Origin of the sequence: Idiomarina loihiensis L2TR (genome assembly GCF_000008465.1) — a bacterium.
GTDB classification, from domain to species: domain Bacteria; phylum Pseudomonadota; class Gammaproteobacteria; order Enterobacterales; family Alteromonadaceae; genus Idiomarina; species Idiomarina loihiensis.
The window spans coordinates 1,439,854-1,555,196 of record NC_006512.1; the positions used below are offsets into that span (position 1 = coordinate 1,439,854).

Sequence of the window (115,343 nt, forward strand, 5' to 3'; positions counted from 1 at the left end):
TTAAACCGGCCAGCTTAGGTTGTCTGGCTAAGTTCAATTCAGCAACACCAAGACTAACCGATTTAAGGTTACCCGGAGCATCACTTACCTGAATATATTCATTCGCCACTGCGCCGTCTGAAAAGCCATACCCTCGGCCACCATAACCTCTAGTGACAATAACCTTACACACACCGTTTTCAATGCCATCACAAGCGTTAAGGATACGCTGATGCAAAAAGTTAAAGTTTGGATGGTTTATAAATAAACGGGTATTAGCTTCAGACAGTCGGTTCAAATGTCGCTCTATATGCAAAGGCACACCTTGAACAACTCGTATGGTTGTAAAGTGCCCGTCACCGAACTGCAGCCCTCTGTCTATTTCAGAACAATGGAAAGGCGTATTATTAAGTAGTATTTTTCTTATTGTCATAACAAAAAAGGCGGAACCAATGGCTCCGCCTTTTATATCACGTTCTACGACAAATTAGTCGTTAGAATGATTATTTACGTAATCGATAGCTGATTGAACTGTTTTAATTTTTTCAGCTTCTTCGTCTGGAATTTCAGTTTCAAATTCTTCTTCCAAAGCCATTACCAGTTCAACTGTGTCTAAAGAATCAGCACCCAGGTCATTTTCAAATGACGCTTCAGGCTTAACTTCTTCTTCTTTAACACCTAATTGTTCAACAATGATTTTTTTAACGCGTTCTTCAATAGTACTCATGATTATAAAATCCCTCAATAGTCATCGCGAGAGTGAAAATTGGCTGTAGTGTAGTGAAACCAGCCTCATTAATAAAGTAAAAAATAGCATAAAGTTAAGAGGTCGTACCGCTAACCCCTTAAACCATCGCCATACCACCATTAACGTGAATGGTTTCACCAGTGATATAAGCTGCACCTTCTGATGCTAAAAATGCTACCGCAGCAGCAATTTCCTTTGGCTCGCCTAAACGTGCTGCCGGAATATTATCAAAAATAGCCTGTTTTTGCTCATCATTCAGAGCTTTTGTCATATCTGTATCAATAAAGCCAGGCGCAACACAGTTCACGGTAATGCCGCGCGCTGCAACTTCTTTAGCCATTGCCTTACTGAAACCAACCAGTCCGGCTTTCGCCGCACAATAGTTAACCTGCCCCGGGTTTCCTGTTGTGCCAACAACTGAACTGATATTAATAATACGGCCATTACGCCGCTTCATCATGCCGCGTACAACCGCCTTACAAACTTTAAATACGGCTGACAAGTTCGTGTTTAAGACAGCATCCCATTCGTCGTCTTTCATTCGCATCATCAGGTTATCGCGGGTAATGCCGGCGTTATTCACCAGAATATCAATAGAACCGTACTCTGATTCAATCTCTTTAATAACCTGCTGCAGACTATCAGAATCGGTTACATCCAACGCCAGGCCCTTGCCTTTTGAACCAAGATATTCGGAGATTGCAGCTGCACCTTTATCAGAGGTCGCTGTACCAATGACTTTCGCTCCCTGACTAGCAAGCAGTTCAGCTATTGCTTTTCCTATTCCCCGGCTTGCGCCTGTAACTAATGCGACTTTATTTTCAAAGTTTTGCACGTAAATAACCTTTTTATTAAAGTGAGTTCAAAGAGTCTAGCGTATTCAACGCACTACAACCAAAAGCCTTAGTAATACGCTTGTTTAATCCAGTCAGTACTTTTCCCGGACCAACTTCATAGGCTGTTTCGACATCCAATTTCGCAATCTGTTCAATCGTTTCAGTCCAGCGGACAGGGCGATAGAGCTGACGCACCAAGGCATCTTTAATGGCATCTTCGCTATCGGCTATTGCAACGTCCACATTATTAATGACCGGGGTGTGTGGCTGTTTCAACTTTATCGACTTTAACGCGTCGGCCAATTGACTGGCTGCTGGCTGCATCAAAGCACAGTGTGACGGCACGCTAACAGGTAATGGCAAAACCCGTTTAGCCCCGGCTTCCTTTAAAGCTTCTGCAGCGCGAGCTACGGCGTCTGCATGTCCTGCTATAACCACCTGCCCCGGCGAATTATAATTAACCGGAGTTACTATTTGTTCTCCTGCCTGCTCTAAACAAATTTTTTCAATTTCGGCATCTTCCAGGCCAATAACCGCGGCCATAGCGCCTTCACCTTCGGCTACGGCTTGCTGCATAAACTCGCCGCGCAGGGCTACAAGTTTAACCGCGTCAGTAAATTCTAATGCTCCGGCACATACTAGCGCTGAATACTCACCCAGACTATGCCCGGCCATAACGGTAACGTCGGCCAACCCTTTCTCTTTAGCTACACGGTATAGTGCAACGCTGGCAGTTAATAACGCAGGCTGTGTCCGTTGCGTTTCATTCAACTGCTGCTCAGGTCCCTGTTGTACCAACTGCCAAAGGTCATAACCCAAAACACTGCTGGCCTCTGCGAATGTTTCTTTCACTAATGCAAAATCATTCGACAATTCACTTAACATGCCAACGCTTTGAGAGCCTTGCCCCGGAAATAACAATGCCGTTTTAGTCATAATCATCCTCTTAATATTGAACGAGCGCCGAACCCCATGCAAAACCGCCGCCAAAAGCCTCTAGCAAGAGTTTCTGACCACGCTTAATACGTCCGTCCTTAACCGCCCAATCAAGTGCAATTGGTACCGATGCCGCAGAAGTATTCCCTGTTGCGTCCAGAGTAATTACCACGCGCTCCATCGGTATCTGTAATTTTTTCGCTGTTGCATTAATAATACGTAAATTTGCCTGATGCGGAATCAACCAGTCTAAATCATGCGCCTGTAATTGATTCTCCGCTAAAGTTTCGGTCACTAAACTACTGAGTTTTGAAACCGCAACTTTAAAAACTTCGTTACCTTTCATGTACATCCAGGCGTTCTCTGTGCCGCGGTCTGACGCTCTGGAGGCTTGTTTGGCTCCTAATAAGTGACTGTATTCGCCTGCACTAAATAGATGAGTGGAGATAATTCCGGGAGTGTCACTTTGTTCCAGGACAACGGCTCCGCCACCATCACCAAAAAGCACCACGGTATTGCGATCATTAGGATCACATAAACGCGCCAATACATCAGTACCAATAACCAGAACACGTTGATGTTGCCCGCTTTTAATAAATTGGTCAGCGACAGAAAGCGCATAAATAAAGCCAGAGCATGCTGCTCCAACGTCGAAAGCCGGAACCGACGTAATGCCCAGCATTCGTTGAATTTCACAGGCCGCACTAGGAAAAGCGTGCTCGGCCGATGTGGTCGCCACCACAATCATATCGATATCGCGGGGGCTTAAACCGGCGGCAGCCAGTGCTTCTTTTGCCGCTTCATAACCTACAGTCGCTGCGGTTTCATTAGGTGCCGCAATGCGCCGTTCTTTAATACCGGTTCTTTCTGTTATCCATTCGTCAGACGTGTCAACCCGCTGGGAGAGTTCTTCATTAGTAAGCCGTTGCTCGGGCAGATAGTGCCCGGTACCAACAATTTTTGCATAAGTCATAGCGCTACTTAACTGATTACAGCTGTTCTGATAAGACTGCTTCGACACGATGTTTAATTCGCTCAGGAAGCTGTTCATGCGCTTCTGCGACGGCTTGTTGAATTGCACTATAAAAAGCGCCGGCGCTAGCGCTACCGTGACTTTTTATCACGACATGGCGCAATCCTATCAGACTCGCACCATTGTAGTGGTCGGGCTTCAGCCTATCCCAGGACTTGTGCGTCCGTTTTTGTAAAAAACGAAAGAAAAAACGATAAAGCCAGTGCGAATTTAGTGTGTCCCGCATTTGATCGATAATGAATGTTGCCAGACCTTCGCAGCTTTTAAGTGCAACATTACCGACAAAACCATCACAAACCACAACATCAGCTCTGCCACTAAATAAATGATTACCTTCAATAAAACCAATGTAGTTTAGCTGCTCACATTGAGCGAGTCTGGCCGCTGCATTGCGCACAACATCATTACCTTTGATGTCTTCTTCACCCATATTTAACAGGCTAATTTTAGGAGCTGGTACACCCGATAAATATTCAGCGGCCACAGCACCCATAACACCAAACTGAAACAAGGTTTCTGAATCACAGCTGGCATTAGCACCTAAATCAAGCAAATAAGATTTTCCGCCGGTTTGATTCGGCAAAGCCGTCATCAACGCCGGGCGCAACACGCCAGGAAGCGTTTTAAGTGTAAAGTAAGCATTAGTCATCAACGCGCCAGTATTGCCACCGCTTACCATTGCCTGACAATTACCGTCGGTTAGGCTTTGCAGCGCAACGCGCATGGAGGACTCAGGTTTACTACGCAGAGATTGGCCCGGTTTATCATCCATTTCGATAACTTGTTCTGCATGAACAAGATTTATGGAAGGATGCGAGCTTAAATTGAATTTATCGAGTAACGGGGTGAGTTGTTGCTCATGCCCGACAACGGTGAATTTAACATCGGGATACCGATGAACCGCTTTTTCCAGGGCTTCTATAACAATAGAGGGGCCGTTATCGCCCCCCATTGCATCAATCGCTATGTTCAGTTCAGGCATGGCCTGTCTTACTTGTTAACGACCTTACGACCCTTGTAATAACCGTCGGCTGTTACGTGGTGACGACGATGCGTCTCACCCGTAGTTGAGTCAACCGACAGTGTTGGGCCGTCTATTGCATCGTGTGAACGACGCATGTCGCGTCTTGAACGACTTTTCTTACTTTTTTGAACAGCCATTTACGCTATCTCCTGATTATTTACGCTTCAATTCTTGCAATACGGCAAACGGGTTCTCAGACTCTTCAGCAGCTGATTCGTCAATTTCGCCCCACGTCATCGCATCACGATCCACCTGACATGCCTTAGCGTCGTGCTTAGGAACTATTGGCATAGCCAGAATTAATTCGTCTTCAACAAGCCCATGCAGGTTAACTTCTCCAAAGTCGTTTACCTCAATAGCTTCATAGCTATCGGGAAAGTCATCTGCCACCTGTCGCTTAGTGACAGGAGCATACGCAAATTGCGCGAGAATATCAACATCCAGGGGCGTATTACAGCGTTCACAAAGTACTTTTACAGCAACTTTTGCTTTCCCTGTAAAATAACTAATGCCCTGCTCATCAATTCCAAACTCAACACTGGCCTCAGGATCGGGGCAAGGTTCTACCAAACTTTCCTGAAGTCTTGTTAATGTTTTTCCAGGCACAACCCCATCATATGCCACTTTCTTGTTGGCACTTTTGACTGGGTCTACTGTTACGGGAATACGAACTTTTTGCATAGCGCGCGAATGTTAACGAAGTTCCGCTTTACTGACAAGGGAAATCTGTCGTTAATCCTTATTTAGAGGGTTAATTCCGTGAGTTCTCAACATATCCAGTAAAGCGATAGCTGGTAACCCGATGAGTGTATTGGGGTCGTTGCCTTTTAAACCACTAAACAAACTGATCCCCAGCCCTTCGCTTTTGAAGCTGCCGGCACAATCAAAGGGGTTTTCAAGTTCAACGTAACGTTCTATTTCTTCGGCAGTCAATTGACGAAACTCAACTTCAAACGGCTCTACTCTTACTTCGCATTGTTGAGCCTCTGTATTAAAAACAGCCAGCCCAGTATAAAAGGTTACCGTTTTGCCAATAAAGCTGGACAATTGTCGCACCGCATTTTCACGGTTGCCGGGTTTACCTAAAATATTGCCATCACAAACAGCAACCTGGTCGGAACCAATAATAATAGCGTTATCGTAAGTCATTCTCTTCTCAACTGCCCGGGCTTTTGCTTCTGCTAAACGCCCCACTAACTGTTGTGGGCTTTCTGAGCTAATAGCACTCTCATCTATGTCCGGCTTCACAACATCGTAGTTCAAATGCAGTCTATCTAAAATTTCGCGACGGTACTTAGAACCTGATCCCAGAATTAATGGCAACGTCATAATGTCTCCCTGACAAGTTTATTGCTGAGCTCTGAAAGCGAATCGATCACTATTGTAGCACCGGCTTCGCGCAAACGTTCAGCGTCATGCACGCCAAAACTTACACCAATTGCCTGTACACCAGCGGCAACCGCCATTTTCATATCGTGAACAGAGTCTCCAACCATTACGGTGTGTTCAGGATGAGTTTTAAGTTCATTCATAATTTCATAAAGCATCTGGGGGTCAGGCTTACCTCTAGTTTCGCTGGCGCACCGCGAAGTATCAAAGTAATGTTCGGTTTCACTTTCCGCCCAGACTCGTTGTAATCCGCGCCGAGCCTTGCCCGTCGCAACGGCCAAACGATAACCGGCACTGGATAACTGAGAAAGCACCGTTTTTGCATCGTGAAATAATGGCGACGGCGTTGTATTCAAGTCGACATATTCATCACGATACTGAGTCAAAAAACTATTCATTTGTGTCGCGTTAAGCACGCCGAACAGTTTCTCTATTGCGGGTTCAAGGCTTAAACCAATAATATCTCTGACTGAAACCTCGGTCGGAACGGGTAACCCCGTATGCTGCGCTGTATTTTGCATAGATGACACAATTCGGCCAATGGAGTCCATTAAAGTGCCGTCCCAGTCAAACACCACAAGTCGCTTATCGTACATCATTATAAGCTGTCCTTATTATTGCGCCGTCAGCTGCTTTAAAGTTTGCTGTAAGTTGTCATCCAGAGGGGCTTCAAACGCCACTTCTTTTCCCGTAACAGGATGCAGAAAACGCAGCTGCCAGGCGTGCAAAAACAGTCGGTTTAACCCAAGCCTAGACATAGTGTTATCGAAATCTGTATCACCGTACTTAGGATCTTTCGCTATAGGATGACCGGCGTGTAACGCGTGAACACGAATTTGATGGGTGCGGCCGGTAACTGGCGACGCTTCAACTAATGTCCCTTCCTTATATCTTTGCTGAATTCTGAAACGAGTCAAAGAGGCTTTGCCTTCTGCATCAACGCGTACAATTCTCTCGCCGGATTTTAAGGTGTTCTTTTTTAACGGCGCCTCAACACTGCGAACCCGTTTTTGCCATTGACCACGAACCAACGCCAGATATTGCTTATTCATTTCTTTGTTACGCAACTGTTCATGCAAACTTCTCAGCACTGAACGTTTTTTAGCAACCAGCAACAAGCCACTGGTGTCGCGATCTATTCGGTGAACCAGCTCTAAGCTTTTCTCTTTTGGCCGCAGCGCTCTTAAGCCTTCAATAAGACCGAACTGCAACCCGGAGCCGCCATGTACGGCGACTCCTGATGGTTTATTAATTAACATCAAAGCGTCATCTTCATAGAGGATCGCGTGCTCCAGAGCTGCAACCTGCTCTAAATTAGCAGACGGAAGGTCAGGCCTTTCGTTCACTTTTACCGGAGGAATGCGAATGAGGTCACCTTCCTTTAACTTATAGTCCGGTTTTATCCGCTTTTTATTCGCCCGCACTTCACCTTTACGAACAATTCGGTACACCAAAGACTTAGGTACACCGCGTAATTGCGCAATGAGAAAGTTATCTATTCGCTGCCCTGACTCTTCTGCAGAGACAGTATGCCAGCGTACTTCTTGTTGAATTGTTTTCATGCCGCTATTTTACCATCATCTACAAGATTCAACAGCGAAATTGTTGCTTGTATTTTCAGTGGTTTTCATGGAATAATTAGGTGTCAAAGTCCATCGAAGATGGCAGACGAAGAATATATTTCGCGCAATCGAAATAACAGAGCGACGCATTATCCACATCAGCGTACGGTTTTAAAGTCTAATGAAGTGACTAGCCGAGATGTTGATGGCACGGAGAAGAACACAGCACATTGAATACGCTTTGTTTCATAATCGATTGCAGACGTAAAATTTAGCGACAATATGACACCGAACAGTTGGTGTTATCGGCACAGTCAAACTCATTTTAGTTACACGTTGTAGATGACGGGTAACGCAGGTCCCAAAGGGCCTGCAGCGACAGACGAATTCGATAATTGCACGATCGCCATTGGGGCGTGTCATATTGTGGCCCAAAGAATTGAGTCACAGTAATGAAAAGAATGCTAATTAATGCCACGCAATTAGAAGAGTTGCGTGTTGCGCTGGTTGACGGCCAGCGCCTTTACGATTTAGATATTGAAAGCCCTGGTCACGAACAGAAAAAAGCAAACATATATAAAGGCAAAATCACACGCATAGAGCCAAGTCTCGAAGCTGCCTTTGTCGATTATGGCGCAGAACGTCACGGCTTCCTCCCTCTTAAAGAAATAGCTAAAACCTATTTTCCGCAAGGTTATACCTTCCAGGGTCGCCCCAACATCAAAGATGTGGTTAAAGAAGGCCAGGAAGTTATTGTTCAAATAGACAAAGAAGAGCGAGGCCAAAAAGGCGCCGCCTTAACTACCTTTGTTTCCCTGGCTGGCAGCTATTTGGTGCTCATGCCGAACAACCCCCGAGCCGGTGGTATATCTCGCCGTATTGAGGGCGATGAACGTTCAGCACTAAAAGAAGCGCTATCTGACCTCAATGTTCCGAAAGAAATGGGACTGATCGTCCGTACCGCCGGTGTAGGCAAGTCAAAAGAAGAGCTCGAGTGGGACTTGAATGTTCTGCTTAACCATTGGGAAGCCATTAGCAAAGCTGCAGACGAGCGCCCTGCTCCTTTCCTTATTCATCAGGAAAGCAACGTTATTTTCCGTGCCTTACGCGATTACCTGCGCCGAGACATCGGTGAAGTTCTCATCGATAGCCCGAAAGTTTACGAGCAAGTCCGTAGTCATATACAGCTTATTCGTCCGGATTTTTTACAACGCGTAAAACAATACGAAGGCGATGTTCCGCTTTTCAGTCACTACCAGATTGAAAGCCAAATTGAATCTGCATTCCAGCGCGAAGTCCGCCTTCCGTCAGGTGGTTCAATTGTTATCGACCCAACCGAAGCACTGACATCCATCGATATTAACTCGTCACGTGCAACTAAAGGTGGCGATATCGAAGAAACGGCATTGCAGACCAACCTTGAAGCAGCCGAAGAAATAGCACGTCAGTTGCGTTTACGCGACGTTGGCGGCTTAGTGGTTATCGACTTTATTGATATGACCCCTGCCCGCCATCAACGTGATGTTGAAAATCGTTTACGCGATAGCTTATCTCAGGACAGAGCGCGTATTCAGGTAGCCCGCATTTCGCGCTTTGGCTTGATGGAAATGTCTCGTCAGCGTTTACGTCCTTCGCTGGGCGAATCAGCAAACAATGTTTGCCCTCGTTGTAATGGTCAGGGAACCATACGTTCGAGCGATTCTTTAGCTCTGTCGATCTTGCGCTTGATTGAAGAAGAAGCCATTAAAGACAACACCATTCAGGTGCATGCTCAGGTTCCGGTCGATGTCGCAACTTATTTGCTCAATGAAAAGCGTCAATCCGTAAATCATATTGAAAAGCGTCATAACGTGAAAATCGTTATTATCCCGAATCACCATATGGAAACACCTCACTTTGAAGTGTTACGTATTCGTGATGACGAAGTTCCGGAATCGGCCAGTTTTGAGTTGGTGCAAAAACCGGAGCAAACTGAATCTACGGTTTCTATTACTTTGACTCAGGATAAAGCTAAATTTGAAGAGCCTGCATTAAAAGGCCTTCAGGCACCGAGTGCAGCTCCTACGCCAGCACCGGCTCCTAAAGTTGAAGAGAAAAAAGCAGCTCAACCATCCTTGTTGAGTCGTTTAGCGACTTGGTTCTCTGGCTTATTTGGTTCAGATGAAGCACAGAAACAGGCTGAAGCTGAGAAAGAAAAAGAACGCAATGCTCAGAACCAGCGGAATCAGCAACGTCGTGGCCGTAATCGCCGCTCAGGAAACCGCCAGCAGCGAGGCCGCAACCAGTCAGCGGGTAAGGACAAGGAAGCCAGTAAAGAAAACACCTCTGCAGCTACAGAAGATAAATCAACGGAATCTCGCGATGACGCAGGTAACCGTAATAGTCGCAACCGTAACGATCGCAGACGTCGTGGCCGCAGCAATAAAAATCAGCAGCAGCCAAAACCAGAAGCGGTTAAGAACGAGCAAGTTGATAGCCCGGCTGAAGCAGAAAAGCCAAAAGAGGCTAAAGCTGTTCAGGATAAACCTCGTCGTCAACGTAAGCCGATTGAAAAATCCGTTCGCGTTTCATCGACTGGCGATTCAGTAGAAGCTAAAGAACCAACGCAGCCAGCTCAAAAGGCTGTTGATGCGTCGACTGATGGTGCAGATACTCAGAAGCCAACCCAGGCTAAAGAGAAAACTGCAAAGCAATCTGGTTCTGACAAGAGCGAGAATAAAGCAATTTCTGATAAGGTGCTGGATCCGCGTATGCAGGCAGCTGCTGAGTTGGTACAAAATCAGACTCAATCTGCGACTCCGGCAGAACAGAGCGAAGAGAAGAGCGTAGAGAAGAGTGTTGATGAGAGTACCGAAGAGAAATCGCCTCAAGCGGACACTCAAGTAACTCAACAAACTGAAACCAGTACAGACGAAACAGTACAAACGCCGGACACAACTAAACCTGAAGCTGATCCTGAAGTGGCATCTGATGACAAAGTAGAAGCATCAGTTGAGCAAGCCAGTGAAGCAGTGTCAGCTACAGAAGAGCAAAGTAATAGCTCTGAAACGCCTGAAGAGCCTCCAAAGCCAACTGAGACAGAAGACACTGTTGAAGAAAAGCCAGAGCCTAAGGCTGAAGAGAAGAAAAGCAGAGATCGCTCTCGCCGCTCTCCTCGTCATCAACGGGCTGCGGGGCAAAAACGCAAGCAAATGAAAACCGAAGCGGTTATACCTAACCGTTCATTAAGTGGTTCATCATTTTCTGCAATGACAAAGGCAACAGCTGAAGAACGCAAAGAAGCATTTAAGGCTCTGCCTGTAGCTTCATCAGATAATCGTCCTCAGTTTGTTAAAGACAGTCGTATCGCCAGTATTTCTCAGGCGCGTTCGACTTCTTATGCCGAAATGGCAAAATGTGACTAAATTGAGCTAAACGAAAGTTTAGTAAGGAAATAGGAAGGCCGGTAGCAACAAACTACCGGCCTTTTTTATCTCTGGAGTTTACTTGCCGTTACGGCTTAATAGTAATAAAGGCTCGGTTTTTCTCTAAGGTTTTAGCACCAATACCTTTTACATCAAGTAATTGCTCTACTTCGGTAAAGCCACCCAGTTGCTCTCTTAACTCGATGATCTGCTCAGCCCGTTTCTCACCGACTCCAACCAGGACCGCCGATATCTCTTGTGCTGACCCGGTATTGATATTGACGGTTTTAACCTCTTCAGCCTGTGCTAATGGCGATAGGTTTGGTAAGGAGGATAACGGAGTAGCTTGCGCCCCTGCTGCTAAAAACAGCGATGAGGCAACAAGTATGGAAATTAATTTTAGCTTCATAGTGTCATTCCCTATTGAAAAATCACTGCGTCACTGCAGTAAAGACACTATAGCCGAAGTTTTTAGCGTTATTAGAAGATTACGACATTGCGAAGGCGTAAGTGAGTTATTCTCCTATAGAGGTTAATATCTCCGCAACGCTGGCGGTTGGGTCAGCTGCCTGCGTAATGGGTCGCCCAATAACCATGTAATCGACTCCAGCCTCTATTGCGGCTTCTGGTGTCATAACCCGCTTTTGGTCACCAGTGGCGCTGTTGGCGGGTCGGATACCCGGCGTTACAAGCTTAAATGACGTACCCAAATCATGTTTCAGCATACGAGCTTCCTGAGCAGAGCAAACCACGCCGTTCAAGCCAGCCTGCTGCGCTAGTTTTGCCAGTTTAAGTACTTGCTGTTCCGCAGTTGCCTGAATTCCGATTTCGTTTAGGTCTGAATCACTCATGCTAGTAAGTACCGTCACAGCAATTAACAAAGGTGGTTTATCAAATTGCTTTAATGCATCCCTTGCTGCGCTCATCATTTCGGTACCGCCGCTGGCGTGCACGTTCACTATATCAACACCGATTTTAGCTGCTGAGGTTACCGCCTTAGCCACTGTGTTTGGAATATCATGAAACTTTAAATCTAAAAATACTGAAAAACCTTGCTCAACCTGCTTTTTCACCCAGTCAGGTCCAATAGCAGTAAACAATTCCTTACCCACTTTAAGACCAACTTTTCCAGCTGGTAATTGACTCACTAAATTGTCAGCGGCTTCCTGTGTCTGGCAATCTAATGCAACATAAATTTTCGGTAACGCCATGTTGTTATTCACCATCTAATCCAAAAATAGGTTTTGTTGTTGCCCAGCTCTTACATGAAGGGCAACGCCAATATAAAGTGTGTCCAGAGAAACCACAGTGACGGCACTTATAATTGGGCCGCTGCACTATGTGCTCGTGAACCATCTTACGCAGCCTCCGAAGGCTGTCACGTGCATTGCCCACATCAGCGGCTCGAATATGTAACCCCATTAAATGATGGAATCCGCGCATAGTCGGGTGCTGCTCTAAAACATGGGTCATAAAGTGTTCTGCGTCTTCAATACTTTGTGATTCACAGATTTTTTCTGACAATGTAATAGCGGCTGTTATCCCCGCATTGTGCTCAACGCAACTGTGTAGAAACTCGATAAAAGTATGAGTATCCGATGTTTTCTCGTAAGCTTCCTCTAGCAAAGGAATGGTTTCGCAAACGAATGATTTGTCCTGCTCGAACACCCGGGTTAAGTAATTAATAGACTCCCCATACTCCCCTTCTTTCATATGGATTTTTCCCAGGGAGAGAACCGCTCTAACGCAATTACTATCGTGTTTAAGCGCTTTGCTGTAATGCTTTATTTTACTGGGAACATTGTCGTCTAATTCGGCAAGTTCGCAATATAGCTGAGCGAGAACGACTCGCGCGTGGCTGCTTTGCTTCGCCAGACGCAAAGCTATTTTAATGGCTTTATCCCATTCGTGCGTGGACTCATAAAGCTCAAGAAGGTGCTTTTGGCTTTTTTCCCGGAATAACTTGTAACTCTGTAAGCCTGCAAACATTTGTTCAGCGCGGTCATAGATTCCGGCAGAAAGGTAGTCTTTACCCAACTCGTACATAGCCGTTAAGCGGTCGTGCTCAGACAGGTTGGGAAGTGACGTCAGGTTTTTATGAATTTTTATTGCGCGGTCAACTTCGCCTCTGCGACGAAATAACTTGCCTAAGGTCCAGTGAGTTTCAATGGTTTCGCTGTCGACATCCAACAGCTCAACAAATAGATCAACTGCCTTGTCGGGTTGATCTGAAAGCAACAGATTTATACCAGTCGCATACTGTTTGGAGAAACGCTTCTGCTCTTTTCGCTCTTCGGTGCGAACACTATTACGCCCCATGAACCAGCCATAGGCAGCAGCAATTGGTAGAAGCAGGAAGAGAAGCTCCAACATGAGCCGTTAACTCTCCTTGTCCAGTTTATTTAAACGCTTAACTAAACGATTATACCGATAGCGCCAGGATAAACTCGATAAGCAAAGTAATAAAATACCAACCAGAAAACCGCTACCAAAAAAGATAGCAAGCAGCGACGCAACAGCCATCTCTGTTTGCAGCACCAGTAGATTAACAACCACGGTTTGCGGGTTCTGCGCACCAAAAGCCATTGCTAAAAGAAATATGATTAATACAGGAATGAGAATAAGCAGCTTTTTAAGCATAATTGCTTACCTGTTAGTTATAAAAAAACGGCATGCCAGTATAGCATGCCGTTTTTATCAATCGAGCGTAAAAACTAACTTAATGTATCGACCCTCTCGCGAAGCTCTTTGCCCGCTTTAAAATGCGGTACATATTTTCCATCCAATTCAACAGGATCACCTGTTTTAGGATTACGGCCAACACGAGGAGCCCGATAATGCAAAGAGAAGCTTCCAAAGCCCCGAATTTCAACGCGCTTACCTTGCGATAAGGATTGCACCATCTGTTCGAGTATTTCTTTTACCGAAGCTTCAACCTGCTTAGGAGGTAACTCGTGCTTCAAAGTTAACCTTTCAATCAGCTCTGATTTAGTCATCATTACCTCCTTCAAATTAACTGCAACAGTGCAGTAAATTATTCGTCGTCAGTTTTTGCAGCTTTAAAGGCTTCTGCCATTGCGCTGTTAAGACCAGAACCACTGTCCTGTTGCTTATTAACGCTTTCAACCGCTTCTTTCTCTTCAACTTCGTCTTTCGCACGGATAGACAAGCTCAGAGTACGGTTTTTACGGTCAACGCCCATGAAGCGAGCTTCAATAGAATCACCAACGCTCAGTTCAGTACTTGCATCTTCAACGCGGTCGCGTGAAATGTCAGCGGCACGAACATAACCTTCAACGCTTTCAGCTAATTCAACTTTAGCGCCTTTAGCGTCTACTTCAGTAACTGTACCTGTAACAATAGCACCTTTTTTATTGGCCGCCAGGTAGTTATTGAATGGGTCTTCTTCAAGCTGCTTGATACCCAGTGAAATACGCTCACGTTCAGCATCAACTTGCATGACTACAGCGGTAACTTCTTCACCTTTTTTGTAATCACGAACGGCTTCTTCGCCAGTAGCGTTCCAGCTAATATCTGACAAGTGAACCAAACCATCAATACCGCCGTCAAGACCGATGAAGATACCAAAGTCAGTGATTGACTTGATCTTACCAGTAACCTGCTCGCCTTTATTGTGGTTTTTCGCAAACTCTTCCCATGGGTTAGGTTTACACTGTTTAAGGCCTAGTGAAATGCGACGACGTTCTTCGTCAATTTCCAGAACCATAACTTCAACAGTGTCGTCCAGGTTAACCACTTTAGAAGGATGAACGTTTTTATTAGTCCAGTCCATTTCTGATACGTGAACAAGACCTTCAACACCCTCTTCGATTTCGACGAAGCAACCGTAATCAGTCAAGTTCGTAACACGACCAGTTAAACGATGCCCTTCTGGGTAACGGTTTGCGATATCAGCCCATGGATCTTCGCCTAACTGCTTAAGGCCAAGAGATACACGAGTGCGTTCACGGTCAAACTTCAATACTTTAACAGTGATTTCATCGCCAACGTTTACGATTTCACTTGGGTGCTTAACGCGTTTCCAAGCCATATCGGTAATGTGCAATAAGCCATCTACGCCGCCTAAGTCAACGAACGCGCCGTAGTCAGTCAGGTTCTTAACGATACCCTGAACTTCCTGGCCTTCTTGCAAGTTTTCAAGCAGCTCTTCACGCTCTGCACTGTTTTCTTTCTCGATAACAGCACGGCGAGAAACAACAACGTTGTTACGTTTTTGATCAAGCTTGATAACTTTGAATTCTAAATCTTTGTTTTCCAGGTGCGTTGTTTCACGTACTGGACGTACATCAACCAGTGAACCAGGCAAGAACGCGCGAACGCCGCCTAAGTCTACTGTAAAGCCACCCTTAACCTTACCAGAGATAATACCGATAACGGTTGCATTGTCTTCGTGTGCTTTTTCCAGTTGCAGCCATGCTTCATAACGCTTCGCTTTTTCGCGAGACAGAATGGTTTCGCCAAAGCCGTCTTCAACTGCATCAAGGGCTACGTCAACTACGTCGCCGACGCTGACTTCTAATTCACCTTCTGCATTACGGAATTGTTCTGCTGGAATCGCGCTTTCTGATTTAAGGCCGGCATCAACCAGGATCAAATCTTTTTCGATAGCAACGATAGTACCTTTAACAATGGAGCCCGGGCGTGTTTCAACTTCCTTTAGGCTTTCTTCAAATAATTCTGCAAAATTTTCTGACATAGTAATTAACTTCGCTTATAAATAAGACGTCCACTGAACTTCCGTATACAGCGGGGTTATTAAAATAGTCTGTTCGCTTCCTTACAACAGACGCCTAATTAAGGTCACCTGACCCTAGCTAGTCTTTGAGAGTTTGCTGTGCGCAAACGTCAATACTTGTTCCAACACGTCCTCTATGGACGTATCAGTGGAATCCAGATACAACGCATCCTCAGCTGGCTTAAGAGGTGCCACCGAGCGATTCGTATCACGATCATCTCTTTCTTTAATTTCGTTCACTAATTGATCAATATTAGCATCAAAACCTTTTTCCTTCAATTGCCCAAAGCGTCGTCTTGCGCGCTCTTCGGCAGAAGCCGTTAAAAAGATTTTGGCATCGGCATCAGTGAAAACAACAGTTCCCATATCACGGCCGTCGGCCACCAGACCCGGAAGCTCTTTAAACCCACGCTGGCGGCGCAGTAGAGCTTCTCTGACTCGTGGTAAAGCCGCTATTTTTGACGCCATATTACCCACTTGCTCGGTACGGATGGTCATGGTCACATCCTCGCCTTCAAGAATAATATGTGTCAATGAGCGTTCCTCTTCTGCTTCAAACTTCACATCCAGGTGCGCCGCCAAAGCCACCAGGCTTTCTTCATCTTCCGGCGTAAAATCATGGTGCAAAGCCGCTAATGCCAGTACGCGATAAATTGCGCCACTGTCCAGCAAGTGCCATCCTAGCTTTTCAGCCAATAATCGACTGATAGTTCCTTTTCCTGCCCCACTCGGCCCGTCAATCGTAATGACTGGAATATGAGTTGTCATAAAATCCTCTAATTGCTCTGCATTACGCAGCATTTAGCCGCGCAATTATACGCATTTGTAAAAAAATTGCATTAATCAAAGTCAGCGAGTCTAAGAGTTAACTGTGACAGAGCCGTGAAAACTCGGAAAAATAGTCGGGATAGGTCTTTGCACAACAACCGGGATCATTGATTGTCACTCCAGCGGAGGAAAATGCTACTAACGAAAAGCACATTGCCATGCGGTGATCGTCATAAGTATCAATTGCAATATGTCGCCAGTGTTTCAGCGGTTCAATGCGGAGAAAGTCCTCGCCCTCATCGACTGTGGCACCGAGCTTTCGCAGCTCAGTTGCCATAGCATGAAGGCGGTCGGTTTCTTTAACCCGCCAGTTTGCGACATTACGAATTGTCGTCGGCTTATTTGCGAATAAAGCCAGTGGCGCGACTGTCATTGCCGCATCGGGAATATCATTAAAGTCCTGGTCAATGCCCTGTACACTTCCTGTGCCGGATACGGTCATGCTGTTTTTACGGTAGCTCACTGACGCGCCCATGGCTTCAATGACTTCGGCGAAGCGTTTGTCGCCCTGAATCGAGTTTTTACCAACACCGATAATCTCAACCGGACCTTTACCTAACAGCGCGGCAGCCATCCAATAAGACGCAGCACTGGCATCGCCTTCGACCCAGTATTCTCCGGGCGACTGGTAGCATTGCCCGCCAGGAATAGCGTAGCACTGAGGAGAGTCTTCTTTTATCGAAATGCCAAAGTCGGACAGCATTTGCAGTGTCAGTTCAATGTAAGGTCGTGAAACCACATTCCCTTTTAATGTCAGGGTTGAATCACCGGGCAGTAACGGCAGTGCCATCAGTAAGGCCGAGATAAACTGGCTGGATACCGAACCATCAATTTCAAAGTCACCCGGCTTTAAACCAGAAGTCATTTCTAACGGAGGGAACCCAGTCTCCCCCAGATAATTAACTCCTGCCCCACGAGGCTGTATAGCATCAATTAAGTGCTTTACAGGTCGCTCATGCATTCGGGCATCACCTTTTAACACTACCGCTTGGTGTTCGTTTTTTAATGTTGCCGCTAACACAGCTATGAGCGGCCGCATTGCCGTGCCGGCGTTTCCCAGATAGAGCTCAGAAGCCGGTTTATTCCACCCCCCTCCTAAACCATTTACCCGGGTAATGAGTTTGTCATCTTCAAAGCTCACTCCCAGTGCATTAAGAGCTTCACGCATGCGGCTGGTGTCGTCGCTAACCAGTAAATTATGTAAGATGACGGGAGTCTGGCATAAAGCAGCCATAAGCAATGCCCGGTTAGCAATGCTTTTTGAACCGGGTAAGGTGACAGTACCGCGACAATGCTGTCGCGGCTCTAAATGAATAGAATTAACCACGCAGCTTTTTCATTGCCTTAATAAAGGCCTGGTTTTCTTCAGGCAGGCCAATGCTGACACGTAAATGATTAGGCAACTCATAGCCGCCAACAGGACGTACAATAACGCCCTCATGCAGAAGTTCGTCATAAAGCTTCTCAGCACCGGGCCCAACTTCTATGGTTAAAAAGTTACCGTAAGATGGAATGTAGTTAAGTCCGGACTCTTCACAAAACTCAGTTAATAGCTGCATACCCTGAGCGTTTAGTTCAACGGCTTTTTGCAAATAAGCGTGATCATCTAATACGACTTCAGCAGCTTTCAGCGATAACGAATTCATGTTGAATGGCTGGCGAATGCGGTTAAGCACATCGGCAACGCTCTCATGGCTTACCGCATAACCTGCGCGCAAACCCGCTAAGCCATAAGCTTTAGAAAACGTCCGGCTAACCACAAGATTAGGATATTCTTTTATCCACTCTACCGATGGCGCACGCTGGTCTTCCGGCACATACTCGTAATAGGCTTCATCCAGAACCACAATAATATGCTGCGGTATTTTGTCCAGAAAGCTTTTCAGTGCTGAGGTTGATAAAAATGTGCCCGTTGGATTATTGGGGTTAGCAATAAAAATCATCTTGGTTTTATCGGTAACGGCTTTAGCCATACCATCAAGATCATGGCCATAATCTACCGCAGGAACGGCAACGGGTTTTGCGCCAATAGCCTGAGTAACCAGCGGATACACCACAAACGCATGCTGAGAGAAAATAACTTCGTCTTTATCTGACACAAAGGTACGAGCTAAAATCTCTAAAACATCGTTAGAGCCGTTACCCAGAGTAATTTGTTGCGTACCAACCTCGTTGAGTTCTGCCAGACGACTTTTAAGGTAGTAACCGTTAGCATCGGGGTAACGCACTAAATCCGTTAACTCAGCTTCCAGCGCGGTTTTTACTTTTTCACTCAAACCCAGAGGGTTCTCATTTGAAGCCAGCTTAACCACGTGCTGCAGACCTAACTCACGCTGTAATTCAGACGTAGGCTTACCTGCCTGATACGGACGTAATTGCTTTACTCCGGGATTAACCAGTTCTAATGCATTAAATTCTGCCATAGCGATTCACTACCTTTTTTATTCTATTTATTTAGCCAAGCTTGCGCTCGAAATCAGCCATATAATTTAGCAATGCTTCTACGCCTTCCACCGGCATTGCGTTATAAATACTGGCTCTCATGCCACCAACAAAGCGATGCCCTTTTAGTCCCAATAAACCTTGGTTTTTAGCGCCTTGCAAAAATTCTGCATCAAGCTTGTCGTAGGCCAATTGGAAAGGAATGTTCATAATTGAACGGTAAGCCGGATTAATATCATTTCTGTAAAAATCGGACTTATCGACAAAATCATATAAAAGCTGTGCTTTATGCCGGTTGCGTTCGCCCATAGCGGTTAATCCGCCCTGAGCTTTTAGCCACTTGAATACCAACCCGGCCAGGTACCAGGCAAAAGTGTTGGGCGTGTTGTACATAGACCCGTCTTTAGCCTGAAGCTGGTAATCCATAATAGATGACACCTGCTTCTGCGGATGACCTAATAGAGACTTTTTAACAATCGCAATGGCAAAACCGGAAGGGCCAATATTCTTTTGAGCTCCAGCGTATATGACGCCAAACTTTGAGACATCCAGTGGTTCAGAAAGAATATTCGATGACATATCAGCAACAATTGGCGCTTTTACGTCAGGAATCTCATGCAGCGCAATACCATCGACGGTTTCATTAGGACAATAATGAAAATAGGCGGCATTCTCAGACAACTTCCAGTTTTCTGGAGACTGAATTTCTTTGCCTTTAGCGCCTTCCTGAACTTGCCCGGCAACATTCACTTTAGAAACAAACTTTTCGGCTTCCCTGATAGCAAAACCAGACCAAATTCCTGTATCCAGATAATCTACAGTGGCATCCGGTGACGCTATATTTTGCGGAACCGCAGAAAACTGGCCGCGGCCACCGCCTTGCAAAAAGAGTACTTCATAGTCATCAGGTACGTTTAACAGGTCGCGCAGGTCTTGCTCGGCTTCACGTGCCATGTGGACATAAACAGGGTCGCGGTGAGAAATTTCCATCACCGATACGCCCTGCCCATTCCAGTTCAGTAACTCTTCCTGAGCTTGTTTCAAAACGTCGACCGGCAACATTGCCGGTCCAGCAGAAAAGTTAAACAACTGACTCATGACTCGTCGGAACCTTCTTGATTTTCAGTATTGTCTTCAGCTGCGGTTTCACCTTCTTCAGCAACAACCTCGCCGTCAATTAACACTTCATCTTCATCAATTTCGTCAATACGCTGTAAGCCAACCACTTTTTCATCATCAGCGGTGCGAATTAAGCGCACGCCCTGAGTGTTACGACCAACAGTAGAAACCTCGTTGACGCGAGTTCTTACCAGAGTGCCTTTATTACTGATAAGCATGATTTCATTGCCATCAATAACTTCCATGGCGCCTACAACTGAACCATTACGCTCACTGACCTTAATAGAGACCACACCTTTGGTAGCGCGGCTCTTAGCTGGGTATTCACTTAGCGGCGTACGTTTGCCGTAACCGTTTTCAGTCACGGTTAATACATTCGCTTCTTCCTCTTCGTATTCGCGAGGAACAATCAGTGATACAACACGTTGCCCTTCTTCTAAGCGAATACCACGAACACCTGTTGCGGTACGACCCATTGAGCGCACTTGCTCTTCAGCGAAGCGCACCACTTTACCGGCGTCAGAGAACAGCATAATTTCGCCGTTACCGTCAGTGATATCAACACCAATCAGTTCGTCGTCATCAACCAGGTTCAGTGCAATGATGCCGCCGTTACGAGGACGTGAGTACTCTGGTAATGGCGTTTTCTTGATGGTTCCTTTGCGTGTTGCCATAACAACGAACTTATCTTCCGGATAGTCCCGTGTTGGCAAAATAGCGGTAATACGCTCATCAGCTTCAAGCGGCAACAAGTTCACTATTGGTTTACCACGAGACGCACGGCTAGCCAGCGGCAACTGGTAAACTTTCATCCAGTAAATACGGCCACGGGTTGAGAAGCACAAAATGGTGTCATGCGTGTTAGCTACCCACAGTCTTTCTATAAAGTCTTCGTCTTTCATCTTAGTAGCGGCTTTACCTTTTCCACCACGACGTTGTGCTTCGTATTCGGTCAATGGCTGATACTTCACATAGCCTTCGTGAGAAAGAGTCAGAACCACGTCTTCTTCGTTGATTAAATCTTCCATGCTGATGTCATGTGCAGCAGCAGTAATATCCGTTTTACGCTCATCGCCGAAGTTGTTACGTATTTCTACCAGTTCTTCACGAATCACTTCCATCAGGCGCTCTGAACTGTTCAGAATATGCAGCAGTTCAGCAATCTGTTCTAGCAGACCTTTATATTCATCCAGAATTTTTTCGTGTTCTAAACCGGTCAATTTGTGCAGGCGTAAATCAAGAATAGCCTGAGCTTGTTCTTCGGTCAGGTGATAGTTGCCATCGCGAATGCCGTATTCTTCTGGCAGATGATCAGGACGTGCAGCATCAACGCCAGCAGTTTCCAGCATTGCAGCAACATCACCGAGCTGCCATGCGCGGGCAATTAGACCAGCTTTAGCTTCAGCAGGCGTTGGTGAACGACGGATAAGCTCAATAATTTCGTCAATATTAGCCAGCGATATCGCCAGACCTTCCAAAATATGAGCACGTTCACGCGCTTTACGTAACTCGTAGACTGATCGGCGCGTAACCACTTCACGACGATGACGGACAAAACAATCCAGCATATCGCGCAGGTTAAACAAACGCGGCTGGCCTTTATCCAGGGCAACCATGTTGATACCAAACACAACCTGTAACTGGGTATTAGCATACAAATGGTTAAGAACAACTTCGCCAACATCGCCACGACGGATCTCAATAACGATACGCATACCGTCTTTATCAGACTCATCGCGCAAGGCACTTATACCTTCAACGCGTTTTTCTTTAACCAACTCAGCAATTTTTTCAATTAAGCGAGCTTTATTCACCTGATACGGAATTTCCGTAACAATGATGGTTTCTTTACCCGTTTTCTCGTCAACTTCAATTTCCGCCTGAGCGCGCAAATGAATACGACCACGACCGGTTTTATAAGCTTCGACAATACCGCTACGGCCAGAAATTGTTGCCGCTGTCGGGAAGTCCGGCCCCGGGATGTATTCCATTAGCCCTTCAACATCAATGTCCGGGTTATCAATCATGGCGAGTGCACCATCGACAACTTCGGTCAGATTATGAGGAGGGATGTTCGTTGCCATACCAACGGCAATACCAGAAGAACCATTAACTAACAGGTTAGGTACACGGGTAGGCAGAACGTCAGGAATACGCTCGGTACCATCATAGTTGTCTACAAAATCAACCGTTTCTTTATCTAAATCGGCAAGTAACTGATGCGCAATTTTCGCCATGCGAATTTCGGTATAACGCATCGCGGCGGCAGAGTCGCCGTCAACCGAACCAAAGTTACCCTGGCCATCGACCAGCATATAACGCAAGGAGAAATTCTGTGCCATACGTACAATAGTGTCGTAAACAGCACTATCACCATGTGGGTGATATTTACCAATGACGTCACCAACGACACGAGCTGACTTTTTATAAGGTTTATTAAAGTCGTTGCGCAATTCACTCATTGCGAACAAGACACGTCTGTGTACTGGCTTCAGGCCATCACGAACATCTGGTAAAGCACGCCCAACAATGACGCTCATGGCATAATCGAGGTACGAGCTTTTTAGTTCGTCTTCGATATTTACCGGTGACACTTCTCTGGCTAGATCGCTCATAGTTTATTCCCTAAAAATATAGATCCGCATATTCATTGTTATTTTGATCCAATCATTGTACCCATCCCAAACGCGTCTCGCACCCTCTTTTTCTTATTCTTTGCCTGAGGTAGACTAGCCGCGTTATCCATCTCTTAAAGACGCATAATCTATGACCACCAGTCGCTCTAAAAGTGAACAAAAAAACGTCGATCCGGAAGAGATCGCAAAATTTTCAGCCCTCGCCTCGCGCTGGTGGGACCCTGATGGAGAATTCAAACCCTTACATAAAATAAACCCCGTTCGACTAGGGTTTATTGAAAACCATACTGACGGCCTATTCGGTAAAAAGGTATTGGATGTCGGCTGCGGCGGTGGATTACTCAGCGAAGCTATGGCTGAACGTGGTGCTCAGGTTACAGGGGTTGATTTAGCCGAACAGTCATTAAAAGTGGCACGTTTGCACGCATTAGAAAGCGGGCGTCAAATCGACTACCAATGCATTGCTATTGAAACTCTGGCGGATCAGCAGCCAGCAAGCTTTGATGTGGTGACTTGTCTGGAGATGCTGGAGCATGTACCTGACCCTAAAGCTATTGTAAAAGCCTGTGCTAAAGCACTAAAACCTGGCGGGAAGATCTTTTTTTCCACGCTAAACCGGAATGTAAAGTCTTGGCTATTAGGTATTGTTGCCGCTGAGCATGTTTTAGGCTGGGTTCCCAAAGGAACTCATCAGCATCAACGTTTTATCAAACCATCAGAGCTACTGCGTATGACAGATGCCGCCGCGTTAGAAGATATCGCCATTAATGGTCTTATCTTTAATCCACTGAAAGGATTTGTTCTTTCAGAAAAAGATGTTGATGTGAATTACATTATCGCTTTAAAGAAGCCGGAGTCATAAATGGCCTCATCAGACAGGAATTCTCCGGTAAAGGCGGTATTGTTCGATTTAGACGGCACGCTGCTTGATACAGCCCCAGATCTGGGTGCTGCACTGAACGCTGTATGCGAACAATACGAACGCCCTGCTATTACGGCTGAGGTGTTTACGCCAGTCGCGTCGCATGGCTCCAGAGGTATGCTGCAGCTAGCTTTTGCCAATGAGTACAGCGACATGGAAGCCGAACTCAGGCACGCTTTTCTCAGTGCTTATAAACAAAATATAGCCACTCATACGCAACCCTACCCTGGGGTTTTGGAGCTACTTGCCGTGCTGCAGCGTGAATCTATTCAAGTTGCTATAGTCACCAATAAGCCAGAGCGCCTAACCCAACAATTATTGCCTCACTTCCCGGAGTTTGAAGCTATTCGTGTGGTCGTAAGCGGTGATACCTTAAGCGTAGCAAAGCCTTCGCCGGAACCTTTATTCTATGCGGCTGAAAAGCTGGGAATAGAACCTGCCGACTGTCTTTATGTCGGAGATGCGGAGCGGGATATCGAAGCTGGTCGCAATGCCGGCATGGTTACTGTGCTTGCTGAATATGGTTATATTAGCAATGAGGATCAGCCGCAACGCTGGCAAGCCGACTATCATATCGCCTCACCACTGGAGTTACTGAAGTTACTAGCTATTGATAATTCTTGATCTATAAACATCTTTTAAAAGATCAAAAAAATATATAGCAAGATTACCAGCGCAAACTCACGCCAAACAAAGGCTGACAAAAAATCAAGATTTCTAAATCAAAATTATTCCTGTTTTTGCCCGTAAATTTACTTGATCGAAGTGGCAGTTAGACCTAGCATACTCTTCATTCCCAAGACACTAGATATTGTGTAAATATCGCCCTGTACAACTAATAAGCACAATATCTTGTGGCTACAAACATATAACAAAAAGCTAAGAGTCGGCGCAAAATGAACGAGCAACTTTATGTCACTAAACGCAGCGGCGAACGCGAACCGCTAAACCTCGATAAAATTCACCGGGTTATCATGTGGGCCGCTGAAGGTCTTAACAATGTTTCAGCTTCTCAGGTCGAAATTAAGTCTCACATTCAGTTTTACGACGGTATTAAAACCGAAGATATCCACGAGACCATCATCAAAGCTGCAGCTGATTTAATTTCAGAAGAAGCGCCCGACTATCAATATATGGCTGCGCGTCTGGCTATTTTCCACTTGCGCAAAAGGGCCTACGGTAAGTTTGAGCCACCGCGTCTTTACGACCAGGTCAAAAAGATGGTTGCAGAGCATCGCTACGATGAGCACCTGCTGGAAGACTATACTGAAGCAGAATTTGACCAGATGGACGAAATTCTGGATCACTGGCGTGACATGAACTTCTCGTACGCGGCCGTTAAACAGCTAGAGAACAAATATCTGGTTCAAAACCGGGTTACCGGCGACATCTATGAAAGCGCTCAGTTCTTATACATTCTGGTAGCGGCTTGTTTGTTTGCCAACTACCCGAAAAGCACTCGTATGGACTACGTTAAACGTTTCTACGACGCCGCTTCTGAATTCAAAATCTCGCTACCAACACCTATTATGTCGGGTGTGCGCACGCCTACGCGTCAGTTCAGCTCCTGCGTTCTGATTGAAGCTGGCGATAGTCTCGATTCTATTAATGCCACTTCAAGCGCCATCGTAAAATACGTATCGCAGCGTGCCGGTATTGGCATTAACGCAGGGCGTATTCGCGCTCTGGGCAGCCCGATCCGTAACGGTGAAGCCTTCCACACAGGTTGTATTCCGTTCTATAAATATTTCCAGACAGCGGTAAAAAGCTGTTCGCAAGGTGGTGTTCGTGGTGGCGCCGCTACCCTGTTCTACCCGCTTTGGCATCTGGAAGTTGAAAGCTTATTGGTACTGAAAAACAACCGCGGTGTTGAAGAAAACCGGGTTCGCCATCTGGATTACGGTGTGCAGTTTAACCGCACCATGTACCAGCGTCTGATTAAAGACGATTACATTACCTTGTTCAGCCCGTCGGATGTGCCAGGCCTTTACGACGCATTCTTTGAAGATCAGGACGAATTTGAGCGTTTGTACCTTCAGTACGAGCAGGATGAAAGCATCCGCAAAAAACGTATTAAAGCCATTGAGTTGTTTGGTTTGTTTATGCAGGAACGCGCCAGTACTGGCCGTATCTACGTACAAAACGTTGACCACTGCAACACGCACAGCCCGTTCGATTCTAAAGTTGCTCCTATTCGTCAGAGCAACCTGTGTCTTGAAATTGCGTTACCAACTAAGCCTCTAAGTCATGTGAACGACGAAGAAGGTGAAATTGCCCTTTGTACGCTGTCGGCCTTTAACTTAGGCAAAATTGAAAACCTGGGCGAGTTTGAAAACTTAGCCGACTTAGCCGTTCGCGCACTGGATAGCCTGCTGGACTATCAGGAATACCCTGTTCCGGCCGCTTATAATGCAACAATGAACCGTCGTACTCTGGGCATTGGTGTGATTAACTTTGCTTACTACTTAGCTAAGCACGGCGTTAAATATTCAGACGGCTCTGCAAATGGTCTGGTTCATCAGACCTTTGAGGCAATACAGTATTATCTGATGCAAGCGTCAATGAATCTGGCTAAAGAAAGAGGTGCGTGCCCTAAATTTAATGAGACCACCTACTCTCAGGGCATTATGCCAACCGATACCTACAAGAAAGACCTGGATAAGGTTTGCGATGAACCTCTGCATCTGGACTGGGACAAGCTTCGTGCCGACATCAAACAACACGGCATGCGTAACTCCACGTTATCAGCGTTAATGCCTTCTGAGACATCGTCGCAGATTTCTAACGCGACTAACGGTATTGAACCGCCTCGTGGTTTTGTCAGCATTAAGTCGTCAAAAGACGGTGTCACCAAACAGGTAGTTCCTGATTACGAAAACTTAAAAGACAAGTACGAGCTGTTATGGCAAATCCCGAACAACAAGGGATACCTTGAGCTGGTTGGTATTATGCAAAAGTTTGTCGACCAGACAATTTCTGCGAACACCAATTACGACCCAAGTAAATTCCAAGCCGGAAAAGTACCAATGAAGCAGCTTCTGCAGGACTTATTAACGGCCTATAAGCTTGGTGTTAAGACGCTTTACTATCATAACACCCGTGACGGTGCTGCGGATAATCAATCCGACATTGCTGCACGTAAAGGTGCTGCTGCGTCTCAAGCTCAGCCGACAGAAGTGATCATTGAAGAAGATGATGACTGTGCCGGCGGCGCCTGCAAAATTTAATAAGAAGGATTTTAGCGAATGTCGTACTCAACCTTTAATCAAGAGCAGAATAACCCGTTAACGGAGCCTATGTTTTTAGGCAACTCCGTTAACGTTGCTCGCTACGACCAGCAAAAACACAGCATTTTTGAAAAGCTGATTGAAAAACAAATCAGCTTTTTCTGGCGACCTGAAGAAATCGATGTCAGCCGCGACCGCATCGACTTTAACAAGCTAACAGCCAGTGAAAAGCATGTGTTTATTTCTAACCTGAAGTATCAAACACTGTTAGATTCAATTCAGGGGCGTTCGCCGAATATCGCGTTACTGCCTATTGTTTCTCTTCCGGAACTGGAAACCTGGATTGAAACCTGGTCATTCTTTGAAACCATACATTCGCGCTCGTACACACATATTCTGCGTAATCTGTTTAGTGATCCCAGCGAAGTCTTTGAAGATATCGTCATTAACGAGCAAATTAAAATTCGCGCGAATGACATCTCCAAGTACTACGATGATCTTATTTTCTATACTCAGTTATTGCAGACGCACGGTGAAGGCGATGTCGTTGTTGAAGGCAAAACCCATACCGTAACGCAGCGGGAAATTAAGAAGAAACTATTCTTATGCATTAACTCGGTTAACGCGCTGGAAGCTATTCGTTTCTATGTCAGTTTCGCCTGCACGTTCGCTTTTGCAGAACGTGAGTTAATGGAAGGCAACGCAAAAATTATTAAGCTGATTGCCCGCGACGAAAACGTTCACCTGACATCGACACAGCACATTCTTAATTTGTGGCAATACGGCGAAGACGACCCGGAAATGAAAGAAATTGCCGAAGAACTGCGTGACGATGCCTATGAAATTTTCATGACTGCAGTGAAGCAGGAAAAACAGTGGGCGCACTACTTGTTTAAAGACGGCTCAATGATTGGCCTGAACGAGAGCATGCTCTGTCAGTACGTCGAATATATTGCGAACTTACGTATGCAGGCCATTGGCTTTGACGCACCGTTTGAGAACCAGCGTTCTAATCCACTACCGTGGATGAACAAATACCTGGTTTCAGACAACGTTCAGGTAGCGCCGCAGGAATCAGAAATTACCTCTTACCTTGTTGGTCAGATAGACAGCGAAGTTAATGCTTCCGACCTTGGGGACTTTGATCTCTAAGCTATGGCTAACACCTTTAAAGTCACTGTCAACGGTGGGCCCGAACTTGCCGTTGACGCGACTGAAGGCACCTTACTCGAGGCCTTAGAAAAGCATCAGTTAGAAATGCACTACCACTGCCGCAGTGGTTTTTGTGGTGCCTGCCGTAGCACCCTAAAGTCCGGTAAAGTCCGTTATACAACAGAACCTCTGGCTTATGTCAGAAAAGGCGACATTCTGCCCTGCTGTTGTGTCCCGGAGTCAGATCTGGACATTGACCACTAAGTATTATTCATTAAATCGATTGTGCCCATCGTGCAGAACAATTGTTAACCAGCAATAAAATCTGGATAATGGCACCATAAATTTTTGTGAGAGAGGTATTTCATGTTTACAGTCATTTTTGGACGTCCGGGTTGTCCTTTTTGTGTTCGTGCCGTAGAAGTTGCGGATAAATTAAAAGCCGATATGGAAGATTTTGATTATCGCTATGTCGACATTCACGCTGAAGGCATCAGCAAAGCTGACCTGGAAAAAACGGTAGGCAAGCCGGTACAAACGGTTCCTCAAATTTTTGTCGACGAACAACACGTTGGCGGCTTCACAGAATTTGAAGCCTACGCAAAAGAAAACTTAGGGCTTTACACTGCATAACTTTGTGTAAGTAATGTAACCCTATCGTAGAGGCGGCTATTTAGCCGCCTCTATTGCTTGTTTAACCCGCTTTTCTGACACCGGATACTTCGTTCCCAGCGTCTGCGCGAAGAATGACACTCGCAGCTCCTCAATCATCCAGCGAATTTCAGCAACGTCATCCGGAACCACCGAGCCTTTATTTTCATACGCTTTCACCGCTGCTTTATACTGCTCTTCCAGATTTGTCAGAGTCAGTGTCATTAACCTGTCTTTATTCGGGTCAACCGGCAGTTTTTCTAGCCGACGTTGAATAGCTTTTAAATAACGCACAATGTCACTCAAACGCTCCCCACCAAAAGCAGAGACAAATCCGGCGAACACTAAGTTATCCAGTTGGTCCTGAATATCGCCCCGGGACTGGATTTGATCCAGTGGAATTTTACCTTTAAGAGACTTTCTAACCTGTTGTGACAATAGCAGGCACTGTTCAACTTCCAGTGCTATTTGTTCAACACGATCATTCAAATTAGCACGAACAATATCTTTTAATTGCTCAAAGCCCTTTTGTTCACGGAGCTCATTGCCCTGCTCAATCTGTTCCTGAATGAGGCCGTCTACCGCCGCTGCTATACAGTCGGCTATTAACGCATCCACTTTACCCCAGGGGTTAAAGTACATAGTCAACTTGGCTTTATTCGACAGTGACTTCTGTAAATGCTTAATAGGTGACGGTATTTGCTGCAATAACAATTCCCGTACACCGGCTTTATGATGCTTCTTAGCCTGCTCCGGGTTATCGAATAACTGCAGCGCAACCTGTCCTTTGCCTTTATTAATTAAGCCCGGATACGCCTTCAGCTCAAAACCTTGCTGACGTTCGGTGATGATTTCAGGTAAATCATCGAAGTCCCAGCTATCGACGCGCTCACGACTAATATCGTCACCGGCGGTTTTCTCCAGCCGCTGCTGCACTTTACCCGACAATTGCTGTTGAAGGCTTTGCAGATCGCGCCCCTGATTCACCAGTTTCTTGCCGTCAAGAATCTTAAAGTTCATACGTAAATGATCAGGCAGCGAAGACTCATCCCAGCTTTCTTCCGGAACGGTTACGCCGGTCATACGCCGTAACTTAGTCGCCATAGCGTCGGTTAAGCGCCCTTGCAACGGCTCAATATCGGCTATAATCGCGCCAGCGAAGTTAGGCGCCGGTACAAAATTACGGCGTAAGGTTTTTGGCAGCGACTTAATTAAGTGAGCAATACGCTCCTCGCGTAATGCAGGAATATGCCAGTCGAAACCTTCGGGCTTCACCTGATTCAGAATACCCAGCTGAATATTCACACTGACACCGTCGTCTTCAGCGTTAGGCTCAAAATGGTAACTTAACGGCAATCGCAAGTTATCTTGTCGCCAAAACTCCGGGTACTCATTTTCGGTAATGTGTTCGGTCTCACCGGCGATAAGGTCGTCACGCTCAAAAAACAGCAGTTTAGGCTCTTTTTTGGCCGCCTTATGCCACCAGCCTGCCAGCAACTTTTCGTTATAGATGCCTTCGGGTATGGCGCGGTCATAAGCCTCGAACAGCACCTCTTCATCCACCAGAATATCGCGCCGCCGTGACTTCGCCTCCAGCACCTGAACATCTTCTATCAACTTTAAGTTGTGTTGAATAAAAGGCAGCTTGCGCGTTAGCTGTGAATTAACCAGCCCTTCGCGAATGAATATCTCCCGGGCTTTAACCGGTGAAACCGGACCAAACTGGACACGTCTTCTGGGTACCAGAATAAGTCCCAGTAACGTGACCTGCTCATCGGCAATAACACTGCCTTGCTTCTTCTCAAAATGAGGCTCAAGGTATTGTTTTTTCACTAAGTGTGGCGCGGCTTCTTCTATCCACAGCGGGTCAATATCGGCATTAATACGCGCATACAATTTTGAAGTTTCCGCCAGTTCAGCAGTAACAACCCACTTGGGCGGTTTACCAAACAAACCTGAGCCCGGGAAAATATGAAAACGCGTTTGCCGTGTTCCCTGATATTCGTGTCGGTCTTCTTTAAAGCCCACCTGAGACAATAAGCCAGTAATTAAAGCCCTGTGTACTTGCTCGAAAGTGGCAGGTTCTTCATTAATGGATAACCCCATTTCCCGAACCGTTTGTCGGCTCTGCGTGTAAATATCCTGCCACTCACGCAAGCGCATAAAATGAATAAACTCACGACCCATTTGCTTACGGAACTGATTCCCTGACAAGGCCTTCTGCTGCTCTTTGACGTAGTTCCATAAATTGAGAAACGCCATAAAGTCAGAGCTCTTGTCACGAAAACGCTGGTGCCATTCATCGGCTTTTTGCTGCGCATCGTGTGGCCGTTCACGCGGGTCCTGAATACTCAGAGCCGCGGTAATTATCAGCATTTCACGGACACAACCATATTGCTGTCCAGCTATGACCATTCTGGCCAGTCGCGGATCCAGAGGCAGCCGTGACAGCTGTCGTCCTGTATCTGTTAATTTCGGTTGTTCATTTTTACGCCCGGGTTTAATGGCATGCAGCTCTTCCAATAAGTTCAAACCGTCTTTAACAAAGCGTTCGTCGGGCTTTTGTACGAAAGGAAACTGACGAATATCACCCAGACGCAACGACGACATTTGCAGTATCACCGCCGCCAAATTGGTACGGAGAATTTCCGGGTCGGTATATTCCGGACGCTGCAAAAAGTCCTCTTCACTGTATAAGCGAATACAAATACCCGGACCAATACGGCCACAACGCCCCTTACGCTGGTTGGCGCTGGCCTGTGAAATTGGCTCAATAGGTAAGCGCTGCACTTTAGTGCGGTAACTGTAACGGCTCATGCGCACTGTGCCCGGGTCAATTACAAAGCGTATGCCCGGCACGGTTAATGAGGTTTCTGCTACGTTGGTGGCAATAACCACCCGGCGCTGACTGTGCGACTGAAATACACGGTTCTGCTCGTGCGACGACAAACGCGCATACAAGGGTAACACTTCGGTATTGCGCAGTTGCAAGTCACCAATAGCGTCAGCGTAATCGCGGATTTCGCGCTCACCGCTGGCAAAAATAAGAATATCGCCTTCACTTTCACGTTGCAGCTCTTCCACCGCCTCACAAACACCCTGCAATACGTCTTCATCAGCAGCTTTGCCATCTTCTTTAGGCGGACGATACCGGACTTCAACCGGATAGGTTCGCCCGGTTACCGTCAATACAGGGGCATCGTGAAAGTGTTTGGAGAAACGTTCGGTTTCAATAGTCGCTGAGGTAATAACAACTTTAAGATCACGGCGTTTGGGCAGCAGCGTATGCAGAACACCCAGCAAGAAGTCGATGTTCAGACTGCGCTCATGCGCTTCATCAATAATAATGGCGTCGTATTGCAGTAGCAGAGGGTCTTGCTGCAGTTCGGATAACAGCATACCGTCGGTCATTAGTTTTATTGCCGTAGTCGGTGCGGTCTCATCCTGAAAGCGGATTTTATAACCCACCTGCTTTTTCGCGTGATCCTGCAGCTCATCCCCAATACGGGCAGCAACGCTACGAGCTGCCAGGCGTCGTGGCTGAGTATGACCGATGGTACCTTTGCGACCATACCCCAGTTCCAGCAACATTTTCGGTAACTGCGTGGTTTTACCCGAACCGGTCTCGCCGGCAATGACCACCACCTGATTCTGCTCAATGGCTGTTTTAATGTCACCACGCTGCTGGGCAACCGGCAACTCTTCGGGGTAACTGATATGAAACTTTTGCTGCTGACGCTCCAGATACGCCAACTCAGCAGTCTCGATATCTGCGGCTATGCGCTCGAGCACCTGCTGCTGTCGTTGCTCGTTTTTAATTTTACTCAGACCACGCAAACGACCGCGCAAAAGCGCGGCCTGTTGTGTTGTACATTGCTCTAATTGTGTCTGAAATTTATCAACAAAAGGCTGACTTTGTGATTTATCGTGCGATTTTTGACGACTCATAGACTCCGAACTTATTCATCCTCGTTATAAATAGCAATATGGGCATCACCTTCGCCCTTAATATAGCCACGATACATACCTTCGGTATTAAATGGCATAGCAATATTGCCTTCTGCGTCAATAATAATAACGCCTCCGGTACCACCCGCTTGTTCCAGCACACCGTGAATGACTTCATCGCCGGCTTCACTTACCGAAAGCCCTTTATACTTAACCCGTGAGCAGATATCAGCCGCCACGTGGAAGCGAATAAAATATTCACCGTGTCCAGTCGCAGACACCGCACAGCTGTCGTTATCCGCCCAGGTACCGGCGCCAATAATGGGGGAATCGCCTATTCTACCATAACGTTTGGCTGTCATGCCGCCGGTTGACGTACCTGCACTTAATAAACCGTTTTTATCAACGGCCACAGCACCGACGGTACCGTATTTGTAGTCTAAATCCAGATACTCCCAGGCTTGTTGCTCTGGCTGTTCACTTTTCTTAATGGTTTCTTTGGCTTTCTGTAGCTGCTGATAACGGTGCTCTGTATTAAAGTAGCTGTTCTCTACCTGCTCCAGGCCTTGTTGACGGGAAAACAGCTCTGCGCCTTCACCACTTAGCATGACGTGTACCGACTCTTCCATTACCTCGCGAGCCAGTTCTATTGGGCTTTTTACCGTTTTCACGCCAGCAACGGCCCCGGCATTGCCGTTCAGACCTTCCATTAACGAAGCATCCAGCTCATGTTCTCCATCCCAGGTATAAACCGCACCTTTGCCAGAGTTAAACAGCGGCGACGCTTCCATTACCTGAATAGCCGCAATAACTGCTGTGGTGCTGTCACCGCCTTCTTTCAATATCTTACGCCCAGCCTCTAAAGCTTCCGTCAGTTTATCTTTGTAGGCTTGCTCTTGTTCGGCAGTTAAATTCGCGCGAGTAATAGTACCCGCTCCACCATGAATGGCCATTGCGTATTCAACATCATGATCATCCGCCTGTACGGCTGGTAATAGCGATCCAAACGCAGCGGTGGCAAGTACTGCAGATAAGTAAAACTTTTTCATTCTGACCTCGATTTTATTGTTATAGGCTAGATTGTTAGTCATAACATAGTCGCAGGAAAGCAACGAACTGACAACGAGGAGATATTCAGATGCCGACTTATCGCGTTGAGTACACACACTTAGGCGACAGACAGCAAATTACGCTGGAAGTCGATAATGAAGCATTAGATAACGAACAAAAGTTCAGAGACGCCGTTGCACAGCGTTTAGCCGATCGCATTCTGCCGCACGCTGAACTTGCTTTTCGCCACGAAGATGACCGCACACTGGAGCAAAAGCTGGACAAAGCTTACGATGTGCAAGTGAACAAGATTGAAAGAGAGTGAGTGGCTGAATTTATCTGCGGGCTCGTGCTATAGTTTTCCTTTTCCGCTGAGCAATTAGGCTTATGGCACAAAACGAACAAGAAACCTTTTACTGGCACGATTATGAGACATGGGGCGCTAACCCTTTAGTGGATCGCCCTGCACAGTTTGCCGGCTTACGCACAGACACTGATTTTAATGTTATCGGTCGGCCGTTAACGCTATACGCTCAGCCCACACCAGACTTTCTGCCGAATCCGGAAGCCACTTTAATTACTGGTATTACGCCGCAGCTTGCTGCGAAACAAGGTGTCGGTGAAGCGGAATTCAGCAAAGCCATAGCAAATGAGTTTCAAAAGCCCAATACCACCATTATTGGCTACAACAACATTCGTTTTGATGACGAAGTCACCCGTTTGCTGTTCTATCGCAACTTTTATGACCCTTACGAATACAGCTGGCAAAACGGCAATTCACGCTGGGACTTAATTGATGTCGTGCGAGCCTGTTTTGCGCTGCGCCCTGACGGTATTAACTGGCCGGAGAACTCTGACGGACAACCCAGTCTAAAACTGGAGCATTTGAGTGTTGCCAATAACATTGAGCATGGTCAGGCGCACGATGCTATGTCGGACGTTTATGCGACCATTGGTCTGGCAAAGCTCATTAGCGAAAAACAGCCGAAATTGTGGCAGTGGGCTTACAGTATTCGCCGTAAACAAAAGCTACTGAACCTGTTTAACTGGCAGGCACCGGAGCCTCTGGCACATGTCAGTGGTTTTTACGGTACGGCTAACCGCTATTTGTCGGCTATATTGCCGCTGGGTTTTCACCCTAAGCAAAATAGCAACGTTGTTGCCTGGGACCTGCGCGTTCCGCCCATGGATTTTGCCGATAAATCGGTAGAAGAATTAACGGAGCTAACCTACACGAGTCGTAGGGAACTGGAAGAGCAAGGCTTACAAAAGAGCGGCATACAAAATATTCACCTCGGTCGCTGTCCTTTCTTAGCGCCTATTAAAACTATTTCTGCTGAAGCTGCTGATAGTGCCGCGTTAGATACAGCCGCCCTGGAGACAAACGCTAAATGGTTACAGGAAAACAGCGACTTTCGCGACAAACTCATGCAGGTGTTTGAGCAGACCAAAGAATTTGCCCCCAGAACCGACGTTGATCACCAGATATACGACGGCTTTTTCTCTCCTCAGGATAAAAAGCATATGGAGATTATCCGTTCGTCAGAGCCACACCAACTGGCCGGTCTGGAACTGGATTTTCAGGACAAGCGTATGCCTGCACTGCTGTTTCGTTACCGGGCGCGAAACTACCCGTCAACTCTTAGCGATAAAGAACTAAATAAGTGGCGCCTGTTTTGTCAGCAACGTTTAATTGAGCCGCCAGAAGGCTTATTGTCCGCCGAGGGCTTCGCATTGAAGCTGGAGGATTTAGCAAATCAGCATCAGGAAGATGCGCATAAGCTGCGGTTGCTGAAATCACTGTATGACTACGCCGCATCTCTCTGACGCTAACGCGTCGTTCGATTACATTATAGTCGGAGCCGGCTCTGCCGGTTGCACCCTTGCGAACAGACTCACAGAATGCGGCAAGTTTCGGGTGTTGTTACTAGAAGCCGGAGCATCACATGGTGGACTATTTTCTGACATGCCCTCAGGCTTTGCCCGCTTTATGCATAGCCGCAAATTTAACTGGCTTTACCGAAGCCATAAAGAGCCGCAACTGACTAACCCCAAAGGTTGTTATACACCGCGAGGGAAAATGCTGGGTGGCAGCAGCGGCATTAACGCCATGATTTATACTCGGGGGCTCTCCAGTGACTACAACTCCTGGGCAGCTAAAGGTAACGTCGGCTGGAGTTACAATGATTTATTGCCTTATTTTATAAAAAGTGAAAATAATAGTCGCGGTGCCTCAAACTACCATGGAAACAGCGGCCCCTTAACCGTATCCGATGTATCCCCCTTTTACCCGGTATCAAAATGTTTCTTAGAAGCCTGCAGCGAATTTGGTTTGCCGCCTAACCCCGACTTTAACGGCGTACACCTGGAAGGACACAATTCATACCAGTTCACAATGAAAGATGGGAAGCGTTGCAGTGCTTACCATGCCTACCTGAAGCCAGCACTGAAACGAAACAACTTGACGGTAATATCCGGATGCCTGACCGAGCGAGTGGCTTTTTCAGGGATAAAAGCGACCGGAGTCTGTTATCAGCAGAATGGTCGCCGATACATAGCCAGCGCAAGGAAAGAGGTTATCCTTTGTGCGGGGGCCTTTAACTCCCCCCAAATTCTCATGCGCTCCGGTGTTGGCTCTGCATCAGAGCTTGCAAAATTTGGAATAGAAAGCGTTTATGACAACCCGGCTGTCGGTAAGAACTTGCAGGAGCACGTGGACGTTAGCATACAATGTAAAAACAAAATGAGAGACGGCCTGACACTGAGTCCTCTGGGGTTAATCAAGCTCTCAGTACCTTTTATTCAATATATACTCTCTAGCAAAGGCCAGCTGGCACACTCACTTGCTGAAGTCGGAGCTTTTTACCGCTCATCGAATGAAGTTAAAGAACCGGACATTCAGGCTCATTTGTTGCCGGTCATGTTTAATGACAGCGGCTACGACTGGAACCCTACTTTAAAACACGGATTCACCTGTCATGTCTGCTTGTTACGCCCAGAATCACGTGGTGCAGTGCACCTAAACCCAGAAGACCCAATGGCTAAACCGCAAATTACTTATGGCTTTTTAAGCGAAAAGAGTGACCAGAAGGCCTTACTCAACGGTATAAGAAAAGCGTTAGAAATACTGAAGCAACCGGCTCTGGCAAAACATAATGGTGGGATCATGTTTCCCAATCCCTGCTTAAGCGACGCCGAACTTCTGGAGCAGATAAAATCCAAAACTGGGCTTATTTATCATCCTGCGGGGACTTGCAAGATGGGGCCTAAAAACGATACCGGGGCTGTTGTAGATCCTGAATTAAAAGTAATAGGTGTTGAGAAACTCAGAGTAATAGATGCATCCATTATGCCTACCGTTATCAGTGGTAACACCAACGCTCCTACTATCGCTATAGCTGAAAAAGGCGCCGACTTAATAAAAGCCGACGCCTTAATTCACTAACTCAAGTTATAAGGTAAGAGCTAAGCTTTTTTATTCCCTACTCTGAATAACCTTGCCAGTGCCGGAATTAAGATAAGTGCACCCAACATATTCCACAGGAACATAAAGGTCAGCAATATACCCATATCGGCCTGGAATTTAATGGGTGAGAATATCCAGGTAGCGACGCCTATAGCCAGCGTTAAGCCAGTAAAGCCGACGGCCTTGCCGGTGTTATCCAGCGAGTACTTGTAGGTTTCCTGCAACGACATGCCCTGCTGCAAGCCCTCTTTCACTTTACTGTAAATATAAATGCCGTAATCGACACCAATACCAACCCCTAAGGCAATAACCGGCAAGGTAGCCACTTTAATGCCTATGCCTAACACCGCCATAAGTCCCTGACTCATAACAGTAGTAAAGGCCAGTGGTAGTACAATACAGGCTACTGTGCGAACGCTACGGAAGGTAATAAAGCACAGCACGATAACGACACCATACACCCACAGCAGCATCTTGTTCTGGGCTGCTTCTATAACTGAGTTGGTTGCCGCTTCAATGCCGGAGTTGCCTGCCGCCATCAACAGCTCTAAACCTTCCTGCTGATAGTTCTGGTTAAACTCGTTAACCGAACCAACGACATTCTTTAATGTTTCCGCTTTATGGTCGTCCAGGTAAATAATGACCGGCGCCATTGAACAATCGTTGTTGATCAAGCCATCCGGAATACGGCTTAAAGAGGCGTTGGTAACGTATTTATTACGGTTTAAGCTAAACCACTTAAGGTTACCCTCGTTTATGCCGAACATGCCCATTTTAGAAACGTAGACGACAGACTTAACGTCTTGAACACCGCTGGTATTTTCCATATGCCAGCTAAAACGTTCCATAATCTCAAGGTTATCGTAGGCAATACATTGCTCAGGCGCGGAAGCCGCCATCACCACAAAAATATCGGTACTGGAACTGTAGTTTTCAACAATAAAGGCATTGTCCTGATTGTAGCGACTGTCCGGGCGAAGCTCCGGCGCGCCTTTATCAAGGTCACCAATTGCCATATTCTGACTATTGACTAAGCCCCAGGCCAGCATAACAAGAGCAATAACTAGCGCCGAATACGCCCATTTAGGCTGAGTAAACTTAGCGAAGAAATCAAATAGTGGATGACGCTCGTCCTTTATTTTCTTCTGGTAAGCAACACCATTGTCTGACGTTCCCAGGTACGACATTAAAATAGGTAATAAACCTAGGTTGGTCAGCACTACCACGGCAACACCAATACTGGCGGCTATTGCCAGTTCTTTGATTACCTCAATATCAATAACCATCAAGGTCGTAAAGCCAATGGCGTCGCTGGCCAGAGCGGTTAACCCGGCAATATACAGGCCACGGAACGCTGTGCGAGCCGCAGCAACTTTATCAAGCCCGGCAACCCGGTTAGAGCCAATGGCATTAATAATTTGTACGCCGTGCGAAACCCCTATGGCAAAGACCAAAAATGGTACGAGCATTGAATACGGGTTAATACCGCTGCCTATAAGTTCAATAATACCCAGTTGCCAGACCACCGCGATAATTGAGCAGCTAAGTACCATAAAGGTGCTGCGCCAACAGCGGCTGTAGAGATAAAGCATGACCAGCGTAATAGCAATAGCCAACAGGAAGAACAAACCAACCTGCTCGGCGCCTTCAATAAGGTCGCCTATCAGTTTCGCAAAACCAGTAATGTGAATTTCAATATCATCACTTTGATATTTGTCACGAACCAGGGTTTCCAGCTTTTCCGAAAACTGCTGATAATCGAGCTTTTCACCGGTTTCCGGATTAACTTCATCCAGCGGAATATAGACGATGGTTGACTTAAAGTTATTGGCAACCAGGTTCCCTACTTCACCTGAACGCAAAACATTGGTTCTTAGTTGATCTAAGGAGTTTTCACTGCCGTCGTAGCCATCGGGAATAACCGGGCCACCGACAAAACCTTCTTCGGTTACTTCCATCCAGCGGACATTGGGGGTCCATAAGCTGCGAAGCCCGGAGCGGTTAACGCCCGGAATAAAAAAGATCTCGTCGGTTATTTTTTGCAGTTCCTGTTGAAAATCGGCTTCAAAAATATCGCCGTCTTTATTTTCAACCGCCACTCGGACAACGTTCCCCAAACTGGCTAAGTCGTCCTGATACTCAAAATAGTTTTGAATAAATGGATGGTTGGTCGGGATCATTTTGGTCAGGCTGGCATCGGGGCGAACCTGTGACGCGTGATAACCCAAAAACAAGGTCAGTAACAAAAAGACAATTAGCCAGGGAGCCCGTACCGTGAATAATAACTTCTCCAGCAGTCCCGCTGGTTTATTCGCACTCGGATTATCCATTTACTGCGCTCCTTGTTGCGTTGCTAATGCTTCTTCTTCAGTGATTTTGGCCGGCCAGTGCAATAAACCACTGCGCCCCGTCATAATCCACTCGCCTTCGGCCACTTCAATAATATCGGTCATAACTGAACCGCTCGGATGTGTCCGGTTCTTTACTTCTAGCTGGTCATCAATCTCAAGAATGGTTCCGGAATGCCCGACAATTAGCTGAGTACCCTTGTTAGTGTTGGTTCCCGCTGACAGATTAACTCTGGTGCCTGTATCAACGGTTGTAAAGTTTTGTCCTTTATCGTCTGAGACAAAGGCATTGCCGCGTAAGCCGTAAACCCAAACACGGCCCTCGGCATCAAGGTGTCCGCCAAACAGCGAACCGCGATAAGGAGAATCAAGGGTCTCCCAATTCTCACCACCATCGTAACTCGCAAAGGCTAATCCGGCTTCCCCGACAATGTATAAGTCGTCACCCCGACCAAAAATGGTATTCAAATGATAACCGCCCGGGTTTTCCAAACGACCCGATATAACCTGCCAGCTTTCGCCGCCATCTTCAGTTTTAAGGAAGGTACCATAAGCACCTATCGCCAGCACGGTCTGACTGTCTTTAACATAAAGATCTAAAAAGGGCTTGCTGGGGCCTTCTTCTCTGGCTGCCTCTATATTACTAACCTGAAACTGAGCTTCTTCAAGCTGCCACTCCAGTTCACCGATAACGTCTTCATCGTCGGTTGATTCGAGTTGTTCGTTGAGTTTCTCAATTCGATTTTCAAAATAGCCTTCTTCTAACGTCATTAGTTCAAAACCGTCTAACTGGCGCTTCCAGCTTTTACCGCCGTCTTCTGATTTAATAATGACGCCATGATGCCCGGTCGCCCATCCATTTTGCTCGTCAGCAAAAGCGATACTGGTTAACAGTACGCTTGTATCTACTTCTGCCTGTTGCCAGTCATCACCCTCTTTCCAGATAATATTTCCATGCGCACCGACGGCTATAAGTCGCGTTCCAACAGTCGTCACTTCAATAAGTACTTCGCTTTTAATTCTGTCTGATGACAATGCTGGTGCACTGATCACGTCGTAATCAGTAATCGTTGTTGTGTCGCTATCCTGTGCGAGCACTGCGGTGCTAAAAATAGCCCCCAACAACACCCCTAATGGGGTTAAAGACAAGCGCATGGAACCTCCCGGGTACTAAAAATGTCATAGGATTGTATAAGCTCAAGATAATTTGAAAACCTTTTTTCGTTAAATTCGTGCTTTTTTTCGTTAAAGTATTGCTTGAGAGGTCAGTCCTCTGGCAAAGTGATGTTGGAAAGTAGAACAACAAGGAAAATTATAATGAATAAACTGATGCTAAAAGCTGGCGTTTTTGCCATATCGGTGATTTCCGCGAGCGTTGCGGCGAAAGTATCACCAGAAGAAGCCGCACGGCTTGGTCAGGACCTAACCCCTATTGGTGCTGAAAAAGCGGCAAACGCCGACGGCTCTATCCCAGCCTGGGATGGTGGTTACTCCGATCACGCGGTTGAAGTTGTTCGCGGTAATGACCCGTATGCTGATGATAAACCTTTGTTTACCATCACTCACGATAACCTGGATGAGCACAAAGAACATCTGAGCGAAGGCCAAATCGCTATGTTCGATAAATACTCAGACTATAAAATGATTGTGTATCCAACCCGTCGTTCGGCAACTTATCCGGATGAACTTTGGCCTAAAATTAAATCCAACGCAGAAAATGCAGAAATGGTTGCCGGTGGTAACGGCGTCGAAAACTTTGATACCACCATTCCGTTCCCTATTCCGGAAAATGGGTTAGAGGCTGTATGGAACCATATTACTCGTTACCGTGGCGGCGCAGTTACTCGTAACGTAGCGCAGTTCCCGGTTCTGTCTAACGGTAACTACACCACGGTAGAACTTAAAGAAACCCTGGTATTCCCTGAGTACTTAGAAACCGGTCGCCAGGAAGCTGACGACAACGTTCTGTTTTATTTTATGCAGGAAGTTGAAGCTCCTTCTCGCTTAACCGGTACGGTTTTGCTGGTTCATGAAACCATTAACCAGGTAAAAGAAGGCCGTCGCGCATGGATTTATAATGCCGGTCAGCGTCGCGTTCGTCGTGCACCTAACGTTGCTTATGACGGACCAGGCACTGCAGCAGATGGCTTACGTACTTCTGACAACCTCGATATGTACAACGGTGCACCAGATAAGTACAACTGGGAATTAAAAGGTAAAAAAGAAGTTTATATTCCTTACAACAACTTCAAGATCATGGATCCTGAACTGAGTTATGACGAAATCATTAAAGCTGGTCATATGAATCAGGACTTGATCCGTTATGAAAAACACCGTGTTTGGGTGGTTGAAGGTAGTCTTAAAGACAGTGAACGCCATATCTACTCTAAGCGTACAATGTACCTTGATGAAGATACCTGGACAGCGTCACTGGTTGATCACTACGACGGACGTGGCGAACTATGGCGTGTTGGTGAAGCTCTGAATACTCAGTTCTATAATCAGGACGTTCCGTGGATGGCTGCAGAAGCGTTATATGACTTAGACTCTGGACGTTATATTTCTCTGGGTCTGGGTAATGAAGAAAGTACTTACATGGAATGGGATATTTCTCCAAACCGTGAAGACTTCAGTACTAACGCATTACGTCGTAAAGGCTTCAGATAAGTTAATACCGCTAAAACGGAAAAAGGAGACTCATTCGAGTCTCCTTTTTTAATGTCCGCAGCCTGGTGAGTTCTATGTAGCTTGACGTTATTACGTAAGAAGGCAGCAGCATCTCGGTTGTTACGGATCACCTCACCTGATGCAATAGCATCAGGCTACTTCTCCAGACGAGCCAGAAGACTCGATGTATCCCAGCGACTGCCACCCATTTTCTGAACGTCAGCATAGAATTGGTCAACTAATGCAGTCGCCGGCAGCGACAAGCCCTGACGGTCGGCCTCAGCCAAGGCTATTTTTAAGTCTTTACGCATCCAGTCTACAGCAAAGCCATGCTCGTAGTGGTTATTCCACATGGTTTTATAGCGATTTTCCATCTGCCAGGAGCCTGCAGCGCCCTGACTAATAGCCGCAATAAGCTTATCAGGATCTAAGCCGACTTTACGTGCCAGTTGAAGCCCTTCAGACAAGCCTTGCAAAACGCCGGCAATACAAATCTGATTGACCATTTTCGCTAATTGTCCACTACCGACAGGTCCCATCAGTTGACGAGTTTTGGCATAGCATTGGAAAAGCTCGTCTGCAGCTTCAAAAGTTTGCTGCTCACCACCGATCATCGCGGTTAAAACACCGTTTTCCGCTCCGGCCTGGCCGCCTGAAACCGGCGCATCTAAAAAGCTGCCCTGCTTTTCATTTACAGCTTGTTCCAGCTCTCGTGCCAATTCAGCAGAAGCCGTAGTGTGGTCAACAACAACAGCTCCGGGTTTTAAATTCGCCAATATGCCGTCGTCACCATAAAATACACTGCGTACATCGTCATCGTTACCAACACAAACCATAACAAAGTCAGCTTCTTTAACCGCTTCAGCCGGGGTGGGCTGGCAGTGTCCGGAGTATTCCTTTGCCCATTTTTCGGCTGTAGCCTGAGTGCGGTTATAAACCGTTACCTTATGGCCCGCTTTTTGTAAGTGACCGGCCATTGGGTAACCCATAACGCCTAATCCAATAAATGCACATTGCTTCGACATAGTCATTCCTCCTGACAATTCGGTTTTTCTATAAGCCAGTGTTGATAACGTCCCAGCTCACGATAAGGGGACATTTGGTTGTATTTCATCTCCAGTGCCAGTAGCTCATCGAACCGTTGCTGATGAGTCAGGTCGCGTAAATAGTCATGAAAACAGCGAACACCGGTCTTTTGCTGAACGTTTAACCCTTCTTGCTCTAACCAGCAGCCAACCTGCTCCGGTACGGCTGGATTCTCAGGACTCAAACGAACAGTCTTTTTTACCTTCAGGCCGCGCTCAATATAATCAAAGTTGCCGTAAATAGCGTTAGCAAAAAGCTTGGCGTGGTAGTTATAAAACATAAGTGACAGTTTGCCGCCAGGCTTTAATAATGAAGCCAGTTGATGAATGGCGAGCTCAGTATCCGGCAGCCATTCCAGCACGGCGTGGCAGAGAATAATATCGTATTGACTTAGCGGTTGCTGATTAACAAGCTCCGTTAAACTTGCCGCAACGTACTTGCACTTATGCCCCAGTCCTGCCGCTTTGTGACGGCGCTCAGCTTCTTCAATCATTTCGGTTGAAAGGTCAGAATGCACCACCGTAAAGCCTTTTTCCTGAAACCACTGGTTTACCTGACCAAGCCCGGCTCCTACATCAAGCACTAAACATGGCTCAGTGGCTAACAGCGGCGCTAAATCACGCTTGAGCACCTCAACCCTGAGTTGCCCCTTAGTGGTGTCATAAATGGATTTAGAGAACTTTTGGCTGATACCGCTAAAGTCGCCGCGTTCTTGTTTCTTTTTATTCATTAAAGGCTTCTTTTCATCAGGCGGGACTATCAATGTCAATAAATTTAACATCCAGTTCAAACTGGCGGGCTAAGTGCTCGCCCAGTGCTTTTGCGCCGTAACGCTCGGTGGCGTGATGCCCTGCCGCGAAAAATGCGATACCCTGCTCCCTGGCACTATGTATGGTCGGCTCTGAGACTTCACCGGTAATAAAGGCGTCGACACCAAGCTGAGCCGCCCGGTCAATAAAACCCTGACCACCACCAGTGCACCAGGCAACTTTTTTAATTTTATTTAAACTGTCGACACGACAAACCAGCGAGCGTTCTAAGCGCTGCTCCAGTTCATTAGCAAACTCATCGCAGGAAACGGCTTTAGCTAAATGACCGGTGACCAGTGGGCAAGCCGGATCATAAGCATCCACCGGGCCGTCAAACTCCCAGCCCATTAACTGAGCTAACTGCGCGTTATTGCCAAGCTCAGGGTGAACATCCAGCGGTAAGTGATAGGCAAATAAATTGATATCATGCTTCAACAGCTGCTGTAAGCGCCGCTTTTTCATACCAACAATTTCCGCCGGCTCGCCCTTCCAGAAATAGCCATGATGAACCAGAATCGCATCGGCTTTCTCATCAACAGCTCTGTCAACCAGAGCCTGGCATGCTGTTACCCCGCTGACCACTTTCTGAATTTCAGATTTGCCCTCTACTTGCAGTCCATTAGGACAATAGTCTTTAATCTGCTCACTGTTTAATAGTTTATTAAGATAATTCTGTAATTCATTTCTATTTATCGGCATATCTAAAAACCAAATTGCTTCGTTGAATGGCTTCAGTTTACCCGAAATTAGACAATAATCCGAAAAAACGGTATAAACGAATAGCGAAGCATTTTTATACAATACTTTTAAACCAAACCTTGAATAAAGGAACACTTGAATGAGCAACCTGGACAAAGATAAGGTAATCGCTGAATACACGGAAGCTTATCAAAAAGCTCACGGTAAAAAGCCTAAAATTGAAAGCAGTAACGGCTGGTATAGCGTTGATGGAGGCAAAAATGTACGCCTGAGTCAATTAGCTGACGACGCAAAAGCGCTTGGTAAAGAGAAAAAGTCTGCGCCTAAAAAGTCGGAGCCGAAGAAGACTGAACCCAAAAAAGCAGAAGCGAAAAAGCCTGCGGCTAAAAAAGCTGAGACTAAGAAGCCAGCAGCTAAAAAACCTGCTGCGAAGAAATCTTCGGCTAAGCAATCTTCAGCGAAAAAATCCAGCTCTGGCGGCTTAACCGCAAAAGAACTGTGGAAGCAAAAGCTAGAAGGTAAAGACAGCGATTGTCGTTTACCCCGAGGCAGTGCGTAAGCCACCGCTATAAGTAAAAAAAGCGACCTTAATGGTCGCTTTTTTCGTTATAGAACGTCCGGATTTTTGCCGGCAACGCGATCTATTGGAACTCTAATTTTACGGTAACGGTGCACCAGAAAGTCGCTACGTTTAAAAATGACTTTTTCAGAACCAAAGTCAGCCTGAGACACCAGGAAGCGGTCGTTATCCAGTGTTTTTGCTATAATTCCTAACTTCCCCTGATGCGGTCCACGCTTAATAAAAATCGTCTGCCCTTGTATTCGGGGGTTGTTATAAGAAAATGTCGGATAATTAATTGCCACTGCCGTTTCCCTAAACCTTATAAGGCTATATCAATACCAGGATTATACTCCTATTATCGGTCACCGACAGAGATTCTTGATATTTATTTCTTACCAATATAAAGCGTTATCTCACCAACAGGGAAGCCCCATTTAGACATGTCGGTACGATTGATCATATTGTTCTCATCAATAAGATACAGCCAGTCATCCAGCGTCAATACCAGAGGCTCGCCGTCTACCACAACTTCCAGTTGGTACTCCCAGTTAAGAACATTGCCTGCTGTTGTACCTTTAGCAACGCCTTCAACATCGTCTGCACGCCCTTCATAGCTATTCGGACCGGTTTTCGTTATGTGCCAGACTCGTTGCTGCTCACGACCATCAGCATAAGTAAAATGTTCATCGAGAACGCCTTCGTTACCTTCCCAGGTACCTGTCATGGTTACCTCGAAACGCTGAATCACTTCACCGCTGTAGTCCTGAACCATACCATACGCAACCAATTCACCGTTAAAGAACTCTTCAAGCTTTAACTTTGGCTCTGCTGATTTATAGGCATCAATGCCGGTTGAGCACGCCGCAAGCAAACTGAGTAAAACAGTAAAACCTAAAACCTTTAAAGCCTTCATTTTATTTCTCCCCAATGAGTTCATTGCGCTCAGATTCAAAACGGCTATTTTCCGACAACCAAATAGCTAAAAACTGCTCAGTAAAGTCTTTATCTTCAATTTCGCCCAGCAACTTATCGCCCTGGTAAAATTCTGCTGTCCCGTCTTTCTTCTCAACTAAGAGCAGGCAGTCGCCCTCTTTAATGTCAGGCCAGATGGAGTCCAGTTTTTCTAACCATTGCTCATGTTTATCGCTATTCAGTTCCAGCTTCTGCCATTCTTCTTCCGTTGTCTCGATAAGATCTTTCGCCTTAATATCACGCAGGTACGCCAGTAACAAAGCTTGTCGTTCGTCCTGCTTATACTTACCTGACGGGCTATATAAAGTGGCATCATAAACGTCCCAGAAATACACGCTGAGCCGAGTTTGCCCAACTTTAGAAAAGTCATCGGGTACGGAAGCGGTGCATTCAGCGGCATAGGAATTAAGGCTGAAAAGCGCAATAATTCCGCATAAAATGAATCTCATACTCTACACTCCCTGTTCTTTCTTAGGTGACATGGAAAAAACAAAATACGCCATCATTAGTCCCCATACAGCGGCATAACAGGCAATAACAACGGGCATTGAGTTAACGGTTGCTGCATTAAGCTTTATTCCTGCAACATAGCTTAGAGGACCTGAAACAGCACCGAGCAGAACAGCTATTGCAGGTTTAGGTGCAATCCAGTCCAGTGCAACCGGTGCCATAGATGAAAAACCCAGCCACAGCATAACCAACCACAAAGGAAAGTATCCTCCGGCAAAATCGATAACGCCCAGGCTAATCACAATTGCTTCCAGCAATAATCCAACCGCAAACAGCCGCAAAATTAAGGTCCAGCTGACCCTGGCTACGGCAATGCTATAGAAAAATTGCAAGGCTAATAAAACGCCACTAAGCACAATATAGTTCTCACGGCCGGAAACGGCACTTAACCAAAGCGCATTGAACAGAACAAAACTGACAATTTTATGCTGAATAGAAGTCATTAGTAGGCCTGCGATTTGCTGGCGGTAACCTGAACAACCGATACCCGTTGTTCCAGAAAGCCACCTTCACAATAGCTGAAATAGTAGTTCCAAAGTCTGGAAAAGCGTTCATCGTAGCCAAGCTTTTCGAGCTCGCTTTCATGGGCGTTAAAACGCTCTTCCCACTGTCTCAGGGTTTTTGCGTAACTCAGACCGAAGTCGTGCACGTCACGTACCACCAAGTCGGTGTAACGCGTAAACAGTTGCGTCATTTGGCTTAAAGACGGAAGAAAACCACCGGGGAAGATATGCTTTTGAATAAAATCTACAGAGCGAGCATAGGATTTCGCTCGCTGGTCGGCAATAGTGATAGCCTGTAACGACATTCTTCCGTCTTCTTTCAACAGTTTGTTGCAGGTTTTGAAAAAAGTCGGTAAGTATTCCTTTCCTACCGCTTCTATCATTTCAACCGAGACCAACTTGTCGTACTGCCCTTCTAAGTCACGGTAGTCACGTTTCAACAGTTCAATTCTGTCGGACAAGCCCGCCGCTTCAACTTGCTGCTTAGCGTACTGAAACTGCTCATCAGAAATGGTCGTCGTGGTTACCCTGCAACCATAGTTTTTGGCCGCATAAATGGCCAGGCCACCCCAGCCCGTGCCTATTTCCAACAAGTGGTCTTGCGCCTTTAAATCAAGCGAATCGCATAAGCGCTGCATTTTATTGCACTGTGCTTGCTCCAGTGAGTCGGCAGGCTCTTTAAATAAACCACTGGAATATTGCATGGCGCTATCAAGAAAACGGGTATAAAGCTCGTTGCCCAGATCGTAGTGAGCGGAGATATTCTTTTTTGCCTGTCCTTTGTGGTTACGATTACTCCAATGCTGGTATTTATTAAAGGGAAAAGTTAACCAGGCCAGTCGCGTTTCTAGTTTATCTAAGGCCGGTAAGTTACGGGCAAAAATACGAATAACCGAGGTTAAATCGGGGGTATCCCAATGCTTATCAATATACAACTCGGCTGCACCAATACTGCCACCAGTAACCAGGCGACGGTAAAAAGATGAATCCTTCACGTCAATTTCAGCGTTCAGGTCTTTATCGGAATGCCCGAAAGTTTCAATGAACGTGCCTTTCTCTTTTATCGTCAACTGCCCATACTGCAAATGAGCTAGTAGTTTAAAAGCGATAGTTCGGAAAAGCTTATCCAACACACCATACTGAATAGGCGCTACCATAGTTGTTTCACCACTGGACATACAAACTGCCTTCTAATTATTTTAGTTACCAGGGTTTCCGTAAAATGGAACCCGCTTGATAAAAAGCTTTAACGCCTGCCAATAAATGCCCCCAATAATTTTTAGAGCCATAACAGGTGTTGTTCTTAATACGCGGTAAACTTCAGTACGGTTTAGCGGTTGTCTATTTAATTTCATACCGGCAACAAAATCTTTCTCTTGCTGGTGGGCGCTTAGAGTGACTTTTAAACTCTCGGTGGGTGGCTCTATCTGCCAGTGGTAGGTCATATCCATAGGATTAAATGGAGAAACGTGGAATTGCTTTACGGTTTCAGGACACTCTTCTGACAAATCGACCAAGTAATAATGACGTTGCAGCCAGGGCGTATTACTGACTTCAGCTAACATGTGCGTATATTCGTCATTGTCCTGCCGAAGAAAATACAAATTAATGGGGCTAAAAAAAATTCCAAAGGTACGTAAGTTACCGACAAATAGAACCTGACCGGTTAAATCTTTTCCGGCAAGGGAGGACATTTTCTTTAGTGCCGCCTGGTGTAAATTGCCCTCTTCATCTTTTAGGTAGTCCTTTCGACGAAACCAAAGGGGAGCAAAACTGTTACAGGATAACCAACGGCTTATAGAACTGACTTGATCGAGTTCAGATAAATCAATACACCATTGTTGAAAACGGTAATTAAAGGCATGATGTTTGGGGCGATGTCTTACATGAAAAACATCGCCCCAATATATGGCGCTCTTCATGAGTTATCAATCGCTTCAGTATTCAAACGGTTAGCAACATCAATAGCACTTCTTACGCCGTCTTCATGAAAACCGTTATACCAATAAGCACCAACAAAATGGGTGCTGTTCTTTCCGCAAATCGCATTTCGTTCTGCTCTGGCTTTTAAAGACTGAACAGAATATTGCGGGTGTTCATAGGTAAAGGTTTTAATAATCTCATCAGAGTCAATGGCAGCTGTATTATTCAATGTAACGCATACGGTTTTATCACACTGCAACCCTTGCAGGATATTCATATTATAGGTTACTGAACTGGGTTGTTCTTCTGCTGCATCATCTTCTCTTAATAGGTAATTCCAACTTGCCCAGGCACGTCGGTTTCTGGGTAACAAATTCTCGTCTGTATGCAGAACAACCTCATTCGGGCAATATTTTATCTCACCAAGAATACGTTTTTCGTCGGGGCTGGCATCGTCAAGTAAAGCAAGCGCCTGGTCACTGTGACAGGCGAAAACCACTTCATCAAAATACCGTTCCTCGCCATTACTAAAAACAAGAACAACCTGTTCCTGTTGGCGCTTAACCGCAACAATTTCACTGTTTAGCTCAAGCCTTTCTTTAAACGGTTCGGTCAGCATAGGAATGTACGCGTGAGAACCACCAACCAGCGTGTGCCACTGAGGACGGTCGCTAACATTCAATAACCCATGGTTATCAAAGAAACGTAAGAAAAAGCCCAGAGGAAAGTCCTTCGCATCGGCCAGGCTTGCAGACCATATAGCCGAAACCATTGGTAATAAGTAGTACTGCGAGACCGATTCCGGAATATCGTGCCGAGTAAGAAATTCTGCCAACGTGACATTGTCCGCTTCGCTGACATCCTCTTCTAACGCGCTTTTAGCGGCAGCGTTAAATTTCAGAATCCCCCGTAACAAACGGTAAAAAGACAAGCTAAACAAATTTTTCCGCTGTGCAAACAGTGTATTTAAGTTATGTCCGTTAAACTCCAGTCCCGACTTAGGGTCACGTACACTGAAACTCATTTCAGTGTCGCGCCAGGCCACTTTCAGCTCTGTCAACAAGCGTTTAAAGCGTGGATACGTCTTGTCATTAAAAACGATAAAGCCTGTATCCACAGCATACATACTGCCATTAATTTTTACATCGCTGGTGCATGTATGCCCGCCAATATAGTCATTTTTCTCAAATACACTGACTTGATGTTCACGACTTAAATAATAAGCACTGGTAAGACCCGCAATACCACTTCCAATAACGGCTATCTTCATGACGACTGCTTCCTTGCCATTTGTTCTGATAGTTTCACTTGTAAGCCTTCCGGCAAAATAGACATTAACTTCAGAAGGCTACTAAATAGCCACGGAAATGCGATGTCCCGTTTGTTTTTATTAATACCTTTTATTATTGCCTTCGACGCAAATTCAACGTCAACGCGCATTGGCATTTCAAAATCATTGGCATCAGTCATTGGTGTTTTCACAAACCCGGGTGATACGGTTTGAACTTTGATTCCCTGAGATTTCAAATCAACTTCCAGTCCCCGGGCAATATAGTGCATTGCCGCTTTCGAACCGCCATAAGCCTGAGCCCGGGTAAACGGGAGAAGTCTCGCCAGACTGTCAACAATGACCAGACGCGCTGAGTCATTGAACTGAGGAAGCAAGGCTTCCACGCAATTCATTGTGCCGAATACATTCACTTTAAACACACGCTCGAACATGTCGGCATCGAACGCTTTAACGTCGAGGTATTCACACACGCCCGCGCACAGTATGGCGACATCAATACCGTTAATTTGTGCTAAAGCACTTTTCGCCGATTCTTTGTTGGTAATATCAAAGGCGCTGCAGGTTATTTTTTCAGGGTATTGTTTTTGTACCTCTGACAACGCGTCGTTATTTCTTCCGCACACAACAACGTCATTGCCGTCAGCTGCATAATCCAGAGCCAGCTGGCGCCCAATACCTGATGAAGCTCCAGTAATTAAGACTTTCATTCGTCTGTTAGCCTATTTTTAATTTTATCAATGACATAGCCGACTAGCGGTACGTGTTCATAAAGCATTGCGCCGAGATCGTAATAATCTCTTTGTTCTCTGATTTTGCCGTCTTCAAAGGTTAAATACGAAACTCCCGGCAGAATAATTTCCATGCCATTGGCGAGCTTGGGGTGTGCGTAACGCATCTGCCATGTAAGGAACGCCTGCTCTTCCCCAACGCATTCATCGTCAAAGGCAAAGTGACAATACTCAACGTTTTCCATTGTGTGTTTTAGATACTTGCGAAAGTCGTCCAGCCCGACGACATGTTGTATTGGATCAGTAAACGAAATTTCGTCATGGTATAACTCATCCAGATCATCAAGGTTTTCGGTTTTCAGCTCATCGTAGAACTCTTTGAGTTTTTCGACTAATTCACTGTTATCCATTTTTCACCTGCTTAAACGTTGTTAGGAATCGTTCACGAGCAAACTTGTGCTCGACCATGGGGTCGCAATAGTTATTACTGCTTTGTTGCTGAAGCCAACTATGAGGCCAGTGAATATACTTTGTTGGTACTTCCTTAAGTTCCTCTACCCATTTACGAATGTACTGCCCGTCAGGATCAAATTTCTCACTTTGCTTAACCGGATTAAAAACACGAAAATATGGAACGGCGTCAGTTCCGACCGAAGCACTCCATTGCCAGCCGCCATTGTTTGCCGGAAAGCTCCCGTCAATTAAATGCTGCATGAAAAAGGCTTCACCTTTTCGCCAATCCACTAATAGATCTTTTACCAGAAAATTAGCTGTAATCATTCTTAAGCGGTTGTGCATCCATCCGGTTGATGTCAATTGACGCATTCCGGCGTCAACAATTGGATACCCGGTTCGGCCATCACACCAGCGTTGGAAAGCGTCATCGTCCTCTAACCACTGAATGCTGTCAGTTTCAGACTGAAAGCTCTCACCTTTTGATAAACGCGGCACAAAGTACATTAAATGCTGATAGAACTCTCTCCACGCCAGTTCCGTAAGCCAGGTATCAGCCCCGGAAGCAAGCCCAAACGGAAACTCCGGCGAAAACTTGTGTAATGCCCGGACAGCCGTCTGCGGTCCGATAACGCCCTGCGCCAAATAAGCGGAAAGTTGTGAGGTTCCGTTTTCAGCCGGCAAGTCTCGGGCTTGTTGATAATCATCAACGCTGTGGCCAACGAATTGACCCAGTTTCCCCAAAACTTGTTGCTCGCCGGCACTCCAGTCAGACGAATCTTTTCTCCCCAACGGGCATTCAGGCAGGCCTTTTGCGGTAACTCGAGAATAAGATTTAATTTGCAGCGGTTCGCTGTAAGTTTTTTCGCTTAATACTTGTCGCCACCGCCGGTTAAAAGGCGTGAACTTTTTGTAGTAGTCACCTTGTTGTGTTCTGACCTCTCCGGGCGACACCAACAAGTTACCATGATGCGAAACCAGTTCAATATCATCATTGCTTAGTACCGCATTGGTAGCCGCGTCTCTACGCTTTTCATCCAGCGCATATTCCGCATTAATATGTACCCGGGCAATTTTATTTTCCCGACAAAAGGATCGTAAAGCCCCTGGAACCTGACTGAATTTGGGTACTAACTGCACTTGCAGTTCAATGCCCTTTTCGGCTAAATCCTGCTGCAGGCATTCTAAGTTTCGCCAAATAAAGTCAACTTTTATCGGTGCCCAGTCATGGCTTTTCCAGGTTTCGTGGCACACAAAAAATATAGCCAAGGGTGGCTCATCGCCGTGGCATGCAGAAAACACGGCCGGGTTGTCTAAAATTCTTAAATCACTACGAAACCAAATTGCTTCTCGCATCACTACAGCCCATAACGTAATTTTAAATCATCGGGATATGGCGTCAGATACCATTGCCCTTCTAAATATTCTTTCGGAAACTCGCGCAAATAATGTCGTATTAACGTTAGAGGGGACATCAGAGGGAGAATGCCATCGTGATACTGGAGAATGATATCACTCAGCTCTTCTCGTCTTTCATGGGCGAGATCCGCTTTAAAATAACCCTGGATATGTTGAAGCACATTGGTGTGGTTCTTACGCGACGCCGGTTTTGATAAAGCGTCCATCACATCAATGATATATTGCTCCGCAAAGGCACTGTCGATGCTTTCCTGTTCCCCCAGACGTTTCCCCAACTCGCGGTAACGTTGCTGATTATGGGCTAACAAAAGTAGCTTGCAGCGTTGGTGAAACTGCAAAAGCTGATGTTTGGACAGTTTCTGCGTCATTTCTTTCCATTGACTAAACACGTAAACCCGCATCACAAAGTTTTCACGTAAATGCGGGTCATTGAGCCGGCCATCTTCTTCTAAAGGCAAAGCGGGATTCTTTTCTTTAAGCCGCGCGGCAAAAATTCCCATTCCAGCTTTTTGTTCATGCCCGGTTTCCGGATCATATAACTTGACCCGCTCTATACCGCAGCTGGGAGATTTTGCGCATAGAATGTAACCGCTTAACTGCTCTACTTTAACCTGAACCTTATCGGCAAAGGCAGCTAGCTGTGACGTAACATTTTCACCGGTTTTGGGCACTACCGCCTGTACATCGTCATGTTGCTCAAGGCGAATAGTCGGTCTTGGCACCGGCATTCCAATACCAACTTCCGGGCAAAACCGTACCAGTTCAATGTGTCGACTTAATTCATCAACACAGAATGCGGACTTCTTGTGTCCCCCGTCAAACCGGACCTCGTCGCCCATTAAACAGGAACTAATACCCACTTTTAACTTTACCATTTTAACCCCTGTTGAATTTCACTGATGATAATGTACGGTATATCGATAAAAATAGTTTGGCATTTATTCGATAAAAAAGATCCAACCAGACCCACCTCAACGTAATGTTTCTTAATTGTTCAAACTACTAGCCAAATGAGGTTATATGCAGCAGTATCAGCAGTTACAGCTATTCCCGCTTACCTCGCATATAATGCCGGGCGGACGCATGAAATTGAAGGTGTTCGAGCCGCGCTACACCAGGCTGGTAAAAGAGTGTCTGCAAAATAACAGTGAGTTTGTGGTGGCCATGTTTAACAACGAACATGCAACGACATCAAGCGATTACCTTCTTCCTTACGCCACCACAGTAAAGATTATTGATTTTGAACCAAGAGATGATGGCCTACTCGGTATAACCGTTGAAGGGAAAAGTCGGGTTCGTATTGACGAGCATTGGTCTGAAAGCGATAAATTAAGGTTTGGGAAAATAGAGTACCTCGAAAACTGGCCTGAACTTTCTCTGGATAACGCAGCCGATAAACTCAAGACTCGATTACAGGAAGCTTTCGAGACCTACCCGGAACTTTCCGAGTTGTTACCTGATCTCGGCTACGAGAAACTTGACTGGGTTTGTTCAAGGTGGCTTGAAATACTGCCTCTGGACGTCTATACAAAACAAGAGCTGATAAGATGCGAAAGTTGTCTAAAAGCAAAAGAATATCTGTTAGACTTAATTCGTTAATTGAGTAAACATTCTGCCATCTGGGTGATCCATTTTCTCAACACCCCGTAATAGTTAGAACATTGTGTGAAAAGAAGCAGGTCTAATTATGCAAATGGTGTCAGAAAGAACATCGCAACGGGGGTCTATGGCTACCACCCAGACAGACGCTGCCGAGAAAGCCGCGGAACTGCTGGCAAAGATTGCAGAAAATAGAAATCGCGCTGCCTTTAGTGAACTCTTTAGGTTATTTGCACCAAAACTACAATCTTACGCTACAAGACAATTTGGTAATGAACAAACGGCTATGGATCTCGTCCAGGAAACCATGACTAACGTCTGGCATAAAGCTCACTTGTTCAAGCCTGACCGTGGCTCTCCTTCTACTTGGATATTTACCATAGCTCGTAACATCCGCTTCGATTTGCTTCGTAAGAACAAAAAACGCAAAGATGATATCAGTGCTGATGAACTCTGGCCGATTCTCTCCGAGCAGAACGATAGCCTCGATGACGGTTACGCATTGGATCACGATGTTCTGATGCAGGAAATTTCTTTTTATTACGCTCAATTGCCCGATGCACAACGGGTTGTTATTGAGAAGATTTATATTGAAGGTAAATCTCAGCAGGAAGTCTCTGACGCTCTGGGAGTACCTTTAGGGACAATTAAGTCCCGAACTCGTCTAGCATTAAAAAAATTGAAAGAGTTGATAGTCGATGATGATTAAATCACACCCAGGCGAAGGCCTTTTATATCAGTACGCCTCTGGCGATCTTAGCGCGGCGATGACGTTAGTTGTCGGCACACACATTGATATGTGTAAAGCCTGTCGTCAAACCGTGTGTGAGATTGAGCAGAAGTTGTGTGAAGAAAACCTGGATACCTTGGTTAGTGTTGCCAGTACAACAATGAGCAAGTCTCAGTGTGACCAAATGCTGGAAGCCATTTTCGCGTCTTCTGCATGTAACAAACAAGCACACCAACCGAATGAGATGCTCTCTCTGGAAGGTCGTCGCTTTACACTGCCTCGTACTTTGGCTCATAACAGTCATCGCATTGGTGAGTGGTCGAAACTGGTCGGTAAACTCTGGCGCGCACCATTAACTCTGGACAATGGAAATCAGACGAACTTAATTTACATGGCACCAGGAGCAAAACTCCCTGAACATACGCATAAAGGAAAAGAGGCGACTCTGGTTATTGATGGTGTTTTTAATGACGAGCAGAGCGAGTACCGGGACGGTGATTTTATTTTGTTAGACCCCAGCCGTACCCATACTCCGGAAACTCAGGATGAAGACTGTTTAACTCTGGCTACGCTGGATGCACCTTTACACTTTACGTCTGGTATCAGCCGGTTACTGAATCCCTTTAGCCAGCTCTTCTTTCGTTAATTCCCGGCGACTAAGTACAGACTCAAATAAAAAAGAACCCGAGGTTAATCCTCGGGTTCTGCGTTTTCGACTCGACTTTTAAATTTCTGACCAGGTTTGAAGGTGACAACCCGACGCGCTGAAATAGGAATTTCCTCGCCCGTTTTCGGGTTACGCCCAGGGCGCTGATTTTTAGTTCGCAGTTCAAAATTGCCAAAACCTGACAACTTCACCTGCTCGCCTCTTTCCAAAGCAACTCTGATTTCTTCAAAAAAATCTTCAACTAACACTTTGGCATCTTGTTTACTAACACCGTATTTGTCGAACAGCACTTCTGCCAGTTCTGCTTTGGTCAGCGCCATAGTTTAATCCCTCAATGTTGCATTAAACTCACTCTTTAATGTCTCAATAAATTTAGTCATAAGCTCAGTGACTTCCGCTTCTTCCAAAGTTTTGTCGCTGTCTTGCAAAGTAACGGATAGAGCCAAGCTTTGTTTACCTTCTGCCACACCATCACCGATGTAAACGTCAAACAAGTTTAGGTCAACTAACTGTTTTACGCCAACATTTTCCATCGCAGCTATCAGCTCACCTGCCGCAAGGTCCTTATCAACCACAACAGCAAGGTCGCGACGAATAGATGGATAACGAGATACCGGCTTAGCTTGCGGTAAAGGTCGCTCAGTCACGACTGATAACGCCAGTTCAAACACAAAGGTGCGCTGGTTAAGCCCTAAAGCCTTATCAAACTTGGGATGCAAAGCGCCGATATCACCGACTTTTTCAGAGCCGCGGTAAATTGCCGCTGATTGCCCCGGGTGCAGTGCCGGATTTTGCGATGCAACAAAACGGAAGGCCGCAGCATTGCCTGTTTGAGCCAACAAAGCTTCAACATCACCTTTTACATCGTAAAAATCAACCGGACGGTCACCTTCCGACCAATGCTCTGAATGCGCTTTACCAGAACGTATACCGCTGATAACCGCTTCCTGACGAACACCGTTTTCAGCTGACTCGTCTGGAATAAAACGCAAACCCGTTTCTACGAAAGCCAGCACAGACTGCTGACGCTTCTGATTATGAGCAACCGCGCCGACTAATCCCGGCCATAAGCTTACACGCATAGAAGACATATCAACCGAAATTGGGTGTGGCAAGGTCAGCGCTGCGGTTTCATCAAACATCAGTGCCTGATGCTTTGGATCGACAAAGCTGTAGGTTATCGCTTCCTGATAGCCACGACTGACCATAGCATCCACCAACTGATGGGTACTAAGCTGGCTTTCTTTGCGCTCGGTCATACGCAGTTGCGCTGCCGGCGGTGCAGCCTGAATTGAGTTGTAACCGTAAACACGGGCAACTTCTTCAATTAAGTCTTCTTCAATGCTTAAGTCAAAACGGTATGAAGGAATGCCCACCTGCCACTGTTCACCGTCAAATGAAACATCAAAGCCTAAACGCTCTAGAATTTCAGTGACATTGTCATTAGCAATGCTGACACCCAGTACTTTCGCCAATCGGCAGGCTCTTAAGGTAATGCCGTCACGCTTAGGTAAAAATGCTTCTGCTACGGCTTCGGTTACCGGCCCTGCTTCACCACCGCAAATCGCCAACAATAATTCTGTTGCTCTTTCCATTGCAGTACGCTGCAACTGAGGGTCTACGCCGCGCTCATAACGATGAGACGCATCGGTATGTAACCCGTAACGACGCGCTTTGCCTAAGATGGCATCCGGTGCAAAGAACGCGCTTTCCAGAAAAATGTTTTTACTGCTTTCTGTTACACCGCTGTTTTTACCACCGTAAACCCCCGCCATGGCTAGTGCTTTTTTCTCGTCAGCAATAACCAGGGTGTCTTCGTCTAGTTCAACTAATTGCTCATCTAATAAGGTCAACTGCTCTTTCGGCTTAGCTAAGCGAACATCAATGTTCCCTTCCAGCGAGTCGAGATCAAAAGCATGCATGGGGTGACCCAGTTCAAGCAGCACGTAGTTAGTGACATCAACTACCGGGTCAATGCTACGAATACCGCTGCGTCTTAACTTTTCTGTCATCCATACCGGCGTTGGACGAGTTAAATCGACACCTTTAATAACACGGCCTAAATAACGCGGACATTGCTCAGCCGCAGACAAACTAATGCTCAGCGTATCTTCAATACTAGCGGTTACTTCATTACTTTCTGGTACTGTGACATCCAGACGGTTCAATACCCCTACTTCACGTGCAATACCACGAATACTCAGACAGTCACCACGGTTAGGCGTTAAGTCGATATCAATACTGTTGTCGTCAAGTTGCAGGTATTTACGGTAATCTTCTCCAACCGGAGCATCAGCCGGAAGCTCAATAATGCCATCATGCTCATCAATAAGGCCCAGCTCTTTAAACGAGCACAGCATACCGTTTGACGGCTGACCGCGAAGCTTCGCTTTCTTAATTTTGAAATCACCAGGCAATACCGCACCAACTTTAGCAACCGCAACCTTAATGCCTAAGCGGCAGTTAGAGGCGCCACAAACAATATCCACCGGCTCGTCTTCGCCAACATTAACTTTGGTCACTTGCAGTTTATCTGCGTCCGGATGAGGACCACACTCAATCACTTCACCAACGACGACAGTATGGAATTCATCGGCAACCGGCTCAACAGCATCTACTTCAAGACCTGCCATGCTGAGCTGTTCACTCAATTCATGACTGCTGATGTCGGGGTTAACCCATTCCCTTAACCATTGTTCACTGAATTTCATTGCTTACTGCCCGTTAGTTAAATTGTTTGAGGAAACGCAGATCGTTCTCGAAGAACGCACGTAAGTCATTCACGCCGTAGCGCAACATGGTAAGACGTTCAACGCCCATACCAAACGCAAAGCCGGTGTACTTTTCCGAATCAATGCCTACCGCCTTCAACACGTTTGGGTGCACCATGCCGCAACCTAAAACTTCTAGCCATTTACCATCTTTACCCATGACATCAACTTCTGCCGAAGGTTCGGTAAATGGGAAGTACGAAGGTCTGAAACGCACCGTCAGCGACTCTTCGAAAAAGTGATTCAGGAAGTCTTCTAAAATTCCTTTTAATTGGGTAAAGCTGACGTCGGTATCAACCATTAACCCTTCAACCTGATGAAACATCGGTGTGTGGGTCTGGTCGTAGTCATTCCGGTAAACCCTTCCTGGAGAAATGATCCGCAGTGGCGGTTTTTCATTTTCCATAGTACGAATTTGTACACCAGAAGTTTGCGTACGCAGCATTGTTGAGGGGGTAAAATAAAACGTATCGTGGTCGGCTCGTGCCGGATGATTCGCCGGAATATTCAACGCATCAAAGTTATGAAAACCGTCTTCTACTTCCGGGCCTTCTTTTACGCTAAAGCCTAAATCACCAAAAAACTGCTCAATGCGGCGAATCGTCTGAGTAACCGGATGCACACCGCCTACCGCTGAATGCCGTCCGGGTAAAGTAACGTCTATGCGTTCCGCTTCCAGCTTTTGCGCTAATTCAGCCGCTTTCAATAGCTCTTTACGAGCATTGATACTGGTCTGAACTTGTTGCTTGGCTTCATTAATTTTTTGTCCGGCTTCCCGGCGCTCAGACGGATCTAACTTACCTAAGCCTTTTAAAAGCTCAGTGAGCTGCCCTTTCTTGCCCATATACTCGACGCGGACTTCGTCTAACGCAGTCGGTGAATCTGCGGCCGCAATGGCCGATTCAGCCTGCTCAACAATTTGCTCTAGCTGCATCGTATCCCTCAACAACACAAGATAAATAATAAAGGCGCTATGATAGCGAATTTTCAATGAAAAAGGGAGCCAATTGGCTCCCTTCTAAATCTGTTTATTCGAACCCATAAAGGTTTTGAATAATTACAGTGCGCCTTTTGCTTTCTCAACCAAAGCGGCAAAACCGTTTTGATCATGAACAGCGATATCGGCTAAGATTTTACGATCGATTTCAATAGATGCTTTTTTCAGACCATTGATAAAGCGGCTGTAAGACAGACCGTTTTGACGAGCCGCAGCATTGATACGAACAATCCACAATTGACGGAATTGACGTTTTTTGTTGCGACGGTCACGGTATGCATATTGACCTGCTTTAGTTACTGCCTGGACCGCTACGCGATAAACGCGACTACGGGCACCATAATAACCTTTCGCCTGCTTCAGGACTTTTTTGTGACGCGCTCTCGCGATTACACCACGTTTTACTCGTGCCATTTGCTATCTCTCCTTATGCGTACGGTAACATGCGAACGACTAATTTAACGTCGGCCTCATGGACCATGCTCTTAGCGCGAAGCTGACGCTTACGCTTAGGGCTCTTCTTAGTCAGAATGTGACGCAAGTGAGATTGCTTGCACTTAAAACCACCAGAAGCAGTCTTTTTAAAGCGCTTGGAAGCGCCCTTGTTCGATTTCATTTTTGGCATGAAATTAAACTCCGCATTGTTGATAAAAGTGTGAAAGGGTGAGCCTGACAATCAGACTACTTGTAAACCACGATCACTTCTTGTTGGGTGCCAAGACCATAATCATCTGGCGCCCTTCGGCACGTCTTGGGAACGACTCAACAATTGAGATTTCTTCTAAATCGTTTTTAACGCGATTCAGCAATTCAATGCCCAACTCTTGGTGTGCCATTTCCCGGCCACGGAAACGGATAGTGACTTTAGTTTTGTCACCTCCCTCGAGGAAACGACGCAGGTTGCGCAGTTTTACCTGGTAGTCGCCCTCATCAGTACCAGGTCGGAACTTAACTTCCTTGACCTGAATCTGTTTCTGTTTTTTCTTCTGCTCTTTCTGTTCTTTACTCTTTTCAAAGAGGAACTTGCCGTAATCCATCAAGCGGCAGACTGGTGGTTCTGCGTTAGGGCTCATCTCCACCAAATCAACACCAGCTTCCGCTGCTGCATCAAGAGCCTCGTTAATACTGACGACACCAGCTTGTTCACCATCGGTTCCGATTAAGCGAACTTCATCAACGCCTGTAATTTGTTCGTTGATACGGTTTTTATCTGCAGCTTTCTGAGTTCTTTTTCCGCCTTTAATGGTTTATTCCTCCAAACAATTAATCAATTTTGCGAGTACGGACTTCGTCCTCTACACGAGTAATGAAGTCTTCTAACGGGAATTTGCCCAAGTCTTCACCACCACGTGTACGTACCGCAACCTCACCAGCTTCGACTTCTTTATCGCCGACAACCAGTAAATATGGAACACGTTTTAATGTGTGTTCACGGATTTTAAAGCCTATCTTCTCATTTCTCAAGTCGGCTGATGCACGAATTCCCTTTTCGTTCAGGGTTTTGACAACTTTTCGTACATAATCGCTTTGATTATCCGTGATATTCATTAATACAACTTGCGTTGGCGACAACCACAATGGGAAGTGCCCTGCGTACTCTTCAATGAGAATACCCATGAAACGTTCAAGTGATCCCAAAATAGCGCGGTGAATCATAACTGGCGTGTGTCGCTCGTTATCTTCGCCTACGTATGTGGCACCTAAACGCCCTGGCAACGCAAAATCGAGCTGTATTGTACCACATTGCCACGCTCTGCCCAGACAATCGAACAAAGTAAATTCTATTTTCGGACCATAAAAGGCACCTTCACCCGGCAAATACGAAAAATCGATGTCATTATTTTTCAAAGCCTGAGCTAATGCTGTCTCCGAGCGATCCCATGTAGCATCGTCGCCTAAGCGCTTTTCCGGGCGGGTAGACAGCTTCACATCGATGTTCTCAAAACCAAAGGTTTTGTAGGTTTCGTACACCATTTTGATACAACCAGCGACTTCTTCCTGAACCTGTTGTTCGGTACAGAAAATGTGTGCATCATCTTGTGTAAAACCTCGAACACGCATCAGACCGTGCAAAGCACCAGATGGTTCATTACGGTGACAGCTACCAAATTCAGCCATACGTAATGGTAAGTCGCGGTACGACTTTAAGCCCTGATTGAAAATTTGAACGTGCCCCGGGCAGTTCATAGGCTTAACGGCATACTCGCGGTTTTCCGATGAGGTGGTAAACATAAGTTCTGAGAATTTCTCCCAGTGACCTGATTTCTCCCACAGCACCCGGTCCATCATCATAGGACCTTTAACTTCCTGATATTCGTATTCGCGCATTTTTTCGCGAATGTAAGTTTCTAACTCACGGAAAATGGTCCAACCGTTGTGGTGCCAGAACACCATACCCGGCGCTTCTTCCTGCCAATGAAATAAATCCTGAGCTTTAGCAATTTTACGGTGATCGCGTTTTTCTGCTTCTTCTAGACGCTGCAAATAGGCTTTTAGCTGTTTTTTATCTGCCCAGGCCGTACCGTATATACGCTGCAGCATTTTGTTGTCAGAATCACCACGCCAGTATGCACCGGCCATTTTCATAATTTTAAAATGCTGGCAAAACTTCATGTTGGGTACATGCGGACCACGGCACATGTCGATGTATTCTTCGTGGTGATAGAGCCCTGGCGTTGCATCGGTCGGGATGTCTTCGTCCAGAATCTCTATTTTGTAGGGTTCATGGCGTTCTACGAAAGTTTCACGGGCTTCTTTCCAGCTGGCTTTTTTCTTTACAACGGCATATTCCGTTTTAGCCAGTTCTTTCATCCGCTTTTCAATTTTCTCAAGGTCTTCCTGAGTGAAGGTGTGATCAACATCAATATCGTAGTAAAAACCGTTATCAATGACGGGACCTATTGCCATTTTTGCGTCTGGCCACATCTGTTTAACAGCATGCCCCATTAAATGAGCACAAGAGTGGCGAATAATGTGTACGCCGTCGTCATCTTTTGGTGTCACAATTTCAATACGGGCATCATGTTCAATGAGTTCACAGGCATCAACCAGCTCACCGTCAATACGGCCGGCAACTGTTGCTTTCGCAAGGCCAGCACCGATATCGGCGGCAACTTCCATAATGCTTACAGGTTTATCGAATTCACGTTGACTTCCGTCAGGGAGAGTAATTACAGGCATGAAACTTCCTTTCCAACCAGTGGTGACACCTACCAAGTGCCACGTGCTCTATTTTGGTTTTATCTGCTTTATAGAAAAAACCTACGAAATTTTTGCGTTCGGTACCATCGAACGCTAGAGGCTACTATAATCGACCGCTTACATTTGAGCAACCGCCGAGCCTGTTTTGACATCAGACATTACTGGAGAATTAACCGGGCAACTTGCCGCTTTATTAGCAGCTGCCTTCTGGGCTGTCGCCACCGTGTTGTACCACCGTGCCGGTAGCCACTTCTCGCCCTTACAAATGAACTTAGTTAAAGGCGTTGTTGCCACTCCCCTGCTTTTGATAATGAGTTTGTTGCTGGGTAACTCATTAGAGCTAAGCTCTAGCCTGTGGTTACTCGCCCTAAGCGGCATTATAGGTATTACCATTGGCGACAGTTGTCATTTTGCTGCACTGCGCCGTTTAGGCCCCTGGCACGCTATGTTGCTGGAATATCTGGCACCACCAATAGCTGCATTCATGGCCTGGGCGTTTTTAAGTGACGGTTTATCCACCATTGAAATTACCGGTGCGGTCATAACCTTAAGCGGTGTTCTGTGGGTCGTTACTGAAAAAGCCCCAGACAAACAGCCTGCGCTTTCATTATCAGGTATATTCTTCGGCTGCGGCGCCGCACTCTGTCAGGCTACCGGTTTAGTCATGGCTTTTGCGGTGCTAAAGCAATCCAGCGTAAACGCTATTGATGCGGCATTTGTGCGTCTTGCCGCCGGCTCCTTTTTACTCGCCATAATTGTCGGACTTTCGAAACGAGGCGCGTACAACGCAATCATAAAACAAGTTCGCTCTATTAACCCTTTGCCGCTACTCGGCGCCATTGTGTTCGGTACGTTCCTGGCTATTTGGTTACAACAAATTTCTATCGCCAATATCAACCCGGGCCTTACCCAGACTTTACTCTCCACCGCACCACTCTTTTTGATACCGATTTCTTTACTGAAAAAACAACGAATTACCTCGCGTTCCATAACCGGAGCTTTAATCGCATTGGGCGGAATCAGTATTTTATTTCTATAGTTACAAGCAGGACTTTATAGTGACGAGTGAATTATGAACGAAGAAAACTTACAAAGTGTGCCGGTGAAATGCCCGCACTGTGGGCACAATACCTTTTTAGATATTGATGCCTCAGAGGGAAATCAGGATTATCAGGAAGAATGTGCTGCCTGCGGTGACCTCATTCATGTTCAGTTACAAGTTGATGAAGTTAACCAGCAGGCACGGGTGAAAGTAGATGGTAACGATGAGCAGTTTTACTGACGTTTAGCCAGCACACGCTCAACTGTTTCAACAATAGTGATGGTTTGCTGATCAAGTTCAATATTCAGACTGTCACCCACCTGCGTTGATTCCAAATTGGTCAGGCGCAAAGTTTCCGGAATTAAATGCAGACTAAAGCAATTAGCTTCAACCTGACCTACCGTCAAACTGGCGCCGTTAACCGCAATAAACCCTTTGGCAAACAAGTACGGGGTATATTGCTCTGGTAGTTCTATCCACATAGCAACGTTATTCTCAGAGGTGTCAATTTTATTCACTTTGCCCTGGCAGTGAATATGACCTGAAACTGCATGCCCGCCAATTTCATCGCCCACTTTTAGTGACCGCTCCAAATTAACCTTGTCTCCCTCTCCTAACAGCCCTAAATTTGTTAGTCGCAGGGTTTCATCAATAACGTCAAAGTGCACCTCAGTATCGCTAAATTCAACCACAGTTAAACAACAACCATTTATGGCAATACTTGCACCAATAGCCAGGTTTTGCAGAAATTGGGGTTCAGTTTTAACAACCAGATGTCGAAAAGATCCTTGGTCGGAGACTGAAAATATCGTAGCTTGGGTTTGAACTATACCGGTAAACATCGATAAGAACCTTATTGCAAGGAATAATACAATGAAGCGAAGTGTACTGATTTTCCGCTCTTTTGGCTATGCGTTAGTCGCTTTAGGGTTATCGGCCTGCTCAGATGACCAGGGTCTAACGGAATACGCAGATGCACTGCATAGCCGTGTCCAAAGTACACTAAAACTCCCCAATAACTCAATAGAAGCCCCCAAACCTCAGCTCCAGTATCCGGGCAAGCGCCCACTAACCCGAAATATTGAGCGGAGAAGCATGGGCTTACTGGAAAGTCTTCGGCTTAATCACTGTCAGTTAGGCCAGCTAATTGCTGAAAACAACAGTTCACTGGGAAAGCTAAAAGATGGGTTTAGCCGCTATCATGCTGACCTGAATATGATTCAGGCACTGAAGAAATGCATTGAGCATCCTGAATCAACCAATGTTAAAGATAAATTGAAAGAAGCATTAGTGCATAAGGAATCTCAACTGCAGAACAGCCTGGCAAATGCTTTCGCTCGTGACGACGGGCTGAGAAAAGCTCTGTCTGTTGGTAATAATTCGTTACCTAAAATACATGTGACGGAGTACAACTACGCTGTGAATGCGCTGGAGCGATTTACCCGCATTTTAGAGCGTTGGAGCTACACAAAAGAAGCAGATGCCCCCGATGAGCTAATAGAGATGCTCGGTCGTTTAGAGCGCAGTGACTACCTTCCTGACTTGTTCCGTACTATGCTAGATTACTCTTATAAACTGGAGAAAATGACCGAGCTGCTGCCTGAAGTTCCTAAGTCAGTTTATTGTCAAAATGGAAAAGTGCCAGATGACGCATTAGCACTAAAAGAAGCTTTTAACGCCATTTACCTCAAAGAAATGCAAAGTGACATAGCAGAATTGATTGAACAGCATCAGCGCTTACTCATGACTCTGGAGAACCTCGCAGGTATAGCCCCTCAACCGGAGCTAAAAGCTTACATTGCAGAACTCGGTACACTCAGTAAAAAGCTAACCGATGCATCAGTGCATTTTGTACGCCCATGGCAAAAATTCTATAGTGCCTGTGACTTTACACCAGGGCTGGATTAGCGGTTCGCTTAAAGATGCCAGTGTTTAGTTAGGCCAGGGTGTGGCGTACCCTGCTCTTTTTGATGAATTTCATTGATAACGTACCGTAAGCCAATAAAGACCCAAAGCCAGAACGCGGCATGTAGAGCCCCCGCCATAACAACAATGACGGAAGAGCGCATCAAAATATCGACATGTAATATATTAAAAGCGAGCTGTGCAATAATGCCGGCGATGGTCGCCAAAAAAAGAAGCCCTGCAACGGCACGTATTACTCGTAAAAAAGTAAACATTTAACCACCTCTTTTTCGTCAGTAAAAACTGAGTGTAGTGAACATTCTAGCAAAAGCCTTCTTAAGAAGGTAAGCGCAGTTATTCAAAGCTGAATAGAATTTCGACAAACAAATGCATTTAGTAAAAAATCACTTGCACCTGTGAGCGCAAATCACTAATATACCGCCCGTCGTTAACGACATTCCCCATAAAGTGCGTCCGTAGCTCAGTTGGTTAGAGCGCTGCCTTGACATGGCAGAGGTCGGTAGTTCGAGTCTACTCGGACGCACCATTCTAAGCGCCCGGCTTAACCCATAGAAAAATACTTTTACTCTGTTAATTAAAATACCCCCAAGTTTTATTCATTTACTTTGACTTTAATGGAAACACAACGACTAAAGCCTGGACAGGTTCTGTCTGTGAATTTCTTAATTGAAATGAAACATTGTTTGTATCGAAGTTTAACTAGCGCGGGCTTTAAGAAGGTAAGGGAAGTTTTTAGGGTAAATTTTGCCGCCCGTCTAAAACGACAGGCAGCAGGTTTAACTGGATTGCTTAGAAGTGCCAAGCAGCGCCAATGAAATAGCTATCATCTGTATCGCTGTCAAAACCATCTACATAAGCTGCACTTAAGCTGAATGAGCTGTTAATGTACCAACGAGCAGACAATTCAAATTGTTGGTAATCATCTTCATAGATGTCGAGGTGACGAACTAAACCGCCAAATTCAACCGCTTCGTTTAAACGATAAACAGCACCAGCTTGCACTGCATAACCATAATCATCATCAATACCAGAAGCATCCGCATAAGCTAGGTTAGCATCGACAAAACCCGCAAGCTGCTCAGTAAAGTCATGCTTATAACCAACACCAACTAGAGCTTGGTCAGATGAAAGACCGTGGTCACTAGTGTGGATGTAATCGCCCGTCAAGTAAATAGACTCGTCAAGCATTACACGACCATTAAGACCGAAAGCATCGCCATCAAAATCACTAGCGTCAATGTAGCGTGCTTCTACGCGATCAAAGTCAGAACCTTGGTCTGCGGCTAAAGTTGCACCACTAAATAACGCGGCGCCGATAAGTGTAGCTAATACTGCTTTTTTCATTCTTTAATACTCCGTTATGTCGTGCGTGTCCCGCACTTACTACTTCCGAGCTGCCAGGCAGCACTGCTTCATTCAGCGAAGCAATGTATGTAATAATAACGAAATAAACTTATATTTTTTGTTGTTTTTTAGTTGATAATCATATGATTATCGACATTTTTTACGACAAAAAGCAAAGAGAGTATGCGGGTAGATATACCTGCATACTCTCGAGTGAAAAGCTACTTAATAACGATAGGATTAATTGGAGAACCCGAGCCTCGCTCCATTTTTAAAGGCGCGGCAGTAAACATAAAGGTATATTGACCGTCTTCAAGGCTATCTGCAGCTAAATCGTCCAGCCAGTAAAGCTCACTCAACACCACACCTAAGTCCCGAATAAGCGCCCCATGCAGCGGGATCACATAATCTTTACCTTCAATCTTTTGCGGTACAAGTTCAACTGCCAGGTTATCAGCCGCAATCACGGGTATCTCCATATTATCAATCCATTTGATCAGGTCTTTGCTATAACACAGGCCGGGCTCTGTTGTTGCGCTCCACTCAGCATCTGGTTCCTCCTGATAGAAACGCCCTACAGATCCTGTTCTTATTAACAAAATATCGCGTTTTTCAACGGTTACATCCTGCGCTTCTGCCGTATCTTTCAAGTCTTGTAACGTAATGCATGAGCCCGGTGCCAGCCGTCCTACGTCACCACCTTTCAAATGCCCGACATCCAGCAGTACTCCGCGGCCAACAATACCGTGTTCAGCTAATACACCGACATCAACATGATCATGTCCATGCACTGTGCTATCGGCTGATACCCCGCCGTATACTTTATCGCCATACCAGGCGTGACCTAGTGCATCCATGTGCGTCGTGCCCTGTAAGTACATAAAAACTGCATCGTCTGAGTACTTAACGCCACCGGCCAGCTCATCCAGCTTATTTACGCTGTACATACTCTCGTCCTGCGTCATGAAGTGCATAGCCGGAACGCGTCCCGGGAACACAGGTCCCACTCCATGAGTAATCGGCAGTTGCAACGTAAAAGTTTCACCTGAACGAACGGCTTTTATACCACGTAAGGCCTGTTTTTCATCAAGGTAGTTAAGGGCTCCAAGTTGATCGTCATCGCCCCATTTCCCCCAGTTTTTGGGCATATCTTTTTGAAGGTTTTCAATATCGCTGGTCTGAGCCAACGAAACTCCCGAGGCACTCATAAGTGCGGTAGCTAAAGCCATTGATAGTACTGATTTTATAGTTTTCATTGTTCTTCCTTTTTTGTTGTTCTAACGCTTATATTAATAACTAAGTTTGATGTACTTAGTTTCCAAATATTCTTCAATTCCATGACGCCCGCCCTCACGGCCTATCCCCGACGATTTAACGCCGCCAAAAGGCACTGCCGCGTCAGATATAACGCCGCTATTAACACCAATCATTCCAACTTCAAGAGCTCTCGAAAGACGGTTAACCTGTCCTAAGTTCTGGCTGTAAAAATAAGCAGCTAATCCGGTTTGTTGCTGTCTGAGTTCTTCTAATAAAGCTGTCTCATCGTTGTATCGAACAATAGGTGCAACAGGCCCGAAAATTTCTTCATTCACACAACGCATAGAGCTATCAGCATTGAGTAACACAGTCGGGTAATACCAACGCTCTGAGTTTACCCACCGCTCTCCGCCGCAGGCGATTACGGCACCTTTTTTTACTGCATCTGCGACTATCTGCTCCACTTTTTCGAGTGCATTTTCATTAATCAATGGACCAATATCGACGGACTCATTTTTGCCGTTACCCAACATGAGTTGATTCACGCAGGCGATGAACTTCTCAGTAAACTCATCATAAACTTTGGTATGAATGTAAAAGGCATTGGCACATACGCAGGTCTGCCCCGCATTGCGAAATTTTGATTGGATAGCTCCTTGCACTGCACGCTCGACATCTGCGGTTTCACAAACAATAAAAGGCGCATTTCCGCCGAGTTCAAGTGAGAGTCGCTTAATCGTTGAAGCTGATGAAGCCATAAGTAAACGCCCGACTCGAGTTGAGCCGGTAAAACTTAACTTTCTGACCACGGCACTTTCACTGAATATTTTGCCAATAGCCTCCCCGTCGCCGGTTACAATGCTTAAAACACCTTCGGGAATCCCCGCCTGTATCGCTAACTCAGCAATTGCAATTGCTGTCAGTGGGGTTTCAAGAGCTGGTTTCACCAACATTGTGCAACCAGCCGCCAGTGCCGGCGCAACTTTTCGCGTGATCATCGCCGCAGGAAAATTCCAGGGTGTTATCGCAGCACAAACACCTACCGGCTCAGTAATAACTATCATCGATTCATCGATTGACGAGTACGGCAGAACGCTCCCCTGGTCTTGCAGGCTTGGCTGCGCATACCATTGAATGTAACTTGCTGCGTAACGTATCTCGCCTCGCGACTCAGATAATGGTTTACCCTGCTCACTGGTCAAAATGCCAGCAAGCTCCTCTTCCTTTTCATGCATGAGTTGATACCAGCGGAACAGCTTCTCGCATCGCTCTCTGAGAGGAACGTCTCTCCACTTGTAAAAAGCGGTTTCCGCAGACTCTATAGCACGTAAAATTTGCCTCGGTGTTAAATCGGGTACGTGACCTATCACATGTCCAGTTGCAGGATCATCAACAGCTATTGAGCTTTTTGTTGACGTGCCAACCCGGCTGTTTTTTATTAACTCCACATTATCGGGCTGTAAAACTTGTTCATTATTCATCGTTCGGTAAGTCCCTTTTTTGTTCTATGCGCCAGCGTTTTTGTTTTTTAACTAAAGTCGACTGATCAACTCCCAGAGCGCTGGCTGCCGCCCGCGTCGTACCGTGTATCAATAACGCCTCTTCAATTACTTTCTTCTCAAGCATCTCTACCTGCTCTTTTAGCGAGCAACCTTCACGCCCTAACGGCCTGTCAGTTGCTATTTCTATAGGTAACTGAGCCGTTGTGATCAGCGACTGTTCAGAAGTCACCATTAATCGTTCTGTCAGGTTAATCAGCTCGCGAATATTGCCCGGCCATTCATATTGTTTAAGACGAGCAATCACATCCGCATGCCAACGACAGTCCAGCTCATAGTTTTCATTGAAATGGTTGAGATAATGTTCAAGCAGTACGGGGATTTCTTCCATCCTTTCTCGCAGGGGAGGCAGTTCAATCGGTACCACACTTAATCGGTATAACAAGTCTTCCCGAAAATGACTTTCGGCAACAAGTTTCTTTAAGTCATGATGTGTTGCAGAAATTAACCGAAAGTTCGTTTGCTTAAACGATGTCGCGCCGACCGGTAAAAACCGCTTCTCATCAATAACTTTAAGTAACTTGGCTTGAAGAGTTAGTGGCAAATCACCAATTTCATCAAGAAACAAAGTGCCATTATTAGCCGCCTCAAGTAACCCTGTCTTGCCTTTCTCTGAGGCTCCGGTGAACGCCCCGGAAGCATAACCAAATAACTCAGACTCAAGCAGAGATTCTGGCATCGCGGCACAATTTAATTCAATAAAAGGCCCGTTAGCGACATTGCTGTAACTATGAATAGTCCGTGCAAGCAGTGTTTTCCCGGTACCTGTTTCTCCCTGTAGCAACACTTTTGCAGAGGAGCTTGCGACTCGTTTTGCGAGATCATAGCAAGCTCTCATTTGCCGACTAATGACAAAAGGCTCTTTATGGCCATCGGTTGAAACAGAAGCCCCATATTGCTCTCGTAAGCTCAGTAACTGTTCCAGCTTTTCCTGCGCTCTTTTAGCTTTTAGCAGCTCAGTGACATCCCGAACCGTGGTAACGATGTATTCAATACGCCCGTCGGAGTCGAACATTGGTGTACCAGAAACTAAAATTTGGTGCTCTTTACTTACGTCCTGCGTCAAAGTAACAGGTCTTCTTTCTTTCAAAACCTCCAAAGATACCGAGCGCGAAATATAGCCACGCTTCACAACTTCGGACATATGTAACCCCCGAAGCTTTTCCTTCGGAATACCGGTAATACGCTCATAAGCCGTATTAACCGTTATCGTAATGCCGTTACCATCGGTGATATAAACACCGTCGCTCATCGCATCTAATACACGCTGTAACCTATCGCTACCGAACATCGCTCTGCTCCTTTTTAGGTGCGCGCAAACGCCAGCCATATAGCAAAAAACATAACAGCAGCCCTGCAGCGAAAGCCCAGGTTGCTCCTTTAACTACAAGAATTGCCCCGATAATTCCAGCTATGCCCAGGTCGCGTTCCGTTTTTGCTTCCTGAATGCCAATACGAACGCTGACGTAGCCTTGTATAAGCAAAGTCAGAGCTAAAGCAATTCCCAGAATCGGTTGAACTAAGCTAACCACCGGCAGAAGTAAAAGGCCGGTATTGGTTCCCCAGCGAAAAGAACCCGCGCCTCCAAAAATGGAGTCCATAGCTTTCCGCCCTTTTTTAAAGCGCTCAACAATTACCACATGCATTGCCGCCCATAACGGTCCGCACATCGCAACATCAGGGCCAATAATACTCATACCAAAGTTGCGGGCACCAAAAATGAGATGCGCGCGATCGGCGTTGTAATCAATTTTTTCGTCCTGACGCATCTCATCTGCTTCCGCCAGAATAGCTTTGCTCTGTAACACATCGCCGAACAGCACAATATAAGCTGCCAGCACCGTTGGTATGGCAGTTAAAAACATACTGAGAGGCGGTAGCCCGACACCAAAAACGGTGTAATGCGCGAATAAGGTTGCGAAGTCAGGTGATGTTATGCCCCATTCGATATCTGGCCATGGAGCTTCTGAAGCCAGTGGTGCAATCACAATAGCCAAAGCGATAATGGGAAAAATGCCGAGCTTACCCAGTGCACGAAGAACCCAGTGTTTATTCTGAACCGTCGCAAAATGACGTGAAAAAATAAGATAAAAAGCAATGCCAACCGCAATTGAGATAGTAAACGGATAGGATTCGAAACGGCCTCCCTCCTCAAATACTACCGCTACCGCAGCTAATCCGGAGCCCATGATGATCCCAGCTTTTATAGCACTGGGAATAAGCTGTACTACCCGTTTTGCAACACCGGATGCTCCCAGCCCAATAGCAAAAAGTCCCAGCATCATCTGAAACGCTATCAAAGCATGCACTCTCGCTTCCCCCTCCGGAAAGGTCGATACGTACATCATCAATAAAGGAATAGCGGGCGTTATCCATCCTGGAACAACAGGGTCGCCCAATAAATGGTGCAACAAATAAAACGCGCCATTAATCAAAACAACCGCTAATGCCGCTTCAAATGGCATTCCCAGTAATTCGGTCATTAACGATATTGCCGCCAAATCGACGGCGCACATTAATAATCCCTGCAGATAGTCTGGCCACTCAAAGCGATAGTGCAGAAATGGCAATCTGACCTTGAATGGTCCCATAGGCCAGAAAGGTGCTTCAGCCCCGTCTTTTCGTTGTTTCCATAACGACATAATGAGTCCTTTTAGTAAGCGGCCTGATAAATTGCTTCGATATCATCGACGCTAAGTTCACGAGGATTATTTCTCAATAAACGAGTCACACCACTCGCCGCTTCAGCTATTGAACGCAGATCACTGCGTTCAATACCAAACTCTCTTAATCCGCCCGGAATTTCGACAGCCCGGCAGAGGGATTCAAGTTTCTCAATAACGAAGTCTCCTGCGTCGGCTTCGCTAATCGTTGCCTCGGCCCCCATCGCCAGCGCGATATTGAGAAAATCATTTGGGCAGGATGATAGATTCCAGCGCATGACGTGAGTGAACATCAGTGCATTACTAACCCCATGCGACAAGTGATAACGCCCGCCCAGGGGATAAGCCAAGGCATGTACTGCACCAACTCCTGCATTTCCGAATGCCAACCCAGCCATTAAGCTACCGGTAGCCATACGCTCTCTTGCGTCGAGATCGTCAGGACGTCGATAAGCATCGGGCAAGGCGTTGACGATCATTTTTATGGCGCCTACTGATAACGCCCGGGTGATATCTGAAGCAAAATTAGAAATATAACTTTCTACGGCGTGCACCAATGCATCAATGCCACTTGCTGCCGTTACAGATGGCGGGCAACTCTGCGTCAATTCCGGTGCAACAATCGCCACATCCGGCAGCAGTTCATCGCTGACAATCCCCTTTTTCAGTTGTGCCTCTACGTCTGACAGGATGGATATATTAGTGACTTCGGAGCCTGTTCCTGCGGTGGTCGGTAAACAAATTAAAGGCACGGTTCGCCGCGCACAATTGTTCTCGCCAAACAGTTCGTTCAAAGCTCTCTTCTCACTTTGATATACCGCAACGGCTTTTGCGGTATCCATTGCACTGCCGCCACCAATTCCAATAATCCCATCACAGCTTTCATTAATGAAAACGTCACGGCACGATTCAACGACATGGGTTTCTGGCTCCGCTGATATCTCAGAGTAAATAACAATACCCGTAATGCCCTGACTTTTAAGTTCGGCAACAATAGGTTGGATTAGCCCGGCATCAAGTACGCCTTTATCCGTCACAATTAAGGGATGCCTCAAGTTAAGCCTGCACATCTCGGAAAATAGCTGGTTACTTGCTCCTGAGCCGGTAAGCAATCGTCCCGCCGTTTTAAAAACCTGTACGCTATTAGCTGTCATAGATTTCCTTCATCTATACCTTCAAGTTATGTCAATAAACTGTAGCAAAACCCGTACCACTCACAACAAAATTATATAACCCTTTGTTTTTAAATTACTTTACGTGACTTCACCTGCTGAAATTAAAATATCTTGATGAATTAAATCATCAATACACCAATATTTGATGAGATATTTCATCAAATAGTTAAATGTAAATACATTAAAAAATCATAAAAAACATAGAGTTACTCGAAGCCCACCGTTTGGCACAAGCATTGCTACTCAAACCGCTGACATTAGTCAAATAATAAAAAACCAGGGATTATAAAAATGAATAACAAATACACTATTTACCGGTCGCTAAGTATTGCAGGAATGTTAATCAGTGGAAGCTCAGCAGCGCAGACAACTCCGGACTGGGATTTCAACTTTAACGGCTACATCAATGCACATGCGGTATACGCAAGCTGTGACGACTCTGATAATACCGTCGCAGGAAACGCGCTGCTATGTATTGGTGAAGATGCTACGTCAGTATCAAATGGATACAGCCCCTCCAGCTTTCAATTCTCAGCAACAACTCAGACACATGATTTCGATATAAAAGCATTTTTAGCAATTGAGCCAGGATCTACTGATAACAGTGCCTTTAACGGCAACGGAGACAATCGGGCTTACCGAGCGTATTTTACAGTAGGAAATGACGATGTCGGAACGTTAAAAGTCGGACGCGGCTATGGAGTATTTGGCATTGATGTCGTTTTAGAGGATATGGCATTGAGCGGTGTCGGTGCGCCGGCCTCAATTCGCAGCCCATTAAATACCTCGTTGGGTGCCGCGGGCTATGGCTATATTTTTGCCGACCGACTTTCTCAAATTACATACAGTCGTGAACTAGGAGAAAACTTCCACGCTGATATCGGCATTTTTCAACCTTTAGATTCTGTCAGTTTCGGCGGTAATGGTTATGTTGGCGATTCAGGTTCTGAACGCCCTGGACTTCATGGACGGCTTCGCTATAACTACGATTACGGGTTTATTTCAACAACTTTCTATAATCAAAAGGTCAGTACCTCACTTGATGATTACAATGCAAAAGGAATCGATATCACTGCCGCCATTCAGCTTGATGACACTCGGTTATCACTCTCAGCTTTTGATGCGTCAGGCCTGGGCTATTATGGCTTATTAATTGATGCTGCTGACATCAACGGCAGTCCACGCGACAGTTCAGGCTGGTTTACACAGCTAACCCATCAATTTGGTGCAACCAAAGTTGGCCTGAATTATGGCACGTCAAAAGTGGACTTAGCTGGCGTAGACAGCTTAGAGCAAGTCAAACAACAAACAAAAGTCAGCGCTGCCGTTTATCACACCTTATGGGAAATTTTTACGGTTTCGGCTGAAGTGTCGGCGCTAGAAGCAGAAAACCACATGAACCAAAGCATTAAAAACGAAGCTTTCAGTATCGGCTTTGCGCTGTCATTTTAATCATTAGCATTATTTTCAATAGACAGTCACTGCTCGCGCTTTCAGAGCAATGACTGTCAAACTGGCAGTTTAGTAGCTAAGCACCATTTGAAAATCTCCTTCCTGTCTTCTAAATTCAATACTTTAGGTTCATTCAGCACTCCAACAGAAGTTGACCGAAGCAATGACGAATTCAGGCATCATACTGGTGGCGTCAGCGGCGCTGTTCTGGGGACTGTCCGGCGGAATAGCCGGCATTCTAATCAACGACGATTGGAATGCCGTTTTAGTATCTTTTTGCCGGGGTGCTGTCGGGCTTATATTTGTGCTGATGTGGTTGGTTTTAAGACCTCGCAATAGTGGGTTCACTAACGGTAAGTTATGGTTGTGGTCTATCATCGCCGGGTTTGGGGTCTCCGGAAATTTCGCTTTTTATTTCTTCAGTATTTCTGAGAGCAGCGTTGCCGTTGCAGCGACACTCATGTATTGCGCCCCCATATTTGTTTACCTAATTTCTTTCGCTATTAAAATTGAACGCCCCACGTTAAGCAAATGTGCTGCAATATTGTTAGTCATGGCTGGTGTCGTATTGCTCACCCGTGTGTATCAAATCGACAGCAGTGGTATTACTCCTATAGGCGTCATAGCCGGACTTCTTTCAGGTATGTCACTGGCGCTTTTTATTTTTGGCTTTAAATACGCCGCCAGGCAAGGTAGTCCGCAGGCGGTTCTTGCAATCGCATTTTCTACCCTGACACTGGCTCTGGGGACATTAATTGATATAGAGGAAGCCGGCAGAGTCGTGAACTCAGCAGACTGGCCGCTCTTTGCTATTCTCGGAGTACTGGGCGGTGGCGCATCATTTATTCTTTATATTATTGGGCTGAGAAGAACATTGCCCGCGCTGGCATCTATAGTGGCGACAATAGAACCCGTTACGGCAGCGCTATTCGGCGTGATTATTTTAGGTGAGGTGCTGGCTTACACGCAGGTACTAGGAATGCTGATAATACTGGCTACGGTCACTGCGCTGGGTGTTTATTCGAGCAAACAGTGAAGCTTTTGCTCAGATTACCTCAGTGTATTTGTCCGGAACCCTGTTACAATAACCACAGAAACCTGACACAGAAAGTGGCCCCTTTAATGCCTATAAATACGCCTGAAAATATCTCGGATAACACTTCTGAGACTTCACCTGAACTCCTTCACTTTAATCAACTGAACCTGCCGCCAGCGTTACTGACACGGCTTGATGAAATTGGTTACCAACAAATGACACCGGTGCAGTCCTTAAGCTTGCCGGTCATTTTAAATAACACCGACGCCGTTGTTCGCGCTGATACCGGTTCAGGAAAAACCACCGCTTTTGCGCTGACTTTGCTGGCAAAGCTGGAGGCAAAAAGCTTTTCGCCACAGGCGTTGGTATTGTGCCCTACTCGTGAACTCGCCCATCAGGTTGCTGACGAGGTTCGTAAGCTGGCTAAGTCAATGCTTAATATCAAAATACTGACCCTGTGCGGTGGCGAGCCATCACGTATTCAGACCAACTCGCTTGAGCATGGCGCTCATGTTTTAGTTGGCACACCCGGGCGGGTACTTGATCATCTTGAGCAGCGCAATGTTGATTTGTCTATGTTGACGACTCTGGTTCTTGATGAAGCCGACCGAATGTTAGAAATGGGATTTCAGGACAGCCTGAACGCCATCGTTAAACACATTCCAAAAACACGACAGACACTATTATTCAGTGCCACCTACCCTAAAAATATCGCTGCCTTAGCAGAACAGGTGACAACTAAGGCTAGAAATATTGAGGCCATTCAAGAGCAGGCAAAGCCGCAAATTGAGCAGCTCTTTTATGCCATGAATAATGAAGACAGCGCACAGCTGGTAATGAATTTACTGGGCGATCATCAACCCGAAAACTGTCTGGTTTTCTGCAACACCAAGAACGAAGTAAAAGACATTTTTAACACACTTCGGGCCAATAAATTCAGCGTATTGGCTCTGCATGGTGAGCTTGAACAAAAAGATCGCGATCAGGCGATTATACAATTTAGTAATGGCAGTGCTCGCGTACTCATTGCAACCGATGTCGCTTCCCGTGGGCTGGATATCGCCGAACTTGATTTAGTGATTAGCGTTAATATGGCTCATGATTTAGACACTCATACCCACCGCATAGGTCGTACTGGACGCGCGGGCAAAGAAGGCGTCGCAATAACCTTAATTGCGGAAAAAGATGATTATAAAATGCGCTTGCTTGAGGATACTTTTGCCGAACCCATTCAGGTAAAACCTGCGCCAGCGCTGTCTAACAATAGACCGTTGAAAGCCAATATGTCGACCATACAAGTCAGTGGCGGGAAAAAGGACAAGTTGAGACCGGGTGACATTGTTGGCGCCCTAACGAAGGATAACGTTTTAAGTGCTGACGACATTGGAAAAATAAAGCTGGAAAGTACCTTTGGTTTTGTTGCGGTAAACTCCCGTTTGGCTAAGCACGCTTTAGGGCTTATCAATAATAATAAAATAAAAGGTAAGAAGTTTCGGGCAAAAGTACTTTAATTCGCGGTGTCTCAGCCTGCTCTCTTAAATGACAATGTAAAAAGCGGTGATACTCTCTTCGTTCTGAAGAGAATACCACCGCTCACACGCTTAACTATTATTTCAGATCAAAGCGATCTAACTGCATGACTTTCGTCCATGCCTGAACAAAGTCGTTAACAAACTTCTCGTCTGCATCACTCATTGCATACACTTCTGCAACAGCACGCAATTCAGAGTTTGAACCGAAAATCAGATCAACCGTCGTAGCAGTATATTTCTGTTCTCCAGTTTTACGATCAAAGCCTTCGTATATCGCTTCGTTGTCCGATGACTTTTTCCATTCGTTATCCATGCTTAGCAGGTTAACGAAAAAGTCATTATTCAACGTGCCCGGCTGGTCTGTGAAAACACCATGATCACTGTCGTTATAATTAGCGTCCAGCGAACGTAAGCCACCCACTAATACCGTCATTTCCGGTACCGTTAAGGTTAGCTGGTCAGCTTTATCTACCATATGCTGAGCTGGTGAAACACGGTTGCCTTCAGCATAGTAGTTGCGGAATGCGTCAGCTTTAGGCTCAAGGAACGAGAACGAGTTAACGTCCGTCATTTCCTGAGAGGCATCAGTACGACCCGGCTCAAAAGGTACCGTCACATCGTAACCGGCATCTTTCCCCGCTTTTTCAATAGCCGCAGCGCCGCCTAAAACGATAACATCAGCCAAAGACACGTACTTGTCGCCGGACAGCTCATCATTAAAGTCTTCCTGAACGCCTTTCAGCGTATCCAGCACTTTCTTAAGCTCAGCCGGGTTGTTCGCTTCCCAGTTCATCTGAGGCTCTAATGCAATACGAGCGCCGTTAGCACCGCCACGCATGTCAGTACCGCGGAAGCTTGATGCCGAAGCCCAGGCCGTACGAACTAACTGAGGCACGCTAAGGCCTGAGTCCAGAATTGCAACCTTAAGCTGCTCAACGTCATTCTCGTTAATCAGTTCAAAATCGACTGCAGGAATTGGATCCTGCCACAGAAGATCTTCCTGCGGAGCCATATCACCAAGATAACTCTGTTTAGGCCCCATATCGCGGTGCGTCAATTTGAACCAGGCTTTTGCGAACGCCAGTTCAAACTCTTTAGGGTCTTCATGGAAGCGTTTAGCAATTTTGCGATACTCAGGGTCTTCTTTTAGCGAAAGATCCGTCGTAAACATAATAGGTGCGTGACGCTTGCCTTCAACGTGAGCATCAGGAACTAAATTAGACGCCTGACCATCAACAGGGATCCACTGAATAGCACCGGCTGGACTCTTAGTCTGTTCCCACTCAAAACCAAACAGGTTATCCAGATACTGAGTTGTCCAGGCTGTCGGGTTCACTGACCACGCCCCCTCTAAACCACTGGTAATGGTATCTTCGGCGTTACCTTTACCACATTTATTTTTCCAGCCCAGACCTTGCTCTTCAACACCTGCAGCCGCGGGTTCCGCGCCTAAACATTCTTCTGGCTTGTGCGCACCATGTGCCTTACCAAAGGTATGTCCACCGGCAATCAGAGCAACGGTTTCTTCGTCGTTCATTGCCATGCGGCCAAAGGTGTCACGGATGTCCTTCGCAGCCAGTAAAGGATCAGGCTTGCCGTTAGGGCCTTCGGGGTTAACATAAATCAGACCCATCTGAACAGCGGCCAGAGGGTTTTCAAGTTCGCGATCGCCTGAATAACGCTCATCACCCTTTAACCATTCTTTTTCGGGGCCCCAGTAAACAATATCAGGTTCCCAGGCATCTTCACGTCCGCCGGCAAAACCAAAAGTTTCGAAACCCATAGACTCAAGCGCAACGTTACCGGTTAGCACCATCAAGTCAGCCCATGAAATATCTCTTCCGTATTTCTGTTTGACTGGCCATAACAGACGGCGCGCTTTATCCAGACTGACGTTATCCGGCCAGCTGTTCAAAGGTTCAAAACGTTGCTGAGCGCCTGCCGCACCGCCGCGGCCATCCTGAACCCTGTAGGTTCCGGCACCATGCCAGGCCATACGAATAAAGAATGGACCATAATGACCGTAGTCGGCTGGCCACCAGTCCTGATCAGAGGTCATCAGCTCTTCAATGTCTTTTTTAACCTGCTCAAGGTCAAGCTGACTGAAGGCTTCGGCATAATCAAAATCATCGCCGTAAGGGTCTGATTCAGGACTATGTTGACGCAATGGCTCTAAATTGAGCTTATTTGGCCACCAGAAATCGTTCGACTTAGGCTCTGGAGAATTCACCTCATAAGATGCGTTTTCCTGAGCATTTGCAACACCCGTTCCGGCTGAAAACGATATCGCAATCGCTACAGCGGAAAGTAAAGGTACTGTTTTCTTAAACATGATTAATTACCCTTTTCGTTAGACACAATAAGTGCGTCAGTAATATAAAACAAACGCAGTGTTTTAGGGGGCTCAGATAGGCTCGAAAAATAGATTGCCATAATCGGATTGTCAGTCTTGACCCAAAAATTTGAGTCATAAATATGTTAAGAATGTTTAAAAATTGAGGTAAAAATAACGATCTGGGTATATACCTACAACTAAGTTAATTGTTAAAACAGTGTAGGTTTTATTATGAATAAACACAGAAAAAGCTACTTATCACTCTGTACTCTTGCCGCTTTAAGTTCGTTTGCTCTCCAACCGCAGGCTCTGGCTATGCAGCAAGAGCGCAATAAAGATGACGAGGAAGCTATAGAGAAAATTACTGTGGTAGGCAGTAATATTCGGGGGGCGCAAGCTGCCGGACGACTCCCGGTGACTATCCTCGATTCAGATGACATCATTAATACAGGCGCTGTTACTGGGGATGAGCTGCTTCGCTCTATTCCTCAAGTGGGCGATATCAGTTTTAACAACGAGCGATCTATTGGTGGCGTTAATGATGCACGTGGCGATGTCGCTTCCATTAACTTGCGAGGCATAGGCACAGGTAATACCTTAACTCTGCTCAACGGTCGTCGCCTGGTTTTGCACCCGGGAACCCAGACCGAGAACTTTGTTCCTGTTACCACGGTAAACTCAAACACGCTTCCGGTAACCGGCTTAAGACGACTTGAAGTACTTCGTGATGGTGCCTCGGCACTTTATGGAACCGATGCCGTAGCTGGTGTCGTTAATTATGTGCTGAAAAAAGAAGTCACTCAAACTCAGTTAAACCTGAGCGCCGGCAACGCTGAAGGAACTTCAATGCAACAGTACCTTGCCAGCGGTTCAACCGGCGTATTTTTTAACGACAATAAAAGCCATTTAAGTCTGTCTTTCGCTTATTACACCCGTGATGAAATCGGCGCCAATGAGCGCTCATATTCAGCCAGCGAAGACCGTCGTTTTAACGACAGAATACCAGAGGCTTTTGTCGGTGATACCCAATTAGACAACCGTTCGTTATCCAGCCCCTGGGCAATATACGATGGTGAAAATATTGGCCGTTTCCATATTCGCCCGGAATCTATGGGTGATTGCTTTCAAACTTTGTCTGATGGAGTCTGTGCTGCCGAAGGCTCGATTCCCAGAGATATGCGTTACGACTCAGCTCAGGATCAGAGCATGACCTCGGCAATAGACCGGGTAAACCTATTTGCTTATTACACACATTCTCTTGCGCCTAACTTAGAGCTTTTTGGCGAGGCCTTGTACTACGAGGCGCTATCCAAGCGTCGTCGCGAACAAAATGCCAATCTTACCGCGCAGCGCTTCACTATTAGCGAAGATGCCGCTTACAACCCATTTGGCGAAACCGTAACATTACGCAACATACGGCCAATGGATGTCGACCCAAGAAGAATAGAAGTTGAAGACTCCAGTTACCGTCTACTGGGAGGCATAAAAGGTTACTCAGAACAGTGGGAATGGGAATCCGCCCTGCTCTATTCCAGAGCCGACACACTGGATACGGGTTATAACCGCATCCACGTGAGTGCGCTGCAAGAGGCAATTAACTCAACCAATATAGAAGAAGCTTATAATCCATTTATTGGCGGTAACCCGGATAACCTAAATAACGGCACGTCAGTCTATAACTCAGCTGAGGTTATAGCCGGGCTGACCGAAGACATAACCCGCGACAGTACCAGCGAACTAGCGCAATGGGACTTCAAACTATCAAACCCTGTGCTTACATCCTGGTACGCAGGTGACATTGGTATTGCTGCAGGCGTTGAGTATCGCTACGAAGCCTATGCCGATGATCGTCACTACTTGCTGGATGGCTCTAGCCCTTTCTACGATCAAGTCACTGGCGAGCTCATGACCAACTCCGATGTTCTGGGAAGCAGCTTTACACCAGACTCAGAAGGCAGTCGTAACGTCTTCTCAGCTTATACTGAACTCCTGGTACCCCTGCACGAAACCATAGATATGCAACTGGCGCTTCGTTACGAAAGATTTAACGATGTCGGCAGCGTAACCAAACCTAAAGTCGCCCTTAGCTGGTTGCCGATGGACTGGTTGCAATTAAGAGCATCGTACTCCGGTGGTTTCCGCGCACCTAACTTACCTCAGGTGGTTGAGGAAAGTGTTTCCCGAACCAATTCCAGAACCGATCCTGTTATTGATGACCGCTACAGCATAACCGAGATTAGAGGCGGCAATAGCAAACTCACACCAGAAGACGACGAAATTTATAATGTCGGTTTTGCCATTACCCCTTTCGATAACTTTCTTATTACTGTCGATCGCTGGACAATTGAACAAGAAAACGTTGTCGGAATTTTAAACAGCCAAACCCACTTACTTTATGATTCACTGCTGCGTTCACAAGGCAGCTCAAATCCAGCCGTTATACGTAACGATGACCTGGAAGTTGTTTACGTAAATAATCAGTACGACAACCTTGAAGTTCGGGAAATTTCCGGCACCGATATCAGTATTAATTATGAAGTTAACAGTGAGGCATTTGGGTTGTTCAACTTTTCCTTAAATGCAGCTCACTTGCGTAAATTTATGCAAACCCCGGACCCTATAAGTGCCATTGTTCTGGAAGCTCAGGAAAATGGTAACCCTGCCGTTCCTATTGACATTCCGGTGGTTGGCGCAGGTGATTTACGGCAAATGGACGGCAACCCTAAATGGCGTTCGTTTGCTCGTCTAGACTGGGATCTCGGGAACTGGGGCGCGGGTATACGAGTCAACTATGTTGATGACTTTTACGAAACTAGCGTTACAACGTCGGATGGAGACATGATGCCAATTGATAGCTGGATCACAACCGATATCTATCTCGACTACTATTTTAATCAGGAGTCACTCGATGGCTTAAGTCTGCGAATCGGTGCCCGCAATCTGGCTGATAAAAACCCGCCCATTGCAGATGAAAGCTTCGGTTACTTTTCCGATGTTCATTCAAATCGTGGACGTTATACATACGCAACTTTGTCGTGGGCATTTTAGGAGTATAAATGCTCACACTAGCTAATGTTGCGTTATTAAGCCAGTTAGCACTTCAGCAGCCCGGAGAGACGGATAAAAAACCGGAGGACTGCTCTTTTGAGCAGATCGAGTTCACTATCAATTTTGCTGTGGGACGCCTGAACCATTGTGAGAAAACAGGTGATAATCAATACAAGCTTTTTCTGGAGCCTGAACGGGAAAAAATTAACCCAAGTCCCTGGTATGCTTTTGCGGTAAAAAATAAAACTGAAACAAGCCAAACAATCGATATTACTTTGGTCGCCAGTGAAGGGGTTTCTCGATATAAACCCAAACGTAGTGAAGGCGATGATATTTGGCACGCAATTCCATTTTCTGAGGGCGACGGCACGCTTCAATTTGAATTAACCCTTTCAGGCCAAACCAAAGAGTATATTGCCGGACAGGAGATTATTGATAACGTTCATTATATTGAGTGGCTCAGTAGTCTTATTAAAGAGCCGCAACAGACCGAAGTTATTTCTCTTGGTGTCTCCAGTGAAGGGCGTAACCTGGCAGCTCTGGAGCATAGAGTTGAGTCCAGCGATAAATGGATAATTTTAATTGGCCGTCAACACCCTCCCGAAGTTACCGGCGCGTTAGCACTACTGCATTTTGGTGAGTTGCTGTTTAGCGACGAGCCTTACGTCGTTAAATTTCGACAAAAGTACAACATTCTATTGGTACCCAATATGAATCCGGATGGGGTCTATCATGGTAACTGGCGCTTAACCGCGGCAGGCATCGATATGAACAGAGACTGGAAAAATCTGACCCTGCCGGAAACTCAGGCCATGGCTAATTATCTCAAAAAGCTGGTTAAAGACGGCGGCAAAATTGAATTTGCAATTGACTTCCATTCTACCAGAAAAAATGTGTTTTACACCATGCCTGAAGACTACGAACCCCGCAGTGGCGTGCCTTTGAGAAACCCTCAAAGAGTCTACAACTGGATTGAGGAAATTGAAGAACTTGTCGGTTCAGTAGAACTTGATTATCAGCCCGGAGCTCATCCTGAAAGTGGTGTTTTTAAGCAGTTTATCGCTGATGAATTTGCCGCTCACGCGGTGACCTATGAAGTAAGTGACAACGAAGAACGCAATAACATTAAAAAGGTTGCGGAAGCCGCTCTGATCTCTTTAATTAACCGCTTAGATTAAAGGTTTCGTAAAGGGCCTTGCTGACTGACCGAGGTGTAGCTAGCTTTAAAGAGAGATAACCGCTTGGTTACTTTTTTGAATAACTACTCTCAACTAAGGAAGCATTATGAAGAAAACATTAATTGCAATTGCATTGATTGGAACTTCAACTAGCGCGTTTGCCGACTCTCCTAACTGGGATAAAATTCAGGCCTCCTACATAGAAACCGATATTGAAACGCCTATCGACGAAGACATTACAATGGATGGTTACGCCGTAGCCGGCTCGCTTTCATTAAGTGACTCAATTTTTGTATTGGCCAATTTCGACTCCGTTGGTGATGAATCGGATCTCGGTGATGTTGATTTAGATTCACTTAATGCAGGTATCGGCTTTAATCACGGTATCACAGAGTCGACCGACGTCTTCGCCACAGTTACATACGAAAAGCTTGAACTTGTTGGTTCAGTAGACGCCCTTGGCTCAGAATCTTTCGATGAATCAGGATACGGAGCCGGCGTTGGCATTCGTTCAATGATCACCGACTTTTTTGAGCTGTCGGTGAAAGCTGACTATCTGGACATTGATGACGAAAATGGTATTCGTTATGACGCTTCAGCTTTCTTTCACTTAACCAGTAACCTCTCTCTTGGTGTTGGTTATAAACTCTACGATTTAGATGAAATCGATCAGGACGTCGATACTGTCGCCGCAACAGTCCGGTACAGCTTCTAACTCTCAGTCTAAATGCTTAAACGCTGGCGTGCCAACTTCTATAGAGACACGCCAGCACACCACTCCAATATTTTTAATTTTTCTAATTCATTATTTTTACTGCAAAAAACCGATCTAACTTTAAGAAACCTCCGTAGCTCTCTATACTCTATTAGTAAATTTAGAATAAACGCTTAAATTTAAAGCGTAAGAGTACCTATTTTTATACAGGGGAGAGCAAATGAATAAAAAAGAAGAGGAAGTGCTCCGCGGTGACAAAGACCTCGAGCGCGAGCGCAAAGCCGACGACCCAATGATTCCTGACGGTGAAGTCAATCCAATCGATACGGATTACCAAGTAGGACAAGATAACGTTGTTATGAAAGTAGGACCTTTTGGTCTGGATTTCCATAACCGCGTATTCGCTATCTCCGGACTTGCGATCGTCGCCTTTGTGGTGATTACTTTAATGTTCCAGAATCAGGCGGAGCCGGTATTCACAAGTACAAAAAATTGGTTAACCGCTAATTTGGACTGGTTCTTTATTGGTGCAGCTAATATTTTTGTGCTTCTGTGTCTATTCTTAATTGTTTCACCATTAGGGAACGTGCGTTTAGGCGGCACTGAAGCAACCCCCGACTTTTCTTACCTGGGCTGGTTTTCAATGCTGTTTGCCGCAGGCATGGGTATTGGACTCATGTTTTACGGTGTCTCTGAGCCGATTACTCATTTTAGTGCTGCATTTGGTGGAACTGAGTTTAACGCGGATGGTATTCGTACCGACTCAGCACCTCTTGGCGGTGCTGGCGGTGACCAGGCTGCAGCAATAAAATTAGGCATGGCTGCAACCATTTTTCACTGGGCTCTGCACCCATGGGCTATTTATGCCGTTCTTGCTTTAGGTTTAGCCTTATTTTCTTTCAACAAAGGCTTACCATTAACAATACGCTCTATTTTTTACCCAATTCTGGGCGAGCGCGTATGGGGCTGGCCAGGACATATCATTGATATTATCGCAATACTGGCAACCTTATTCGGTCTTGCAACATCACTTGGACTGGGTGCTTCTCAGGCGGCAGCAGGACTAAACTTTTTATTCGGCTGGGCTGAAGGTGATACCACCGATGTGCTGCTGGTTATGGGGATAACCGCTATCGCATTAATTTCAGTTCTTGCAGGCCTGGAAAAAGGTGTACAGCGACTATCGCAAGTGAATATGTCACTGGCGGCTATTCTGATGCTGTTTGTCATTATTGTCGGCCCGACGGTAGCTATTTTCACCGGTTTCGCGGAAAACCTTTACAATTACATTGTTAACCTCCCAGCCCTGTCAAATCCGGTTGGACGAGAAGACCTGGGTTACTCTCAAGGCTGGACATCGTTTTACTGGGCATGGTGGATTGCATGGTCACCTTTTGTAGGTATGTTTATTGCCCGCGTTTCAAGAGGCCGTACAGTGCGTGAGTTCTTAATCTCTGTATTACTGATACCCTCTCTGGCCTGCGTATTTTGGATGACAGTATTCGGTACCGCGGCAATAGAGCAATTCGTTGCGGGAGCTGAGCAAATAGCCAGTGAAAAGCTTTCACTCAAACTGTTTATTATGCTGGGAGGCTTGCCCTGGACAGAAGTAACATCGTTTGTGGGTATTATTCTGGTTATGGTATTTTTCATTACCTCGTCTGATTCAGGCTCGCTGGTTATCGATACCATAAGCGCAGGCGGTAAAGTTGAAGCACCGGTACCTCAGCGTATATTCTGGTGTACGTTTGAAGGGTTAGTCGCAATTGCGCTGATACTTGGCGGTGGTCTCGTTGCCCTGCAGGCAATGTCCTTATCCTTAGGCTTACCGTTTACCATTGTTTTATTGGCTTCCTGTTTTGCAGTCGTTCAGGGATTGCGTTCCGAGCCAAGAGTTGGTAAACCTGCTAAGTAGCTATTAGCGAAAGCTCCTTACCCATTTAAAAGCGGCGCTGAAGCGCCGCTTTTGCTATAACAGGTACAATTATGGAAGCCGAACATCTGGAAATTCTGAATTTTTTACGTCGTTTCCCTCCTTTCAATGAGTTACCTGAAGACGAACTTGTTGAGCTTGCCAAAAACACTGAAATCAGCTATTTCAAAGCCGGCTCTCAAGTACTTGAATATAATGAGTCAATTTCTGATTTATACGTCATTAGGAACGGTTCAGTAGAAACCTACAACCGTAACGGCGACCTGTTTAATCGTTTAAGCGAAGGTGGTTTTTTTGGTGAAGCGGGTTTACTGCGTAAAGGTCGTGTTCGCTACCCCGTCAAAGCACTAGAAGATACGCTTATCTACTTTATTCCCGGCAGTTTATTTAATCGCTTGTTCGATGAATATGACAGCTTTGCCGACGCAGTTGAAGTTGAAGGGCACAGGCGCATAAATCAAGCAGTAAAAGAGCAGGAAAATCGTAATGAATCGCTTTCTGCAACCGTCGATACAATCATTACGCGTGAGCCGGTTTCTATTGATTTGAATGCCAGCATTCATGATGCAGCCGCTAAAATGACAGATGAAAAGGTATCATCACTACTTATTATCGATGAAACACAGCATCTTCCGGTGGGCATTATAACGGACAAAGATCTGCGCAAACGTGTTCTGGCGGTAAACCGCTCCAGCACCCATCCTGTGTCTTCTATAATGACCGAGAACCTGACATTTGTTCAGCATAATAACCGCGTGTTCGAAGCTTTGTTGATAATGATGCGAACCAACCTTCACCATTTGCCGGTGCTGAAAAAAGGTCAGGTTGTAGGTGTCATAGCTTTATCGGATGTGGCACAGCATGAGTCAAAAAGTACTCTGTTTATTGTCAGTGGTATTTTTAAGCAAAACTCTATTGAAGAGCTAACCGAACTTGCAGAAAGTGTCCGCGCCAGTTTTGTGCGCATGGTTAACGAAGATGCGAACTCGCGGATGATAGGTTCGGCAATGGCTACCATTGGTCGTTCGTTCAAACAGCGGCTTTTAGAGCTTGGCGAGGAGAAATTCGGACCGCCACCGGTGCCCTACTGTTTCCTGGCTTTGGGTTCAATGGCACGTGACGAGCAAAGTATTGTCACGGATCAGGACAACGCTATGGTTTTACACGACGATTTTGATCCCAAACAGCACGATGCCTACTTTAAAGAGTTAGCGGGCTTTGTGGCCGACGGCTTAAATGCCTGCGGCTATACCTATTGTACGGGCGGCATTATGGCCACCACCGATGCCTGGCGACAACCGTTAAAAGTGTGGAAAAACTACTTTACCGACTGGATTGAAAACCCGTCACCGGAAAAGCTGCTGCACTCCTCCATATTTTTTGATTTGGACGGCGTCTGGGGGCAACAAAAATTCGCCGATGAGCTCAATTCACTGATACGAAAAAAAGCCAAAGGAAATAAACGGTTTTTAGGCTCTATGGCACGTAATGCGCTAAACCGCACGCCCCCTCTGGGCTTTTTTAAAGACTTTGTCATGGAAAAAGATGGCAAACACCGTGACAGCATCAATACCAAACGTCGCGGCACCGGCCCTGTTGCAGATTTGATCCGTGTTCATGCTCTGGCCATTGCTTCATCACAGCGCAATTCCTTTACTCGTCTTGAAGACATTATTGATTCACAAATTTTGCCACAAGGTCGCGGACCAGATTTACGTGATGCTCTGGAATTAATTTCTATGGTGAGAATTCGACATCAGGCGTTAGCCATTTCGGCGGGTGAAGTGCCTGACAATAACGTTGCTCCGGAAGACTTATCTCATTTTGAGCGTAAAAACTTAAAAGACGCCTTTCAAATTCTAAGTAACGCACAAAAATATTTGCGTTACCGTTACTCGGGAGGCTAGGCAATGCTTTATCTTGCCCCGGAAAACAAACAAAAACAAAAGCCCAGAAAATCTAAGAACATTGACTGGCCCAAACAATTTGAAACCTTAGAACAGCTGAGCCACTCTCAGGCGCTTAAACGGTATTACAGTCAGGGCATCAGTTCGCCGGATACGCCCATTAATAAAACGCCCATGGTTGCCGTCGACTTTGAAACCACGGGCTTAGATCCTGAACAGCATGGCATAGTCAGCATCGCCGCAATACCTATGACCACAGAGCGGATTTTATTTTCAGAGGCAAAAAGCTGGGTTGTTAAACCACGACGCAGTCTTACGGATGAATCCGTCGTTATACATGGTATTACTCATAGCGAAATTGAACACGCCCCCGATTTAGAAAGTATTATTGATGAGCTACTGGAGCTTGTCGCCGGAAAAGTCTGGGTTGTTCATTACCACGGCATTGAACGCCCTTTCCTGCAACGGGGAATTAAAGAACGCCTGCACGAAAACATCCAGTTTCCGCTTATTGATACAATGGAAATTGAAGCTCGATTCCACCGTAAACCGTTATCCTTCTGGCAAAAACTACTTGGAAAAAAACCGGAATCAATTCGCCTTGCGGACAGTCGTACCCGCTATAACCTACCTTTTTATCCGCCGCATAATGCGTTAACTGACGCACTGGCATGTGCGGAACTTCTGCAGGCTCAGATAGCCTATCACTTTGAGCCAGATACCCCACTTGGTGAGATTTGGCTGCCTTGATCTACTCGTTGGGAGGTACGCCTTAAAGGTGAGCGATTGTCGCGCCTAAGCCGAAATATAATATTCAATTTCGGCTTAGGCGAATCGAGGGCAAATATGAACTGGCTGGGCAATTTATCAATGCGCAACAAACTACTGTTGTTGGTGCTTCCCCCCTTATTTATGATGATGTTTCTTGCGGTAACGAACTTAGTTTCGACATATCAGCGTTACTCAGAAGCACACCATATTGAATTATTAACTGATTTAACCGTTGCCAGTGCTCCCGTGGTTGGGGCCTTACAACGTGAACGTGGTCTTTCAGCACTGACTATGGCCTCTGGCTTCAGTCAGAATAATGTAGACAATTTACAGCGGCAGCGCGATGAGCTGGATCAATTTATTAACCAGTTCTTAACTAAAACACAAAATATTGCAGCTGAAATAACTTTTTCAAAGAAAATTCAGCAGAAAATTGAAGCTGTACAAAACAATAAACTGGATGAGTGGCGCGGTAAAATAGACAGCCGCCAAATGGATCGCCAGCAAATGGTGAACCTTTATACTCAAGCCATAAGCTCATTACTTAGTGTTGTCGACGATGTCATTGCTGAGTCCTCAAATTCGCAAATTACGCGGGAACTCAGCACCTATTCTTTAATAGCAAATACAGCCGAAGCGGCAGGAAAAGAACGAGCGTCTGTCGCTGCTTATTTAGCCTCCGGACAAGCCAATACGAAAGAACTGGCTAAACTGCAAAGTTTGTCCGGACAACAGCATGCGCTATTGGATAACGCCTTCTATGCCGCGAATAAGTCGTTAAAACCGCTGATAGAAGAACTGATAAATTCGTCTCAGCTGGCTAAAGTAAAAGCCACACGCGAGCAGCTTCTGGAAAGCGATGTTTTTTCTCAACTGAGTGGTATGGAATGGTTCCAACTCAGTACTCAATATATCACCAGAATCAATAAAGCGAATCAGGCGGTGCTCGAAGTCGTTAGTGAATCCTCTATAGCAACAGCAAGCGAAACGTTAAGCCAGTTGTGGCTGTTAGTTATTCTGATTTCTGCTTTTATCCTGGCGATTGTAGTACTCACGTTCTTTATTCTGAAAGGAATATACAGCCAGGTAAGAGAGCTCCTCGAAGGCATAGACTTTGTAATGAAAAACAAAGATTTACGCCGGAAAGTTTCAAGTAAAACAACGGATGAACTGGGGAATATTGGTTCGGCTTTTAACCAGTTGCTGGAGAAGTTTAACGCTTCTTTGAATAAAATTGATCAAATGAGTGTTCAGCTTGCCACGGCAACCGAAGAAACAAGCTCTACTGCTTCGCAAAACTCGGAGCAAATAACCCGTCAGCAAAAACAAACCGAACAGGTCGCTACTGCCACTGAAGAAATGAGCGCTACCGCATCAGAAATTAGCGAGAATATTCAACGCGTTGTCGATGCTGCCGATAGTTCCATCAACAGCAAAAACAAAGGTGAAGCCGCTGTTCGCGAAAGTATCAACAGTGTCAGAGCCTTAGCTTCTGCGATAGGAAATGTAGGCGAAGTAATTAGTCAATTGCAGGAACGCAGCGTTAACATTAATCGCGTTATTGACGTTATTCAAAATGTCGCCGACCAGACTAATTTACTTGCGCTAAATGCTGCAATCGAAGCCGCTCGCGCAGGCGAACATGGTCGTGGTTTTTCAGTTGTGGCTGACGAGGTGCGAAAATTAGCAAGCCAGACTCATAATTCAACCAATGAAATTTCTGAAATGCTGACCGGTTTTCAGCAGCTATCAGATGCCGCCTATAAAGATGTGAATGAAAGTAAATCTATAGCCACAGCAACAGAGGAGCAAGCCAGAGAGCTAGAACAGGCTTTTGCAGTCATATCTGAGGACATAAATAGTATCTCCGAAATGTCGACTCAAATAGCGACCGCATCTGAAGAGCAAGTTGCTGTAGCAAAAGATATTGCCAACAATATGGAGTCAGTTAATGAAGCGTCGCTTCTTATTCTGACAGGCTCGCAGGAGATTAAGAGCGTAACCGAGGAACAGGCTAAATCGGCCAGAGAATTACAAGATTTAGCGATGGAGTTTAAAACCGCTTAATTGTTACCTCAATGACTATAAGGCCTGACTTTTTTATTGTCGGGCTTTCTGTTCTCAGGCCGCTCAGAAAAGAGTCTGCGGGTAATTTCTTGTTTAATTCAACGCGTGTGAAGTTAAGTAAAAAGTCTGGACTCTGACGCTAATTAATATCACCCTTGCTCTCTTAGTCTCAAAAAAACCACATCAGAAATTGGTTTTATAAAAAGCAAAAAGGTAACAATAATGAAAATCCGGCTTTCCATGCTTACTTTACTTTTAGGAACAGCATTATCTCATACCTCGATCGCTCAGGATCAAGTGATTAAACCAGCTCCCAGGGTTTCAACTCAGGCTCAGGCTGAGTTTTTTGCTGCTATAAACAAGCTTTGTGGTAATTCTTATGTAGGCGAGGTAACAGTCGATACGCCAACGTCAGAAGGGTTCGAAGGTGACTTAGTGATGCACGTTCGTAAGTGTGGTGAACAACGAATCGAAATCCCTTTTCATGTCGGAGACAACCACTCGCGCACCTGGATATTAACCCAAACAGGTTCCGGTATTAGCCTAAAACACGATCACCGTAAACCTGACGGCAACTATGATCCGTTAACTATGTATGGCGGACATACCACTGACAAGGGCTATGCAACTGCACAATCCTTTCCTGTAGATGCCTATTCTAAAGAGTTATTTATTGAACTTGGCGTCCCGCAATCAAATACAAACACCTGGCAAATGTACATTCACGACAATACCTTTACGTATCGTTTGGTTAGAGAAGGTCGCGAGTTTCGGGTGGACTTTGACTTAACGGAGCCGGTTGAAACACCAGCTACTCCATGGGGATACGCGGACTAAGGTTTGCCGAGTAAAACTAATTAATATCGCTCCAGTGCGTATTTTTATTACTTTTTTCTTCCTTTTCCATTAGCACCAGAGTGAGATAAATTTTGGTGGGCAGCGACAGAATAACGCCAACAGCATTCATCGCTGCCCCCAAAATATAGCCACGAAAATCAATATCATCGTTGCCAATAGTCACAGCCAGCACAACATGCCCTAACAAAATTAGGGTAATGCCGGTGATCATGGCAATTTTGAGTAACTTGACTTGCGTGGCTTTTTCCACTTAAAGAACGTCCCCCGGAATACACACCTGCCCTTCCATTAACACTCGGGCACTGCGACTCATAATGGCTTTAATGGCTGTCCATTGACCATTCACCTGTTTACATTCAGCGCCTACTTGCAAGGTACCTGAAGGATGGCCGAAATTCACCATAGTACGGTCTTTACCGCCCGCGGCTAAATTAACGGTTGTACCTGGAATAGCTGCAGCAGTGCCGATAGCAACAGCAGCAGTGCCCATCATGGCGTGATGCAATTTTCCCATCGACATCGCCCTTACCAGCAAGTCAATGTCGTTGGCCTTAATGACCTTGCCACTGGATGCGGTGTAGTCTTTTGGCGTTGCCACAAAAGCCACTTTAGGCGTGTGTTGCCGGTTAGCCGCCTCGCTAATGTCGTCAATCAAGCCCATCTTCACCGCACCATAGGCACGGATGGTTTCAAAGCGCTCCAGTGCTTCAGGACTGCCGTTAATGACTTCCTGCAACTCAGTACCGTCGTATCCAATTTCCTCCGCATTGAGGAAAATGGTCGGGATGCCCGCATTAATCATCGTAGCTTTTAATGTACCAATGCCAGGAACCTCTAAATCATCGATTAAGTTACCGGTCGGAAACATGGATTCGCCGTCGGCAGACGGGTCCATAAACTCCACCGGAACTTCAGCCGCCGGGAAGGTGACACCGTCCAGAATAAAGTCACCGGTTTCCTGCACTTCGCCATTAACCATAGGCACTTTATTGACAATGGTTTTGCCAATATTGGCTTGCCAGATGCGCACTTCGCACACACCGTTTTCAGGTAAACGCTCAGCATCGACAAGACCGTTAGCAATAGCAAATGGTCCTACTGCCGAAGATAAATTCCCGCAGTTTCCGCTCCAGTCGACAAAAGGCTTATCAATAGACACCTGACCGAACAGGTAGTCTACGTCATGGCCTGGTTGCTCACTTTTAGAGACGATAACCGTTTTGCTGGTACTCGAGGTCGCACCTCCCATACCGTCGGTATGCTTGGCATAAGGATCCGGGCTACCGATTACACGCATCAGCATGGCATCACGCACAGCACCCGGCTGTTGTGCCGGTTCGGGTAAGTCCTGCAAACGGAAAAATACGCCTTTCGAGGTCCCGCCACGCATATAGGTGGCGGGAATTTTAATTTGTGGTTTCTGCTTCATTATTAGAACTCCTTAGCTTGCTTCTGCTTCTAAAAAGTCCTGAGCAAAACGTTGCAGCACACCGCCGGCTTCATAAATTGACACTTCTTCTTTGGTGTCTAAGCGGCACTGTACCGGCACTTCTTCACTGTCACCATTGGCACGATGAATCACCAGCGTTAGCTTAGACCCGGCCTCAGGTGTACCTTTCACATCAAAGGTTTCAGTGCCGTCAATATTCAGCGTTTTACGTGTAGTGCCCTCTTCAAACTGCAGCGGTAATACGCCCATACCAATTAAGTTGGTACGGTGAATACGCTCAAAACCTTCGGCAACAATGACTTCAACACCCGCTAAGCGCACACCTTTTGCCGCCCAGTCGCGTGACGAGCCCTGACCGTAGTCTGCACCAGCGACAATAATCAGCGGCTGTTTGTTTTCCATATAGTGTTCAATGGCTTCCCACATGCGCACGGTTTTACCTTCCGGCTCAATGCGTGCCAGCGAGCCCTGAATGACTTTACCGTCTTCGCCTTTCACCATTTCATTAAACAGTTTCGGGTTAGCAAAGGTCGCGCGCTGCGCTGTTAAATGGTCGCCACGATGCGTTGCGTAAGAGTTAAAATCCTCTTCCGGCACACCCATTTTCGCCAGATACTCACCCGCCGCACTGTCAGCCATAATGGCGTTTGACGGTGACAAATGGTCGGTGGTGATGTTATCACCCAGCACGGCTAACGGGCGCATGCCCTTCATGGTACGTTCTGCAGCTAATGCGCCTTCCCAATATGGCGGACGACGAATATAAGTGGTTTGCGGGCGCCAGTCATATAGCGGATTGTTTTTCTCGCCGTAATCCACCGACAGGTCAAACATCGGGTCATACACCTTACGGAATTGCTCAGGCTTAACGCTCTGTTTCACAATGGCATCAATTTCTTCGTCGCTTGGCCAAATGTCTTTCAGCGTTACCGGATTACCGTCAGGGTCAATGCCCAATACGTCTTTCTCAATATCAAAACGAATGGTACCCGCTATGGCGTAGGCTACGACCAATGGTGGAGACGCCAAAAACGCCTGCTTAGCATATGGGTGAATGCGGCCATCAAAGTTACGGTTACCGGATAGTACCGCTGTGGAGAACAAGTCGCGGTCAATGATTTCCTGCTGTATCTTCGGATCTAAAGAACCACTCATGCCGTTACAGGTGGTACAGGCAAACGCCACCACGCCAAAGCCTAAATCTTCCAACTCAGGCAACAATTCAGCTTCTTCCAGATACATTTTGACCGTCTTAGATCCCGGTGCCAGCGATGATTTCACCCATGGCTTACGGGTTAACCCCAACTTGTTCGCGTTACGGGCAATAAGGCCAGCCGCAATCATATTGCGTGGGTTACTGGTATTAGTACAGCTGGTAATAGCCGCAATAATCACCGCTCCGTCAGGCATTTTGCCCTCTTCCGGGTTCTCAATGTGCTTCGCAACACCACGCTCCGACAGTTCCGATGCCGGTAGCAGCGAATGCGGGTTCGAAGGCCCGGCCAGGTTACGCTTAACTTTCGATAAATCGAACTTAAGTACTCGGCCATATTCGGCAGACTTTAAGCTGTCGGCCCACAATCCGGTTTCTTTGGCAAAATGCTCAACCAATTCTACCTGGTCATCGTCACGACCGGTCAGTTTCAGGTAATCAATAGTTTGATCATCAATATAGAACATGGCCGCAGTCGCGCCGTATTCCGGTGTCATATTAGAAATGGTTGCACGGTCGCCAACGGTTAAAGCTTCTGCACCTTCGCCGTAAAACTCCAGGTAGGCGCCAACGACACGCTCTTTACGCAAGAACTCGGTCATTTCCAACACTAAATCCGTGCTGGTAATACCCGGTTGCAGTTTACCGCTCAGCTCAACGCCAATAATGTCAGGCAAGCGCATATAAGATGCACGCCCCAGCATAACGCTTTCCGCTTCCAGGCCACCAACACCGACAGAGATAACACCTAAGGCATCAACCATTGGCGTATGGCTGTCAGTACCTACACAGGTATCGACAAAAGCGACATTGTCACGTACCTGAACTACCGGGGACATTTTCTCCAGGTTGATCTGGTGCATAATGCCGTTGCCGGGAGGAATGACATCAACGTTTTTAAAAGCCGTTTTGGTCCAGTTAATAAAGTGAAAACGGTCATCGTTACGACGGTCTTCAATAGCCCGGTTTTTTTCAAAAGCGTCTTTATCAAAACCTGCATGCTCAACGGCCAGTGAATGATCAACAATCAACTGGGTTGGTACCACAGGGTTCACTTTGGCGGGGTCCCCGCCTTTTTCAGCAATGGCGTCACGCAATCCGGCTAAATCCACTAAGGCTGTCTGACCTAAAATATCATGACAGACAACGCGTGCCGGGAACCATGGGAAATCGTGTTCTTTTTTGCGGTAAATCAACTGTTCTAACGATTGCGTCAGAATATCCGCCGGGCAGCGACGGACTAAGTTTTCAGCTAATACACGGGAAGTATAAGGCAGGCGCGCATAGGCACCCGGTTCAATCGCATCTACAGCGGCTTGAGTATCAAAGTACTCGAGCGTAGTACCAGCGAGTTTTTTACGGTATGAAGTCATGAGTTACCACTTATCGTCATGGTTAAACGAAAAAAGGAGCAGTAGATGACTGCTCCTGTACTATTTATCAGTCGAAGAACAGATTAACGCTCTTCTAAAGCCGGAACTTTACGCGGCTCGGGGCCTGTATAATCGGCACTTGGGCGGATAATACGGTTGTTTGCACGCTGCTCTTTCACATGAGCGGTCCAGCCGGTCACACGCGACATAACAAAGATTGGTGTAAACAATTTGGTTGGAATACCCATGTAGTGATAAGCCGATGCATGGAAGAAATCCGCATTCGGGAACAATTTCTTCTCGTCCCACATGACTTTTTCACAACGCACAGACACGTCGTACAAGCGGCTATCACCCACTTCTTCCGACAGCTTCTTAGACCAGGCTTTAATCACGTCGTTACGCGGATCAAAATCACGGTAAATGGCATGACCAAAACCCATGATTTTCTCTTTGCGTTCCAGCATGCCTTTCAGTTTCTGCTCGGCATCGTCAGCGTCTTTCATGCCCTCAATCAGCTCCATTGCCGCTTCGTTTGCACCACCATGAAGTGGCCCGCGTAATGAACCAATGGCACCGGTCACACAAGAGTGAATATCTGACAAGGTTGAAGCACAAACACGAGCCGTAAAGGTTGATGCGTTAAACTCATGCTCAGCATAAAGAATTAACGAAGTGTTCATTACTGCTGCGTGCAGCTCTGAAGGTGCTTTGTCGTGTAACAAGCGCAGGAAGTGTGCACCAATAGACTCTTCTTCAGAATCGGTATCAATACGCACGCCGTCGTGAGTATAGCGGTACCAGTACAGTACGATACCCGGGAAAGTCGCCAGCAAACGTTCGATGTGATCATCCGCTTCATCAAAGCTTTCTTCCGTTTCCAGGTTACCCAGCATAGAACAACCGGTACGCATAACATCCATTGGATGCGCTGATTTTGGAATACGCTCAAGTACGTCTTTAACTTCCTGAGGTAAAGTACGCAGCGACTTCAAGCGCTTTTTGTAGTCTGTTAGCTGTTGCTTATTCGGCAACTCGCCTTTCGCTAAAAGGTAAGCCACTTCTTCAAAACTGACTTTTTCCGCCAGTTCAGAAATGTCATAGCCACGGTAGGTTAAACCTGAACCGCTTTTACCAACAGTACATAGTGCCGTTTCGCCGGCTGACTGTCCGCGCAAACCTGCGCCACTTAGTTTCTTCTCTGCCATAATGTTGTTCCCTTCTTAATTTTTGTATTTGATATCTGCCATCGCTCGTAGCCTGACGTTTACGTCAGGAACGATATCTCACCTGACATAAATGTCAGGCTACTTTTTAAATAATTGGTCTAACTTTTCTTCAAAATCGTGATAGTTCAAAAAGTCATACAACTCTGCGCGAGTCTGCATGTCATCAATGACGGCTTTCTGATCGCCGTTCTCTAAAATACTATTGTAGACGTTAAGTGCGGCTTTGTTCATTGCCCGGAATGCACTTAAGGGGTAAAGAACAATTTCCACCCCAACATCAGCTAACTCCTGTTTATTAAACAATGGCGTAGCGCCAAATTCAGTGATATTGGCCAGAACCGGTACATTCAAGGCTTCGGTGAAGGCTTTATATTGATCAAGCGTATGAACGGCTTCTGCAAAAATGGCATCAGCGCCGGCATCCACACAAGCCTGTGCACGTTCAATAGCGGCCTCCAGACCTTGTTGTTGTAGTGCATCAGTACGCGCCATAATAAGGAACTGGTCGTCAATACGTGCATCTACGGCTGCTTTCACTCGGTCAACCATCTCTTCCTGCGTCACAATTTCTTTATTTGGGCGGTGGCCACAGCGCTTTTGAGCCACCTGGTCTTCAATGTGCATTCCGGCAGCACCGGCACGTGTCATTTCCTGAACGGTACGGGCAATATTAAAAGCGCCGCCCCAGCCTGTGTCAGCATCAACTAACAAAGGGAGATCGGTTGCTGCAGTAATACGGCGAATGTCTTCACAAACATCATTTAACGAGGTCATGCCTAAGTCAGGTAAACCGAAAGACGCATTCGCTACCCCAGCGCCAGACAGGTATAGCGCTTTGTGCCCAACCTTTTCTGCCATCATTGCTGTGTAGGCGTTAATGGTGCCAACAATCTGTAAAGGATTTTCGTCGGCAATAGCTTGGCGCAACTTAGCACCCGGGCTTGTCATATGAGTCATGATGTTTCCTTTTCTGTTTGTAACCGTAATTCAATGTTTTTACGAGACGCGCCAATATGCCGGCGCATTAGCAGATCGGCCAATTCACCATCGCGATTAGCAATAGCATTAATAATGGCTTTATGTTCATCGAAGGCGCGCGAAACTCTCGGGCCATTCATACCCATCTGTACTCGATACATACGGACAAGATAGTAGAGTTCGTCGCAAAGCATATTAATTAAATACTGATTTTTACTGCCTAGTATAATGCGATAGTGAAAATCTAAATCACCGGCTTCCTGATAGTAACTCTCACCTTCACGAACCCGCTGAGTTTGCAGATGCTTATCTAAAAGCTGCCTTAACTCGTCAATTTCATTGTCGGGCATTTGCTCTGCCGCTAAACGACAGGCCAGGCCTTCAAGCTCTTCCCGTATTTGATATAACGAAATTAATCCTTCCAGAGACAGGGTAACCACTCTGGCACCCGCATTCGGAATTCGTTCAATAAGATGGCAACGCTCAAGTCTGGCTAAAGCTTCACGCAATGGCGCTCTGCTGACATTGAAACGCCGGGCAAGCTCCGGTTCGCTAATTTTGCAACCCGCCGCAATATCTCCTTCGACAATAGCGCGCTGTATTTCAAACAAAACGCGGTCTGATGAAGTAATGGCGGAACGTTCTAAAGGGCTGACTATTTGCATTAATTGTCGACAGTAATTATTGATTTAGCTATTTTCCACGAAAAAACCGATATTTGCAAGGCGAACTAAATTAAATTGTCGACAATCTAAAATCGATTGTTTTTATCACTAATACCTTTCAATATAGCAACTATCACTTTATCAGGACTACAGAGATCAACATGTTCGAATGGATTACCATGCCAGAAGCCTGGATTGCGCTGGCAACCTTAACCGCGTTAGAAATTGTGCTGGGTATTGATAACATCATTTTTATTTCCATTTTAGTTGGGCGCCTACCTGAGCATCAACGAGACAAAGCCCGCACCATAGGCTTAGGTCTGGCTATGGGCACGCGGTTACTCCTGCTCTTTTCCCTAACATGGGTAATGACTCTTACCGATCCGCTATTCAGTATCTTTGCAGAGGAAATTTCAGGGCGCGATCTAATCTTGCTGTTAGGTGGTTTATTTCTTCTTGGAAAAAGCACGTTAGAAATTCACCATGCACTGGAAGGTGATTCGCAAACAGAAAAATCCCCTGTCGCCGCTTCTTTTATCGGCATTCTTATACAGATAGCCATTCTGGACGTTGTTTTTTCGCTGGATTCAGTCATTACAGCTGTTGGCCTGGCTGAACAGTTAAGTGTTATGGTCATTGCCGTAATTATTTCGGTAGGTGTCATGTTGGTGGCAGCAAAGTCGGTCAGCGATTTTGTCGACAAACACCCGACCATTAAAATGTTGGCTCTTAGCTTTTTAATTTTAATAGGCATGACCTTAGTTGGCGAAGGATTCGGATTTCACGTACCTAAAGGCTATGTCTATTTCGCTATGGCGTTCTCTCTTGCAGTTGAAATGCTCAATCTTAAAATACGATCTAACCGCAAAAAGCCGAAACCAGTGGAGTTGCGCAAGGGTATACCGGGAGATAAACATCCTAAAAATTGAGTATTTCATCGTTTTCGGTTTTATTTCACGGCGGTCGCTAGTAAAGTAACGCCACTTTTTTTGACTTATACCAAAGTCGAACAGGACCAAAGTTTCAATAACTAAACGGATAATAACAATGGATCCAACAAAAATAGTCGACAAAGACGCAAGTTTTTTCGGACAACCAGGGGGCTTACAAACCCTGTTTTTTACCGAAATGTGGGAGCGCATGAGTTACTACGGTATGCGCGCATTGCTGGTTCTTTTTATGACCGCAAGCTTACAAGAAGGTGGTTTAGCTTTAACGGTAGCCTCTGCCACAGCTATTTATGGTTTATATACTGGTGCCGTTTACTTTATGGGCCTGCCCGGCGGCTGGATATCTGACCGTTTATTAGGTGGGCAAAAAGCGACATGGTATGGCGGCATTGTGATTATGTTAGGTCACATTGTTTTAGCAATACCAAGTACAGCCAGCTTTTTTATCGGCATGATTTTAGTCGTTCTGGGCACTGGCTTATTAAAACCAAACATCACAGCAATGGTTGGACAGCTCTACGGTCCCAATGACGATCGACGTGATGGTGGCTATACCCTGTATTACATGGGTATTAATTTTGGTTCCATCATTGGGTATCTGGTAACAGGCTATTTGCAAGTAGAAGCGGGTTATCACTGGGGCTTTGGTGCTGCAGCAGTTGGTATGGCATTGGGCCTTATTCAGTATCGATTAACCTTACCAAAGCTAAAAGGTGTGGGGGCAAAACCTCCTAAACCTCTAAGCGCTGCCGGAATGAAACGCAGCTGGATCGTTATCGGGGTACTGTTAGCGGGCTTAGCAATCATTACAGCACTTGCATTAAATGGCATTATTATTATTGATCCCATCGTTGTCGCCAGTAATGTTGCTATTGTATTTACGGTTATTTTCTTCGGATATTACGCTAGTATTTTCTTATTCGGTAAACTAACCAAAAATGAAATGAAGCGACTGGGAGCACTATTTCTAGTGTGTATCGCATCGACCATGTTCTGGGCAGGTTTTGAACAAGCGGGCTCTTCATTTAACCTGTTTGCTCGTGACTTAACAGACCGAATGGTAGGAAGCTTTGAGATCCCCACGACTTGGTTCCAAATGCTTAACTCAATTTTTCTGGTCATCATGTCGCCATTTTTTGCAGCGCTATGGATTAATTTGAGCAAACGCATGATTAACCCGTCGTATGGCTTCAAAAGTGCGATTGGTCTCATCATTATGGCCACCGGTTTCATCGTCATGTTCTTTGCTTCTCAAGCGGCTGCCAGTGGATTGAAGGTAGCTCCTTATTGGCTGGTTGCCGTTTACTTTATTCATACCGTCGGTGAGCTGTGCTTAAGTCCAGTCGCGTTAAGTGCTGTCAGTAAGTTATCACCCAAACGCATGGCCGGTCAGATGATGGGGATATTTGTACTCACCTACTCTGTCGGTAACGTCGTAGCCGGTATTCTTGCTGGCGGGTTAGATCCTGAAAATCCTGCGGCGATGCCTGAGCTATTCTGGACCATATTCTTATTTGGTGTCACTGTTGGTGCTATTGTATTTGTACTTGCTCTGTTTACCCGTAAATGGGAAAAACTCCCACCTGACGACGATAATGCTGACAATGATGACCACCCAGGTGCTGTCATTGATGCTAATGAGCCTGTCGGCAAACCATAATTCACTTCTTTGTAAAAAACTGCTAGAAAGGGACCTTCAGGTCCCTTTTTTAATATCGGTAGCACTATGCTAAAAAACATCATTCTCCTCGCCGGCCTAACTTGCAGTACTGCCTTTTCCGCTAATCTGTTTGCTGAAAATATAACCCCCCTACCTCTTAAACAACGTGCAGAGGTTATTGATGATCTTCTTCAGAAACGAGTACAGCAACTACTCCCTGAGTTAATGCAACAAAATGACATTGATATGTGGGTATTAATAAGTCGCGAGTACAACGAAGATCCAATTCTTAAAACCTTTCTGCCCAGCGACTGGTTATCTGCAAGACGAAGAACCATCTTAGTTATCCATAAGCCGGGCAATGGTGAGAATCTGGAAACCTTAGCAATAGCCCGTTATAACGTTGGTGAGGTATTTAAAAGCGCCTGGAACCCAGAGCAACAACCTAATCAATGGCAACGCCTGACGGAAGTCATTACCGAGCGTAACCCAGGTTCTATTGCAATTAATCAATCGAAAGACTTCGCTCAGGCCGACGGGATTACAGCAACGGATAAAGAGCTTTTCATGGCCGCTTTACCTGACAATTTAAAAGATAAAATGGTCAGTGCAGAGCCGCTTGCCGTCTCCTGGCTTGAAAAACGAATAGAAGCAGAACTGCCCTATTATCGTAATGCCGTTAAGCTTGCGCACCAGATTATCGCCGAGGGGTTTTCAAACAAAGTAATCTCGGTTGGTGAGACCACCACAGAAGACCTTCAATGGTGGTTCCGTGAGCGTGCTGCACAAGAGAACCTGCCCGTTTGGTTCCATCCTTCCGTGAGTGTGCAGCGTATCGATGACCCTCAACCCGGGCATCCGCGTTCAACCGGAATCGTCATACAACCGGGCGACTTATTGCACGTGGACTTTGGCATTACCTACCTGCGCTTAAATACCGATACTCAGCAACATGCCTATGTTTTAAAAGAAGGTGAGTCAGACGCTCCTGAAGCCCTAAAACAAGCACTAATCAATGCTAATCAGCTACAGGATATTTTGACCAAACAGTTTGAAGAGACACGTTCAGGCAATGACATTTTGCTCGCCGCATTAGAAGAAGCCAGAAGCGAAGGTCTGGAGCCCATGATTTATACTCACCCTATTGGTTATTACGGCCATGGATCAGGGCCAACCATTGGTATGTGGGACAAACAGCACGCAATACCAGGTGGAGGAGAATACCCGTTATTTTCTAATACGGCTTATTCTATAGAACTAAATAACAAAACCACATTCAAGGATAAAGCCGTCACCATCATGCTGGAAGAGGATGCATTTTTTGATGGTGACGGAGTTAGCTACTTAAACGGCAGACAACAGTCCTTTCATCTTATCGATTAGGCTTTTCTGAAACATAAATAGTAATGTGCCCGGCGGCTACAACCGTGCCGTCGCTACGCTTGGCTTCTACGGATATAGGCTGGTCGCCCGGTTGCCAGGTGGACTCTGAGCTGGATGCTTCTATGGTCACATCGCTTTCAGTTTTCGCCAGATACTGCACGTTCATGCCTTTCGGTAACCAACGCAGATGTTTAGGAATCGACGCCTCGGCTAATGCCCCCATCGCCATTTCCATACCGTTACACACAGCAATGGCATGCACGGTGCCTATGTGGTTCTGTACCGCCTTTCGCTTCTTAAACGTCAGCTGGCAGAAGTTCGGTTTTAATTCGGTAATAAGCGGCTTAATTGTTTTAAAGTAAGGAGCTTTTCGGGCAAACATTGCAGAGAAAATCTTACGCCCAAAAGGCAGTTTTAAGCAGCGTTCGTATAAATTAATTAGGTAGTTGCCAGTTGCCAAAATCGTTACTCCAGACCTTTGTTAATAAAAACCTTGTTTCAGAATGTACTAATGTACAGACAAAAAATACAGATATAAAAAAAGCAGGCCGCAGCCTGCTTCTTATAGTTAGAGCTTAGCTTACACTATGTAAATTATAAGCTGCCAAGTGTTTCATTTAGTACTGAACATGGACGCATTGCTGCAGATACTTTATCTGTGTTTGGCTGATAGTAACCACCAATGTCCACTTTAACGCCCTGAATTTCGTTCAGCTCATTGATAATCGCCTGCTCGTTACCAGACAGTTTTTCAAACAACTTACTGAAACGTTCTTTCAGCTCGGCATCTTCGTTCTGGTTAGCCAGTGCTTCTGCCCAGTACATAGCCAGGTAGAAGTGTGAACCACGGTTATCAATTTCGCCAACTTTACGCGATGGCGATTTGTTTTCTTCCAGGAACTTAGCTGTTGCCAGATCTAAGCTGTCGGCCAACACTAAAGCACGTTTGTTATCAAAAGTACGGCTTAAGTGCTCGAGAGAAGCCGCTAACGCCAAAAATTCACCTAAAGAGTCCCAGCGTAAGTGGTTCTCTTCAACAAACTGCTGTACGTGTTTAGGCGCTGAACCGCCGGCACCGGTTTCAAACAAACCACCGCCGTTCATTAATGGAACAATTGACAGCATTTTCGCTGAGGTGCCCAGTTCCAGAATTGGGAACAAGTCAGTCAGGTAGTCACGCAATACGTTACCGGTAACAGAAATGGTGTCTTTGCCTTCTTTCACACGCTGTAACGTGTGGCGAGTCGCTTCAACCGGTGCCATAATCTGAATGTCCAGACCGTCAGTGTCGTGCTCTTTTAAGTACTCTTCCACTTTCTTAATCAATTGAGCATCGTGGGCACGGTTGCTGTCTAACCAAAATACTGCCGGCATACCGCTTAAGCGTGAACGATTAACCGCTAGCTTAACCCAGTCGCGGATAGGTGCGTCTTTCACCTGACACATGCGCCAGATATCACCTTCTTCTACTTTGTGTTCGAAAACGACATCACCGGCTTTATTGAAAACTTTCACCACTCCGTTCGCAGGAATTTCAAACGTCTTATCGTGCGAACCATACTCTTCTGCTTTTTGCGCCATTAAGCCAACGTTAGGCACTGTGCCCATAGTTGCCGGATCAAAGGCACCGTTTTCACGACAGAAGTCGATGGTTTCCTGATAAACGCCAGCATAGCTGCGATCCGGGATCATTGCTTTTGCGTCTTGCTGGCTATCGTTGGTATCCCACATTTTACCAGAATCACGGATCATCGCTGGCATAGATGCATCGATGATAATGTCACTAGGAACGTGCAGGTTAGTGATGCCTTTATGCGAGTTGACCATAGCCAGTTCAGGCTGCTTCGCGTAAACCGCGTTCATGTCTACTTCAATAGCATCGCGCTGCTCTGCTGTCAGTTTGTCCAGCTTGCTGTAAAGGTCACCAATACCGTTGCTTGGATCAAACTCAATCTCTTTCATTAAATCGGCGTGTTTTTCTAAAACATCTTTATAGAAAACACGTACCGCGTGACCAAACATGATTGGATCAGAAACTTTCATCATGGTGGCTTTCAAGTGCAATGACAGCAGCACGCCCTGCTCTTTTGCCGCTACCGTTTCTTTCTCAAAGAACGCCTGTAGTTGCTTTTTGCTCATAGTCGCCGCGTCAACTACTTCACCAGCCAATACTGGTACAGATTCTTTCAGTACTTTTTGCTCACCATTACTTTCAAAAACAATCTTGAAGGTATCTTCGCTGGCAGATGTCACAGATTTTTCGCTACCGTAGAAGTCACCTTCATTCATGTGAGCAACGTGTGATTTGGAGTCTTTAGACCACTCACCCATACGGTGCGGGTGCTTCTTAGCGTAATTCTTTACAGCGCTTGGTGCTCGACGGTCAGAGTTACCTTCACGTAATACCGGGTTGACCGCACTGCCTTTCACTTTGTCGTAACGTGAACGAACGTCTTTTTCTTCATCGGTTTGTGGGTCAAACGGGTAGTCCGGCAGTTTGTAGCCCTGGTTTTGCAGTTCTTTGATGCAGGCCGTCATCTGCGGAATAGACGCGCTGATGTTTGGCAGCTTAATAATATTGGCTTCTGCGGTTTTCGCCATTTCGCCCAGTTCAGCTAAAGCATCTGACTGACGTTGTTCTTCGGTCAGGTACTCCGGAAACTGCGAAATAATACGACCAGCCAAAGAAATATCACGAGTCTCAACTGAAACACCTGCAGCTTTAGTAAATGCTTCAATAAAAGGCAGAAACGAATAGGTTGCAAGACGTGGCGCCTCATCCGTTTCAGTATAAATAATCTTTGCTTTATCAGTCGACATAGTCATTCCTATTTATTGGACCAAAGTAAAAATTGCTTCATTTACTTACATAGTTTTGTGGCGCAGATTATAGAGGATCTGCCCTTTAATTACCATTCGCCAATGTTTTCCATGGATGTCCACGGCTCTTCCGGCGGCAAGCTATCACCCTTCTGTAATAGCTCAATGGAGATATTGTCCGGTGAACGTACAAACGCCATATGACCGTCTCTCGGTGGCCGGTTGATAATGACACCGTTATCCATCAGCTTTTGGCAAAGCTCGTAAATATTCTCAACCCGAAAGGCTAAATGGCCAAAATTACGGCCGCCGCGGTAAGTTTGTGGGTCCCAGTTATAGGTAAGCTCCAGCATGGGAGCCTGATCTTTCTTCGCTCTTTCAATATCGTCTGGTGCTGCTAAAAAAACCAGGGTGAAACGCCCTTTTTCCACGTCCTTGCGGCTGACTTCCTTCAAGCCGAGTAAATCACAATAGAAATTTAAAGATTGTTCCAAATCATGTACACGTACCATCGTATGTAAATATTGCACCGCTAATCTCCTATTTTTTCAATTAGAGCTTTTGCACCACGCTCATCTATCCCTTCACAGTACGGCTAAGACACCTGCAATGGTTCATAACTATCAAATAGGTGAAGAGCTTAGATAAACTGGTTGGTCAGCTTCTTTCGTTCACGCCAGTCCGGGAGAAATTCATCCATCAAGGCGTAGAAGCGCACGTTGTGATAACGCTCAAACAGGTGTGTAAGTTCGTGAACTAGCACGTACTCCAGGCATTCGGCCGGTTTTTTAACCAGTTCTAAATTTAGCCATATCTTTTTACTGCGTATGTTGCAGCTACCCCAACGGGTTTTCATTGCCCTGATGCCAAAGCTATTACTATATGCTCCCATTCGCGGCTGCCAGATATCCAGTAAAGCTTCAACTTCCCGTGTAATTTGCTCACGATACCAGCGATCCATAATCTTTTTACGTTGATCAGCATTGTAATGTGGCAGAGAAACCAGTTGTAACTGCTCACCCTCACATTTCACTGAGGCTCCGCGCTTTTTAACTGCAACATCCAGTGTGTGACTTTTACCCCAAAGCTTGTGTTCCTCTCCTGATACAAACTGAAGTTCTGGTGGACTTGGCTGCATAGCAACTCTTTCACGTTGCTTTATCAGCCAATCGTGACGTTCAAACAGCCAGCGTTCAATTTCATTTAGCGAACACTGTCGGGGCGCAGATACTTCAACATCACCTGAAGGCGCACGCACCCTTAAATACATATTTTTTATGCGCTTACTTTTAACCGTAACAGGAATATCGTTAATAAGAAGTTTTGCGCTGTATAGGCTTTTACTTTCTTTCGACATCTTGCTGAGCCACTATCAGTTGTTTTAATTCGCGAATTTCCTGTTGCAGATCGCTTATAGTAGGTTCTTTGTCCACGAAGCCCTCACCCAAGCCGTCCTCAGTAAGTTCAATTTTCCGGCTCTCTTTATCCATGACGTTAATCACAATACCAATAACCATATTCAAGAACGCAAAAGCCGTCAGGAAAATAAATGTCATATAGTAAATCCAGCTCCAGCCATACACTTCCATGGTTTCGTACTGAATGTCAGTCCAGTCCTCAAAAGTCATCACCCTGAACAGCGTGAGCATTGAAGTGGCAATGTTGTCCCATAGAAACGGATTAATATCGGCAAATAAATAACTGCCTACCGCTGCATAAATATAGAAGATAATAAACATCAACAGGACGACATATCCCATCTGCGGAAGCGCTTTGAGCAAGGAGTTTATTAAGGTTCGCAGCTCCGGAATAATTGATATCATCCTCAGTACCCGAAATATCCGAACCAACCGCGCCAGCAGAGCCAGTTCAGAATCATTTATAGGTATGAGACTCATGATTACAACCAGAGTATCAAACACATTCCAACCGTCTTTGAAAAACGCTTTCTTATTGTCTTCCGCGATGAAGCGAATGCTAATCTCAATTAAGAAGAACAGCGTGATAAAGAGATCTAAACCGTACGTCAGGCTATTAGCAAAAGCAGGTAACTCATAGGTTTTCGCGCCAATCTCTAATGCCGAAATAATGATAACGGCAACCACCAACGCTTCAAAAGCTTTGTTACTTTTAAGCTGAAATAACTGTTTTTTTATTTTTTCGTACATAAAGTAACTGCTCAGAAGAATAATAAGTACAAGACAACCGCTAAGACTAAACGATAGATAACATAAGGCCACATACCGAACGCATTAAGCCACTTAAGGAAGAAATGAATAGCTGTAATAGCGGTTAAAAAAGATACAATACCGCCAACTAAAAAACCTAACCAATCTACGGCTATAGACTCTGAAGCTATGGTTAATAACTTTACCAAAGCCGCCGCCGCCGTAATTGGAATGGCCATAAAAAATGAAAACTTTGAAGCTGATTCCCGATTTAGACCTAAAAACAACCCGGCGGTTATGGTTGCTCCAGAGCGAGAGGTTCCCGGAATAAGCGCTACAGCCTGAGCAAGACCAACAATAATAGCGTCTTTGAAACCAATATCCTGCAAAGTTCTGCTGCCCCGGGCGAATCTATCTCCAGCAGCCAAAAGTACAGCAAACACAACCGTAGTGGTTATGATAACGCCCACAGCCCTTAGTGCTGTGTCTATATAATCCAGTAACAGTATTCCGGCAATGCAGGCAGGTATAGTTCCGACAACAACAGCCCAACCTAATCGGCTTTGTCCAACATGCTGGCGTGCCGCAATAGAACGAAGTCCGTCAATAAAGAGTTCACTGACATCTTTGCGAAAATACAGAATTACGGCGAGTAAAGTACCGACATGAACAGCAAGATCAAAGCCTACACCCTGATCGTCCCAGCCGGTAAGTATAGGCATTAAAATTAAGTGAGCAGAGCTGGATATTGGAAGAAACTCGGTTATTCCCTGGATAATGCCCAGGATGATCGATTGTAAGAAATCCATTAAAAATGCTCGCCTTCATTCTGCTCAAATAGAAAGCGAGCATTATAGTCAGTTTCGTCCTTAGAACGAAAGTAACATTAAGCGATTAGGCGCCACATTTACCTTCTTCTGACTTTTCACCTTTTTTCTCAGACTTTTCATGTTTCATTTCGTCACCACGCTTTCCTTCGCCGCATTTGCCTTCTCCACACTTGCCTTCCTTAGCTTTGTCTTTCATATCTCTTTTATCTTTCATCTCTTCAGATTTTTCTTTCTTCTCTTCGCCACATTTACCTTCACCACACTTCATTTCCTGTGGTTGAGACATTTCGTAGCCAGACGACAGTTCGGTGGCTTCAAAGGGATTTGCCTGAGCAGCCCCCATACTCATTGCTGAAGCGACGGAAAGAGCCGATGTAATTGCCAGAGTTTTCGATGTCAGTTGTTTCATAATAATCACCTGAATTTGGTTGCCAGAATCTTTTTAACTGTAGTTTATATTTACAATAAATAGACAATTATTTACACATTATTAACGCAATATTCTGTCGTGCAAAGTGCGGATTACATTCTCGCCTTCATTGTCTGCGACAAGAAAGCATAAGTTATGTTCGCTGGCTCCCTGACATATGAGCCTCACTGCATAATCATTAACGGTGTTAAAAGTCAGCTGACTAATGTGTGCATCTCGCCCAATGCCGTTACCAATAATAGCAACAAGAGATAGACCTGTTTCCACTTCAACCCGACAAAATTGCTCCAGTTCTTCCAGGGCTGCTGCCGGTAATAAAGCCTGCCCATTCGCTGCACTGCCGCCTTCATCCAGAGTTAACGCAATGCTAACTTCTGAGGTGGTAACCAAATCAACACTCACGTTATACCGAGCCAGTATTTCAAAAAGCCTTGCGAGGAAGCCGCTTGCATGCAACATATTCAGGCTATGAACAGTCACTAAAGTCTGGTCACGGCGCAGCGCAATAGCGCGAACATCGGGCCGGCTTGTCGGACTGGCAGAAATATAGGTCCCACCAGAAAGCGCATCCTGACTGTTACCGATAAATACGCGAATGTCGTTTTTTATTGCCGGAGCCAGGCTTGATGGGTGCAATATTTTTGCCCCAAAGGTGGCCAGCTCCGCTGCTTCAGAAAAGCTCATTTCCGCTATAGCACGTGCACTGGGGCAGATTCGGGGATCGGTAGTATAAATGCCCGCAACATCGGTCCAAATTTGTAAATCCGTTGCATTAAAGCCTGCCGCTAAAAGCGCCGCACTGTAGTCACTTCCACCGCGGCCCAGAGTCGTTGTCTGGTTATTTTCATCAGAACCAATAAATCCCTGAGTTACCCGCACACATCCGGACTCAAGCTTTTGTTTCTGCTCCAGACAATGAGATTTTGTAGTCACTTCATCTGGCTGAGCACGACCAAAATCACTGTTGGTTTTAAGTAGCTGCCGGGCATCAAGAGTACTGGAACACAGTCCCTGCTCAACAAGTAATGAGGAAAATAGCAGACTGGAGCATCGTTCACCGAAGCTCAGCAACTCATCTCGCCATGAAGCTTGGTCTTCTGTAGTTTTTTGGCAATGAAGCGCGAGTTTATGGTGCAGTTGCTCTAATGATTTTTGCACCTGGCTGGCATTTTTGAGCCTTTTCTGAATAGCGAAATGAATCTCGTAGATCTCATTTAATAGCTTTTCTATCTGCCTTCCCTGCAGGTCTGCTATCGCGACTAATCGATTAGTCACACCCGCACAGGCACTAACAACTACCAGACGGATAGATGAATTACTTTGAATAATTTCAGCACAACGGAGCATTGAAGCGTAATCAGCGACGCTTGTACCTCCGAACTTTGCAACGGTAAAAGTCACAGTTTTCTCCCGAACAAAACAACAAAAGTGTTCGGAGAACTTAGGCTTTGCAGAAAAAATAACAGTAGCTGGATTTAGCCACTAAAGGGGATGCAAACACCAGAAGCTCTCCACCTGAAAGGTGACAGTTGCGGGTGTTCAAACCCTGCAACCGGCAACATTGCGCCAAAATGACAATATTACCTCGGCGTGACATCCCCTCTCTTTCGACTTAACTCTGGCTTTGGCGGCCTAAGCTCAAAAGTCCCTGATGTACGCACCTCTTCTCGGCCTGAATTAGACCACGCCCAATAAAGCGTGGTCAATTCATTTGCGATTTAAGACTGTTTTAACGTGTCCATATCAATAACGAAACGGTATTTAACATCACCTTTTTTCATCCGCACAAAGGCTTCATTAATATTCTGGATATCAAGCATTTCCACGTCACAGTGAATGTTGTGCTCCGCACAAAAATCCAGCATTTCCTGAGTTTCAGGAATACCGCCAATTAAAGACCCTGCCAACACCCGGCGTTTCATGACCAGAGCTCCTGCTTGCAACGCTGGGTCTACAGGTTCCAGTAAACCGACCAGAATATGAGTGCCATCAACTTTAAGACAGTTAATATAAGGGTTTAAATCATGTTGCACCGGTACGGTATCCAACAAGAAATCAAAAGTCTCAGCGGCCGCTTCCATTTGCTCATCGTCGGTTGAGATGATGACATTGTCTGCGCCCTGCCGTTTTGCTTCAGCAACTTTGCTTTCCGAACGGGTGAAGATAGTGACTTCGGCACCCATGGCTTTGGCGAACTTGACGCCCATGTGACCCAGGCCACCCATGCCAATAACGCCCACTTTATGCCCTTCTTTTACACCAAAGTGACGCAGCGGAGAGTAAGTGGTAATGCCCGCACACAATAACGGCGCCGCTTTTGCCGGATCGAGTTTTTCCGGCACCCGCACCACAAAACGATCACTGACCACTATCTTTTCTGAGTAGCCGCCGTAAGTCACACTTTTATCGTGCAAGTCTTCACCGTTGTATGTTGGAACCATTCCATTCAGACAGTACTGCTCCAGCCCCTGCTCACATGAAGAGCATTCGCGACAAGAGTCAACCATGCAACCAACCCCAACCGAGTCTCCTACTTTAAACCCCTTCACGTTGTCACCGACAGCCGTGACTTTTCCGATAATCTCGTGCCCCGGCACGACCGGATAAATGGTTCCACCCCAGTCGTTTTCTGCATAATGAATATCGGTATGGCATACGCCACAGTAAGTGATATCAATAGCAACATCGTCGCTACGCAGCTCACGACGTTCTATTGGGTGAGGCGCTAACTCAGAAGTTTCCGATTGTGCGGCATAGGCTTTGGTCATTTGTTGCTCCTTTCATTTGATTTATCACACTAATGTACTCATCAATTCATTTTTTAGATTGTAGTCCTTTTGAGTTATTGCAACCCAGTCAGGGACAACATACCATTCAAAAATGCTGTTCAATAATTGAAGACCTATGAAGTATCACTTTTCCTTACTGCTGGTTACCCTGTTTCTGTCTCTGAAGGTATCAGTGGCGGCAGCTTTTGTTGATGAAAATAGTGCAGAAAATGAAATACGTCCACTGAGCGACTATTTGATTCGACACTGGGAAACCCGCGATGGTTTGCCTCACAACTCTATCAACGAAATTATTCAAGATGATAAAGGCTATTTATGGTTTGCTACCTGGCAGGGGCCGACCCGCTTTAACGGCCGTCGTTTTGACATCTATGATAATTTACGCGAGACCGGATTACCCGATATAGGTATGTACACCTTAGCCTATAGCCCTTGCGATGGCAGCGTTTATGTTGCCGGTAACCGCGGCGGTATTGCCCGTTTTTATGATGGCCACTGGCAAACGCTTCAGTCAGCTCCTCCTTTTGTCAACGATTTAGCCATTGATAGAAACTGTAATCTCTGGGTCTCCACCTCAACGCTTGGCATACTTGTTTATAAAAATAATGAACGTATTGCTCAGTTCACCACCGAACATGGTTTAGATTCTATGTTCATTTTTGACTCTTTTGTTGATTCCGATGGAAACCTATGGGCCGCAACAAATAAAGGTTTGCAGGTTAAAAAGGCGGGTAAATCGAAGTTTATCGATATAACAACGATTCCAGAGGACGTTATCATCACTTTATTCGAGTTAAACGATAACCGTTTACTCGTCGGTACAGAGAAAGGCCTTTATAAACAGGTTAATGATACCGAGTTTGAACCTTTTAAACCTGAAATTGACAGCAGAATAAGCACTATTTTCCAGACTGCCGACGACCAAATTTGGTTAGGAACCTATCAGGATGGACTGCTAAGAATAAATCAATCGGGTATCGAAAGACTTAGCACTAAACAGGGCTTACCTAATAACCACGTACTCGACATTATTCAAGACAAAGAAGGCAGCTTTTGGGTAGCAACACACGGCGGTCTAGTGCAGTTCAGAGACTCCTTATTTGCCTCTTATACGACTAAAAATGGCCTTACAGGAGACTACGTCAGAGCAATAGCTGAAAATAAGGATGGCGCAATTATTGTAGGCTCCAGTGTTGGAGTATCTGTTATTGATGAATTCGATATCTCTCCGCTGGCTGCAGACACCCTATTAAGCAATTTGTCCGTATTGTCTCTGGCTTATGACGATGAGCAAAAACTCTACATTGGCAGTTACACCGACGGTCTTTATATCTGGGATGGGGAAAACATTACCAGACATTTCACTAGTGATGGCTTGCTCCAATCAAATGAAGTGCGGCAAATTGCAGTCGATGAGCAACTCGGAATTTTTCTAGCCACACCAAATGGCGTCACCCATTTGTATCAAAATACGCAAAGCACTTGGGTATCGCAGCATATCCCTTTAGAAGATGTACTGTCTAATGACTTTGTCATGGCACTGTATTTGGATAAGAACGAAAAACTTTGGGTCAGCTCCGGCGCCGGTGTCGCTCAAATAGAAATTGTCGCCAAAGAAGAGGGTTTTAATTATCAAATAACCCCCATTGACTTAACTCACCTTAATAATGCGCAACTCGCTTTTCATATTACGGAACGGGGCGACTACCTCTGGCTTGCAACCGACCGTGGACTTATTGTTCACAATATCAATAAGAATAGTTGGCAAATTTTTAATCGTGACACAGGGCTTCCTTTCGATAATTTTATGTCCGTTGCTTTTGACGGCGATGGGAACCTTTGGCTTGGTTCAAGCCGGGGGCCTATCATGGTGGAACACGACTCATTTACAGAGGTTTTAAACGGGCAAGCAGACACACTCGACTTTCAGCGCTATACCGAAGTTGATGGTCTTGAAAGTGCTCAAATTAATACGGGCGGCCCTTCAATTCTCGAAAGTTCCGATGGACGCATCTGGCTGGCGACAAGCAAAGGTATTTCGGTCGTCGACCCAAATACCATCACCGAAATTGGTAACCTCCCTCCGGAAGTCAATATTGAATCGGTAAAAGCAGACAATGAACCGGTCATTTTTGGCGAAGAGTTGAGCGCAGATACTGATCGTATTGTATTTGAGTTTGTTGCTCCCGGTTACCTTATGGCTGAACACATTGATTATCAGGTACGCTTAGAAGGTTTTGACGAAGACTGGGTGGATAAAAACTCATTCAATTCAGTTGAATACACGACTTTGCCGGCCAAAGACTATGTTTTTCAGGTAAGAGCAAGATACCCCGGAGGCCAGTGGAGTCAGCCCGACTATTTTTCATTTCGGCAGTCCGCTCATTTTTGGATGCAACCCTGGTTCTGGATTATTGCCTCTTTAATCACTGCCCTGCTGGTTCTGGTTATCGTTCGAGCGCGCCTTAATCAATACAACAGAACCCGTTTGCAACTCGAACAAATGGTCAAAGAGAAAACCGCCGACCTGGAAACCATGGCTCGACAAGATCCCTTAACTAACC

The 115,343-nt window shown here is 45.9% G+C and carries 104 protein-coding genes, 1 tRNA gene and 1 riboswitch (2 of these 106 only partly in view); of the genes, 34 read left to right on the forward strand and 71 right to left on the reverse strand.

Going from position 1 to position 115,343, the window contains the following annotated elements:
* The 11 genes from pabC to rluC all read right to left on the reverse strand — a co-directional run.
* A protein-coding gene (gene pabC / locus IL_RS06870) for an aminodeoxychorismate lyase (RefSeq protein ID WP_081423218.1) crosses the window boundary here: on the reverse strand, nt 1-412 show its 5' portion. It extends 377 nt beyond the left edge of the window; the window shows 412 of its 789 coding nt (coding positions 1-412); it begins with the start codon at nt 410-412; its stop codon lies off the left edge, out of view.
* A gap of 54 nt (nt 413-466) precedes the next feature.
* Nucleotides 467-706 (reverse strand): acyl carrier protein, encoded by a 240-nt coding sequence (gene acpP, locus IL_RS06875; protein WP_011234585.1) that lies wholly within the window; start codon nt 704-706, stop codon nt 467-469.
* A 118-nt stretch (nt 707-824) separates the two neighbouring features.
* A complete protein-coding gene (gene fabG / locus IL_RS06880) occupies nt 825-1,562 on the reverse strand; it encodes a 3-oxoacyl-ACP reductase FabG (protein ID WP_011234586.1) in 738 nt (245 codons plus the stop codon).
* Between the two features lie 16 nt (nt 1,563-1,578).
* The gene (fabD, locus tag IL_RS06885) at nt 1,579-2,499 is read right to left on the reverse strand and encodes an ACP S-malonyltransferase (RefSeq protein ID WP_011234587.1); all 921 of its coding nucleotides are present in this window, start codon (nt 2,497-2,499) and stop codon (nt 1,579-1,581) included.
* 10 nt (nt 2,500-2,509) lie between these two features.
* Nucleotides 2,510-3,472, reverse strand: coding sequence for a beta-ketoacyl-ACP synthase III (locus tag IL_RS06890; protein ID WP_011234588.1), 963 nt, complete (start codon nt 3,470-3,472; stop codon nt 2,510-2,512).
* Between the two features lie 16 nt (nt 3,473-3,488).
* Nucleotides 3,489-4,514: a phosphate acyltransferase PlsX gene (plsX, locus tag IL_RS06895; protein ID WP_011234589.1), complete on the reverse strand. Its 1,026-nt coding sequence runs from the start codon at nt 4,512-4,514 to the stop codon at nt 3,489-3,491.
* Between the two features lie 8 nt (nt 4,515-4,522).
* The gene (gene rpmF / locus IL_RS06900) at nt 4,523-4,693 is read right to left on the reverse strand and encodes a 50S ribosomal protein L32 (protein WP_011234590.1); all 171 of its coding nucleotides are present in this window, start codon (nt 4,691-4,693) and stop codon (nt 4,523-4,525) included.
* Nucleotides 4,694-4,709: 16 nt separating this feature from the next.
* The gene (gene yceD / locus IL_RS06905; RefSeq protein ID WP_011234591.1) at nt 4,710-5,237 is read right to left on the reverse strand and encodes a 23S rRNA accumulation protein YceD; all 528 of its coding nucleotides are present in this window, start codon (nt 5,235-5,237) and stop codon (nt 4,710-4,712) included.
* A 51-nt stretch (nt 5,238-5,288) separates the two neighbouring features.
* Nucleotides 5,289-5,885 (reverse strand): Maf family protein, encoded by a 597-nt coding sequence (locus tag IL_RS06910; protein ID WP_011234592.1) that lies wholly within the window; start codon nt 5,883-5,885, stop codon nt 5,289-5,291.
* Entirely contained in the window at nt 5,882-6,544 is a 663-nt protein-coding gene (locus IL_RS06915; RefSeq protein ID WP_011234593.1) for an HAD-IA family hydrolase, read from the reverse strand. Before IL_RS06915 ends, IL_RS06910 begins: the two co-directional genes overlap by 4 nt.
* A gap of 15 nt (nt 6,545-6,559) precedes the next feature.
* Nucleotides 6,560-7,507, reverse strand: a complete 948-nt coding sequence (rluC, locus tag IL_RS06920; protein ID WP_011234594.1) for a 23S rRNA pseudouridine(955/2504/2580) synthase RluC — start codon at nt 7,505-7,507, stop codon at nt 6,560-6,562.
* Nucleotides 7,508-7,959: 452 nt separating this feature from the next.
* Between rluC and rne the strand changes: the two genes are divergently transcribed.
* On the forward strand, nt 7,960-10,911 hold the full coding sequence (gene rne / locus IL_RS06925) for a ribonuclease E (RefSeq protein ID WP_016341329.1): 2,952 nt from the start codon (nt 7,960-7,962) through the stop codon (nt 10,909-10,911).
* An 88-nt stretch (nt 10,912-10,999) separates the two neighbouring features.
* On the opposite strand, the gene IL_RS06930 is transcribed toward rne, so the two are convergent.
* The 11 genes from IL_RS06930 to gyrA all read right to left on the reverse strand — a co-directional run bounded on the left by IL_RS06930 (nt 11,000) and on the right by gyrA (nt 22,671).
* Nucleotides 11,000-11,320 carry a ComEA family DNA-binding protein gene (locus IL_RS06930; RefSeq protein ID WP_011234596.1) on the reverse strand — a complete coding sequence of 107 codons (321 nt, stop codon included), beginning with the start codon at nt 11,318-11,320 and terminating at the stop codon, nt 11,000-11,002.
* Between the two features lie 106 nt (nt 11,321-11,426).
* Nucleotides 11,427-12,122: an orotidine-5'-phosphate decarboxylase gene (gene pyrF / locus IL_RS06935; protein ID WP_011234597.1), complete on the reverse strand. Its 696-nt coding sequence runs from the start codon at nt 12,120-12,122 to the stop codon at nt 11,427-11,429.
* Nucleotides 12,123-12,126: 4 nt separating this feature from the next.
* Complete coding sequence (lapB, locus tag IL_RS06940; protein WP_011234598.1) at nt 12,127-13,284, reverse strand: lipopolysaccharide assembly protein LapB; 1,158 nt, start codon at nt 13,282-13,284, stop codon at nt 12,127-12,129.
* A gap of 6 nt (nt 13,285-13,290) precedes the next feature.
* The gene (locus IL_RS06945) at nt 13,291-13,551 is read right to left on the reverse strand and encodes a lipopolysaccharide assembly protein LapA domain-containing protein (protein ID WP_011234599.1); all 261 of its coding nucleotides are present in this window, start codon (nt 13,549-13,551) and stop codon (nt 13,291-13,293) included.
* 74 nt (nt 13,552-13,625) lie between these two features.
* A complete protein-coding gene (gene ihfB / locus IL_RS06950; RefSeq protein WP_011234600.1) occupies nt 13,626-13,907 on the reverse strand; it encodes an integration host factor subunit beta in 282 nt (93 codons plus the stop codon).
* Nucleotides 13,908-13,945: 38 nt separating this feature from the next.
* Nucleotides 13,946-15,628: a 30S ribosomal protein S1 gene (rpsA, locus tag IL_RS06955; RefSeq protein ID WP_011234601.1), complete on the reverse strand. Its 1,683-nt coding sequence runs from the start codon at nt 15,626-15,628 to the stop codon at nt 13,946-13,948.
* Between the two features lie 114 nt (nt 15,629-15,742).
* Nucleotides 15,743-16,435: a (d)CMP kinase gene (gene cmk / locus IL_RS06960; RefSeq protein WP_016341331.1), complete on the reverse strand. Its 693-nt coding sequence runs from the start codon at nt 16,433-16,435 to the stop codon at nt 15,743-15,745.
* A 97-nt stretch (nt 16,436-16,532) separates the two neighbouring features.
* Nucleotides 16,533-17,822, reverse strand: a complete 1,290-nt coding sequence (gene aroA, locus IL_RS06965; RefSeq protein WP_011234603.1) for a 3-phosphoshikimate 1-carboxyvinyltransferase — start codon at nt 17,820-17,822, stop codon at nt 16,533-16,535.
* The gene (gene hisC, locus IL_RS06970; protein WP_011234604.1) at nt 17,815-18,918 is read right to left on the reverse strand and encodes a histidinol-phosphate transaminase; all 1,104 of its coding nucleotides are present in this window, start codon (nt 18,916-18,918) and stop codon (nt 17,815-17,817) included. The genes aroA and hisC overlap by 8 nt, the downstream gene beginning before the upstream one ends.
* 31 nt (nt 18,919-18,949) lie before the next feature.
* Complete coding sequence (gene serC, locus IL_RS06975) at nt 18,950-20,035, reverse strand: 3-phosphoserine/phosphohydroxythreonine transaminase (protein WP_011234605.1); 1,086 nt, start codon at nt 20,033-20,035, stop codon at nt 18,950-18,952.
* The gene (gene gyrA, locus IL_RS06980) at nt 20,032-22,671 is read right to left on the reverse strand and encodes a DNA gyrase subunit A (protein ID WP_016341332.1); all 2,640 of its coding nucleotides are present in this window, start codon (nt 22,669-22,671) and stop codon (nt 20,032-20,034) included. Before gyrA ends, serC begins: the two co-directional genes overlap by 4 nt.
* A 151-nt stretch (nt 22,672-22,822) precedes the next feature.
* Between gyrA and ubiG the strand changes: the two genes are divergently transcribed.
* From ubiG to IL_RS07010, 6 genes are all read left to right on the forward strand, one after another.
* Nucleotides 22,823-23,554 (forward strand): bifunctional 2-polyprenyl-6-hydroxyphenol methylase/3-demethylubiquinol 3-O-methyltransferase UbiG, encoded by a 732-nt coding sequence (gene ubiG, locus IL_RS06985; protein WP_011234607.1) that lies wholly within the window; start codon nt 22,823-22,825, stop codon nt 23,552-23,554.
* On the forward strand, nt 23,555-24,238 hold the full coding sequence (locus IL_RS06990) for an HAD family hydrolase (RefSeq protein WP_011234608.1): 684 nt from the start codon (nt 23,555-23,557) through the stop codon (nt 24,236-24,238).
* A 272-nt stretch (nt 24,239-24,510) separates the two neighbouring features.
* On the forward strand, nt 24,511-26,841 hold the full coding sequence (gene nrdA / locus IL_RS06995; protein WP_011234609.1) for a class 1a ribonucleoside-diphosphate reductase subunit alpha: 2,331 nt from the start codon (nt 24,511-24,513) through the stop codon (nt 26,839-26,841).
* A gap of 18 nt (nt 26,842-26,859) precedes the next feature.
* Nucleotides 26,860-27,993 carry a class Ia ribonucleoside-diphosphate reductase subunit beta gene (gene nrdB, locus IL_RS07000; protein WP_011234610.1) on the forward strand — a complete coding sequence of 378 codons (1,134 nt, stop codon included), beginning with the start codon at nt 26,860-26,862 and terminating at the stop codon, nt 27,991-27,993.
* A gap of 3 nt (nt 27,994-27,996) precedes the next feature.
* Entirely contained in the window at nt 27,997-28,257 is a 261-nt protein-coding gene (yfaE, locus tag IL_RS07005) for a class I ribonucleotide reductase maintenance protein YfaE (RefSeq protein ID WP_011234611.1), read from the forward strand.
* A gap of 102 nt (nt 28,258-28,359) precedes the next feature.
* Entirely contained in the window at nt 28,360-28,626 is a 267-nt protein-coding gene (locus IL_RS07010; protein ID WP_011234612.1) for a GrxA family glutaredoxin, read from the forward strand.
* A 36-nt stretch (nt 28,627-28,662) separates the two neighbouring features.
* Here the strand turns inward: IL_RS07010 and hrpA are convergent, their stop codons facing one another.
* The gene (gene hrpA, locus IL_RS07015) at nt 28,663-32,592 is read right to left on the reverse strand and encodes an ATP-dependent RNA helicase HrpA (protein WP_011234613.1); all 3,930 of its coding nucleotides are present in this window, start codon (nt 32,590-32,592) and stop codon (nt 28,663-28,665) included.
* A gap of 11 nt (nt 32,593-32,603) precedes the next feature.
* Nucleotides 32,604-33,641: an isoaspartyl peptidase/L-asparaginase family protein gene (locus tag IL_RS07020; RefSeq protein WP_011234614.1), complete on the reverse strand. Its 1,038-nt coding sequence runs from the start codon at nt 33,639-33,641 to the stop codon at nt 32,604-32,606.
* Nucleotides 33,642-33,730: 89 nt separating this feature from the next.
* On the opposite strand from IL_RS07020, the gene IL_RS07025 reads away from it, so the two are divergent.
* The 3 genes from IL_RS07025 to IL_RS07035 all read left to right on the forward strand — a co-directional run bounded on the left by IL_RS07025 (nt 33,731) and on the right by IL_RS07035 (nt 37,087).
* On the forward strand, nt 33,731-33,967 hold the full coding sequence (locus IL_RS07025) for a hypothetical protein (protein WP_011234615.1): 237 nt from the start codon (nt 33,731-33,733) through the stop codon (nt 33,965-33,967).
* 62 nt (nt 33,968-34,029) lie between these two features.
* Nucleotides 34,030-35,469, forward strand: a complete 1,440-nt coding sequence (sbcB, locus tag IL_RS07030; protein WP_011234616.1) for an exodeoxyribonuclease I — start codon at nt 34,030-34,032, stop codon at nt 35,467-35,469.
* Nucleotides 35,447-37,087 (forward strand): GMC family oxidoreductase, encoded by a 1,641-nt coding sequence (locus tag IL_RS07035; protein ID WP_081423219.1) that lies wholly within the window; start codon nt 35,447-35,449, stop codon nt 37,085-37,087. The genes sbcB and IL_RS07035 overlap by 23 nt, the downstream gene beginning before the upstream one ends.
* A 20-nt stretch (nt 37,088-37,107) precedes the next feature.
* Here the strand turns inward: IL_RS07035 and IL_RS07040 are convergent, their stop codons facing one another.
* Nucleotides 37,108-39,438: an efflux RND transporter permease subunit gene (locus IL_RS07040; RefSeq protein WP_011234618.1), complete on the reverse strand. Its 2,331-nt coding sequence runs from the start codon at nt 39,436-39,438 to the stop codon at nt 37,108-37,110.
* The gene (locus IL_RS07045; RefSeq protein WP_011234619.1) at nt 39,439-40,611 is read right to left on the reverse strand and encodes a WD40/YVTN/BNR-like repeat-containing protein; all 1,173 of its coding nucleotides are present in this window, start codon (nt 40,609-40,611) and stop codon (nt 39,439-39,441) included. It abuts the gene before it with no gap.
* A 162-nt stretch (nt 40,612-40,773) separates the two neighbouring features.
* On the opposite strand from IL_RS07045, the gene IL_RS07050 reads away from it, so the two are divergent.
* Nucleotides 40,774-42,123, forward strand: coding sequence for a DUF1329 domain-containing protein (locus tag IL_RS07050; protein WP_011234620.1), 1,350 nt, complete (start codon nt 40,774-40,776; stop codon nt 42,121-42,123).
* A 155-nt stretch (nt 42,124-42,278) separates the two neighbouring features.
* On the opposite strand, the gene IL_RS07055 is transcribed toward IL_RS07050, so the two are convergent.
* Genes IL_RS07055 through IL_RS07065 form a run of 3 tightly spaced genes read right to left on the reverse strand, consistent with a single transcriptional unit; the run spans nt 42,279 to nt 44,717 of the window.
* The gene (locus IL_RS07055; protein WP_011234621.1) at nt 42,279-43,148 is read right to left on the reverse strand and encodes an NAD(P)-dependent oxidoreductase; all 870 of its coding nucleotides are present in this window, start codon (nt 43,146-43,148) and stop codon (nt 42,279-42,281) included.
* Nucleotides 43,149-43,150: 2 nt separating this feature from the next.
* Entirely contained in the window at nt 43,151-43,939 is a 789-nt protein-coding gene (locus IL_RS07060) for a methyltransferase domain-containing protein (protein WP_011234622.1), read from the reverse strand.
* Nucleotides 43,940-43,955: 16 nt separating this feature from the next.
* The gene (locus tag IL_RS07065; protein WP_011234623.1) at nt 43,956-44,717 is read right to left on the reverse strand and encodes a Nif3-like dinuclear metal center hexameric protein; all 762 of its coding nucleotides are present in this window, start codon (nt 44,715-44,717) and stop codon (nt 43,956-43,958) included.
* Between the two features lie 139 nt (nt 44,718-44,856).
* On the opposite strand from IL_RS07065, the gene IL_RS07070 reads away from it, so the two are divergent.
* Entirely contained in the window at nt 44,857-45,276 is a 420-nt protein-coding gene (locus IL_RS07070) for a hypothetical protein (protein ID WP_011234624.1), read from the forward strand.
* Between the two features lie 47 nt (nt 45,277-45,323).
* Here the strand turns inward: IL_RS07070 and IL_RS07075 are convergent, their stop codons facing one another.
* The 11 genes from IL_RS07075 to IL_RS07125 all read right to left on the reverse strand — a co-directional run bounded on the left by IL_RS07075 (nt 45,324) and on the right by IL_RS07125 (nt 53,953).
* The gene (locus tag IL_RS07075) at nt 45,324-45,581 is read right to left on the reverse strand and encodes a DUF3912 family protein (RefSeq protein WP_011234625.1); all 258 of its coding nucleotides are present in this window, start codon (nt 45,579-45,581) and stop codon (nt 45,324-45,326) included.
* Between the two features lie 83 nt (nt 45,582-45,664).
* Nucleotides 45,665-46,192, reverse strand: a complete 528-nt coding sequence (locus IL_RS07080) for a DUF3833 domain-containing protein (RefSeq protein WP_011234626.1) — start codon at nt 46,190-46,192, stop codon at nt 45,665-45,667.
* A gap of 1 nt (nt 46,193) precedes the next feature.
* Nucleotides 46,194-46,700, reverse strand: a complete 507-nt coding sequence (locus tag IL_RS07085; RefSeq protein WP_011234627.1) for a chalcone isomerase family protein — start codon at nt 46,698-46,700, stop codon at nt 46,194-46,196.
* Between the two features lie 3 nt (nt 46,701-46,703).
* Complete coding sequence (locus IL_RS07090; RefSeq protein WP_011234628.1) at nt 46,704-47,204, reverse strand: DUF2878 domain-containing protein; 501 nt, start codon at nt 47,202-47,204, stop codon at nt 46,704-46,706.
* Nucleotides 47,204-48,442, reverse strand: a complete 1,239-nt coding sequence (locus tag IL_RS07095; protein ID WP_011234629.1) for an SAM-dependent methyltransferase — start codon at nt 48,440-48,442, stop codon at nt 47,204-47,206. The genes IL_RS07090 and IL_RS07095 overlap by 1 nt, the downstream gene beginning before the upstream one ends.
* A 21-nt stretch (nt 48,443-48,463) precedes the next feature.
* Nucleotides 48,464-49,186 (reverse strand): DUF1365 domain-containing protein, encoded by a 723-nt coding sequence (locus tag IL_RS07100; RefSeq protein WP_011234630.1) that lies wholly within the window; start codon nt 49,184-49,186, stop codon nt 48,464-48,466.
* Nucleotides 49,183-50,457, reverse strand: a complete 1,275-nt coding sequence (locus IL_RS07105) for an NAD(P)/FAD-dependent oxidoreductase (protein WP_011234631.1) — start codon at nt 50,455-50,457, stop codon at nt 49,183-49,185. The genes IL_RS07100 and IL_RS07105 overlap by 4 nt, the downstream gene beginning before the upstream one ends.
* On the reverse strand, nt 50,454-51,185 hold the full coding sequence (locus IL_RS07110) for an SDR family NAD(P)-dependent oxidoreductase (RefSeq protein ID WP_011234632.1): 732 nt from the start codon (nt 51,183-51,185) through the stop codon (nt 50,454-50,456). The genes IL_RS07105 and IL_RS07110 overlap by 4 nt, the downstream gene beginning before the upstream one ends.
* Nucleotides 51,182-51,616 (reverse strand): nuclear transport factor 2 family protein, encoded by a 435-nt coding sequence (locus tag IL_RS07115; RefSeq protein ID WP_011234633.1) that lies wholly within the window; start codon nt 51,614-51,616, stop codon nt 51,182-51,184. Before IL_RS07115 ends, IL_RS07110 begins: the two co-directional genes overlap by 4 nt.
* A complete protein-coding gene (phrB, locus tag IL_RS07120; protein WP_011234634.1) occupies nt 51,609-53,015 on the reverse strand; it encodes a deoxyribodipyrimidine photo-lyase in 1,407 nt (468 codons plus the stop codon). The genes IL_RS07115 and phrB overlap by 8 nt, the downstream gene beginning before the upstream one ends.
* A gap of 2 nt (nt 53,016-53,017) precedes the next feature.
* On the reverse strand, nt 53,018-53,953 hold the full coding sequence (locus tag IL_RS07125) for a YbgA family protein (protein ID WP_011234635.1): 936 nt from the start codon (nt 53,951-53,953) through the stop codon (nt 53,018-53,020).
* Nucleotides 53,954-54,098: 145 nt separating this feature from the next.
* Here IL_RS07125 and IL_RS07130 point away from each other — a divergent pair, with 145 nt between their 5' ends.
* The 3 genes from IL_RS07130 to IL_RS07140 all read left to right on the forward strand — a co-directional run bounded on the left by IL_RS07130 (nt 54,099) and on the right by IL_RS07140 (nt 56,053).
* Nucleotides 54,099-54,677, forward strand: a complete 579-nt coding sequence (locus IL_RS07130; RefSeq protein ID WP_011234636.1) for an LON peptidase substrate-binding domain-containing protein — start codon at nt 54,099-54,101, stop codon at nt 54,675-54,677.
* Nucleotides 54,678-54,765: 88 nt separating this feature from the next.
* A complete protein-coding gene (locus IL_RS07135) occupies nt 54,766-55,386 on the forward strand; it encodes a sigma-70 family RNA polymerase sigma factor (protein ID WP_011234637.1) in 621 nt (206 codons plus the stop codon).
* The gene (locus tag IL_RS07140; RefSeq protein ID WP_011234638.1) at nt 55,376-56,053 is read left to right on the forward strand and encodes a ChrR family anti-sigma-E factor; all 678 of its coding nucleotides are present in this window, start codon (nt 55,376-55,378) and stop codon (nt 56,051-56,053) included. Before IL_RS07135 ends, IL_RS07140 begins: the two co-directional genes overlap by 11 nt.
* Nucleotides 56,054-56,097: 44 nt before the next feature.
* Here IL_RS07140 and IL_RS07145 read toward each other — a convergent pair whose 3' ends face one another.
* The 7 genes from IL_RS07145 to thrS all read right to left on the reverse strand — a co-directional run bounded on the left by IL_RS07145 (nt 56,098) and on the right by thrS (nt 63,022).
* Nucleotides 56,098-56,394 carry an integration host factor subunit alpha gene (locus IL_RS07145; RefSeq protein WP_011234639.1) on the reverse strand — a complete coding sequence of 99 codons (297 nt, stop codon included), beginning with the start codon at nt 56,392-56,394 and terminating at the stop codon, nt 56,098-56,100.
* Nucleotides 56,395-56,397: 3 nt separating this feature from the next.
* On the reverse strand, nt 56,398-58,785 hold the full coding sequence (pheT, locus tag IL_RS07150) for a phenylalanine--tRNA ligase subunit beta (RefSeq protein ID WP_011234640.1): 2,388 nt from the start codon (nt 58,783-58,785) through the stop codon (nt 56,398-56,400).
* 13 nt (nt 58,786-58,798) lie between these two features.
* Entirely contained in the window at nt 58,799-59,779 is a 981-nt protein-coding gene (gene pheS / locus IL_RS07155; RefSeq protein WP_011234641.1) for a phenylalanine--tRNA ligase subunit alpha, read from the reverse strand.
* 123 nt (nt 59,780-59,902) lie between these two features.
* Complete coding sequence (rplT, locus tag IL_RS07160) at nt 59,903-60,256, reverse strand: 50S ribosomal protein L20 (RefSeq protein WP_011234642.1); 354 nt, start codon at nt 60,254-60,256, stop codon at nt 59,903-59,905.
* Nucleotides 60,257-60,269: 13 nt separating this feature from the next.
* A complete protein-coding gene (rpmI, locus tag IL_RS07165) occupies nt 60,270-60,467 on the reverse strand; it encodes a 50S ribosomal protein L35 (protein WP_011234643.1) in 198 nt (65 codons plus the stop codon).
* A gap of 73 nt (nt 60,468-60,540) precedes the next feature.
* Nucleotides 60,541-61,086 carry a translation initiation factor IF-3 gene (gene infC, locus IL_RS07170; protein ID WP_011234644.1) on the reverse strand — a complete coding sequence of 182 codons (546 nt, stop codon included), beginning with the start codon at nt 61,084-61,086 and terminating at the stop codon, nt 60,541-60,543.
* 19 nt (nt 61,087-61,105) lie between these two features.
* Entirely contained in the window at nt 61,106-63,022 is a 1,917-nt protein-coding gene (gene thrS, locus IL_RS07175) for a threonine--tRNA ligase (RefSeq protein WP_011234645.1), read from the reverse strand.
* Nucleotides 63,023-63,188: 166 nt separating this feature from the next.
* Here thrS and IL_RS07180 point away from each other — a divergent pair, with 166 nt between their 5' ends.
* Together IL_RS07180 and IL_RS07185 are read left to right on the forward strand one after the other, a co-directional pair.
* Nucleotides 63,189-64,082 (forward strand): DMT family transporter, encoded by an 894-nt coding sequence (locus IL_RS07180; protein ID WP_011234646.1) that lies wholly within the window; start codon nt 63,189-63,191, stop codon nt 64,080-64,082.
* A gap of 33 nt (nt 64,083-64,115) precedes the next feature.
* The gene (locus IL_RS07185; protein WP_011234647.1) at nt 64,116-64,325 is read left to right on the forward strand and encodes a CPXCG motif-containing cysteine-rich protein; all 210 of its coding nucleotides are present in this window, start codon (nt 64,116-64,118) and stop codon (nt 64,323-64,325) included.
* Here the strand turns inward: IL_RS07185 and IL_RS07190 are convergent.
* Complete coding sequence (locus IL_RS07190; protein WP_011234648.1) at nt 64,319-64,927, reverse strand: riboflavin synthase; 609 nt, start codon at nt 64,925-64,927, stop codon at nt 64,319-64,321. The two genes, IL_RS07185 and IL_RS07190, sit on opposite strands and share 7 nt — an antisense overlap.
* Before the next feature lie 31 nt (nt 64,928-64,958).
* On the opposite strand from IL_RS07190, the gene IL_RS07195 reads away from it, so the two are divergent.
* A complete protein-coding gene (locus IL_RS07195; protein WP_011234649.1) occupies nt 64,959-65,993 on the forward strand; it encodes a DUF3080 domain-containing protein in 1,035 nt (344 codons plus the stop codon).
* An 8-nt stretch (nt 65,994-66,001) separates the two neighbouring features.
* Here the strand turns inward: IL_RS07195 and IL_RS07200 are convergent, their stop codons facing one another.
* Nucleotides 66,002-66,265, reverse strand: coding sequence for a hypothetical protein (locus tag IL_RS07200; protein WP_011234650.1), 264 nt, complete (start codon nt 66,263-66,265; stop codon nt 66,002-66,004).
* Nucleotides 66,266-66,460: 195 nt separating this feature from the next.
* Here IL_RS07200 and IL_RS07205 point away from each other — a divergent pair.
* Nucleotides 66,461-66,537: transfer RNA gene (locus IL_RS07205), tRNA-Val, on the forward strand.
* A gap of 263 nt (nt 66,538-66,800) precedes the next feature.
* Here IL_RS07205 and IL_RS07210 read toward each other — a convergent pair.
* The 6 genes from IL_RS07210 to IL_RS07235 form a co-directional block, all read right to left on the reverse strand.
* Nucleotides 66,801-67,355: a porin gene (locus IL_RS07210; RefSeq protein ID WP_011234651.1), complete on the reverse strand. Its 555-nt coding sequence runs from the start codon at nt 67,353-67,355 to the stop codon at nt 66,801-66,803.
* 221 nt (nt 67,356-67,576) lie between these two features.
* A complete protein-coding gene (locus IL_RS07215; RefSeq protein ID WP_011234652.1) occupies nt 67,577-68,611 on the reverse strand; it encodes a cyclase family protein in 1,035 nt (344 codons plus the stop codon).
* A 33-nt stretch (nt 68,612-68,644) separates the two neighbouring features.
* Nucleotides 68,645-70,093: an NAD-dependent succinate-semialdehyde dehydrogenase gene (locus IL_RS07220; protein ID WP_011234653.1), complete on the reverse strand. Its 1,449-nt coding sequence runs from the start codon at nt 70,091-70,093 to the stop codon at nt 68,645-68,647.
* Entirely contained in the window at nt 70,086-71,462 is a 1,377-nt protein-coding gene (locus IL_RS07225) for a sigma-54 interaction domain-containing protein (protein WP_011234654.1), read from the reverse strand. Before IL_RS07225 ends, IL_RS07220 begins: the two co-directional genes overlap by 8 nt.
* Nucleotides 71,452-72,813 carry a hypothetical protein gene (locus IL_RS07230; RefSeq protein WP_011234655.1) on the reverse strand — a complete coding sequence of 454 codons (1,362 nt, stop codon included), beginning with the start codon at nt 72,811-72,813 and terminating at the stop codon, nt 71,452-71,454. The genes IL_RS07225 and IL_RS07230 overlap by 11 nt, the downstream gene beginning before the upstream one ends.
* An 11-nt stretch (nt 72,814-72,824) precedes the next feature.
* Nucleotides 72,825-73,988, reverse strand: a complete 1,164-nt coding sequence (locus IL_RS07235) for an iron-containing alcohol dehydrogenase (RefSeq protein ID WP_016341336.1) — start codon at nt 73,986-73,988, stop codon at nt 72,825-72,827.
* Nucleotides 73,989-74,300: 312 nt separating this feature from the next.
* Here IL_RS07235 and IL_RS07240 point away from each other — a divergent pair, with 312 nt between their 5' ends.
* From IL_RS07240 to dbpA, 3 genes are all read left to right on the forward strand, one after another.
* The gene (locus IL_RS07240) at nt 74,301-75,461 is read left to right on the forward strand and encodes a porin (RefSeq protein WP_011234657.1); all 1,161 of its coding nucleotides are present in this window, start codon (nt 74,301-74,303) and stop codon (nt 75,459-75,461) included.
* Between the two features lie 163 nt (nt 75,462-75,624).
* Nucleotides 75,625-76,497 (forward strand): DMT family transporter, encoded by an 873-nt coding sequence (locus tag IL_RS07245; protein ID WP_011234658.1) that lies wholly within the window; start codon nt 75,625-75,627, stop codon nt 76,495-76,497.
* 86 nt (nt 76,498-76,583) lie between these two features.
* The gene (gene dbpA / locus IL_RS07250) at nt 76,584-78,008 is read left to right on the forward strand and encodes an ATP-dependent RNA helicase DbpA (protein ID WP_011234659.1); all 1,425 of its coding nucleotides are present in this window, start codon (nt 76,584-76,586) and stop codon (nt 78,006-78,008) included.
* Nucleotides 78,009-78,105: 97 nt separating this feature from the next.
* On the opposite strand, the gene katG is transcribed toward dbpA, so the two are convergent.
* Nucleotides 78,106-80,361 carry a catalase/peroxidase HPI gene (gene katG / locus IL_RS07255; RefSeq protein ID WP_011234660.1) on the reverse strand — a complete coding sequence of 752 codons (2,256 nt, stop codon included), beginning with the start codon at nt 80,359-80,361 and terminating at the stop codon, nt 78,106-78,108.
* Between the two features lie 234 nt (nt 80,362-80,595).
* On the opposite strand from katG, the gene IL_RS07260 reads away from it, so the two are divergent.
* The 8 genes from IL_RS07260 (at nt 80,596) to IL_RS07295 (ending at nt 92,820) form a co-directional block, all read left to right on the forward strand.
* Nucleotides 80,596-83,412, forward strand: a complete 2,817-nt coding sequence (locus IL_RS07260; RefSeq protein WP_016341337.1) for a TonB-dependent receptor domain-containing protein — start codon at nt 80,596-80,598, stop codon at nt 83,410-83,412.
* A gap of 8 nt (nt 83,413-83,420) precedes the next feature.
* The gene (locus IL_RS07265) at nt 83,421-84,590 is read left to right on the forward strand and encodes a M14 family metallopeptidase (RefSeq protein WP_011234662.1); all 1,170 of its coding nucleotides are present in this window, start codon (nt 83,421-83,423) and stop codon (nt 84,588-84,590) included.
* Nucleotides 84,591-84,696: 106 nt separating this feature from the next.
* Entirely contained in the window at nt 84,697-85,305 is a 609-nt protein-coding gene (locus tag IL_RS07270; RefSeq protein ID WP_011234663.1) for an outer membrane protein, read from the forward strand.
* Nucleotides 85,306-85,597: 292 nt separating this feature from the next.
* Nucleotides 85,598-87,220, forward strand: a complete 1,623-nt coding sequence (locus tag IL_RS07275; RefSeq protein WP_034821243.1) for a BCCT family transporter — start codon at nt 85,598-85,600, stop codon at nt 87,218-87,220.
* A gap of 71 nt (nt 87,221-87,291) precedes the next feature.
* Nucleotides 87,292-89,145 (forward strand): DUF294 nucleotidyltransferase-like domain-containing protein, encoded by a 1,854-nt coding sequence (locus IL_RS07280; RefSeq protein WP_011234665.1) that lies wholly within the window; start codon nt 87,292-87,294, stop codon nt 89,143-89,145.
* A gap of 3 nt (nt 89,146-89,148) precedes the next feature.
* Nucleotides 89,149-89,895, forward strand: coding sequence for a 3'-5' exonuclease (locus tag IL_RS07285; RefSeq protein ID WP_011234666.1), 747 nt, complete (start codon nt 89,149-89,151; stop codon nt 89,893-89,895).
* 120 nt (nt 89,896-90,015) lie between these two features.
* Nucleotides 90,016-91,983: a methyl-accepting chemotaxis protein gene (locus IL_RS07290; RefSeq protein ID WP_237699331.1), complete on the forward strand. Its 1,968-nt coding sequence runs from the start codon at nt 90,016-90,018 to the stop codon at nt 91,981-91,983.
* Between the two features lie 222 nt (nt 91,984-92,205).
* Nucleotides 92,206-92,820 (forward strand): hypothetical protein, encoded by a 615-nt coding sequence (locus tag IL_RS07295; RefSeq protein WP_011234668.1) that lies wholly within the window; start codon nt 92,206-92,208, stop codon nt 92,818-92,820.
* 16 nt (nt 92,821-92,836) lie between these two features.
* Here the strand turns inward: IL_RS07295 and IL_RS07300 are convergent, their stop codons facing one another.
* The 6 genes from IL_RS07300 to IL_RS07325 all read right to left on the reverse strand — a co-directional run bounded on the left by IL_RS07300 (nt 92,837) and on the right by IL_RS07325 (nt 99,749).
* Nucleotides 92,837-93,091, reverse strand: coding sequence for a hypothetical protein (locus IL_RS07300; protein ID WP_011234669.1), 255 nt, complete (start codon nt 93,089-93,091; stop codon nt 92,837-92,839).
* The gene (gene prpF, locus IL_RS07305) at nt 93,092-94,270 is read right to left on the reverse strand and encodes a 2-methylaconitate cis-trans isomerase PrpF (RefSeq protein WP_011234670.1); all 1,179 of its coding nucleotides are present in this window, start codon (nt 94,268-94,270) and stop codon (nt 93,092-93,094) included.
* Nucleotides 94,271-94,282: 12 nt separating this feature from the next.
* Nucleotides 94,283-96,877: a Fe/S-dependent 2-methylisocitrate dehydratase AcnD gene (gene acnD, locus IL_RS07310; RefSeq protein WP_011234671.1), complete on the reverse strand. Its 2,595-nt coding sequence runs from the start codon at nt 96,875-96,877 to the stop codon at nt 94,283-94,285.
* An 83-nt stretch (nt 96,878-96,960) separates the two neighbouring features.
* Nucleotides 96,961-98,085, reverse strand: coding sequence for a bifunctional 2-methylcitrate synthase/citrate synthase (gene prpC / locus IL_RS07315; RefSeq protein ID WP_011234672.1), 1,125 nt, complete (start codon nt 98,083-98,085; stop codon nt 96,961-96,963).
* A gap of 99 nt (nt 98,086-98,184) precedes the next feature.
* Entirely contained in the window at nt 98,185-99,063 is an 879-nt protein-coding gene (prpB, locus tag IL_RS07320; protein ID WP_011234673.1) for a methylisocitrate lyase, read from the reverse strand.
* Nucleotides 99,060-99,749: a GntR family transcriptional regulator gene (locus tag IL_RS07325; protein ID WP_011234674.1), complete on the reverse strand. Its 690-nt coding sequence runs from the start codon at nt 99,747-99,749 to the stop codon at nt 99,060-99,062. The genes prpB and IL_RS07325 overlap by 4 nt, the downstream gene beginning before the upstream one ends.
* A 161-nt stretch (nt 99,750-99,910) precedes the next feature.
* Between IL_RS07325 and IL_RS07330 the strand changes: the two genes are divergently transcribed.
* The 3 genes from IL_RS07330 to IL_RS07340 all read left to right on the forward strand — a co-directional run bounded on the left by IL_RS07330 (nt 99,911) and on the right by IL_RS07340 (nt 103,742).
* On the forward strand, nt 99,911-100,678 hold the full coding sequence (locus IL_RS07330; RefSeq protein ID WP_011234675.1) for a TerC family protein: 768 nt from the start codon (nt 99,911-99,913) through the stop codon (nt 100,676-100,678).
* 118 nt (nt 100,679-100,796) lie between these two features.
* Entirely contained in the window at nt 100,797-102,359 is a 1,563-nt protein-coding gene (locus tag IL_RS07335) for a peptide MFS transporter (protein ID WP_011234676.1), read from the forward strand.
* Between the two features lie 66 nt (nt 102,360-102,425).
* Nucleotides 102,426-103,742, forward strand: a complete 1,317-nt coding sequence (locus IL_RS07340; protein WP_011234677.1) for a M24 family metallopeptidase — start codon at nt 102,426-102,428, stop codon at nt 103,740-103,742.
* Here the strand turns inward: IL_RS07340 and IL_RS07345 are convergent.
* From IL_RS07345 to IL_RS07385, 9 genes are all read right to left on the reverse strand, one after another.
* A complete protein-coding gene (locus tag IL_RS07345) occupies nt 103,732-104,202 on the reverse strand; it encodes a hotdog fold domain-containing protein (protein ID WP_011234678.1) in 471 nt (156 codons plus the stop codon). The genes IL_RS07340 and IL_RS07345 overlap by 11 nt on opposite strands.
* A 134-nt stretch (nt 104,203-104,336) precedes the next feature.
* On the reverse strand, nt 104,337-106,562 hold the full coding sequence (locus tag IL_RS07350; RefSeq protein WP_011234679.1) for an NADP-dependent isocitrate dehydrogenase: 2,226 nt from the start codon (nt 106,560-106,562) through the stop codon (nt 104,337-104,339).
* An 89-nt stretch (nt 106,563-106,651) separates the two neighbouring features.
* Nucleotides 106,652-107,092 carry a VOC family protein gene (locus IL_RS07355; RefSeq protein ID WP_011234680.1) on the reverse strand — a complete coding sequence of 147 codons (441 nt, stop codon included), beginning with the start codon at nt 107,090-107,092 and terminating at the stop codon, nt 106,652-106,654.
* Between the two features lie 110 nt (nt 107,093-107,202).
* Nucleotides 107,203-107,919, reverse strand: coding sequence for a SprT family zinc-dependent metalloprotease (locus IL_RS07360; protein ID WP_011234681.1), 717 nt, complete (start codon nt 107,917-107,919; stop codon nt 107,203-107,205).
* A complete protein-coding gene (locus IL_RS07365) occupies nt 107,903-108,730 on the reverse strand; it encodes an ion transporter (protein WP_011234682.1) in 828 nt (275 codons plus the stop codon). The genes IL_RS07360 and IL_RS07365 overlap by 17 nt, the downstream gene beginning before the upstream one ends.
* An 11-nt stretch (nt 108,731-108,741) precedes the next feature.
* Complete coding sequence (locus IL_RS07370) at nt 108,742-109,539, reverse strand: undecaprenyl-diphosphate phosphatase (protein WP_011234683.1); 798 nt, start codon at nt 109,537-109,539, stop codon at nt 108,742-108,744.
* Nucleotides 109,540-109,624: 85 nt separating this feature from the next.
* Nucleotides 109,625-109,969, reverse strand: coding sequence for an HvfA family oxazolone/thioamide-modified RiPP metallophore (locus tag IL_RS07375; protein ID WP_011234684.1), 345 nt, complete (start codon nt 109,967-109,969; stop codon nt 109,625-109,627).
* Nucleotides 109,970-110,050: 81 nt separating this feature from the next.
* Complete coding sequence (lysC, locus tag IL_RS07380; RefSeq protein WP_011234685.1) at nt 110,051-111,391, reverse strand: lysine-sensitive aspartokinase 3; 1,341 nt, start codon at nt 111,389-111,391, stop codon at nt 110,051-110,053.
* Between the two features lie 95 nt (nt 111,392-111,486).
* Nucleotides 111,487-111,664: riboswitch (Lysine riboswitch) on the reverse strand.
* 44 nt (nt 111,665-111,708) lie between these two features.
* Nucleotides 111,709-112,758 carry an NAD(P)-dependent alcohol dehydrogenase gene (locus tag IL_RS07385; protein WP_011234686.1) on the reverse strand — a complete coding sequence of 350 codons (1,050 nt, stop codon included), beginning with the start codon at nt 112,756-112,758 and terminating at the stop codon, nt 111,709-111,711.
* Nucleotides 112,759-112,894: 136 nt separating this feature from the next.
* On the opposite strand from IL_RS07385, the gene IL_RS07390 reads away from it, so the two are divergent.
* Nucleotides 112,895-115,343 carry the 5' portion of a ligand-binding sensor domain-containing protein gene (locus tag IL_RS07390; RefSeq protein WP_011234687.1) on the forward strand. It continues 464 nt past the right edge of the window, so only the first 2,449 of its 2,913 coding nucleotides appear in the window; the start codon lies at nt 112,895-112,897; its stop codon lies beyond the right edge, outside the window.

Coding starts and splice junctions, on each gene's coding strand:
- acpP (WP_011234585.1), bottom strand. CDS start 706: ATGAGTACTATTGAAGAACGCGTTAAAAAAATCATTGTTGAACAATTA.
- fabD (WP_011234587.1), bottom strand. CDS start 2,499: ATGACTAAAACGGCATTGTTATTTCCGGGGCAAGGCTCTCAAAGCGTT.
- IL_RS06890 (WP_011234588.1), bottom strand. CDS start 3,472: ATGACTTATGCAAAAATTGTTGGTACCGGGCACTATCTGCCCGAGCAA.
- plsX (WP_011234589.1), bottom strand. CDS start 4,514: ATGCCTGAACTGAACATAGCGATTGATGCAATGGGGGGCGATAACGGC.
- rpmF (WP_011234590.1), bottom strand. CDS start 4,693: ATGGCTGTTCAAAAAAGTAAGAAAAGTCGTTCAAGACGCGACATGCGT.
- yceD (WP_011234591.1), bottom strand. CDS start 5,237: ATGCAAAAAGTTCGTATTCCCGTAACAGTAGACCCAGTCAAAAGTGCC.
- IL_RS06910 (WP_011234592.1), bottom strand. CDS start 5,885: ATGACGTTGCCATTAATTCTGGGATCAGGTTCTAAGTACCGTCGCGAA.
- IL_RS06915 (WP_011234593.1), bottom strand. CDS start 6,544: ATGATGTACGATAAGCGACTTGTGGTGTTTGACTGGGACGGCACTTTA.
- rluC (WP_011234594.1), bottom strand. CDS start 7,507: ATGAAAACAATTCAACAAGAAGTACGCTGGCATACTGTCTCTGCAGAA.
- rne (WP_016341329.1), top strand. CDS start 7,960: ATGAAAAGAATGCTAATTAATGCCACGCAATTAGAAGAGTTGCGTGTT.
- IL_RS06930 (WP_011234596.1), bottom strand. CDS start 11,320: ATGAAGCTAAAATTAATTTCCATACTTGTTGCCTCATCGCTGTTTTTA.
- pyrF (WP_011234597.1), bottom strand. CDS start 12,122: ATGGCGTTACCGAAAATTTATGTTGCATTAGATTGCCAGACACAGGAA.
- lapB (WP_011234598.1), bottom strand. CDS start 13,284: ATGTTGGAGCTTCTCTTCCTGCTTCTACCAATTGCTGCTGCCTATGGC.
- IL_RS06945 (WP_011234599.1), bottom strand. CDS start 13,551: ATGCTTAAAAAGCTGCTTATTCTCATTCCTGTATTAATCATATTTCTT.
- ihfB (WP_011234600.1), bottom strand. CDS start 13,907: ATGACTAAATCAGAGCTGATTGAAAGGTTAACTTTGAAGCACGAGTTA.
- rpsA (WP_011234601.1), bottom strand. CDS start 15,628: ATGTCAGAAAATTTTGCAGAATTATTTGAAGAAAGCCTAAAGGAAGTT.
- cmk (WP_016341331.1), bottom strand. CDS start 16,435: ATGACAACTCATATTCCAGTCATTACGATTGACGGGCCGAGTGGGGCA.
- hisC (WP_011234604.1), bottom strand. CDS start 18,918: ATGGCAGAATTTAATGCATTAGAACTGGTTAATCCCGGAGTAAAGCAA.
- serC (WP_011234605.1), bottom strand. CDS start 20,035: ATGAGTCAGTTGTTTAACTTTTCTGCTGGACCGGCAATGTTGCCGGTC.
- gyrA (WP_016341332.1), bottom strand. CDS start 22,671: ATGAGCGATCTAGCCAGAGAAGTGTCACCGGTAAATATCGAAGACGAA.
- ubiG (WP_011234607.1), top strand. CDS start 22,823: ATGACCACCAGTCGCTCTAAAAGTGAACAAAAAAACGTCGATCCGGAA.
- IL_RS06990 (WP_011234608.1), top strand. CDS start 23,555: ATGGCCTCATCAGACAGGAATTCTCCGGTAAAGGCGGTATTGTTCGAT.
- nrdA (WP_011234609.1), top strand. CDS start 24,511: ATGAACGAGCAACTTTATGTCACTAAACGCAGCGGCGAACGCGAACCG.
- nrdB (WP_011234610.1), top strand. CDS start 26,860: ATGTCGTACTCAACCTTTAATCAAGAGCAGAATAACCCGTTAACGGAG.
- yfaE (WP_011234611.1), top strand. CDS start 27,997: ATGGCTAACACCTTTAAAGTCACTGTCAACGGTGGGCCCGAACTTGCC.
- IL_RS07010 (WP_011234612.1), top strand. CDS start 28,360: ATGTTTACAGTCATTTTTGGACGTCCGGGTTGTCCTTTTTGTGTTCGT.
- hrpA (WP_011234613.1), bottom strand. CDS start 32,592: ATGAGTCGTCAAAAATCGCACGATAAATCACAAAGTCAGCCTTTTGTT.
- IL_RS07020 (WP_011234614.1), bottom strand. CDS start 33,641: ATGAAAAAGTTTTACTTATCTGCAGTACTTGCCACCGCTGCGTTTGGA.
- IL_RS07025 (WP_011234615.1), top strand. CDS start 33,731: ATGCCGACTTATCGCGTTGAGTACACACACTTAGGCGACAGACAGCAA.
- sbcB (WP_011234616.1), top strand. CDS start 34,030: ATGGCACAAAACGAACAAGAAACCTTTTACTGGCACGATTATGAGACA.
- IL_RS07035 (WP_081423219.1), top strand. CDS start 35,447: ATGACTACGCCGCATCTCTCTGACGCTAACGCGTCGTTCGATTACATT.
- IL_RS07040 (WP_011234618.1), bottom strand. CDS start 39,438: ATGGATAATCCGAGTGCGAATAAACCAGCGGGACTGCTGGAGAAGTTA.
- IL_RS07045 (WP_011234619.1), bottom strand. CDS start 40,611: ATGCGCTTGTCTTTAACCCCATTAGGGGTGTTGTTGGGGGCTATTTTT.
- IL_RS07050 (WP_011234620.1), top strand. CDS start 40,774: ATGAATAAACTGATGCTAAAAGCTGGCGTTTTTGCCATATCGGTGATT.
- IL_RS07055 (WP_011234621.1), bottom strand. CDS start 43,148: ATGTCGAAGCAATGTGCATTTATTGGATTAGGCGTTATGGGTTACCCA.
- IL_RS07060 (WP_011234622.1), bottom strand. CDS start 43,939: ATGAATAAAAAGAAACAAGAACGCGGCGACTTTAGCGGTATCAGCCAA.
- IL_RS07065 (WP_011234623.1), bottom strand. CDS start 44,717: ATGCCGATAAATAGAAATGAATTACAGAATTATCTTAATAAACTATTA.
- IL_RS07070 (WP_011234624.1), top strand. CDS start 44,857: ATGAGCAACCTGGACAAAGATAAGGTAATCGCTGAATACACGGAAGCT.
- IL_RS07080 (WP_011234626.1), bottom strand. CDS start 46,192: ATGAAGGCTTTAAAGGTTTTAGGTTTTACTGTTTTACTCAGTTTGCTT.
- IL_RS07085 (WP_011234627.1), bottom strand. CDS start 46,700: ATGAGATTCATTTTATGCGGAATTATTGCGCTTTTCAGCCTTAATTCC.
- IL_RS07090 (WP_011234628.1), bottom strand. CDS start 47,204: ATGACTTCTATTCAGCATAAAATTGTCAGTTTTGTTCTGTTCAATGCG.
- IL_RS07095 (WP_011234629.1), bottom strand. CDS start 48,442: ATGTCCAGTGGTGAAACAACTATGGTAGCGCCTATTCAGTATGGTGTG.
- IL_RS07100 (WP_011234630.1), bottom strand. CDS start 49,186: ATGAAGAGCGCCATATATTGGGGCGATGTTTTTCATGTAAGACATCGC.
- IL_RS07105 (WP_011234631.1), bottom strand. CDS start 50,457: ATGAAGATAGCCGTTATTGGAAGTGGTATTGCGGGTCTTACCAGTGCT.
- IL_RS07110 (WP_011234632.1), bottom strand. CDS start 51,185: ATGAAAGTCTTAATTACTGGAGCTTCATCAGGTATTGGGCGCCAGCTG.
- IL_RS07115 (WP_011234633.1), bottom strand. CDS start 51,616: ATGGATAACAGTGAATTAGTCGAAAAACTCAAAGAGTTCTACGATGAG.
- phrB (WP_011234634.1), bottom strand. CDS start 53,015: ATGCGAGAAGCAATTTGGTTTCGTAGTGATTTAAGAATTTTAGACAAC.
- IL_RS07125 (WP_011234635.1), bottom strand. CDS start 53,953: ATGGTAAAGTTAAAAGTGGGTATTAGTTCCTGTTTAATGGGCGACGAG.
- IL_RS07130 (WP_011234636.1), top strand. CDS start 54,099: ATGCAGCAGTATCAGCAGTTACAGCTATTCCCGCTTACCTCGCATATA.
- IL_RS07135 (WP_011234637.1), top strand. CDS start 54,766: ATGCAAATGGTGTCAGAAAGAACATCGCAACGGGGGTCTATGGCTACC.
- IL_RS07140 (WP_011234638.1), top strand. CDS start 55,376: ATGATGATTAAATCACACCCAGGCGAAGGCCTTTTATATCAGTACGCC.
- IL_RS07145 (WP_011234639.1), bottom strand. CDS start 56,394: ATGGCGCTGACCAAAGCAGAACTGGCAGAAGTGCTGTTCGACAAATAC.
- pheT (WP_011234640.1), bottom strand. CDS start 58,785: ATGAAATTCAGTGAACAATGGTTAAGGGAATGGGTTAACCCCGACATC.
- pheS (WP_011234641.1), bottom strand. CDS start 59,779: ATGCAGCTAGAGCAAATTGTTGAGCAGGCTGAATCGGCCATTGCGGCC.
- rplT (WP_011234642.1), bottom strand. CDS start 60,256: ATGGCACGAGTAAAACGTGGTGTAATCGCGAGAGCGCGTCACAAAAAA.
- rpmI (WP_011234643.1), bottom strand. CDS start 60,467: ATGCCAAAAATGAAATCGAACAAGGGCGCTTCCAAGCGCTTTAAAAAG.
- thrS (WP_011234645.1), bottom strand. CDS start 63,022: ATGCCTGTAATTACTCTCCCTGACGGAAGTCAACGTGAATTCGATAAA.
- IL_RS07185 (WP_011234647.1), top strand. CDS start 64,116: ATGAACGAAGAAAACTTACAAAGTGTGCCGGTGAAATGCCCGCACTGT.
- IL_RS07190 (WP_011234648.1), bottom strand. CDS start 64,927: ATGTTTACCGGTATAGTTCAAACCCAAGCTACGATATTTTCAGTCTCC.
- IL_RS07195 (WP_011234649.1), top strand. CDS start 64,959: ATGAAGCGAAGTGTACTGATTTTCCGCTCTTTTGGCTATGCGTTAGTC.
- IL_RS07200 (WP_011234650.1), bottom strand. CDS start 66,265: ATGTTTACTTTTTTACGAGTAATACGTGCCGTTGCAGGGCTTCTTTTT.
- IL_RS07210 (WP_011234651.1), bottom strand. CDS start 67,355: ATGAAAAAAGCAGTATTAGCTACACTTATCGGCGCCGCGTTATTTAGT.
- IL_RS07215 (WP_011234652.1), bottom strand. CDS start 68,611: ATGAAAACTATAAAATCAGTACTATCAATGGCTTTAGCTACCGCACTT.
- IL_RS07220 (WP_011234653.1), bottom strand. CDS start 70,093: ATGAATAATGAACAAGTTTTACAGCCCGATAATGTGGAGTTAATAAAA.
- IL_RS07225 (WP_011234654.1), bottom strand. CDS start 71,462: ATGTTCGGTAGCGATAGGTTACAGCGTGTATTAGATGCGATGAGCGAC.
- IL_RS07230 (WP_011234655.1), bottom strand. CDS start 72,813: ATGTCGTTATGGAAACAACGAAAAGACGGGGCTGAAGCACCTTTCTGG.
- IL_RS07235 (WP_016341336.1), bottom strand. CDS start 73,988: ATGACAGCTAATAGCGTACAGGTTTTTAAAACGGCGGGACGATTGCTT.
- IL_RS07240 (WP_011234657.1), top strand. CDS start 74,301: ATGAATAACAAATACACTATTTACCGGTCGCTAAGTATTGCAGGAATG.
- IL_RS07245 (WP_011234658.1), top strand. CDS start 75,625: ATGACGAATTCAGGCATCATACTGGTGGCGTCAGCGGCGCTGTTCTGG.
- dbpA (WP_011234659.1), top strand. CDS start 76,584: ATGCCTATAAATACGCCTGAAAATATCTCGGATAACACTTCTGAGACT.
- katG (WP_011234660.1), bottom strand. CDS start 80,361: ATGTTTAAGAAAACAGTACCTTTACTTTCCGCTGTAGCGATTGCGATA.
- IL_RS07260 (WP_016341337.1), top strand. CDS start 80,596: ATGAATAAACACAGAAAAAGCTACTTATCACTCTGTACTCTTGCCGCT.
- IL_RS07265 (WP_011234662.1), top strand. CDS start 83,421: ATGCTCACACTAGCTAATGTTGCGTTATTAAGCCAGTTAGCACTTCAG.
- IL_RS07270 (WP_011234663.1), top strand. CDS start 84,697: ATGAAGAAAACATTAATTGCAATTGCATTGATTGGAACTTCAACTAGC.
- IL_RS07275 (WP_034821243.1), top strand. CDS start 85,598: ATGATTCCTGACGGTGAAGTCAATCCAATCGATACGGATTACCAAGTA.
- IL_RS07280 (WP_011234665.1), top strand. CDS start 87,292: ATGGAAGCCGAACATCTGGAAATTCTGAATTTTTTACGTCGTTTCCCT.
- IL_RS07285 (WP_011234666.1), top strand. CDS start 89,149: ATGCTTTATCTTGCCCCGGAAAACAAACAAAAACAAAAGCCCAGAAAA.
- IL_RS07290 (WP_237699331.1), top strand. CDS start 90,016: ATGCGCAACAAACTACTGTTGTTGGTGCTTCCCCCCTTATTTATGATG.
- IL_RS07295 (WP_011234668.1), top strand. CDS start 92,206: ATGAAAATCCGGCTTTCCATGCTTACTTTACTTTTAGGAACAGCATTA.
- prpF (WP_011234670.1), bottom strand. CDS start 94,270: ATGAAGCAGAAACCACAAATTAAAATTCCCGCCACCTATATGCGTGGC.
- acnD (WP_011234671.1), bottom strand. CDS start 96,877: ATGACTTCATACCGTAAAAAACTCGCTGGTACTACGCTCGAGTACTTT.
- prpC (WP_011234672.1), bottom strand. CDS start 98,085: ATGGCAGAGAAGAAACTAAGTGGCGCAGGTTTGCGCGGACAGTCAGCC.
- prpB (WP_011234673.1), bottom strand. CDS start 99,063: ATGACTCATATGACAAGCCCGGGTGCTAAGTTGCGCCAAGCTATTGCC.
- IL_RS07325 (WP_011234674.1), bottom strand. CDS start 99,749: ATGCAAATAGTCAGCCCTTTAGAACGTTCCGCCATTACTTCATCAGAC.
- IL_RS07330 (WP_011234675.1), top strand. CDS start 99,911: ATGTTCGAATGGATTACCATGCCAGAAGCCTGGATTGCGCTGGCAACC.
- IL_RS07335 (WP_011234676.1), top strand. CDS start 100,797: ATGGATCCAACAAAAATAGTCGACAAAGACGCAAGTTTTTTCGGACAA.
- IL_RS07340 (WP_011234677.1), top strand. CDS start 102,426: ATGCTAAAAAACATCATTCTCCTCGCCGGCCTAACTTGCAGTACTGCC.
- IL_RS07350 (WP_011234679.1), bottom strand. CDS start 106,562: ATGTCGACTGATAAAGCAAAGATTATTTATACTGAAACGGATGAGGCG.
- IL_RS07360 (WP_011234681.1), bottom strand. CDS start 107,919: ATGTCGAAAGAAAGTAAAAGCCTATACAGCGCAAAACTTCTTATTAAC.
- IL_RS07365 (WP_011234682.1), bottom strand. CDS start 108,730: ATGTACGAAAAAATAAAAAAACAGTTATTTCAGCTTAAAAGTAACAAA.
- IL_RS07370 (WP_011234683.1), bottom strand. CDS start 109,539: ATGGATTTCTTACAATCGATCATCCTGGGCATTATCCAGGGAATAACC.
- IL_RS07375 (WP_011234684.1), bottom strand. CDS start 109,969: ATGAAACAACTGACATCGAAAACTCTGGCAATTACATCGGCTCTTTCC.
- IL_RS07385 (WP_011234686.1), bottom strand. CDS start 112,758: ATGACCAAAGCCTATGCCGCACAATCGGAAACTTCTGAGTTAGCGCCT.